This window comes from Streptomyces sp. C1-1 (assembly GCF_050214755.1).
In the GTDB taxonomy this organism is placed as follows: Bacteria; Actinomycetota; Actinomycetes; order Streptomycetales; family Streptomycetaceae; genus Streptomyces.
On the sequence record NZ_CP189826.1, the window covers coordinates 3,860,889 to 3,976,231 of the forward strand.

The 115,343-nt window shown below is 69.9% G+C and carries 97 protein-coding genes (2 of these 97 cut by a window edge); 34 read left to right on the plus strand and 63 right to left on the minus strand.

What is annotated here, in order from left to right:
* The 4 genes from ACQF4J_RS17455 to ACQF4J_RS17470 all read right to left on the minus strand — a co-directional run.
* Positions 1-1,299 carry the 5' portion of a dipeptidase gene (locus ACQF4J_RS17455; protein ID WP_427166056.1) on the minus strand. It extends 105 nt beyond the left edge of the window, so 1,299 of the gene's 1,404 nt are visible here — the first part of the coding sequence; its start codon is at positions 1,297-1,299; the stop codon falls past the left edge of the window.
* Between the two features lie 10 nt (positions 1,300-1,309).
* Entirely contained in the window at positions 1,310-4,846 is a 3,537-nt protein-coding gene (locus tag ACQF4J_RS17460) for a UvrD-helicase domain-containing protein (protein ID WP_427166058.1), read from the minus strand.
* A gap of 100 nt (positions 4,847-4,946) precedes the next feature.
* On the minus strand, positions 4,947-8,420 hold the full coding sequence (locus ACQF4J_RS17465; RefSeq protein ID WP_427166059.1) for an ATP-dependent helicase: 3,474 nt from the start codon (positions 8,418-8,420) through the stop codon (positions 4,947-4,949).
* Positions 8,421-8,677: 257 nt separating this feature from the next.
* Positions 8,678-9,064: an MGMT family protein gene (locus tag ACQF4J_RS17470; RefSeq protein WP_351582831.1), complete on the minus strand. Its 387-nt coding sequence runs from the start codon at positions 9,062-9,064 to the stop codon at positions 8,678-8,680.
* Between the two features lie 186 nt (positions 9,065-9,250).
* Here ACQF4J_RS17470 and ACQF4J_RS17475 point away from each other — a divergent pair, with 186 nt between their 5' ends.
* The 3 genes from ACQF4J_RS17475 to ACQF4J_RS17485 all read left to right on the plus strand — a co-directional run bounded on the left by ACQF4J_RS17475 (position 9,251) and on the right by ACQF4J_RS17485 (position 15,314).
* Entirely contained in the window at positions 9,251-11,983 is a 2,733-nt protein-coding gene (locus ACQF4J_RS17475) for a lysylphosphatidylglycerol synthase domain-containing protein (RefSeq protein WP_351582829.1), read from the plus strand.
* A 93-nt stretch (positions 11,984-12,076) separates the two neighbouring features.
* A complete protein-coding gene (locus ACQF4J_RS17480; RefSeq protein ID WP_351582827.1) occupies positions 12,077-13,618 on the plus strand; it encodes an alpha/beta hydrolase in 1,542 nt (513 codons plus the stop codon).
* A 136-nt stretch (positions 13,619-13,754) separates the two neighbouring features.
* A complete protein-coding gene (locus ACQF4J_RS17485) occupies positions 13,755-15,314 on the plus strand; it encodes an alpha/beta hydrolase (protein ID WP_427166062.1) in 1,560 nt (519 codons plus the stop codon).
* Between the two features lie 86 nt (positions 15,315-15,400).
* On the opposite strand, the gene moeZ is transcribed toward ACQF4J_RS17485, so the two are convergent.
* The 12 genes from moeZ to ACQF4J_RS17545 form a co-directional block, all read right to left on the minus strand.
* Positions 15,401-16,579 (minus strand): adenylyltransferase/sulfurtransferase MoeZ, encoded by a 1,179-nt coding sequence (moeZ, locus tag ACQF4J_RS17490; protein WP_351582823.1) that lies wholly within the window; start codon positions 16,577-16,579, stop codon positions 15,401-15,403.
* 63 nt (positions 16,580-16,642) lie between these two features.
* Positions 16,643-17,392 (minus strand): spherulation-specific family 4 protein, encoded by a 750-nt coding sequence (locus ACQF4J_RS17495; protein ID WP_351582821.1) that lies wholly within the window; start codon positions 17,390-17,392, stop codon positions 16,643-16,645.
* A complete protein-coding gene (locus ACQF4J_RS17500; RefSeq protein WP_351582820.1) occupies positions 17,380-18,339 on the minus strand; it encodes an NAD-dependent epimerase/dehydratase family protein in 960 nt (319 codons plus the stop codon). The genes ACQF4J_RS17495 and ACQF4J_RS17500 overlap by 13 nt, the downstream gene beginning before the upstream one ends.
* A gap of 316 nt (positions 18,340-18,655) precedes the next feature.
* On the minus strand, positions 18,656-19,921 hold the full coding sequence (locus ACQF4J_RS17505) for a hypothetical protein (RefSeq protein ID WP_427166065.1): 1,266 nt from the start codon (positions 19,919-19,921) through the stop codon (positions 18,656-18,658).
* Positions 19,918-21,567: a DUF3492 domain-containing protein gene (locus tag ACQF4J_RS17510; RefSeq protein WP_427166067.1), complete on the minus strand. Its 1,650-nt coding sequence runs from the start codon at positions 21,565-21,567 to the stop codon at positions 19,918-19,920. Before ACQF4J_RS17510 ends, ACQF4J_RS17505 begins: the two co-directional genes overlap by 4 nt.
* A 190-nt stretch (positions 21,568-21,757) precedes the next feature.
* Entirely contained in the window at positions 21,758-23,350 is a 1,593-nt protein-coding gene (locus tag ACQF4J_RS17515; RefSeq protein ID WP_427166069.1) for a dipeptide ABC transporter ATP-binding protein, read from the minus strand.
* Positions 23,347-24,336 carry an ABC transporter permease gene (locus tag ACQF4J_RS17520; RefSeq protein WP_427166070.1) on the minus strand — a complete coding sequence of 330 codons (990 nt, stop codon included), beginning with the start codon at positions 24,334-24,336 and terminating at the stop codon, positions 23,347-23,349. Before ACQF4J_RS17520 ends, ACQF4J_RS17515 begins: the two co-directional genes overlap by 4 nt.
* Positions 24,333-25,319 (minus strand): ABC transporter permease, encoded by a 987-nt coding sequence (locus ACQF4J_RS17525; RefSeq protein ID WP_351566579.1) that lies wholly within the window; start codon positions 25,317-25,319, stop codon positions 24,333-24,335. The genes ACQF4J_RS17520 and ACQF4J_RS17525 overlap by 4 nt, the downstream gene beginning before the upstream one ends.
* Positions 25,320-25,323: 4 nt before the next feature.
* Positions 25,324-27,042, minus strand: coding sequence for an ABC transporter substrate-binding protein (locus ACQF4J_RS17530; RefSeq protein WP_427166073.1), 1,719 nt, complete (start codon positions 27,040-27,042; stop codon positions 25,324-25,326).
* A gap of 153 nt (positions 27,043-27,195) precedes the next feature.
* Positions 27,196-27,288: an Ms4533A family Cys-rich leader peptide gene (locus ACQF4J_RS17535; protein WP_351566574.1), complete on the minus strand. Its 93-nt coding sequence runs from the start codon at positions 27,286-27,288 to the stop codon at positions 27,196-27,198.
* A 56-nt stretch (positions 27,289-27,344) separates the two neighbouring features.
* Positions 27,345-28,793: a DUF3152 domain-containing protein gene (locus ACQF4J_RS17540; RefSeq protein ID WP_427166075.1), complete on the minus strand. Its 1,449-nt coding sequence runs from the start codon at positions 28,791-28,793 to the stop codon at positions 27,345-27,347.
* 8 nt (positions 28,794-28,801) lie between these two features.
* Positions 28,802-29,884, minus strand: a complete 1,083-nt coding sequence (locus tag ACQF4J_RS17545; protein ID WP_351566568.1) for an alpha/beta fold hydrolase — start codon at positions 29,882-29,884, stop codon at positions 28,802-28,804.
* Between the two features lie 173 nt (positions 29,885-30,057).
* Between ACQF4J_RS17545 and ACQF4J_RS17550 the strand changes: the two genes are divergently transcribed.
* From ACQF4J_RS17550 to ACQF4J_RS17565, 4 genes are all read left to right on the plus strand, one after another.
* The gene (locus ACQF4J_RS17550) at positions 30,058-30,282 is read left to right on the plus strand and encodes a hypothetical protein (protein ID WP_351566565.1); all 225 of its coding nucleotides are present in this window, start codon (positions 30,058-30,060) and stop codon (positions 30,280-30,282) included.
* Between the two features lie 205 nt (positions 30,283-30,487).
* Positions 30,488-31,132 (plus strand): TetR/AcrR family transcriptional regulator, encoded by a 645-nt coding sequence (locus ACQF4J_RS17555; protein WP_058923384.1) that lies wholly within the window; start codon positions 30,488-30,490, stop codon positions 31,130-31,132.
* A gap of 201 nt (positions 31,133-31,333) precedes the next feature.
* Positions 31,334-31,561: a DUF3107 domain-containing protein gene (locus ACQF4J_RS17560; protein ID WP_142142321.1), complete on the plus strand. Its 228-nt coding sequence runs from the start codon at positions 31,334-31,336 to the stop codon at positions 31,559-31,561.
* A gap of 237 nt (positions 31,562-31,798) precedes the next feature.
* Complete coding sequence (locus ACQF4J_RS17565) at positions 31,799-32,068, plus strand: hypothetical protein (RefSeq protein WP_351566606.1); 270 nt, start codon at positions 31,799-31,801, stop codon at positions 32,066-32,068.
* A 63-nt stretch (positions 32,069-32,131) separates the two neighbouring features.
* On the opposite strand, the gene ACQF4J_RS17570 is transcribed toward ACQF4J_RS17565, so the two are convergent.
* Complete coding sequence (locus ACQF4J_RS17570) at positions 32,132-32,869, minus strand: ferritin-like fold-containing protein (RefSeq protein ID WP_351566562.1); 738 nt, start codon at positions 32,867-32,869, stop codon at positions 32,132-32,134.
* A 469-nt stretch (positions 32,870-33,338) separates the two neighbouring features.
* Here ACQF4J_RS17570 and ACQF4J_RS17575 point away from each other — a divergent pair, with 469 nt between their 5' ends.
* Positions 33,339-36,167 (plus strand): DEAD/DEAH box helicase, encoded by a 2,829-nt coding sequence (locus ACQF4J_RS17575; protein ID WP_427166079.1) that lies wholly within the window; start codon positions 33,339-33,341, stop codon positions 36,165-36,167.
* Between the two features lie 143 nt (positions 36,168-36,310).
* Positions 36,311-37,189, plus strand: a complete 879-nt coding sequence (locus ACQF4J_RS17580; protein ID WP_351566556.1) for an alpha/beta fold hydrolase — start codon at positions 36,311-36,313, stop codon at positions 37,187-37,189.
* A gap of 21 nt (positions 37,190-37,210) precedes the next feature.
* On the opposite strand, the gene ACQF4J_RS17585 is transcribed toward ACQF4J_RS17580, so the two are convergent.
* The gene (locus ACQF4J_RS17585) at positions 37,211-38,104 is read right to left on the minus strand and encodes an NYN domain-containing protein (RefSeq protein ID WP_351800650.1); all 894 of its coding nucleotides are present in this window, start codon (positions 38,102-38,104) and stop codon (positions 37,211-37,213) included.
* A gap of 182 nt (positions 38,105-38,286) precedes the next feature.
* Between ACQF4J_RS17585 and ACQF4J_RS17590 the strand changes: the two genes are divergently transcribed.
* On the plus strand, positions 38,287-38,439 hold the full coding sequence (locus tag ACQF4J_RS17590; RefSeq protein WP_142142316.1) for a hypothetical protein: 153 nt from the start codon (positions 38,287-38,289) through the stop codon (positions 38,437-38,439).
* A gap of 119 nt (positions 38,440-38,558) precedes the next feature.
* On the opposite strand, the gene ACQF4J_RS17595 is transcribed toward ACQF4J_RS17590, so the two are convergent.
* From ACQF4J_RS17595 to ACQF4J_RS17605, 3 genes are all read right to left on the minus strand, one after another.
* Positions 38,559-39,164 (minus strand): MarC family protein, encoded by a 606-nt coding sequence (locus tag ACQF4J_RS17595; protein WP_351566550.1) that lies wholly within the window; start codon positions 39,162-39,164, stop codon positions 38,559-38,561.
* Positions 39,165-39,213: 49 nt separating this feature from the next.
* Positions 39,214-40,071 (minus strand): PHP domain-containing protein, encoded by an 858-nt coding sequence (locus tag ACQF4J_RS17600; protein WP_351800653.1) that lies wholly within the window; start codon positions 40,069-40,071, stop codon positions 39,214-39,216.
* Between the two features lie 109 nt (positions 40,072-40,180).
* A complete protein-coding gene (locus ACQF4J_RS17605) occupies positions 40,181-40,822 on the minus strand; it encodes a DUF6758 family protein (protein WP_351566544.1) in 642 nt (213 codons plus the stop codon).
* A gap of 168 nt (positions 40,823-40,990) precedes the next feature.
* Here ACQF4J_RS17605 and ACQF4J_RS17610 point away from each other — a divergent pair, with 168 nt between their 5' ends.
* A complete protein-coding gene (locus ACQF4J_RS17610; RefSeq protein ID WP_427166080.1) occupies positions 40,991-42,217 on the plus strand; it encodes an MFS transporter in 1,227 nt (408 codons plus the stop codon).
* A 41-nt stretch (positions 42,218-42,258) separates the two neighbouring features.
* On the opposite strand, the gene ACQF4J_RS17615 is transcribed toward ACQF4J_RS17610, so the two are convergent.
* Positions 42,259-42,843, minus strand: a complete 585-nt coding sequence (locus ACQF4J_RS17615) for a suppressor of fused domain protein (RefSeq protein WP_351566539.1) — start codon at positions 42,841-42,843, stop codon at positions 42,259-42,261.
* 511 nt (positions 42,844-43,354) lie between these two features.
* On the opposite strand from ACQF4J_RS17615, the gene ACQF4J_RS17620 reads away from it, so the two are divergent.
* On the plus strand, positions 43,355-44,485 hold the full coding sequence (locus ACQF4J_RS17620; protein WP_351566536.1) for a magnesium and cobalt transport protein CorA: 1,131 nt from the start codon (positions 43,355-43,357) through the stop codon (positions 44,483-44,485).
* A gap of 23 nt (positions 44,486-44,508) precedes the next feature.
* Complete coding sequence (locus ACQF4J_RS17625; RefSeq protein ID WP_351566533.1) at positions 44,509-45,021, plus strand: hypothetical protein; 513 nt, start codon at positions 44,509-44,511, stop codon at positions 45,019-45,021.
* A 4-nt stretch (positions 45,022-45,025) separates the two neighbouring features.
* Here ACQF4J_RS17625 and ACQF4J_RS17630 read toward each other — a convergent pair whose 3' ends face one another.
* Positions 45,026-45,784: a hypothetical protein gene (locus ACQF4J_RS17630; RefSeq protein WP_351566530.1), complete on the minus strand. Its 759-nt coding sequence runs from the start codon at positions 45,782-45,784 to the stop codon at positions 45,026-45,028.
* A gap of 212 nt (positions 45,785-45,996) precedes the next feature.
* Between ACQF4J_RS17630 and ACQF4J_RS17635 the strand changes: the two genes are divergently transcribed.
* Genes ACQF4J_RS17635 through ACQF4J_RS17645 form a run of 3 tightly spaced genes read left to right on the plus strand, consistent with a single transcriptional unit; the run spans position 45,997 to position 49,052 of the window.
* Positions 45,997-47,292: a magnesium transporter MgtE N-terminal domain-containing protein gene (locus ACQF4J_RS17635; protein WP_427166081.1), complete on the plus strand. Its 1,296-nt coding sequence runs from the start codon at positions 45,997-45,999 to the stop codon at positions 47,290-47,292.
* On the plus strand, positions 47,282-47,875 hold the full coding sequence (locus ACQF4J_RS17640) for a DUF1003 domain-containing protein (protein WP_351566524.1): 594 nt from the start codon (positions 47,282-47,284) through the stop codon (positions 47,873-47,875). Before ACQF4J_RS17635 ends, ACQF4J_RS17640 begins: the two co-directional genes overlap by 11 nt.
* A 43-nt stretch (positions 47,876-47,918) precedes the next feature.
* Entirely contained in the window at positions 47,919-49,052 is a 1,134-nt protein-coding gene (locus ACQF4J_RS17645) for an Mrp/NBP35 family ATP-binding protein (protein WP_351566521.1), read from the plus strand.
* 64 nt (positions 49,053-49,116) lie between these two features.
* Here the strand turns inward: ACQF4J_RS17645 and ACQF4J_RS17650 are convergent, their stop codons facing one another.
* The 5 genes from ACQF4J_RS17650 to sigE form a co-directional block, all read right to left on the minus strand.
* The gene (locus tag ACQF4J_RS17650; protein WP_351566512.1) at positions 49,117-49,782 is read right to left on the minus strand and encodes a hypothetical protein; all 666 of its coding nucleotides are present in this window, start codon (positions 49,780-49,782) and stop codon (positions 49,117-49,119) included.
* Positions 49,783-50,008: 226 nt separating this feature from the next.
* Positions 50,009-50,449 carry a sec-independent translocase gene (locus ACQF4J_RS17655; RefSeq protein ID WP_351566509.1) on the minus strand — a complete coding sequence of 147 codons (441 nt, stop codon included), beginning with the start codon at positions 50,447-50,449 and terminating at the stop codon, positions 50,009-50,011.
* 202 nt (positions 50,450-50,651) lie between these two features.
* A complete protein-coding gene (locus ACQF4J_RS17660) occupies positions 50,652-52,535 on the minus strand; it encodes a trypsin-like peptidase domain-containing protein (protein WP_427166083.1) in 1,884 nt (627 codons plus the stop codon).
* A gap of 121 nt (positions 52,536-52,656) precedes the next feature.
* Positions 52,657-53,667, minus strand: coding sequence for an anti-sigma factor family protein (locus tag ACQF4J_RS17665; RefSeq protein WP_351566503.1), 1,011 nt, complete (start codon positions 53,665-53,667; stop codon positions 52,657-52,659).
* Positions 53,664-54,368 carry an RNA polymerase sigma factor SigE gene (sigE, locus tag ACQF4J_RS17670; protein ID WP_351566500.1) on the minus strand — a complete coding sequence of 235 codons (705 nt, stop codon included), beginning with the start codon at positions 54,366-54,368 and terminating at the stop codon, positions 53,664-53,666. Before sigE ends, ACQF4J_RS17665 begins: the two co-directional genes overlap by 4 nt.
* Before the next feature lie 304 nt (positions 54,369-54,672).
* Here sigE and ACQF4J_RS17675 point away from each other — a divergent pair, with 304 nt between their 5' ends.
* Positions 54,673-55,305: an O-methyltransferase gene (locus ACQF4J_RS17675; RefSeq protein WP_427168593.1), complete on the plus strand. Its 633-nt coding sequence runs from the start codon at positions 54,673-54,675 to the stop codon at positions 55,303-55,305.
* Between the two features lie 106 nt (positions 55,306-55,411).
* Here ACQF4J_RS17675 and ACQF4J_RS17680 read toward each other — a convergent pair whose 3' ends face one another.
* A complete protein-coding gene (locus tag ACQF4J_RS17680; RefSeq protein ID WP_003966491.1) occupies positions 55,412-55,579 on the minus strand; it encodes a DUF3117 domain-containing protein in 168 nt (55 codons plus the stop codon).
* Between the two features lie 383 nt (positions 55,580-55,962).
* Between ACQF4J_RS17680 and ACQF4J_RS17685 the strand changes: the two genes are divergently transcribed.
* Positions 55,963-56,766: an enoyl-CoA hydratase/isomerase family protein gene (locus ACQF4J_RS17685; RefSeq protein ID WP_351566497.1), complete on the plus strand. Its 804-nt coding sequence runs from the start codon at positions 55,963-55,965 to the stop codon at positions 56,764-56,766.
* A gap of 15 nt (positions 56,767-56,781) precedes the next feature.
* Here the strand turns inward: ACQF4J_RS17685 and ACQF4J_RS17690 are convergent, their stop codons facing one another.
* Together ACQF4J_RS17690 and ACQF4J_RS17695 are read right to left on the minus strand one after the other, a co-directional pair.
* Positions 56,782-57,360, minus strand: a complete 579-nt coding sequence (locus ACQF4J_RS17690) for a DNA-3-methyladenine glycosylase I (RefSeq protein WP_142142297.1) — start codon at positions 57,358-57,360, stop codon at positions 56,782-56,784.
* Positions 57,357-57,725, minus strand: a complete 369-nt coding sequence (locus ACQF4J_RS17695; RefSeq protein ID WP_351566491.1) for a DivIVA domain-containing protein — start codon at positions 57,723-57,725, stop codon at positions 57,357-57,359. The genes ACQF4J_RS17690 and ACQF4J_RS17695 overlap by 4 nt, the downstream gene beginning before the upstream one ends.
* A 160-nt stretch (positions 57,726-57,885) precedes the next feature.
* Here ACQF4J_RS17695 and folP point away from each other — a divergent pair, with 160 nt between their 5' ends.
* On the plus strand, positions 57,886-58,746 hold the full coding sequence (gene folP, locus ACQF4J_RS17700; RefSeq protein ID WP_351566488.1) for a dihydropteroate synthase: 861 nt from the start codon (positions 57,886-57,888) through the stop codon (positions 58,744-58,746).
* Positions 58,747-58,765: 19 nt separating this feature from the next.
* Here folP and ACQF4J_RS17705 read toward each other — a convergent pair whose 3' ends face one another.
* Entirely contained in the window at positions 58,766-59,524 is a 759-nt protein-coding gene (locus ACQF4J_RS17705; RefSeq protein WP_351566485.1) for a TIGR00730 family Rossman fold protein, read from the minus strand.
* 68 nt (positions 59,525-59,592) lie between these two features.
* Positions 59,593-60,672 (minus strand): succinyl-diaminopimelate desuccinylase, encoded by a 1,080-nt coding sequence (gene dapE / locus ACQF4J_RS17710; protein WP_351566482.1) that lies wholly within the window; start codon positions 60,670-60,672, stop codon positions 59,593-59,595.
* Between the two features lie 86 nt (positions 60,673-60,758).
* Here dapE and ACQF4J_RS17715 point away from each other — a divergent pair, with 86 nt between their 5' ends.
* Both ACQF4J_RS17715 and ACQF4J_RS17720 read left to right on the plus strand, forming a co-directional pair.
* Entirely contained in the window at positions 60,759-61,730 is a 972-nt protein-coding gene (locus ACQF4J_RS17715) for a heavy metal transporter (protein ID WP_351566479.1), read from the plus strand.
* 286 nt (positions 61,731-62,016) lie between these two features.
* On the plus strand, positions 62,017-62,457 hold the full coding sequence (locus tag ACQF4J_RS17720; RefSeq protein ID WP_351566476.1) for an ATP-binding protein: 441 nt from the start codon (positions 62,017-62,019) through the stop codon (positions 62,455-62,457).
* A gap of 71 nt (positions 62,458-62,528) precedes the next feature.
* Here the strand turns inward: ACQF4J_RS17720 and ACQF4J_RS17725 are convergent, their stop codons facing one another.
* Together ACQF4J_RS17725 and fdxA are read right to left on the minus strand one after the other, a co-directional pair.
* Positions 62,529-63,623: a bifunctional succinyldiaminopimelate transaminase/glutamate-prephenate aminotransferase gene (locus ACQF4J_RS17725; protein WP_427166086.1), complete on the minus strand. Its 1,095-nt coding sequence runs from the start codon at positions 63,621-63,623 to the stop codon at positions 62,529-62,531.
* Between the two features lie 116 nt (positions 63,624-63,739).
* Positions 63,740-64,057 (minus strand): ferredoxin, encoded by a 318-nt coding sequence (fdxA, locus tag ACQF4J_RS17730; protein ID WP_004926152.1) that lies wholly within the window; start codon positions 64,055-64,057, stop codon positions 63,740-63,742.
* Positions 64,058-64,197: 140 nt separating this feature from the next.
* On the opposite strand from fdxA, the gene ACQF4J_RS17735 reads away from it, so the two are divergent.
* Together ACQF4J_RS17735 and ACQF4J_RS17740 are read left to right on the plus strand one after the other, a co-directional pair.
* A complete protein-coding gene (locus tag ACQF4J_RS17735; RefSeq protein WP_351566463.1) occupies positions 64,198-65,205 on the plus strand; it encodes a GNAT family N-acetyltransferase in 1,008 nt (335 codons plus the stop codon).
* Positions 65,206-65,235: 30 nt separating this feature from the next.
* The gene (locus ACQF4J_RS17740; RefSeq protein WP_351566461.1) at positions 65,236-66,087 is read left to right on the plus strand and encodes a transglutaminase-like domain-containing protein; all 852 of its coding nucleotides are present in this window, start codon (positions 65,236-65,238) and stop codon (positions 66,085-66,087) included.
* Between the two features lie 122 nt (positions 66,088-66,209).
* Here ACQF4J_RS17740 and ACQF4J_RS17745 read toward each other — a convergent pair whose 3' ends face one another.
* The 8 genes from ACQF4J_RS17745 to ACQF4J_RS17780 form a co-directional block, all read right to left on the minus strand.
* A complete protein-coding gene (locus ACQF4J_RS17745; protein WP_351566458.1) occupies positions 66,210-66,824 on the minus strand; it encodes a response regulator transcription factor in 615 nt (204 codons plus the stop codon).
* Entirely contained in the window at positions 66,821-68,011 is a 1,191-nt protein-coding gene (locus ACQF4J_RS17750) for a sensor histidine kinase (protein WP_351566601.1), read from the minus strand. Before ACQF4J_RS17750 ends, ACQF4J_RS17745 begins: the two co-directional genes overlap by 4 nt.
* Positions 68,012-68,016: 5 nt before the next feature.
* Entirely contained in the window at positions 68,017-68,748 is a 732-nt protein-coding gene (locus ACQF4J_RS17755) for an ABC transporter permease (RefSeq protein ID WP_351566455.1), read from the minus strand.
* On the minus strand, positions 68,745-69,674 hold the full coding sequence (locus ACQF4J_RS17760) for an ABC transporter ATP-binding protein (protein ID WP_427166087.1): 930 nt from the start codon (positions 69,672-69,674) through the stop codon (positions 68,745-68,747). The genes ACQF4J_RS17755 and ACQF4J_RS17760 overlap by 4 nt, the downstream gene beginning before the upstream one ends.
* Before the next feature lie 128 nt (positions 69,675-69,802).
* Positions 69,803-72,178, minus strand: a complete 2,376-nt coding sequence (locus tag ACQF4J_RS17765) for a hypothetical protein (protein ID WP_427166088.1) — start codon at positions 72,176-72,178, stop codon at positions 69,803-69,805.
* A gap of 154 nt (positions 72,179-72,332) precedes the next feature.
* Positions 72,333-72,743, minus strand: a complete 411-nt coding sequence (locus ACQF4J_RS17770) for a DUF6113 family protein (protein ID WP_351566447.1) — start codon at positions 72,741-72,743, stop codon at positions 72,333-72,335.
* Entirely contained in the window at positions 72,740-73,606 is an 867-nt protein-coding gene (mshB, locus tag ACQF4J_RS17775) for an N-acetyl-1-D-myo-inositol-2-amino-2-deoxy-alpha-D-glucopyranoside deacetylase (RefSeq protein ID WP_351566443.1), read from the minus strand. Before mshB ends, ACQF4J_RS17770 begins: the two co-directional genes overlap by 4 nt.
* A gap of 19 nt (positions 73,607-73,625) precedes the next feature.
* Positions 73,626-73,820 carry a hypothetical protein gene (locus ACQF4J_RS17780; RefSeq protein ID WP_142142280.1) on the minus strand — a complete coding sequence of 65 codons (195 nt, stop codon included), beginning with the start codon at positions 73,818-73,820 and terminating at the stop codon, positions 73,626-73,628.
* A 188-nt stretch (positions 73,821-74,008) separates the two neighbouring features.
* Here ACQF4J_RS17780 and ACQF4J_RS17785 point away from each other — a divergent pair, with 188 nt between their 5' ends.
* Entirely contained in the window at positions 74,009-76,150 is a 2,142-nt protein-coding gene (locus ACQF4J_RS17785; RefSeq protein ID WP_427166089.1) for a prolyl oligopeptidase family serine peptidase, read from the plus strand.
* A gap of 110 nt (positions 76,151-76,260) precedes the next feature.
* On the opposite strand, the gene ACQF4J_RS17790 is transcribed toward ACQF4J_RS17785, so the two are convergent.
* From ACQF4J_RS17790 to ACQF4J_RS17810, 5 genes are read right to left on the minus strand one after another with little or no spacing between them, the layout of a single operon-like run.
* Positions 76,261-77,322 carry an ABC transporter ATP-binding protein gene (locus ACQF4J_RS17790; RefSeq protein ID WP_427166090.1) on the minus strand — a complete coding sequence of 354 codons (1,062 nt, stop codon included), beginning with the start codon at positions 77,320-77,322 and terminating at the stop codon, positions 76,261-76,263.
* Positions 77,315-78,289: an ABC transporter ATP-binding protein gene (locus ACQF4J_RS17795; protein ID WP_427166092.1), complete on the minus strand. Its 975-nt coding sequence runs from the start codon at positions 78,287-78,289 to the stop codon at positions 77,315-77,317. The genes ACQF4J_RS17790 and ACQF4J_RS17795 overlap by 8 nt, the downstream gene beginning before the upstream one ends.
* Positions 78,290-78,298: 9 nt before the next feature.
* Positions 78,299-79,279, minus strand: coding sequence for an ABC transporter permease (locus ACQF4J_RS17800; protein ID WP_427166093.1), 981 nt, complete (start codon positions 79,277-79,279; stop codon positions 78,299-78,301).
* The gene (locus ACQF4J_RS17805) at positions 79,272-80,198 is read right to left on the minus strand and encodes an ABC transporter permease (protein ID WP_351566428.1); all 927 of its coding nucleotides are present in this window, start codon (positions 80,196-80,198) and stop codon (positions 79,272-79,274) included. The genes ACQF4J_RS17800 and ACQF4J_RS17805 overlap by 8 nt, the downstream gene beginning before the upstream one ends.
* 6 nt (positions 80,199-80,204) lie before the next feature.
* The gene (locus tag ACQF4J_RS17810) at positions 80,205-81,839 is read right to left on the minus strand and encodes a peptide ABC transporter substrate-binding protein (protein WP_427166095.1); all 1,635 of its coding nucleotides are present in this window, start codon (positions 81,837-81,839) and stop codon (positions 80,205-80,207) included.
* 219 nt (positions 81,840-82,058) lie between these two features.
* Here ACQF4J_RS17810 and ACQF4J_RS17815 point away from each other — a divergent pair, with 219 nt between their 5' ends.
* The 6 genes from ACQF4J_RS17815 to ACQF4J_RS17840 all read left to right on the plus strand — a co-directional run bounded on the left by ACQF4J_RS17815 (position 82,059) and on the right by ACQF4J_RS17840 (position 88,827).
* The gene (locus ACQF4J_RS17815) at positions 82,059-82,799 is read left to right on the plus strand and encodes a class I SAM-dependent methyltransferase (protein ID WP_427166097.1); all 741 of its coding nucleotides are present in this window, start codon (positions 82,059-82,061) and stop codon (positions 82,797-82,799) included.
* Positions 82,800-83,027: 228 nt separating this feature from the next.
* Positions 83,028-84,899: an ABC transporter substrate-binding protein gene (locus ACQF4J_RS17820; protein ID WP_351800697.1), complete on the plus strand. Its 1,872-nt coding sequence runs from the start codon at positions 83,028-83,030 to the stop codon at positions 84,897-84,899.
* A gap of 7 nt (positions 84,900-84,906) precedes the next feature.
* Positions 84,907-85,938 carry an ABC transporter permease gene (locus ACQF4J_RS17825; RefSeq protein WP_351566416.1) on the plus strand — a complete coding sequence of 344 codons (1,032 nt, stop codon included), beginning with the start codon at positions 84,907-84,909 and terminating at the stop codon, positions 85,936-85,938.
* The gene (locus tag ACQF4J_RS17830; RefSeq protein WP_351566413.1) at positions 85,935-86,846 is read left to right on the plus strand and encodes an ABC transporter permease; all 912 of its coding nucleotides are present in this window, start codon (positions 85,935-85,937) and stop codon (positions 86,844-86,846) included. The genes ACQF4J_RS17825 and ACQF4J_RS17830 overlap by 4 nt, the downstream gene beginning before the upstream one ends.
* Positions 86,843-87,841, plus strand: a complete 999-nt coding sequence (locus ACQF4J_RS17835) for an ABC transporter ATP-binding protein (protein ID WP_427166100.1) — start codon at positions 86,843-86,845, stop codon at positions 87,839-87,841. The genes ACQF4J_RS17830 and ACQF4J_RS17835 overlap by 4 nt, the downstream gene beginning before the upstream one ends.
* The gene (locus tag ACQF4J_RS17840) at positions 87,838-88,827 is read left to right on the plus strand and encodes an ABC transporter ATP-binding protein (protein ID WP_351800703.1); all 990 of its coding nucleotides are present in this window, start codon (positions 87,838-87,840) and stop codon (positions 88,825-88,827) included. The genes ACQF4J_RS17835 and ACQF4J_RS17840 overlap by 4 nt, the downstream gene beginning before the upstream one ends.
* A 457-nt stretch (positions 88,828-89,284) precedes the next feature.
* On the opposite strand, the gene ACQF4J_RS17845 is transcribed toward ACQF4J_RS17840, so the two are convergent.
* From ACQF4J_RS17845 to ACQF4J_RS17905, 13 genes are all read right to left on the minus strand, one after another.
* Positions 89,285-91,207 carry an ABC transporter ATP-binding protein gene (locus ACQF4J_RS17845; RefSeq protein WP_427166103.1) on the minus strand — a complete coding sequence of 641 codons (1,923 nt, stop codon included), beginning with the start codon at positions 91,205-91,207 and terminating at the stop codon, positions 89,285-89,287.
* 60 nt (positions 91,208-91,267) lie between these two features.
* A complete protein-coding gene (locus ACQF4J_RS17850; protein WP_427166104.1) occupies positions 91,268-92,182 on the minus strand; it encodes a thiopeptide-type bacteriocin biosynthesis protein in 915 nt (304 codons plus the stop codon).
* A gap of 77 nt (positions 92,183-92,259) precedes the next feature.
* Complete coding sequence (locus tag ACQF4J_RS17855) at positions 92,260-93,549, minus strand: lanthionine synthetase C family protein (RefSeq protein WP_427166106.1); 1,290 nt, start codon at positions 93,547-93,549, stop codon at positions 92,260-92,262.
* The gene (locus ACQF4J_RS17860) at positions 93,546-96,704 is read right to left on the minus strand and encodes a lantibiotic dehydratase (RefSeq protein WP_427166107.1); all 3,159 of its coding nucleotides are present in this window, start codon (positions 96,702-96,704) and stop codon (positions 93,546-93,548) included. The genes ACQF4J_RS17855 and ACQF4J_RS17860 overlap by 4 nt, the downstream gene beginning before the upstream one ends.
* A 643-nt stretch (positions 96,705-97,347) precedes the next feature.
* Positions 97,348-98,496, minus strand: coding sequence for an ABC transporter ATP-binding protein (locus ACQF4J_RS17865; protein WP_427166109.1), 1,149 nt, complete (start codon positions 98,494-98,496; stop codon positions 97,348-97,350).
* Positions 98,489-99,550 (minus strand): ABC transporter ATP-binding protein, encoded by a 1,062-nt coding sequence (locus ACQF4J_RS17870; protein ID WP_427166110.1) that lies wholly within the window; start codon positions 99,548-99,550, stop codon positions 98,489-98,491. Before ACQF4J_RS17870 ends, ACQF4J_RS17865 begins: the two co-directional genes overlap by 8 nt.
* A gap of 11 nt (positions 99,551-99,561) precedes the next feature.
* Positions 99,562-100,500, minus strand: coding sequence for an ABC transporter permease (locus ACQF4J_RS17875; RefSeq protein WP_427166111.1), 939 nt, complete (start codon positions 100,498-100,500; stop codon positions 99,562-99,564).
* Positions 100,493-101,419, minus strand: a complete 927-nt coding sequence (locus ACQF4J_RS17880) for an ABC transporter permease (protein ID WP_427166113.1) — start codon at positions 101,417-101,419, stop codon at positions 100,493-100,495. Before ACQF4J_RS17880 ends, ACQF4J_RS17875 begins: the two co-directional genes overlap by 8 nt.
* A gap of 141 nt (positions 101,420-101,560) precedes the next feature.
* Positions 101,561-103,183, minus strand: a complete 1,623-nt coding sequence (locus ACQF4J_RS17885) for a peptide ABC transporter substrate-binding protein (protein ID WP_427166115.1) — start codon at positions 103,181-103,183, stop codon at positions 101,561-101,563.
* Between the two features lie 626 nt (positions 103,184-103,809).
* Complete coding sequence (locus ACQF4J_RS17890; RefSeq protein WP_427166117.1) at positions 103,810-104,277, minus strand: hypothetical protein; 468 nt, start codon at positions 104,275-104,277, stop codon at positions 103,810-103,812.
* A 337-nt stretch (positions 104,278-104,614) separates the two neighbouring features.
* Positions 104,615-106,522, minus strand: a complete 1,908-nt coding sequence (gene typA, locus ACQF4J_RS17895; RefSeq protein ID WP_351566389.1) for a translational GTPase TypA — start codon at positions 106,520-106,522, stop codon at positions 104,615-104,617.
* Between the two features lie 135 nt (positions 106,523-106,657).
* Entirely contained in the window at positions 106,658-107,326 is a 669-nt protein-coding gene (locus ACQF4J_RS17900) for a hypothetical protein (RefSeq protein WP_351566386.1), read from the minus strand.
* Between the two features lie 125 nt (positions 107,327-107,451).
* The gene (locus ACQF4J_RS17905; RefSeq protein ID WP_351800709.1) at positions 107,452-109,662 is read right to left on the minus strand and encodes an ABC transporter family substrate-binding protein; all 2,211 of its coding nucleotides are present in this window, start codon (positions 109,660-109,662) and stop codon (positions 107,452-107,454) included.
* A 335-nt stretch (positions 109,663-109,997) separates the two neighbouring features.
* Between ACQF4J_RS17905 and ACQF4J_RS17910 the strand changes: the two genes are divergently transcribed.
* From ACQF4J_RS17910 to ACQF4J_RS17925, 4 genes are read left to right on the plus strand one after another with little or no spacing between them, the layout of a single operon-like run.
* The gene (locus tag ACQF4J_RS17910; RefSeq protein ID WP_351566381.1) at positions 109,998-110,294 is read left to right on the plus strand and encodes a hypothetical protein; all 297 of its coding nucleotides are present in this window, start codon (positions 109,998-110,000) and stop codon (positions 110,292-110,294) included.
* Between the two features lie 29 nt (positions 110,295-110,323).
* Positions 110,324-111,145 (plus strand): hypothetical protein, encoded by an 822-nt coding sequence (locus ACQF4J_RS17915; RefSeq protein WP_351566379.1) that lies wholly within the window; start codon positions 110,324-110,326, stop codon positions 111,143-111,145.
* Between the two features lie 23 nt (positions 111,146-111,168).
* On the plus strand, positions 111,169-113,112 hold the full coding sequence (locus ACQF4J_RS17920; RefSeq protein WP_427166120.1) for a fumarate reductase/succinate dehydrogenase flavoprotein subunit: 1,944 nt from the start codon (positions 111,169-111,171) through the stop codon (positions 113,110-113,112).
* Entirely contained in the window at positions 113,109-113,885 is a 777-nt protein-coding gene (locus tag ACQF4J_RS17925; protein WP_351566373.1) for a succinate dehydrogenase/fumarate reductase iron-sulfur subunit, read from the plus strand. The genes ACQF4J_RS17920 and ACQF4J_RS17925 overlap by 4 nt, the downstream gene beginning before the upstream one ends.
* Here the strand turns inward: ACQF4J_RS17925 and ACQF4J_RS17930 are convergent.
* The gene (locus ACQF4J_RS17930; RefSeq protein ID WP_427166122.1) at positions 113,860-114,855 is read right to left on the minus strand and encodes a phosphotransferase family protein; all 996 of its coding nucleotides are present in this window, start codon (positions 114,853-114,855) and stop codon (positions 113,860-113,862) included. The two genes, ACQF4J_RS17925 and ACQF4J_RS17930, sit on opposite strands and share 26 nt — an antisense overlap.
* On the minus strand, positions 114,852-115,343 hold the end of the coding sequence (locus ACQF4J_RS17935) for a glycosyl hydrolase family 18 protein (RefSeq protein ID WP_351566368.1). The gene runs 621 nt beyond the window's last position; 492 of the gene's 1,113 nt are visible here — the last part of the coding sequence; its start codon lies off the right edge, out of view; its stop codon occupies positions 114,852-114,854. The genes ACQF4J_RS17930 and ACQF4J_RS17935 overlap by 4 nt, the downstream gene beginning before the upstream one ends.

Here is a 115,343-nt window from a genome sequence, read left to right on the forward strand (position 1 = left end):
CCAGCCGTCGGACGGGACGGAGATGCCCAGGAAGAGCACCGGTGCGGCCAGCACCTCCTGGAGGTCGGCGGCCGGTCCGGAGCCGCCCTCGCGGGTGAAGCGGACCGGCTTGCCGAAGGCACGGCCCATCGCGCGGACCACGGACTGCAGGGCGGGGTGGTCCAGCGGCGTCAGGCACGGGCGCGTGGCGGCACCGAACGTGATCTCGTGCCGGATCCCCGCGGGCACCTGCGTGCCCGCCCAGTCGCGGACGACCTTCTCGATGTGGGCGGGATCCTGTCCCGCGACCATCCGGAAGGACAGCTTCACCATCGCCGAGGACGGGATGATCGTCTTGCTGCCGGGGCCCTGATAGCCGCCGCCGATGCCGTTGACCTCGGCGGTGGGGCGGGCCCAGATGCGCTCCAGGGTGGTGTGGCCGGCCTCGCCCTGGGCGGCGTACGACTTGGCGGTGCGCAGCCATTCGCGCTCGTCGAAGGGCAGTTCGGCGAAGAGCTCGCGCTCGCGGTCGGTGAGTTCGACGACGCCGTCGTAGAAGCCGGGGACGGCCACGCGTGCGTGCTCGTCGTGCAGGGCCGCGACCAGACGGGCGGCGGCGGTGGCCGGGTTGAGTACGGCGCCGCCGAAGGACCCGGAGTGGATGTCCTGGTCGGGGCCGAAGAAGTGGATCTCGCACTCGGCGAGGCCGCGCATGCCGGTGCAGACGGTGGGGGTGTCCTCGGACCACATGCCGGTGTCGGAGACGATCACGGCGTCGGCGGCCAGCCGGCCGGCGTGCTCCTCCACGAGGGCGCGGAAGTGCGGCGATCCGGACTCCTCCTCGCCCTCGATCAGCAGCTTCAGGCCGACGGCCGGGGTCGTGCGGCCGGTGGCGGCGAGGTGGGCGCGGACGCCCAGGGTGTGGAAGAAGACCTGGCCCTTGTCGTCCGCCGCCCCGCGCGCGTAGAGGCGGTTGTCGCGGACGACCGGCTCGAAGGGCTCGCTGTCCCAGCCGTCCTCGCGGGCGGCGGGCTGCACGTCGTGGTGGCCGTAGACGAGGACCGTGGGCGCCTCGGGGTCGGCGGAGGGCCACTCGGCGTAGACGGCGGGGGCTCCCGCGGTCTCCCAGACCTCGGTGGTCGGGAAGCCGGTCTCCCGGAGCTTTGCGGCGAGCCAGTCGGCGCTGCGGCGTACATCGGGCGCGTGGTCCGGCTGGGCGGACACCGACGGGATGCGCAGCCACTCCGCGAGGTCCTCCAGGAAGGCGGAGCTGTGCTGCTCGATGTACGTACGGACGGCGCTGTCCGGGGTCTGGCTCATGGTCACGAGCCTATCGGCCCGCACCGACATCCTCGGTGGGCGGTTCCTCACAGTTCGCTTGCGCGGTCGGCCCGTCCAGGAGCAGCCGCTCCAGCGCGGCCCGGTCCGGCAGGCCCTGCGGTCGTACCACCTCACCGGTACGGACGTACAGGAACGTCGCGTTGACGGACGCCAGGGGAACGCGCCGCTGCTCGGCCCAGGCGAGCCGGTACAGGGCGAGCTGGAGCGGATCGGCGGTGCGGTCGCGGCCGGTCTTCCAGTCGACGATCTCGTACGTCGCCGCCTCGCCGTCGCCTTCCTTGTACACGGCGTCGATACGTCCCCTGATCACCCGGCCGGCGATGGCGAGCTGGAAGGGCGCCTCGACGCGGTGGGGCGTGCGGTGGGCGTACTCGGTGCGTTCGAACGCGTCCTTGAGGGCCTCCAGATCGCGCTCGTCGGCGATATCGGCGTCACTGCCGGGCAGTTCCTCCGGTTCCAGCACGGGGAGGGTGAGTTCTTCGAAGCGGGCCTCGACCCAGGCGTGGAAGCGGGTGCCCCGGCGCGCGGCGGGCTGCGGCGGGCGGGGCATGGGGCGCGCGAGTTCCTGCGCGAAGCCGTCCGGGTCGGCGGCCAGCCGCATCACCTGCGACGCGGTGAGGGTCACGGGCAGCGGCACGTCGGTGACGGCTTCCCGCGCGCGCAGGAGCTCACCGGTGAGGGCGTCGAGGTCGCGGTCCCAGGAGGCGATGGCGCGGGCCTCCTCGGGAGTGAGGCGGGGGCGGGTGTGCCCGGGGACGGAAGCGCGCGCGTGGGTGTTGTCCGGCGCGCGCGTGCCGCCCTGCTCGGTGCCTTCCGGTCCCGTCGCCTGGTGCGGGACCGTCGGGCGGTCCGCGGACCAGCTGTCCCAGTCGCCGGGCTCCTCGTCCGGGAACGGTTCCTCTTCCTCGTAGGGCTCCTCGTCGTCTTCCTCGTAGGGCTCCTCGTCGTCCGGCGGCGCGGGCCACTCCGGGTCCTCGTGGCTGTCCGGGTCGTGTACGGCCGCGGGGTGGCCGTCCTCGTGGGATGCGAGGTCCTCCAGGTGGGCCAGGACGGTCTCGGCGGCCGTCCGGCGGCGGGCGAGGGACGCCTCGTCCAGGGGCAGGGGCCAGACCTGGTCGGCGCTCGCCGTGTGCAGGACGGGGTTCTCCTCGTCCTCGGCGGGCTCCTCGGCCCACGCCTCGATCTCGCCGTGCCCTGCCTCGCAGTGCTCGTACAGGTCCAGCAGGAAGCCGGAGGGGCCGCGCCGCTTCTTCTGGGTGGGTCCCCACCAGTGGCCGGAACCGAGGAGGAGGGAGCGGGGGCGGGTGAAGGTGACGTAGCCGAGGCGGAGTTCCTCGCTGTGCTGGTGCTCCTTCATGGCCTCCTGGAAGGCCTTCAGGCCACGGGAGTCCCAGGACTCGACGTCGGGCAGGGTGTCGGCGTCGCCGCGCAGCGCGTGCGGCAGCACCTTGCCCTGGGCGGTCCACTTCTCGCGGCCCTTGGTGCTGGGGAAGGTGTCCTTGACCAGACCCGGGACGGCGACGACGTCCCACTCCAGGCCCTTCGACTTGTGGGCGGTGAGCACCTTCACGGTGTTCTCGCCACCGGGGAGGGCGTTGTCGAGTCCCTTCTCGTACTGCGCCGCGGTGCGCAGGAACGCCAGGAAGGCGAGCAGGGTCGCCTCGCCGTCGCCGGCGGCGAAGGAGGCGGCGACGTCCAGGAAGTTGGAGAGGGTCTCCCGGCGGCGGGCGGCCAGGGCGTGCGGGGACGCGGACAGCTCCACCTCCAGGCCGGTGACGGCGAGGACGCGGTGCAGGACGTCCATCAGCGGGTCCGACAACGACCGGCGCAGGTCGCGCAGTTCGGCGGCCAGGCGGGCGAACCGCACGCGCGCGTCCGGTGAGAACGGCAGCCCGTCGTCCTCCCGCTCCGCGTCGAGCGGCATCTCCAGGAAGGTGTCGAGTGCGTCCGCGAGCGATACCACCTCCGACGGATCGACCCCCTCGACGGCCTCGGCGAGCCGCCGGTCACGGTCGTCGTCCTCCTCCACGCGCGCGTGCGACACGAGCAGTCGCGCCCTGCGGCCCAGGAGGGCGAGGTCGCGCGGGCCGATGCGCCAGCGCGGGCCGGTCAGCAGCCGGACCAGCGAGGCGTTGGCGCCGGGGTCCTGGAGGACCTCGCAGACGGCGACCAGGTCGGCGATCTCCGGCAGGTGCAGCAGCCCGGACAGGCCGACCACCTCGACGGGGACGTCCCGGGCGACGAGCGCGCCCTGGATCTCGGCGAAGTCGGTCGCCGTACGGCACAGCACGGCGATCTCGCCGGGCGCCTTGCCTGTGTTCACCAGGTGGGCGATCGAGTCGGCGATCCAGTCGATCTCCTCGGCGTGGGTGGGCAGCAGCGCGCAGCGTACGACGCCGTCCCGTTCGGCGCCGGGGGCCGGGCGGAGGGCCTCCACGCCCGCGTGCATGGCACGCAGGGGTTCCGCGAGGCCGTTGGCGAGGTCCAGGAGGCGGCCGCCGCTGCGGCGGTTCTCGCTGAGCGCCTGGCGGGTGGCGGGGCGGCCGTCAGGGCGGGCGAAGTGTTCGGGGAAGTCGTCCAGGTTGGCGACGGACGCGCCGCGCCAGCCGTAGATCGCCTGGCAGGGATCGCCGACGGCGGTCACCGGGTGGCCGGTGCCACCGCCGAACAGGCCCGCCAGAAGGATGCGTTGGGCCACCGAGGTGTCCTGGTACTCGTCCAGCAGGACCACGCGGAACTCGTCGCGCAGGACGCGGCCGACTTCGGGGATGCGCGCGAGCTGCGCGGACAGGGCGATCTGGTCGCCGAAGTCGAGCAGATCGCGCTCGCGTTTGGCGGCGCGGTAGCGGACCACCAGGTCGGCGAGTTCGCGGCGGGCGGCGGCCGCTTCGGGGACCTTGCGCAGATCGGCGTTGGTGAGCTTGGCGCCCTGAAGGGTGCGCAGCAGTTCGGCGTCGTGCGCGCGCACGTCCTCGGGGCGCACGAGGTGCTCGGCGAGTTCGGCGTCGAGGGTCAGGAGGTCGCTGACGAGGTCCGCGAAGGAGCGGGTGAGGGCCGGATAGGGGCCCGGGGCCTCCCGCAGCACGCGCGCGGCGAGCTGGTAGCGGGTGGCGTCGGCGAGCAGGCGCGAGGTGGGCTCCAGGCCGATGCGCAGGCCGTGGTCGGTCAGGAGGCGGCCGGCGAACGCGTGGTACGTCGAGATGACCGGTTCGCCCGGCGGGTTGTCCGGGTCGATGACGTCCGGGTCGGTGACGCCCGCCTTGATCAGCGCCTTGCGCACGCGCTCGGCGAGTTCCCCGGCGGCCTTGTTGGTGAAGGTCAGGCCGAGTACCTGCTCGGGGGCGACCTGCCCGGTGCCGACCAGCCAGACCACGCGGGCCGCCATCACCGTCGTCTTGCCCGATCCGGCTCCGGCCACGATCACCTGCGGGGCGGGCGGCGCGATGATGCAGGCCGTCTGCTCCGGGGTGAACGGAATCCCGAGGAGCTCCTTGAGCTGATCGGGATCGGTGATACGGGGCGGCACGTCACAGAGGCTAGCGGCGACCACTGACAGCGGAGGACAGATCTCCTTCCGACTCGGCGGATGCGCAGGCCAGCACGGGTGGTGTGATGAATCACCCGAGCTACTCGACGATGTGCCGACCCTCGGGGCGGGCGCTGCAGGACGCCCGGAAAGCGCAGTGCGCGCAGTGCTGTCCGGCGGTCGGCGTGAACCTCTCGTCGAGCACCTTTCCGGCGGCCGTGGCGAGCAGTTCGCCGACCCACTCCCCCGCCGAGCCCTCGATGGGGTCCTGGGCCTGCACCTTGGGCAGCGTCTCGCCGCCGTCGCGCCGCGCGGCACCCTGCCGCAGGTGCACCAGTTCGGCGCCGCCGGGTTCGGGGCGCAGGCCGTCGAAGGCCTCGTCCACGGCGCCCTCGCGGACGGCGAGCTGGTAGACGGCGAGCTGGGGGTGGCGCTCCACCTCGCGCGCGGTGGGCGCCTGTTTGCCGGTCTTGAAGTCGACGACGTAGGCGCGGCCCTCGGCGTCGGCCTCGACACGGTCCATCTGGCCGCGGATGCGGACCTCGTAGTCGCCGGCCTCCAGGGTGACGTCGAAGTCGTGCTCGCTGGCCACCGGGGTGCGGCCGGTGCGGTCCATGACGTGCCACTGCAGGAAGCGTTCGAGCGCCGCGCGCGCGTGCTCCTTCTCCTGCGCCGACTTCCACGGCGCGTCGAAGGCGAGGGCGTTCCACACCGAGTCGAGGCGTTCCATGAGGACGGCGAGGTCGGCGGGCGTGCGACCGGAGGCGACCTCGTCGGCGAGGACGTGCACGACGTTGCCGAAGCCCTGGGCGGTCGTCGCGGGCGCGTCGGCCTTCACCTCGCGGCCCAGGAACCACTGCAGGGAGCAGGTGTTGGCGAGCTGGTCGAGGGCGCTCCCGGAGAGCACGACGGGCTGGTCGCGGTTGCGCAGCGGCACCTTGCTCTCGGTCGGCTCGAACATCCCCCACCAGCGGTACGGATGCGCGGAGGGGACGAGCGGGCGGCCGTCCTCGTCGGCGAGCGCGGCGAGGCGCGCGAGCCGGTGGGCCGCCGCCTCCCGGAGGGTGTCCGAGACGCGCGGGTCGACCGTGGTGGCGCGCAGTTCGGCGACCAGCGCGGCGACGGACAGGGGACGGCGCGGTCGGCCCGTGACGTCCTTGGGCTCGACGCCGAGTTCCGTGAGGAAGCGGGAGGGCTGGTCGCCGTCGTCGGCCGGTGCCTTCACGGCGGTGACGACGAGGCGTTCACGCGCGCGCGTGGCGGCGACGTAGAACAGGCGGCGCTCCTCGGCGAGCAGCGCGCCCGGGGTGAGCGGTTCGGCGAGTCCGTCGCGGCCGATGCGGTCGGCCTCCAGGAGCGAGCCGCGGCGCCGCAGGTCGGGCCACAGCCCTTCCTGGACGCCGGCGACGACGACGAGACGCCACTCCAGGCCCTTGGAGCGGTGCGCGGTCATCAGTCGTACGGCGTCCGGACGTACCGCCCGCCGCGTGAGGGTGTCGGCGGCGATGTCCTCGGCCTCGATCTCCTCCAGGAAGTTCAGGGCGCCCCGGCCGCCGGTGCGCTCCTCCGCGCGCGCGGCGGTCGCGAACAGCGCGCACACGGCGTCCAGGTCACGGTCGGCGTTGCGCCCGGCGGCCCCGCCGCGCCGCGCGGAACGCTCCAGGCGGGTGGGCCACGGTGTGCCCTCCCACAGGTCCCACAGTGCTTCCTCGGCCGTGCCGCCGCCCGCGAGGCGTTCCCTGGCCTTGCGGAGCAGGGCGCCGAGCCGCTGGGCGCCACGCGCGTACGCGGGGTCGTGCACGGCCAGGCGCTCCGGCTCGGCCAGGGCCTGTGCGAGCAGTTCGTCCGACGGCGGCGGCAGGGCGTTGCCCGCGGCCCGCTCCTCGTCGCGCAGGGCACGCCCGAGACGGCGCAGGTCGGCGGCGTCCATACCGCCGAGGGGCGAGGCGAGCAGGCTGAGGGCGGTCTCGGTGTCGAGCCAGCAAGGGGCTGCCGCCTCGGGCAGGGGATCTCCGGGCGGGGCCGCCGCGGGCAGAGTCTCCTCTGGCTGAGCCGCCTGGGCCGATGCCTCCGCGGGCGGGGCAGCCACGGCCGATGCGTCCCCGGGCGGGGCGACCTCGGAGGGAGTCTCCGCGGACGGAGACCCCTCGGAGGGAGTTTCCTCGGGCTGCGCCGTCTCCGCCTCGGCCGTGGCCACCGCTCGCAGGGCCGTCAGCAGGGGTGCCACCGCCGGCTCGTGCCGCAGGGGCAGGTCGTCGCCGTCGATGTCCAGGGGCACGCCGGCGGCGGTCAGCGCGCGGCGGACCGTCGGGATCGTCCGGGACCCGGCACGCACCAGGACGGCCATGTCGCGCCACGGGACACCGTCCTCCAGGTGGGCCCGGCGCAGGATGTCGGCGATGTTGTCCAGCTCCGTACCGGACGTCGGATACGTGTACGCCTCGACCCGGCCCCCCTCCCGGACGGGAGCGAGTTCGCGGTGTGCGCGAACCTTCTCGGCCGGCAGCCGGGTCAACGGCATGCGCTGGGTGAGCAGGCGGGTCGCGGCGAGCAGGGCGGCGCCGGAGCGGCGGGAGGTGCGCAGGACCTGCACGGGCGCCGGGCGGCCGTCGGCGCGAGGGAAGGCGTGGGGGAACTCCAGGATGCCGTTCACGTCGGAGCCCCGGAAGGCGTAGATCGACTGGTCCGGGTCGCCGAAGGCGACGAGGGTGCGGCCGCCGCCCGCGAGCGCGTGCAGCAGCCGGACCTGGGCCGCGTCCGTGTCCTGGTACTCGTCGACGAGGACGGCGTCGTACTGCGCGGCGAGCCGTTCGGCGACCTCGGGGCGGCGGGCGAGGAGGACCGCGCGGTGGACCAGTTCGGCGTAGTCGAGCACGCCCTGCATGTCGAGGACGTCGAGGTACTCGGCGAGGAAGGCGGCCGCGGCACGCCAGTCGGGGCGGCCGATACGGCGGGCGAAGGCGTCCAGCGCGACGGGGTCCAGGCCGAGTTCCCGGCTGCGGGCGAGGACCGCGCGGACCTCGTCGGCGAAGCCCCGGGTCGTCAGGCAGGCGCGCAGTTCGTCCGGCCAGCGCACGTGCGCGAGGCCGAGCCGCTCCAGGTCGGGCTGCCCGGCGAGCAGTTCGCGGACGGCGACGTCCTGCTCCGGGCCGGACAGCAGGCGCAGCGGCTCCACGAACAGCTCACTGTCCTGGTGGGCGCGGACCAGGGCGTAGCAGAACGAGTGGAAGGTGGTCGCCTGGGGGGCGCGGGCCGCCCCCATGCGCAGCGCCATGCGGTCGCGCAGCTCGACGGCGGCCTTGCGGCTGAACGTCAGCACGAGCACGCGCGCGGGGTCGCCGCCACGGGCGACTCGCGCCGCCACGGACTCGACGAGTGTGGTCGTCTTGCCGGTGCCGGGACCTGCGAGGACGAGCAGCGGACCGGACCTGTGGTCAACCACGGAGCGCTGAGCGGCGTCCAGACGAGGGGGATCCGGTCGGGCCGGAGGGGTACGCACCAGCCGGTAAGCGCCACGGTTCCCCTGTCGCACCGCGGGGTGCGACAGGCGCCTGGTGGAGGAAGAGGAGCTCACGTGGTTCGCCGGTCCTGGTGGGTGTGCTGGTTGTCGGACCACCGTGCGTGCAGGGCGGTGATCGCGGGGTGAGGGGGACGTGTGCAGCCGACGCTACGCCGACGGGCCGGACGGAAGCAGAGCTTCCGCTTCTTCCCTCCCGGCGCTCACGCCTCGCATGTCCCTCGCCCCTCGAACGTACGGCATGCGACAGACGTGCCCCTGTTCCCCCATACGGATCACGGGTCACACACGGGGTTGCCGGATGGCGGAAGCTGTCAGGTGTGACCCTCAGCGCGTCCGTCGCCGTCCCAGCGCGCCCGCTTCATGTCGAGGCGGGGCAGGTGTCCCTCGGCGGCCCTGCTCGCCTCCTTCAGGGGCGTGCCCTCGGCGCGGTAGTGGTCGAGCGCCCGCAACTCGTGCCCGGGCAGCAGGACACCGTCCGAGCGGACGACGCGCCACCAGGGCACGGCACCTCCGTAGAGGGCCATCACCCGGCCGACCTGCCGGGGTCCGCCCTCCCCCAGCCACTCGGCGACGTCCCCGTACGTCATGACACGCCCGGGCGGTACCAGTTCGGCGACCTCGAGGACCCGCTCGGCGTACTCGGGCAGCGCGTCCGGGTGTTCCGGTCGGTCCTCCTGCGGCAGGCTCTCCTCGCTCATCCGGCCCATCCTGCCCCACGCCACCGACAGTGGGACGCGCTCGTGACCGAGCGCATCCCTCGCTCCCCGGCGGCGCTTCCGGCAGACTGTGCGCCCCCGCATTTGCACCCTGATGCCCCCGTGTGTCGGTGGGGCATGCCACCATCATGCGGGCGGTGACCGGTGATACGAGATCAAGAAGAGACGATGAAGCAGCAGGGTGTGCACCCAGAGGACGCGGAGAGCACCTCTGACGCTTCGTCGCGCCCGGAACCCGTTTCCGGCGGCACGGGGACGTCCGCGAAGGCCTCGGACAGGGACGACGTCGACCTCGTCGAAGAGGCGCACATCGACGAGGTGGAAGGCGACGAACCGCTCCTTCCCGCGCGCGTGCACCGCCCCTCCGACCTGATGCGCCTCATGGTGGGCGTGCTGGGGATCGTCCTGCTGCTCGCGATCGCCGCGTTCGCCCACGGCACCACCTCGGGTCTCGAACAGGACATCAACAAGGGCACCGGACAGGCACCCGACCTGCTCATCAAGATCGCGGGACTGGCCTCCAGCATCGCGATCCTGCTGGTTCCGGTCGCGTTCGCGATCGAGCGGCTGATCAAGCGCGACGGACTGCGCATCGCCGACGGCGTGCTCGCGGCGGTCCTCGCGCACGGTGTGACACTCGCCACCGACCTGTGGGTCGCCAAGGCGGCCCCCGGCTCCATCCAGGAGGCGCTCACCCAGCCCTCCCCCGGCGACATCCACGCCCTGACCGACCCGGTGCACGGCTATCTCGCCCCGGTCATCGCCTACATGACCGCGGTCGGTATGTCACGGCGGCCGCGCTGGCGGGCGGTGCTGTGGATCGTGCTGCTTCTCGACGCCTTCTCGATGCTGGTCACCGGCTACACGACACCGTTCTCGATCATCCTGACGGTGCTGATCGGCTGGACCGTGGCCTACGGCACGCTCTACGCGGTCGGCTCGCCCAACGTCCGCCCCACCGGTCGGACGCTGATGGCGGGCCTGCGGCACGTCGGGTTCCGCCCGGTGACCGCGGCCCGCGAGGAGATGCCGGAGCACCACGAGACCGGCGACCGCGGCCGGCGTTACTTCGTCACCCTGGAGGACGGCCCGCCCCTTGACGTGACCGTCGTCGACCGTGAGCAGCAGGCCCAGGGGTTCTTCTACCGCGCGTGGCGCAACCTGACCCTGCGCGGGTTCGCCACCCGCAGCAGCCTCCAGTCGCTGCGCCAGGCCCTGGAGCAGGAGGCCCTGCTCGCCTACGCGGCCATCGCGGCAGGCGCCAACGCGCCCAAGCTGATCGCGACCTCCGAGCTCGGTCCCGACGCGGTGATGCTCGTCTACGAGCACACCGGCGGACGCACACTCGACTCCCTGGCGGACGACGAGATCACCGACGCACTGCTGCACGACACCTGGCACCAGGTGCGCGCGCTGCAGTCCCGGCGCATCGCGCATCGCCGCCTCGTGGGCGACGCGATTCTGGTGGATCGTTCCGGCACGGTCATCCTCACCGACCTGCGCGTCGGCGAGATCGCGGCCGGCGATCTGCTGCTGCGCATGGACGTCTCCCAGCTCCTGGTGACGCTCGGTCTGCGGGTCGGTGCCGAGCGCGCGGTCGCGTCGGCGGTGGCCGTGCTCGGCCCGGACGCGGTGGCCGACTGCCTGCCGATGCTGCAGCCCATCGCCCTCAGCCGCACCTCCCGGGCGACCCTGCGCAAGCTGGCCCGGGAACGGGCCCAGCGCGAGCGCGAGGCGGTTCTGGAGGCGTCGCGGCAGGCCAAGCAGGCCCGCCTGGAGGCGGCCGACGACAACACCGGGCCCACACTCGAAAAGCCCGACAAGAAGGCCGTACGGGCGGAGGCCAGGGCCGAGAAGCGGGCCATCGACGAGGCCATCGACGAAGCGCGGGAAGAGGATCTGCTCACGCAGATCCGCCACCAGGTACTGCTCATCAGGCCGCAGGCGCCGGTCGAGCCGGCCCGGCTGGAGCGGGTGCGGCCGCGGACGCTGATCAGTTTCATCGCGGGCGCCATCGGCGCGTACTTCCTGCTGACCCAGCTCACCCACATCGAGTTCGGGCCGCTGATCGAGAACGCGCAGTGGGGCTGGGTCGTCGCGGCCCTCGCGTTCTCCGCGGCCAGCTACTTCGCGGCGGCCATGGCCCTGCTGGGGTTCGTGCCCGAACGGGTGCCGTTCCTGCGGACCGTCGGGGCCCAGGTCGCAGGGTCGTTCGTGAAGATCGTCGCACCGGCGGCGGTGGGCGGTGTCGCGCTCAACACGCGCTTCCTGCAGCGCGCGGGCGTACGGCCCGGCCTGGCGGTCGCGAGCGTGGGCGCCTCCCAACTGTTCGGGCTCGGCTGCCACATCCTGATGCTGCTGTCCTTCGGCTACCTGACCGGCACCGAGAAGACGCCGTCGCTGTCGCCGTCCCGGACGGTCATCGCGGGTCTGCTGACGGTGGCGGTGCTCGTGCTGGTGGTCACCTCGGTGCCGTTCCTGCGGAAATTCGTCGTCACGCGCGTGCGGTCGCTCTTCGCCGGCGTCGTGCCTCGCATGCTGGACGTGCTGCAGCGGCCGCAGAAGCTGGTCACCGGCATCGGCGGCATGCTGCTGCTGACCGCCTGCTTCGTGATGTGCCTGGACGCCTCGATCCGCGCCTTCGGCCACCAGGGGACCTCGCTCAGCATCGCCAGCGTCGCCGTCGTCTTCCTCGCCGGCAACGCGCTCGGCTCCGCGGCCCCGACGCCGGGCGGCGTGGGCGCCGTCGAGGCGACGCTGACGGTCGGTCTGATCGCCGTGGGCCTGCCCAAGGAGGTCGCGGCCCCGGCCGTCCTGCTGTTCCGGCTGATGACGTTGTGGCTGCCGGTGCTGCCGGGTTGGCTGGCCTTCAACCAGCTCTCCCGCAAGCAGGCCCTCTGATACGACGCCCCGTCGAACGACGGCGGTACGCGCGCGTACCTCATACGGCCCGTGTCCCGAGCGGGCCGTCCCGCGCGGCCACAGGATGGAAACATGCCGAAGCCTCCGCGCCTGCGGGCCGCCGCCCTGACCGCCGTACTGCTGTCCTCCGTACTGGCGGCCTGCAGCGACAGCGCCAAGAACGACGAGGACCTGTCGGCCCAGAAGCTGCACTGGAAGGACTGCCCGGCCCCCTCCGCCGCGGAGGGCGGGGGCGCCGCGCCGTCGCCTCTGCCGAACGGCGGCACCTGGCAGTGCGCCACCATGAAGGCGCCTCTGGACTGGGACAAGCCCAAGGGCGACACCATCGGCCTCGCGCTGATCCGGGCGAGGACGAGCGGCAGCGCGAGCAGGCGCATCGGTTCGCTCGTCTTCAACTTCGGCGGGCCCGGCGGCTCCGGCGTCACCACGCTGCCCTCCTTCGGCGAGGACTACGCGAAGCTGCGCACCCGCTACGACCTGGTCAGCTTCGACCCGCGCGGGGTCGGCCGCAGCGCGCCCGTGAAGTGCGAGAACGACCAGCAGCTCGACACCTACTTCCAGCAGGACGCCACCCCCGACGACGCCAGCGAGCGCACCGAGTTCCTGAACAACACCAAGCAGTTCAACTCGGACTGCGAGAAGAACTCCAAGAAGGTGCTGCCGCACGTGCGCACCACCGACGCGGCCCGGGACATGGACCTGATGCGGCAGGTCCTCGGCGACGACAAGCTCTACTACTTCGGCATCTCGTACGGCACCGAACTCGGCGGCGTCTACGCCCACTTGTTCCCCCGGCACGTGGGCCGTGCCGTCTTCGACGCGGTCGTCGACCCGACGCAGAACGTCGAGCAGAGTTCACTCGGGCAGGCCGGCGGCTTCCAGCTCGCCCTCGACAACTTCGCCGAGGACTGCACCTCCAAGGCCCAGCCCTGCCCGATCGGGGACACCGCGCAGGACGTCAAGGACCGCATCGCCACGCTCCTGGCCGACCTCGACAGGAAGCCGATCCCCGGGATCTTCCCGCGTCAGCTCACTCAGACCGCCGCGACCAACGGCATCGCACAGTCCCTGTACTCCAAGGACTTCTGGCAGTACCTCACGGAGGGCCTGCAGGAGGCGTACGACGGTGACGGCAAGATCCTCATGGCGCTGTCCGACTCGATGAACGGCCGCAGTGAGAACGGCGAGTACAGCAACATCACCGCCGCGAACATCGCCATCAACTGCGCGGACGACAAGGCCCGCTACGACACCGCCTACGTCCAGCACAAGCTCCCCGAGTTCCGGGCCGCCTCACCGCTCTTCGGTGACTTCCTGGCCTGGTCCATGGCCGGCTGCACCGACTGGGCCGTGGCGGGCGCCGCCGAGCACCCCGACGTGAGTGCCGCCGGCTCGGCGCCGATCCTCGTCGTGGGCAACACCGGCGACCCGGCCACACCGTACGAGGGTGCGAAGAAGATGGTGGACGCGCTGGGCAAGGGCGTCGGCGTGGAGCTGACGTACAAGGGGCAGGGGCACGGCGCGTACGACAGCAAGAACAAGTGTGTGCAGAGCGCGGTGAACGGCTATCTGCTGGACGGGAAGGTGCCGGCGGCCGGAACCGTCTGCTCCTGACGACAGCCCGGGATTCCGGATAAAATCGCAGGTCAGAACGTTATCCACAGGCCTGCGCGGGCTCGGCGTGATCTGCCTAGTATGGCCTGACCGCGGTCCGCTGCTCGATGCGGACGGCCAGTCAGGGGGGACGCACATGGCGCGATTCGCACGGTGGACGGCTTTCGGAGCCGCCGCCGCACTGCTGGTGGCGGGCTGCAGCGGCGGCTCGTCGTCCGACGGCGGCGGGGGCGAGGACGGGCGGAAGAGTACGGCCGCCTCGCCCTCGACCGGCTCCTCCGGTACGACCGCCGCCCTGCCCTCCTCCCTGACCGCGCAGAAGCTCGCCTGGGGGCGCTGCAAGGCGACCGCGGACGCAACCGCTCCGGGCAGCGACTGGCAGTGCGCGACGCTCAAGGTGCCGCTGGACTGGTCGAAGCCGGACGGCGGGACGATCGGTCTGGCACTGATCCGTGAGAAGGCCCGTGGGGGCAAGCGCCTCGGGTCGCTGCTGTTCAACTTCGGCGGACCCGGCGGCTCGGGCGTGTCGACGATGCCGCAGTACGCGGCCACGGTGTCCGTGCTGCGCGAGCGCTACGACCTGGTCAGCTGGGATCCGCGCGGAGTCGCCGCCAGCGAAGGAGTGCGCTGCCGCGGCGACAAGGCGATCCAGGCCGCCGAGAGCATCGACGCCACACCCGACACCCCGGCCGAGCAGAACGCGTACTTCCAGGACGCCGTCGACTTCGGCAAGGGCTGCCAGAAGGCCGCCGGAAAGCTCCTGGCCCACGTCTCGACGACCGACACCGCCCGCGACATGGACCTGATGCGCCAGGTGCTCGGCGACTCGAAGATGCACTACTTCGGCATCTCGTACGGCACGGAACTGGGCGGCGTCTACGCCCATCTCTTCCCGAAGAACGTCGGCCGGCTCGTCCTCGACGCGGTCGTCGACCCCAGCGCGGACTCGGTGGGACACGCGGAGAACCAGACCCGGGGCTTCCAGCGGGCACTGGACGACTACCTGAAGTCGACGGGCCAGGACCCCGTGCAGGGCACACGGAAGATCGCGAACCTGGTCAAGCGGCTCGACACGCACCCGCTGCCGACATCCTCCGGGCGCAAACTGACGCAGACGCTCGCGCTCACCGGCATCGTCCTGCCCCTCTACAGCAAGTCGGGCTGGCCGGCCCTGACCAGTGCCCTGGACTCCGCGAAGCGCGGCGACGGCACCGAGCTGCTCACGCTGGCCGACGGCTACAACGAACGGGACTCCGCGGGGCACTACGGCACGACGACCCACTCCCAACGGGTCATATCGTGCCTGGACGACAAGCAGCGGCCGACCGCCGAGCAGACGAGGAAGCTGCTGCCGGCATTCGAGAAGATCTCGCCCCTGTTCGGGGACTTCCTCGGCTGGGACACGGCCGGCTGGTGCCACGACTGGCCGGTGGCCGGGCAGTACGACACCCCGGAGGTGAGCGCGCCCGGCGCGGCGCCGGTCCTGGTGGTCGGCAACACCGGCGACCCGGCCACCCCTTACGAGGGCGCCAGGAAGATGGCCGACGAACTGGGCAAGGGCGTCGGTGTGGAGCTCACCTGGAAGGGCGAGGGGCACGGGGCGTACGGCAACGGGAGCGACTGCGTCGACTCGACCGTGAACGCCTACCTGCTCGACGGGAGGGTGCCGACGGACGGCAAGGTCTGCGCCCGGTAGGCCGCGCGACAAGAAGGGGCCCGGCACCCGTGGTGCCGAGCCCCTTCCGGAAAGGCTTCTGCCTGGTGGCGCGGTTCGTGCGGCTCCTAGTAGACCGGCTTGTGCGGCTCGATCTGGTTGACCCAGCCGATGACTCCGCCGCCGACGTGCACGGCGTCGGCGAAGCCCGCCGACTTCAGGACCGCGAGGACTTCCGCACTGCGGACACCCGTCTTGCAGTGCAGGACGATCTTCTTGTCCTGCGGGAGGGTCTCCAGGGCGGCGCCCATGAGGAACTCGTTCTTGGGGATCAGCCGGGCACCGGGGATCGACACGATTTCGTACTCGTTGATCTCACGGACGTCGATGATCTCGATGTTCTCGCCGTCGTCGATCCACTCCTTGAGCTGCTTCGGAGTGATCGTCGAGCCGGCGGCCGCCTCCTGGGCCTCCTCGGATACGACGCCGCAGAAAGCCTCGTAGTCGATGAGCTCGGTGACGGTCGGGTTCTCGCCGCAGACCGCGCAGTTGGGGTCCTTGCGGACCTTGACCTGGCGGTACTGCATCTCCAGGGCGTCGTAGATCATCAGTCGGCCGACCAGCGGCTCGCCGATGCCCGCGAGGAGCTTGATGGCCTCGTTGACCTGGATGGAACCGATGGACGCGCACAGCACGCCCAACACGCCGCCCTCGGCGCAGGAGGGGACCATGCCCGGCGGCGGGGGCTCCGGGTAGAGGCAGCGGTAGCAGGGGCCGTGCTCGGACCAGAAGACGGAGGCCTGGCCGTCGAAGCGGTAGATCGAACCCCACACGTACGGCTTGTTCAGCAGCACGCACGCGTCGTTGACCAGGTAGCGGGTCGCGAAGTTGTCCGTGCCGTCGACGATCAGATCGTACTGGCTGAAGATGTCCATCACGTTCTCGGCCTCGAGCCGTTCCTCGTGAAGGACCACGTTCACGTACGGGTTGATGCCGAGGACGGAGTCGCGCGCGGACTCGGCCTTGGAGCGGCCGATGTCGGCCTGGCTGTGGATGATCTGGCGCTGCAGGTTCGACTCGTCGACCTCGTCGAACTCCACGATGCCGAGCGTGCCGACGCCCGCGGCGGCCAGGTACATCAGCGCCGGCGAGCCCAGGCCGCCGGCGCCCACACAGAGCACCTTGGCGTTCTTCAGCCGCTTCTGCCCGTCCATCCCGACGTCGGGGATGATCAGGTGGCGGGAGTACCTGCGGACCTCGTCTACGGTGAGCTCAGAGGCTGGCTCGACCAGGGGTGGCAGCGACACGGGGACTCCGTTGGTCGGTCAATCAGTACGGTTGTTCTCCCTGTAACAGTGCCACGGCCTTTTTCATTCCGAGACACCCGTTCCGATCCGCGAGACGATCTCGTCCCAGTAGCCGGGCATGGTCTCCCAGGGGTCGGTGCGGCCGCCGCGGTCGGTGCGGTCCGTGAAGTAGATCGTCGAGGCACCCTGCCAGCGGGCGATGCGCAGGGCTTCTTCGAGGTGGGGGCCCGGTACTCCGTGGACGAAGTGGCAGAACCGGTCGGGCGGGTAGTCGGCCGTCCACTCCGCCACCTGCGACCAGCGGTAGTCGCTCCACGGCCCGGAGAAGGTGACCAGCTGGTCGGCGGTCTCCGCGTATCCGGGGTGCGGGTGCGTGCCGTGGCCGAGGACGATGTGGGCGTCGTCACGCACGGCACGGAGCGTGGTGACCGTGCGGCGGACCCCGGGAAGCGCCGTGCGCTCGGTCGGGCAGCGGTCCAGGAGGAAGCCGTCGACCCGGTACCAGTCGATGTAGCGGTGCGCGTCGGAGATCAGCTCGCCGAAGGTGCGGGCGCCGAAGGTGGCGTCGAGGTGGCCGAGGACGCGCACACCCGCGTTGCGCAGGCGGCCGGCCGCCTCCAGACAGTGCGGGTCGGGGCGACTGCCGGGGCCGTCGGCGACGTTCAGGACGACCCAGTGCAGAGGTGTCCCCGGGCGGGTCAGTTCACCCCATTCGGTGGGGGCGACGAGAGGATGCGCATAGCCGGGGATGCCGAAGCCGGTGCGGAAGGCCGTGCTCGGGGAGTACGTCTTGGTGCTGGTCAGATGCGGCATGCCGCCTCCATCCAGATGTCGGCGAGAGACTCTTCGAGATTGATCCGGGGCCGCCAGCCGAGCCGGTCCCGTGCGGTGCGCACATCGGCCTGCTGCCAGCTTCCGCAGCCGTCGGGGTACGGGTACGCCACGGGGGCCGTGTGGTCGGAATCACCGCGCGGGTGGCCGATCGGGGCGCGCAGTGGGCCGGGCGGGCCGTCGAGCTCGTGGAGGGCGCCGCCGTATCCGGCCACCCGGGCGAGGGTCGCGGCGGCGTCGCGCAGGCGGACGGCGCGGCCCGAGCCGATGTTGATGACGCCCTGGGCGGCGGAGAGGCTCGCGGCGTGGACGGCCCGGGCCACGTCGCGTACGTCGACGAAGTCACGCTGGGCGCCCAGGCCCGCGAGCTTGAGCTCGCCGTCGCCGGACTGCATGGCTCGGCGCATGGCCTCCGCGAGGCGGCCGAGGGGGGAACCGGCCGGGGTGCCGGGGCCGGCGGGTGAGAAGACGCGCAGGACGACCGCGTCCAGGCCAGAGCCGAGGACGAGTTCGGTGGCGGCGAGCTTGCTCACGCCGTACGGGCCGCCCGGGCGGGGGACGGCGTCCTCGGCCGTGGAGGAGCCGGGCTGGCTGGGGCCGTACTCGGCGCCGCAGCCGATCTGCACCAGACGGGCGCCGCAGCCGCTGCGGCGCAGGGCCTCGCAGACCGTGGCGACGGCGACGGTGTTGTGCCGGGTGAGTTCGCGGGCGCCGCCCCGGGTGGCGCCGGCGCAGTTGATGACGACGCCCGGGTGTACCGCGTCGAGGAAGCGGGTGAGGGCGCCGGGGCTGCCGGACGCGAGGTCGAAGCGGACGTCGGCGTCGTCGCCCCGGCCGAGGGCGGTGAGCTGGACGGCCGGGTCGGCGAGGAGGCGGTCGGCCACGAAGCGGCCGAGGTAGCCGTTGGCTCCGATCAGCAGGACTCTCATCGGGCGGCTCCTCGGGCGCCGTCGGGGGTGGGGTGGGCGGTGGTCATCTGTGGTGCTCCTTCGAGGCGGGGGCCTCCGGGCGGTTGCGCCGGGATGCCTGCGGCGCCTGTGCGGCTTTCGCGACGGTGCGCGTGGCGCCTGGGGATCGGTGGGTGGGGCGGGGCCGCGCCGGGGGGTGTCCGTCCTCGGTCGGGCGGTGCTGTCGGCCGTGTCGTGCTGTGTCCTGACGCCCGACGCTGCGGGCGGGCACCCCCCGGCACGGCCCCTTCCCGCCGTACGCGGCTGAAGCTTTCGCGTGGTGGTGGCCGCCTCCGCCTCAGCATCGGTGCTCCGGTGGGGTGTGGGCCGAGGCTCTGGTGAGGGTGCGGCTCGCGTGGATCAGGAGGATCAGCGCAGCGGTGGTGCAGGTGAGGGTCGGGACGCTTGCCGGGCCCCAGGTGTCGGCCAGGGTCTGCACCGGGGTGGCGAGGACGGCGCACCCGGGGAGGCGGGCTGCGAAGACCGTGGCCATGGCCGTGGCTTGGGTGGCGGCCGTCGCCATGAGGACGGTGGCGGGGGCGTGGGTGAAGCCGTGGGTCCTGAGGAGCCGGGCCAGGAGCAGGAGGGCGCCCAGGGGGAGCGTCCGTGCGAAGGGGGCGGGCTCGCCCAGGGCTGCGCCGGTCAGGGCCAGGAGGGTCGTCAGGGCGAGCAGGTAGAGCGTGAGGGTGGTGAGGAGGAGGGGGCGTACGGCTGTGGAGAAGTCCTCCAGGGCTCGGCTGGTGGTCAGTTTGCGGTGGGCGTGGGCGGCCAGGAGGTGGGTCGTCCAGGCCGCGGGGGCGCAGGACCAGGCGAGGGCCAGGAGGGGGGTCGTGGTCAGGGGCCAGGTGCCTTCGGCGGTCGCGGTGGTGGCGGTGGTGGTGGGCAGGGTGTCGGGGCCGCCGGTGAGCGCTGTTTGTAGGAGGCCGTCGCCCAGGAGGGCGTAGGTCAGGAGGCAGTAGGTCCAGAAGGCGGTGCCAGGGGTGCGCGCTGTGGTGTGGGGTGGGGTGGCCAGGGGGCCTCGGGAGAGGGCCGCTCGCAGGGCCAGGGCTACGGCTAGGGCGCCGATGGCGGCGATCGCCGGGCGTGCTTGTCCGTTGGTGAGGCGCAGGGCCGTGACGGTCGCCGTGGCCAGGAGGCCGGGGAGGAGGGTGAGCAGTGCCCAGTCGGCGCGTACGCGGGGGGCGTCGGTGGGGTCTGGGTGCTCGGACCGGTCCTCGTCCTGGGTGGCTCGGGCGAACATCTCCTCTGCCAGCCCGAAGACGTCACGGTGGCGGAAGCTTGCCGCGGTGCGGTCGGTGATGCCGTGGGCTTCCAGACCGGCCGCGATCTCCAGGGGGTCCACCGCCCGCGCGCAGAGCTCGCGGTGACGGTGCATCAGGGCCTTCACGGGGTCGGCTGGGGTGCGGCGGGGGGTGGGCTGTTTTGCGTCGGCGCGTGTGGGTGGGGTGGGTTCGGCGTCCGTGCGTGCGGCCGGGTCGTCCGTCAGCCAGTCCTGTGATCGCTCGTCCCATGCGCCGGGGCTGTGGGGCGTGCCCGGGCGGTCCAGTCCTCCCAGCTCGCTCATCGCGCACCCTCCGGGCTCGCCCAGGCGGGGACACTGCGGGGCACGACGCGGGCGCCGGTCCAGCGACCCGGTACGTGGGCCTCGGCGGGGACCGCGAAGGGCCGGGGCTCTCCGGTCTCGTCCACGACGACCCGGCGCACCGGGGTGCGCGCGACGATCTCCAGGTAAATGCCGTGAAATGCCGTGGTGTTCTGCTCGACGGTGAACAGTTCGAGTGCACGCGCGCGTGCGGCCGCGCCCAGGCGCTCGCGGCGCGCGGGGTCGCGCACCAGCGCCACGCAGGCCTCGGCGAGCGCCCGCGGATTGCGGGGCGGTACGACGAGTCCGGTTCCGCCGATGACCTCCACGACCGCGCCGACGTCCGTGGAGACGGTCGCGCGGCCGCAGAACATGGCCTCGACCAGGCTGATCGGGAATCCCTCCACGACGCTGGAGAGAACCGTCACGCCCCCTGAGGCGTAGGCGTCGGCGAGGGTCGGCAGTTCCGGGCCGCCGATCTCGGCGAAGGAGACGGGGTTGTCGCCGACGGTGTGCGGGCCCTCGGCCTCGTCGGGGAAGAGCTGTGCGGCGAGGGCGCGGCAATGGCCGAGGTAGGTCTCACCCTCGGGGCCGGCCGGAGCGCCGATGATCCGCAAGCGGGTCTTGGGTTCTTCCTTGCGGATCTCGGCGAAGGCGTGCAGCAGCGACACCAGGTCCTTGGTCGGTTCCACGCGGCCGACCCAGACCAGGGTGTCGGGGTCGGCGCAGTCCGTGGACTCGCCGACCTCGGCGAAGGGCGAGGCGTCCATGCCCGGGTGGACCGTGCGGAGCTTGGCGCGGTCGGCGCCGCAGCGCTCCTGCCAGCGGCGGGCGTGCGCGTTGCCGGGCGTCACGATCGCGGCCCGGTCGTAGGTCTCGGCGGCGAGCCTGCAGTGGAAGGCGGCGAGCAGGGAGCGTACGGCGGGCGGGGCGTCCGTGGCGGCGAGGTAGTGCGTGCGCAGCCGCACGCCGTACTCGGTCAGCAGCAGGGGTACGCCGAAGAAGTGGCGGGCGAGCAGTCCGGGCAGGGCCGCCGGGCCTCCGGACGTGGCGTGGCACAGGTCGACCGCGCCGAGGGCGTCGTCCTGGTACCAGTCGAGCGAGAGGGGGCGCAGGACGCGTTCGAGATGCGCGGCGACGGAGAGCAGGTCGGGTACGCGCGCCTCGCGTGCCGTCCGTTGGGCGCCGGGCGCGTGACAGGCGCGCTCCAAGGCGCGCACGGCGTTCTCGGAGCGAAGTGCGCCCCCCAGGCCGCCCCCTTCGTCGAGGGCGAGTTCGGCGAGTCCGTACAGCGCGCTGCCGAAACGGTCCGCCTCAAGGGTCGACGCGACCTCCGGGGAACCGGACGCGCACAGGACGGCCGCCAGTTCGCCGTAGTGCTCGGCGAATCGCCGGCGTGCGCGCCGCCCGTACACGACGCCGTCGTCCTCGGCCGCCCACAGCGGGGCGGTGCGCACCCGGCGGACCTGTGCCGGCAGCGTGACCCAGCCCTCGTCCTCCTGGCTGCGGCTGCGGCTGAGCGCGTAGACGTCGAACTCGTGCTGCCCGAGCCCGCGCACGAGCCGATCGCACCAGGCGTCACCGCTCACATACGGATAGCCACCCTCCGTAAGCAGTCCGATGCGCACGTGCGCACCCCCGATCTCCCGTTGGAGGAGCCGCCGTTGACCCGGCGGCTCGCAGCGGGAAGAACGTATGCGGACAAGGCGGTGGCGCGATGGACGGTTGTCCATCGCGCCACCAAAAGGGGTGAACGGTCGTAACTTTCCCGTGCGAGTTGCGTTCGATCGCGCTACGAGATCAGGCAGTCACGTTCTGTCAGGCAGCGGTCGGCTCGCAGCGGGCGGTCCTGCGCCGCGCCGCCACCTCCGGGTCGAGTGCCGGTACGGCGGCCAGGAGCTGCCTGGTGTACGGGTCGCGCGGGCTGTCGTACACCTCGTCGGCGGGCCCGGACTCGACGATACGGCCCTGGCGCATCACCGCGACCCGGTCGCTGACCCGGCGCACGACGGCGAGGTCGTGGGCGACGAAGACGAGCGCCAGGCCGAGTTCACGCTGGAGTTCGCCGAGCAGCTCCACGACCTGGGCCTGGGTCGTCACGTCGAGGGCCGAGACCGGCTCGTCGCAGACGATGACGCGCGGGTCGGCCGCGAGCGCCCGCGCGATGCCCACGCGCTGGCGCTGGCCACCGCTGAACTCGTGCGGATAGCGGTCGTAGTGCGCCCCTTCGAGCCCCACGCGCTCCAGCAGTTCCGTCACGCGCCCCCTGATCCGCTTCTCGTCCCGCTCTCCCCGCGCGCGCAACGGGTCGGCGATCGACTCGCCCACGCTGCGCCGCGGGTTGAGGGAGGAGACGGGGTCCTGGAAGACCATCTGGACGGCCGGGTTCACGCCCACGCGCGCGTGGCCGTCGTGACGGACCTGTCCGGCCGTCGGTTCGAGCAGTCCCACGAGCATCCGACCGAGTGTCGTCTTGCCGCTGCCGCTCTCGCCGACGATGCCGAGGGTCTCGCCCCGGTGGACGCGCAGGGACACGTCGTCGACGGCCGCGAACGCCCGCCTGCCGCGCCCGAACTCGCGCCTGAGCCCCGTCGCCTCCAGGACGATCTCGTCGGAGGCCTGCGAGGGGGCGTGCGGCGCGTCCACGCGCGGTACGGCGTCCAGCAGGTCGCGTGTGTACGCCTGGGTGGGCGACCTCAGTACGGCGCCGACCGGGCCGTGTTCCACCACGCGCCCGTGTCGCATCACCAGCACCTCGTCGACGCTCTCGGCCGCCACGCCGACGTCGTGGGTGACGAGCAGCAGCCCCAGGCCCGTCTCCTCGCGCAGGGTGTGCAACAGGTCCAGGATCTGGGCCTGGACGGTCACGTCGAGGGCGGTGGTCGGCTCGTCGGCGATCAGCAGGTCGGGCTCGCAGGCGAGGGCCATGGCGATGAGCGCGCGCTGCCGCATGCCGCCGCTGAACTCGTGGGGGCGTGAGCGTGCCCGCCGTCGAGCGTCCGGGATGCCGACCCTGTCGAGCACCTCGACCGCACGCGCGCGTGCCGCTCGTCGTGACACGCGCGTGTGCACGCGCAACACCTCGGCGATCTGGTCGCCGATGGCGTAGTACGGGTCGAGGGAGGACAGCGGGTCCTGGAAGACCATAGCGGCCTTCCCGCCGCGCAACCGCCGCAGTTCGTCGTCGGACGCCCGCTGTACGTCGGTGCCGGCCACCTCGATGGAGCCGCCGATCCGGGCGCCGGTGCCGCGGTGCAGGCCCAGGAGGGCCGAGGCGACGGTGGACTTGCCGGAGCCGGACTCGCCGACAAGGGCCAGCGCGGCACCCGGCGCCAGCTCGAAGGAGAGGCCGTCGACGGCCTTGAGGGCGCCGAACTCGACGGTCAGGTCTGTGACTCGGACGAGACTCACGTCAGTACCACCCGTCGGTCGGCCACCGCGTACAGGACGTCCGCGACGGCGTTGGCGAGGACCACGAAGAAGCCGATGACCAGGACCATGCCGACGACGACCGGCAGATCGACGGCGTGGACGAGTTCCTGGCCGATGCCGGGAAGGCCGAAGAGGGTCTCGGTGAGGACGGCGCCGCCCACCGCCGCGCCGACGTCGTTGGCGTTCAGCGCGATGATCGGCGCGAGGGCGCCGCGCAGGGCGTGGCGGCCGACGATCGACCGCTCGCCCACGCCGTAGGCCCGGAAGGTGCGGATGTGGTCCTCCGCGAGCGTCTCCAGCATCGACGCCCGGGTCAGCCGGGCGAAGTAGGCCGCCTCGCCGAGGGCGAGGGTCAGCCAGGGCAGCAGCAGGTTCCACATCCACTGCTCGGGATCGTCGGAGAGGGGGACGTACTCCGGGAAGGGAAGCAGTTCCAGCTGCCCGCAGACCACGATCATCAGGACGAGGCCGATGACGAAGGACGGTGTGGCGACGCCCGCGAGGGTCACACCGGTCAGGGCCCGTTCGGTCGGCCGGCCGCGTCGCCATGCGGAGAGCACGCCGGTGCCGACGCCCAGCAGCAGCCAGAGGACCATCGCGCCGAGCACCAGCGAGAGGCTGACGGGGAGCTTGCCCAGGATGATCTGCGTGACCTGCTGGTCGCTGTGGTACGACAGTCCGAGGCAGGGCGCCGGGCAGTGCTCCACGGACGTGCCGGTCGAGTAGTCCCGGCCGGCGACGATGCCCTGCAGGAAGTGCCAGTAGCGCAGGTACAGCGGGTCGTCGAGCCTGAGTTGCCGGGCGACCTGGTGGACCTGTTCGGGCGAGCAGCGCGGGCCGCAGGTGATCTGGGCGACGTTGCCGGGGGTGGCGTAGAAGACCACGTAGACGATCACCGAGATGGCGAGCAGGGTGACGATCGCGCCCGCGGCACGGCGCAGGGCGAATCCGGTGAAGCCGGTCATGCCTTCGCCTCCCCCTTGCGGCCGGTGCCGACGCGCAGCCGCGAGGCCGTGCGTGGGTCCAGGGCGGTGCGTACGCCGTCTCCGAGGACGGTGAGGGCGAGGACGGTCACGAACAGCGCGCCCGCGGGCAGCAGCAGGTACTGCGGGGCGGCCTGGTACCAGACGTTCGCCGACGTGAGCATCTGTCCCCAGGACGGGGTGGGAGGCTTCACGCCGACCCCGAGGAAGGCCAGGGAGGCCTCGATACCGATGTTGACGGGCACCATGAGCGCGGCGTACGTGATCACGGGTGCGGCCAGACCGGGGAGCAGCTCGCGGCGGGCGATCCTCAGGGTCGACCAGCCGCTGAGCCGGGCGGCGGCGACGTAGTCGAGTTCCTTCAGGGTGAGCGTCGCCGCGCGGGTGATCTTGGCGATGGTGCCCCAGGCGACGAACCCGATGATGAGCGCGACCAGTACGGGCCTGGGGAAGCTGCCGGGCACGACGGCCAGCAGGGCCAGCGCCATGATCATCAGGGGCATGGCCACGATGATGTCGCTGGTGCGGCTCAACAGTTGATCAACCCATCGGTTGCCGAGCGCCGCGGCGATCCCCACGACGACACCGAGGAAGACCTGCACCGCGGTGGCCCCCAGGGCGACACCCAGCGACACCCGGGCGCCGTACACCAGCCGCGCGAACAGGTCACGCCCGGTCTGCGGCTCCACACCCAGCCAGTGCTCCCCGCTCACGCCGCCGAAGGAGCCGATCGGTACGCCTCCGCGCGCGGAGTCGACGAGGGACGGGTGGTACGTCGTCGGGTCCTGACCCTCGATCGCGGTGAGCAGTGGTGCGGCGACCGCGATCAGGACCAGCAGCGCGACGACGGACGCCGCGACGAGGGCGGCGCGCTGCGCTCGCAGCCGCCGCCAGAACTGACGGGCCCCCGAGGTCCCCGGGACGAACGCCCCGGGGACCTCGACGGCGACAAGTGCCTCGCTCACGGTGCTACTTCACCGCGACCTGTGAGATGTCCAGCACACCGGTCCAGTCGCTGATCACGACGTTGCGGATGTCCTTGCCGACCAGCCGCTTGTAGACGGGGTGGAACAGCGGGACGGTCAGCGCCTGCGCACCGATCTTCTTGTCCAGTGCACCCCACCGCTTGGCGGCAGCGTCAAGATCGGTCAACTTGTTGATCGCGTCAATCTCGGCATTGACCGACTTGTCGTTGAGCAGGCCCGTGTTGAAGTTCGCTCCGTCCTTGACTATCTGCCGGCCGTCGAAGATCGGGGCGAGGAAGGGGCCGCCGGAGGGCCAGTCGGCACCCCAGTGGGCGAGGAAGAACCCGGGCTCGGTCTTCACGCTGTGGACCTTGTCCCGGTAGTCGTTGTCCTGCAGGCCCTGCAGCTTGACGGTGATGCCCGCCTTCTTGAGCGCGTCCTGGACGGCGGTCGCGATCTCCGGGCTGGTCTCGAAGTCCTTGCTGGTGGAGTGCGTGAGCGTCACGGTGAGCCCGTTCTTGTAACCGGCCTGCGCCAGCAGCTCCTTGGCCTTGGCGGCGTTGCCCGTCCGACCCGCCGGGAACAGGTCGTAGGGCGTGTAGCCGAACGACTTCTGATTCGGCAGGAAGGTGGTGGCGGCCTCGGCGAGGGCGCTGCCGCCGGCCGCGTTGATCACCGACGAGCGGTCGATGGCGTACGAGATCGCCTGTCGCACCTTGGCGTTGTCGAACGGCTTGACCGTCGGGTTGAACGCTATGTAGTTCGTGTAGCCGAAGTGGCCGGTGCCGACGCGGGCGGCGAGTTCCTTGTCGCCGGTCACCTTGGCGAGTTCGGCGGGACCGAGGTTGGTGTCCGTGGTGACGGCGGTCGCGTCCGCCCCCTGGGACGCGGACAGCCGCTGGTTGATCACGGACGAGTCCAGTCCGGACCGGACGTCGACCTTGTCCGGGTAGGCCTTGCGTTCGTCGTCGGTCGCCGCCGACCAGTACGTGTTGCGCTCGAGCACCAGGTGCTCACCGTCGTTGTCGTTCTCGACGACCTTGTAGGGGCCGGACGAGACCGGGTGCTCCTCGTACTTGGTGCCGGTGTCCTTGGCCTTCGGTACGGGGGTGAACTGCGTCTGCGTGGCCAGGTACGGGAACTCGCCCTCGGGCTTGTTCAGGTGGAAGACGATGGTGCGGCTGTCCGGCGTCTCGATCGCCGACAGACCCTTCTTGTCCTTGTACGGCCCCTGGTAGTCCGCCGCGCCGACCAGCCAGTCACGCAAGTAGGGGGCGCCGCCGGACAGTTCGGGCGCGAAGGAGCGCTCGATGCCGTACTTGATGTCGGCGGACGTGATCGCGGTCCCGTCCTCGTACTTCAGGCCCTTCTTCAGGGTGTACGTCCACACGGTGGCGCCCTCGCTGGGGCGTCCGGTGTCGGTGGCGAGGTCGGGGACGACCTTGGCGCCGGCCGCGCCGGCCTCGCGGTTGCGGGTGGTCAGGGTGCGGAAGACCAGGGAGGGGACGTTTCCGCCGCCGGAGGTGTACAGCCGCGCGGGGTCGAAGTCCGTCTGGGGCTCGGAGTTCAGGACCGTGAGGGTGCCGCCCTTGTGCGGCGCGGAGTCGCCGGCGGAGCCCTTGGCATCGTTGTCCTGCGGCCCGCAGGCGGCGGCGCCCGCTGCCAGAACCAGGCCTACGGATGCCGCGGCCGCACGGCGCGCTATGTCGGACGGATGACGCATCGGATGGACGACCTCTCGAATGATGAGACAGAGTGACGAGGAGTGAGACGAAGATGCACACACGTCTGCCTGGGCGTCGGGTCGTCGAGAGCCGTGACGGAAGACGTCACGCGAAAGGTGAAGGGTCGCGACGCGAACGCCTGAAGGCGGACGTCAGCGACAGTGGATGTCGGCCACGCAGAGCGGGGTCACGCCGATGAGCGCCAGCTCGAAGGCTGCGCGTGCGGCGGCGTGGGGGGTCGACATGCCCAGAAATATGTACGAACTTTCTGCGCATGTCAACGTGACCTCTGAGGCGCTTGTCAACTCCCGGGATACGGCCAGGGGTTGGGCAGGCAGTGGATCCCGTCGTGGTCGAGGAACTTGGTCTGCTGCTGCATCACGGGTGCGAGCTGGCCGTTCTTGCTGCAGGTGACGTGGCCGTGGCCGAGCCGGTGGCCGACCTCGTGGTTGATCAGCATCTGCCGGTACGCGTGGATCCGGTCGCCGTACGTCTTCGACCCCTGGGCCCATCTGTACGCGTTGATCATCACTCGCTCGGTGGACGCCGAGTCGCAGGAGACGTTGTCCTCGGTGGTGTCGAGGCCGGACTTGGCGCACCACGTGGCCGTGGTTCCGGGGCTGGCGAGCGTGATGACGAAGTCGGGTTTGCCGCTGTCGACACGCTCGAAGGTCCGGGCGCCGTCGTGGGCCCAACTGCGGTCGTCGTTGAGCGTCTTCTGCACGGCCTCGGCGAAGAGGGCCCCGTCCAGGCCCAGTCCGCGCTCCACGTCCACGCGATACGTGTACTTCCGGCCCTTGCCGGGCGCCCGGTCGGTACCGGGGACCGCGTCGAACTTCCCCGAGCCCCGGAACGTGGCGCCGAGCGCGTACTTCTGGCCCATCGCCTGCTCGTACGTCAGCGTGGCGACGCCGGGCGACGGCGCCGACGGCGGCGTCGACCGCACGTCCCGCGCCTGGTCGGTGGCCGACTGCGTTCCCACGGCGGTGTCGTCGCGTCCGTGCGTGACCTGGCCGGCGACGACGACGGCCAGCACGGTGGTGACCGCGGCGGCCGCGATGCCGGTGAACGTCCGCCCCTTGGAGCCCGTGTTCTGCGCGGGGACACCGGTGGGCGGCGCGTCGTCCAGGTCGCCGTCGGTGTCGGAGGGGGCGGCCAGGCCGGTGTTGGGGGCCCGGTCGGCGACGGAGGGGTACGGGTCGGCGGCGTGCGCGGAGACGCCGGAACGGCGCGCGAAGACGTCGTCGTCCTCGTCCTCGTCGAAGGCGTCGAGGTAGTCCTGCCGTGGCCCGAACCGGGGCTCCTGGCGCTGCCGCGGTATGGCGAGACCGGGCCCGGCGGAAGGTCCGTAACCGGCGGAGGGACCACGTCCGGCGGAAGGTCCGTTCCCGGTGGAGGGTCCGCGTCCGTTTGCGCCCTGCCCCCTCAACTCGCCCCACGCGCCGCCTGGTTCGCGCTGCTGGGGGTGTCCACCCCGGACCTGGGGCACGCCCTGGGCCGGCGTCCCGCCGCCGAACCTCGGAACCCCGCGGGCCGGTGTGCCGTCGGCGAACCCGGGCACGCCCCCGGCGGGTGTGCCGTCGGAGGGGCGGGGAACCCGCCGTGCCGGCGCGCCGTCCGCCCGCTGCGCCGGCCCGCGCTCCCGTGCGCCCGGCGGCTCCTGCGCGGCCCGGTTCCCGCGGCCGGCACGCTCACCCTCGGCCTCGCCCTTCGCTGCGGGAGCACTCCCGCGGCGGCTGTGGCGTCCCACGTCGCCCCTCAGCTCCCCGCGCTCTTGGCAGCGGTCTCGTCCTCACCGTCGACGGCACCGTAACCCGGTCCGTCGACGGCCGCACCATCGGATCCCGCCCGGGCGTGGCGGCTCCCGGAGGGCACCCCCTCCGGCAACTGCCCGGTCTCTTCGAGGAGTTCGAGGAAGGCCCTGGCCACGGTGTCCGGGTACTCCATCATCGCCACGTGCCCCGCGTCCGGCATCGTCAGCAGACGGCGGTCACGGAAGGCACGGGCCGCCCTGTGGGCCATGCGGAAGCCGACGAGCTGGTCCCGGCCGCCGTAGATGAGCAGGGTGGGGGCGAGGACGCGCTCGGCCTGGCGCCACAGTCCGTGCTGGCCGCCCAGGGTGTACGCGTTGACGATGCCGCGCGCGGAGCGCGTCATCGCGTCCCAGAAGTACGGCAGTTGGAGGCGGCGCTCCATCTCCTCGACGGCGTGGCGAAAACCCTCCGGCGTCACCCGCCCGGGGTCGCCGTAGCACAGCGCCATGACCCCGGTGACCCGCTGCTCCGCCGTCCACTCCCGGGTGAGCCGGTAGAACAGCGCGGCCACTCCGGGCAGCGCCAGCAGCCCGGTGGGCACCGCGCTGCGCTGGACGCGGATCTCCGGCAGGGCCGGCGACACCAGCGTCAGGGTCCGCACCAGATCGGGCCGCAGGGCCGCCACGCGCGTCGTCACCGCACCGCCGAGCGAGTTGCCGAAGAGGTGCACCGGGCCGCGCCCGGCCGCGTCGAGATGACGGATCACCGCGCGCGCGTGCCCGGTGACCGAGTAGTCGCCGTCGTCCGGCGGCGGCGAGTCGCCGAAACCCGGCAGGTCGAGGGCCTCGCCGTCGACGACGCCCTCCAGCTCCTGCATCAACGCCGACCAGTTCTGCGAGGAACCGCCGAGTCCGTGGACGTAGAGCGCGGGCGGCAGCCCCTCGCGCGCGGGCGGTCTCGCACGAATGGTCAGCGTGATTCCGGGCAACCCGACCGACCTGAGCCGCTCGCCCTCGGCGACCCTGACGGGCGCGACCTTCGGGAGCACGTTGATCGCCGGTACGGACGGCAGCTCGGTCGAGGACATGCGGCAATGTTACGAGACGATCACGCAGGGGCTCATGTGTTCGCCGTCACAGATGACAACAGGTGACCTGCGGATCGCATGGCGTCCGCATCGGGTGTTGCCTAGGCTCGTACAGAGGGCACCCGCTGTAGCCCCTGCTTCTCCCAGGGACATTCGTAGGAAGGGAGCCCATCATGACCGTAGACCCCACCGATCCCGAGGCGTTCGCCGACGAAGAGGCCCGCAAGGCATCGGAGTTCGACGTCGAGGCGCCGGAGAACGACGCCGCCGAGCAGCAGGCGGACCTCACTCCGGACCAGGACGAACCGCTCGACGACGTCGACCCGGCCCGCGCGAACGAGGCGGACGTCGTCGAGCAGCGCCGCGTCGTCTCCATCGACGAGGACGACTACCGCTGACACGGGACACGAGTGCATCCACGGGCCCCGCCGAGCAGGAAAGGAGCACGCTCCTGCCCACTCCGGCCCGCCCCGAAACCACCCGTCCGGCTTTCGTCGCCGTCCGGTCCGTGAAATTCTGCGCTCGCACCGCGCACACAGGGGTTACCGAAAAGTACGATGGCCGCGCGGCGCACACCGCATGTGGACGAATTTGGGAGGCGGCGTGACAGCCATCGAGCAGACAGAGGCGGCGCGCCCGAGGGGCACGCGCCTGCCGCGCCGAGCCCGACGGAACCAGCTGCTGGGCGCCGCCCAGGAAGTCTTCGTGGCGCAGGGCTACCACGCGGCCGCGATGGACGACATCGCCGAGCGCGCCGGCGTCAGCAAGCCGGTGCTCTACCAGCACTTCCCGGGCAAGCTCGACCTGTACCTGGCACTGCTGGACCAGCACTGCGAGTCGCTGATCCAGGCGGTGCGCAGCGCGCTGGCGTCGACGACCGACAACAAGCAGCGCGTACGGGCGACCATGGACGCCTACTTCGCGTACGTCGAGGACGACGGCGGAGCGTTCCGTCTGGTCTTCGAGTCGGACCTGACGAACGAGCCCGCGGTGCGCGAGCGCGTCGACAAGGTCACGAACGAGTGCGCGGAGGCGATCTGCGACGTGATCGCCGAGGACACCGGTCTCTCGCGCGCGGAGTCGATGCTGCTGGCCTCCGGCCTCGGCGGACTGGCCCAGGTCGTGGCCCGCTCCTGGCTGCACAGCGACCGCAGCGTCCCGCGCGACCAGGCGGTGCAGCTGCTGACCTCGCTGGCCTGGCGCGGCATCGCGGGCTTCCCGCTGCACGGCACGGACCAGAACCACTGACACCCACGCGCGCGCGTGGGCGCCGTACAGGACACCACGTCACTGAGGGCACGCACGCGCGCGTGAGGGTCGTTTGTTCCCGTGGGCTGTTCGCTCCTGGCGTTCTCACGCGGAACGTGTACGTCCCCTCACCGGGCTAATGTGTGCTGGGTACGGCGCGGATTGGTCGCGCACTTCACTGACCGTCGGAGGGACATAGCCGTGGAGGTCAAGATCGGCGTGCAGCACGCGCCCCGCGAGATCGTTCTGGAGAGCGGTCAGAGCGCCGAGGAGGTCGAGCGGATCGTGGCCGAGGCACTTGCCGGGAAGTCGCAGCTGCTGACCCTCGTGGACGAGCACGGCCGCAAGGTCCTCGTCCCGGCCGAGCGCCTCGCCTACGTCGAGCTCGGCGAGCCGGCCCCGCGCAAGGTGGGCTTCGGCGCGCTGTAGTCACACGCGACGACAGGGCCCGGCGACGTCGAGTCGCCGGGCCCTGTCGCGTTTCGCGAGGGTGCCGCGAGGCCGCCGCGAGCGATTCTCCCCTTCACGGCGAGCGGGTTTCCCCTCCACGGATGGAGCACAGGTCGTGCACAGAGGAGGATTGCATTCCGCAGGTCACGGGTATGACGGGCTACGACCGTGATACGCGCCGTGCGCGCTGTGTGGCCGTGTGGGAGGGACACCATGATGTTGATCGAAGCACTCGGCTCCGCTCTGCTCGGTCTCGTGCTGGCGTGGACGGCGAACCGCCGCCTCGCCCAGCGTCTGCCGGCCCGTTCCCTGGTCCTGGCGACCGGTGTCGCCGGAGCCCTCTTCGGCGCCTTCGTCACGCACAGCGCCTTCGACCCCGGCAACTCCCTGCTCGTCCTCGTCGGCGCGGCGATCGTCTCGGCGGCGTCCCTGTCCCTGCTGCTGCGCCCCGCGGGAAGACTCCGCCGGCGCCAGGCACCGGCATAGATCCTCCCGACGACGGCCGCGACGGCTCCCCGTAGCGGAACAGCTCCCCCGTGAGGGCGTGCGCTAGGCGGCCAGCCCCAGCGCGGCCATCCGCTTGGTGTGCGCCTCGGTGATCCGCGAGAACATCCGTCCCACCTCGGCCAGATCGAACCCGTCGGCGACCCCGCCCACGAGCATCGTGGACAGCGCGTCCCGGTCGGCGACGACCCGCTGGGACTGCGACAGCGCCTCACCCATCAACCGCCGGGCCCACAAGGCGAGTCGCCCGCCGACCCGCGGATCGGCGTCGATGGCGGCGCGCACCTTCTCCACCGCGAACCCCGCATGTCCCGTGTCGTCGAGGACGGCCAGGACCAGCTCCCGGGTGTCCGAATCGAGCCGGGCCGCGACCTCCCGGTAGAAGTCGCTGGCGATCGAGTCACCGACGTACGCCTTGACCAGCCCCTCCAGCCAGTCCGACGGGGCCGTCTGCTTGTGGAAGCCGTCCAGGGCGGCGACGAACGGCTCCATCGCCTGGGTCGGCTCCTCGCCGATCTCGGTCAGCCGGTTCCGCAGCCGCTCGAAGTGGTGGAACTCGGCCGACGCCATCTTCGCCAGCTCCGCCTTGTCGGCCAGCGTCGGCGCGAGTTTCGCGTCCTCCGCGAGCCGCTCGAACGCCGCGAGTTCGCCGTAGGCGAGCGCGCCGAGCAGGTCCACGACGGCGGCCCGGTACTGGGGTTCCGCGGAGGCCGTGGCCCAGTCCTGGGCCGCCACTCCGGTCTGCTCGGCGGGTGCGTCAGAGGTGTTGTCAGGCGTCGTCATGAAGCGCACAATAGTCCGCTCGCCGGGCTGCGGAAGGCCCTGGTCAATCAGTGTGATGACGGCTACGTGACCAAATCGGCCATCGCATGTGCGCGATTCCGGGGTACAGTGGTAATGCGCCTGCCGAAGTATCGACAGGCCGCACGTATGAGGATGCCCGGTCGGTGGCCCGATCGGCTCCGACCCGACAGACCTCCAAACCGTACGGCACATCGCGTACGGCCTCCGGAGGGACACCCTCAGCGGTACGAGCGCTAGAGCGTCGGCAGTGGTCCCGTGCGTTACGGCAAGCCCGTAAGGCAGCCGACGTCCCCGGCACGGTCCGTCAAAGACCCCCGCGCTCGCCTCGCACCGCGCACACAGAAGAGGCAGCACCCTGACTACGACGTTCAGAGATCTCGGAATCCTTCCCGAGACCGCCGAGGCCCTCGAGGCCGTCGGCATCATCAACCCCTTCCCCATCCAGGAGATGACCCTCCCCGTCGCCCTCTCCGGCACGGACGTCATCGGCCAGGCCAAGACCGGCACCGGCAAGACGCTGGGCTTCGGTCTCCCGCTCCTCGAGCGCGTCACCGTCCCCGCGGACGTGGAGGCGGGCCGCGCGAAGCCCGAGGACCTCACCGACACCCCGCAGGCGCTGGTCGTCGTCCCCACGCGCGAGCTGTGCACGCAGGTCACCAACGACCTGCTGACCGCGGGCAAGGTGCGCAACGTGCGCGTACTCGCCATCTACGGCGGCCGGGCCTACGAGCCCCAGGTCGAGGCCCTGAAGCAGGGCGTCGACGTGGTCGTCGGCACCCCGGGCCGGCTCCTGGACCTCGCGGGCCAGAAGAAGCTCAACCTCAAGCACGTCAGGTGCCTGGTCCTGGACGAGGCCGACGAGATGCTCGACCTGGGCTTCCTGCCCGACGTCGAGAAGATCATCGACATGCTTCCGGTCAAGCGCCAGACCATGCTGTTCTCGGCGACCATGCCGGGCGCGGTCATCGGCCTCGCGCGCCGCTACATGTCGCAGCCCACGCACATCCGCGCCACCGCGCCGGACGACGAGGGCGCGACCGTCGCGAACACCGCGCAGTACGTCTACCGCGCGCACAACATGGACAAGCCCGAGATGGTCGCGCGGATACTGCAGGCCGAGGGCCGCGGGCTGGCCATGATCTTCTGCCGTACGAAGCGAACGGCGGCCGACCTCGCCGACCAGCTCAAGCAGCGCGGTTTCGCCGCCGGAGCGGTCCACGGCGACCTCGGCCAGGGTGCCCGCGAGCAGGCGCTGCGCGCCTTCCGCAACGGCAAGGTGGACGTCCTCGTCTGCACCGACGTCGCCGCGCGCGGCATCGACGTCGAAGGCGTGACGCACGTCATCAACTACCAGTCGCCGGAAGAGGAGAAGACCTACTTGCACCGCATCGGCCGCACCGGCCGCGCGGGCAAGAAGGGCATCGCGATCACGCTGGTCGACTGGGACGACATCCCGCGCTGGCAGCTGATCAACAAGGCGCTGGAGCTGAAGTTCAACGACCCGCCGGAGACGTACTCCACCTCCCCGCACCTCTTCGAGGAGCTGAGCATCCCCGCGGGCACCAAGGGTGTCCTGCCCCGTGCCGAGCGCACGCGCGCGGGTCTCGAGGCGGAGGTGCTGGAGGACCTGGGCGAGACCGGCGGCCGCGGTGCGCGCGGTCGCGGTGGCCGGGGCGGCGACCGGGGCGGCCGGGACGAGTCCCGCTCCGCCGACCGCGAGCGTCCCGCGGGTACGCCGCGACGGCGCCGTCGTACCCGCGGCGGGGCGGTGACGGACGGCGCGGCCACGTCGGAGACGGCTGCCGCGGCCGAGGTCACGGCAGCCGAGGAGGCCACGGGCACGCGTACCCCGCGCCGCCGTCGCCGCACCCGCGGTGGGGCGTCCCAGGAGCCGCTGACGGCCACGGTGACGGCTCCCGAGGCCACGGCGCCCGTGACGGCCGCCGAGTCCGCCGTGGACGCTGTCGAGGGCACCCTGGACACCGCCGGCGGGACCGCGGCGAAGTCGCGCCGCCGCCGCACCCGCAAGTCCGCGGAGCCGACGGTGGTTTCGGCGGAGACGACCGTCGCCGAGACCCCGGCACCGGTGGCCGTGGAGCCCGAGGCGTCTCCGGCCGAGCCGCGTCGTCGTACGCGCAAGGCGACGGCAGCCGCGGAGGCCGCGCTCGACACGGCCGAGGGGGCGTCGACGACCGAGTCGGCCCCGGAGGCGACGGAGACCACTGCGCGTCGGCGTACCCGCAAGGCCGCGGCGAGCACGGAGACGGTCACCGAGACGGCGGAAGCCGCCGAGGCCAAGCCGCGCACCCGTACCCGCAAGGCAGCGGCCACCGCGGCCGAGGCCGCGGTCGACACGGCGGAAGCCACGGAGACCAAGCCGCGCACGCGCACCCGCAAGGCCGCGGTGTCGGCCGTCGACACGGCGGAGGCCGCCGAGGCCAAGCCGCGTACCCGTACGCGCAAGACGGCCGCGGTCGCCGAGCCGCTCGCGGACACCGCCGAGGCCACGGAGCCCAAGCCCCGCACGCGCAAGACCGCGGCTGCGGTGGAGGCCCCGGTCGAGACGGCGGAGGTCGCGGAGACCAAGCCGCGCACGCGCACCCGCAAGGCGGCAGCCGCCGCGGAGACCGCCGTCGACACGGCGGAGGCCGTGGAGGCCAAGCCGCGCCGGACCCGCAAGAAGGCCGCAGCGGCCGAGGTCTCGGCCGGGATCCCGGCGCAGACGGCCGACGAGCCGGACGTGAAGCCGCGCACGCGCACCCGTAAGGCCGCGGTGGCGGCCGTCGACACGGCGGAGGCCGTCGAAGCCAAGCCGCGTACCCGTACGCGCAAGGCGGCGGCGACCGCGGAGACGGCGCTCGACACCGCGGAGGGCACGGCGACCAGGCCGCGCACCCGCAAGAAGGCCGCCGCGGCCGAGGTTCCGGCCGAGACCGTCGAGGCCACGCCCCGCCGGCGTACGCGCAAGGCCGCCGAGTCGGCCGAGGCCGTTACGGCGCCCGAGGCCACCGAGGCCAAGCCGCGCACGCGCGCACGCAAGGCCGCGGTGGCTGCCGTCGACACGGCGGAAGGCGCCGAGGCCAAGCCGCGCACCCGTACGCGCAAGACGGCCGTCGCGGCCGAGATCCCGGCACAGGCCTCCGAGGAGCCCAAGCCTCGGACGCGCACGCGGAAGGCCGCGGCGTCCGCCGAGGCTCCCGCCGACGCGGCCGAGGCCAAGCCCAGGGCGCGCCGCACCCGCAAGGTGGCGGCCGGCGCTGAGCCCACGGAGAGCTGACCGCTCACCCACCCGACGGCCCGGTCCACACCACGTGGACCGGGCCGTCGGCGTCCCGCCCCCCGCGCCACGTCCCCCACCTGCCACGCCCCCACCCCGCCCGCCTCCCCTCCCCGTCACCCCGGCCGGATAACCTCACCCTTATGAGCAGGCCTCCGAGCTTCACCCCGCCTCCCGGTGCCCGCGCGTATGCCCTGCGTACCGGGCGTGGGGAGTTCGCCGTCGTGGACGCGCCCGCGGCGGCCGGCGTTGCCGAGAAGGGCACCGCCCTCCTGCTCCCCGGCTTCACGGGCAGCAAGGAGGACTTCAACCCCCTGCACCTGTCGCTCGCGGCCCGTGGCTACCGGACCGTCGCCGTGGACGGCCGGGGCCAGTACGAGTCCGACGGCCCGGAAGAGGACGAGTCGGCCTACGCGCAGAGCGAGTTGGCGCGGGACGTCCTCGCGCAGGCCGCCGCCCTGGGCACGCCGCTCCACCTCGTGGGCCACTCCCTCGGGGGGCAGATCGCGCGGGCGGCCGTGCTGCTGGACCACTCCCCGTTCCGCTCGCTCACCCTCATGGCTTCCGGACCGGCGCACATCTCCGCCTCCCAGCAGCAGCGTGTCAAGCTGCTCCGCGACGCCCTCGCCGTGATGTCGATGGCCGAGGTGTGGGAGGCGATCCAGGCCATGGAGACACCCGAGGAGACGGACACCGGCGAACTCGACGCGGGTCTGGACGACCAGGAGGATCTGCGGCGCCGCTGGCTCGGCAACAAGCCCGCCCAACTCCTCGCCACGGGCCGCCAGTTGTGTGTCGAGCCGGACCGCGTGGCGGAACTGGCCGCCGTGCCGCTGCCCTTCCACGTCCTGTCGGGAGAGCGCGACGACACCTGGCCGGTGCCGCTCCTGGACGAGATGTCCCTGCGGCTGCGCGCCCACCGCACGGTCATCGAGGGCGCCGAGCACTCACCGAACACCGACAGGCCCCTCGAAACGGCCCGCGCGTTCGCCGACTTCTGGGACGGGACGGCCGCCGCCTAGAACGTCCACGCGGGACCCCGGCTAGTACTGCGTCTGCAGGTGCTCCCAGAAGCCGTCCCGCAGCGCACGCCGCAGATCCGCCTGTCCGCGCAGCGAGTACTGCAGCAGGCCCTCCGCCTCGACCAGCAGGTCCTGGTCCACCGAGCCCGGCAGATACGGGTGCCCGGGCAGCAGCTCGACCAGCGATTCCCGCCCGCGGGCCGCCAGCCACTTCGCCGCGATCTGGGCGCCGACGAAGCGGACGTTCTCACGGGTCGGCCGGGTGGTGCCGGCCTCGTAGGCGGGGGCGGTGCGGCGGGCGACGTAGGGCTTGAAGAAGTCGAGGTCCAGGGTGCGCTGGCTGTCGACCTCCCAGAGCAGGGGCTCGGCCTGGTTGCGGCCCTCGGGTGCCTCGATGCCCCACAGGTGGACCCGGGCGCCGTACCCCTGCGCCGCCTCGACCGCCGACACCAGGTCCTCGTCGCCGCCCAGCAGAGCCGCGTCGCTGATCGCGCGGTGCCGGGCCAGGGACTCCAGGTCGGTCCGGATCAGTGAGTCGACGCCCTTCTGCTGGTTGTTGGCGTTGAGGTTGCCCAGCCGGACCTTGACGTCCGGGAGCTCGGCGATCGACTGCTGCTCGGCGGTGTGGATGCGGCGTCTCGCGCCGTCGTACCAGTAGACCCTGAGCAGCCGGCTGTCCGCGAAGACCGTGCGGGCCCGGTCGATGAGGGCCTCGATCAGGCCCTCGGCGTCGAGGTCGAAGGCACGGCGGTCCTCCGTCCCGGCGACCAGGCGCCCCGCGGCCGCGTACAGGTATCCCGCGTCGACGAAGATCGCATGCGTCGAGGGCGTCTTCGCAACCTCGGCGAGCATGCGCTGCAGCAGCTCGTTGGTGCGGTCGATGCGGGCGGTGAGGGCCGCGAGGTCGTCGTTCATCACCTTCATTGTCCCGGCGGTCACGCTGCGAACACAACCGGTCCCGGTCGGTCTCGTCGAGTCGTCTCGACGGTCCCTTACCGGCTAGTAGTTAGCTGTTCGAAAAATTTCCTTAGCGTAGGGAATGTTTGTAACACGCAGCCCGTTGACTGGAACAGAACCACGAGACGAAGGGAGAGGCCATGCGCTTCGAAATCATGCGACTCGACGAGGTCGACGGAACGCCCGTGGACAGCACCGTCGTGGATGCCGCCTCCGTCAACCGAATCGTCCAGCAGGCCGCCGCCATCGGGCAGCGACTCTGGATCCGTCCGGCCGACACCACGGCCTTGTAACAGACACTGACGCGGATCACCGCCGAAGCTTCGAAGCCCCTGTACGGCACGGACGCCGTACAGGGGCTTTGCGCGTAGGGGGGCTCGGGCGCCCTTGACCCCGGGCGCCCTTGATCACCTCACCCGCCCTTGATCACCTGCGTGACCCCGTTGATGATCTGCTGCACGGCGATGGCGGACAGCATCATGCCCGCGAGCCGCGTCACCAGGACGACGCCGCCGTCCTTGATGATCCGGATGATCAGCAGCGAGTAGCGCATGACCAGCCACAGCACGACGTGGATCGCGAGGATCGCGCACCACACCGACACCTGCGTGGCCACGCTGTCGGCCTTCTGCACGGCGAGGATGACGGACACGATCGCTCCGGGACCGGCCAGCAGCGGCATGCCGAGCGGTACGAGGGCGACGTTGACGTCCTTGGTCTGCTTCGGTTCGTCGGTCTTGCCGGTGAGCAGGTCGAGGGCGATCAGCAGGAGCAGCAGCCCGCCCGCGATCATCAGCGCGGGCACCGAGACGTGCAGGTAGTCGAGGATCTGGTGGCCGAGGAGCCCGAAGACGGTGATGACCCCGCACGCCACGCAGACGGCCTGGAAGGCCATGCGCTTTTGCACCTTGCCGGGGCGTCCGGCGGTCAGGGCGAGGAAGATCGGGGTGATCCCGGGGGGATCCATGATGACGAAAAGGGTCAGGAACAGGGAGCCGAAGACGGCGAGGTCGAACATGAGGGCCTAGCTGTGGTGACGAGGGTGAGCGGGGAGGCGGGAGCGGGTTTCAGGCCCCGCCGGTCCCGGGCACGGGGAACGCCCCGGTAGCCCGCCGCGTGATCTCGCCGTACACCTCGGGGTCGGTCGTGTACTCCCCGAGGACACACGTCTTGCGGCTGCCGTGGTAGTCGCTGGACCCGGTGACGAGCAGCCCCAGGTCTGCCGCGAGAGCCCGCAGCCGCGCCCGGGTGCCGGGGTCGTGGTCCATGTGGTCGACCTCGATGCCGTCGAGTCCGGCGGCGGCCAGCTCGGCGATCGTGGCCTCGGGCACGGTACGGCCGCGCTTGCTGGCGCCGGGGTGCGCGAAGACGGTGACCCCGCCCGCGGCCTTGACCAGCCGGATCGCCTCGAAGGGGTCGGTCTCGTGCTTCTCGACGAAGGCCCGGCCGCCGTCGGCCAGCCACTGCGGGGTGAACGCGTCGCTCACCGTCGGCACCACGCCCAGCTCGACCAGCGCGGTGGCGACGTGCGGCCGTCCGACCGAACCGTCCCCGGCGATGCGCAGCACCTGCTCCCAGGTGACCGGCACGCCCAGCTCGTTCAGCCTGGCGACCATGCCCTGGGCGCGCGGCACCCGGTCGTCCCGGACGAGCTCGCGCTCGGCGAGCAGGGCCGGCTCCTCGGGGTCGAAGAGGTAGGCGAGCATGTGCATGGAGACGCCGTCGACACGGCAGGACAGCTCGGCCCCGGTCACGAGCGTGACCCCCTCGGGCAGCGCGGCGACGGCCTCGGCGTGCCCGCGGGTGGTGTCGTGGTCGGTCAGCGCGACGGCGTCCAGCCCGGCCGCGGCGGCGTTGCGTACCAGCTCGGCGGGGGTGTCGGTACCGTCGGAGGCCGTGGAGTGGGTGTGCAGGTCGATGCGCACGCGGCGGGCTCCAGGCGGTGACGGAACGGAACGGGACGCTCAAGGATAACCGGATTTACGGACTCATCTGTCACACCCGAATCCGGCATGCGCCCCCTACAGCTGACCCTCAGGGTTTCAACAGTCGGGGTGAGAGCGCGCCGCAGGGGACGAGCTCGACCTCCGCCCCCGCGTCCCGCAGATCCGTCAGTACCAGTTCGTCGTACATCAGCAGCCCGGACTGCTCGGGCCACACCACGGCCCACAGCCACAGCCCCCGCGCCTCCCCGGCGAAGACCGCGCGGTCGTCGGGGCTGCCGGAGACGAGCCACAGCGGGGTCGGCCGGCCACCGGCGAGCACCTTGGTCTGGGGCGGCTTCTCGACGTCCAGGTACGGCCCCGGGTCCGGTCCGTCGACGCCCGCGTACCGCGCGCCGAGCCCGACCCCCAGCTCCTCGGCGACGAGGATCAGCTCCCCCATGCCGCCGAGCGGGCCCGGGCCCGAGCAGGCCACCGCGGTGGCGCGGCCGCCGTGCCGGTCGTCGCCCGCGTACGCCACGCCCGTGAACAGCCAGCCGACCGGCAGGGGCCACGGCATCCACACCGGCACCTGCGTGCGGTGCACCACGACACTGAGGGCCTCGACGCTGGGCGGGACCACGGGCTGCACCGGGTGCACGGTGCCGTGCACATCGCACTGCCAGGAATCGGCGAAGAGTCCGGGAGCCCTGACCCGGCCACCACACTTCGGGCAACTGGGTTCGCCCCTCATAGGGCCCCACGGTCCTACCCCTGCTCCCCCACGTCAAGGACGATCACCCGTCCGGACGGAACCGTTCACGACATTCCCCGCCCAAGAATAGATGTCACTTGCATTTATTAGCTGCCCTAACTTACTATGTGTATACACCAACTATCTCGATCCGGGAGTGGAGGAAGCATGTCTGACCCCTTCGACGCGGGAGCCGGCGGCATCCTGCGGCAGCCGAAGGCCGTATGGGCGACGGCCGGCGCGTCCGTCGTCGCCTTCATGGGAATCGGACTCGTGGACCCGATCCTGCCGTCCATCGCCCAGGGCCTCGACGCCACCGCGAGCCAGGTCTCGCTGCTCTTCACCTCGTACTTCCTGATCACCGCCGTGGCGATGCTGCTGACCGGCTTCGTCTCCAGCCGCATCGGCGGCCGCAGGACGCTGCTGCTCGGCCTCGCCTTCGTCGTCGTCTTCGCGGGCCTGGCCGGCACCTCTGGCTCGGTGGGCGAACTGGTCGGCTTCCGGGCCGGGTGGGGTCTCGGCAACGCCCTGTTCGTCTCCACGGCACTGGCGGTCATCGTCGGCGCGGCGGCGGGCGGCAGCGCGGCGGCGATCCTGCTCTACGAGTCCGCCCTGGGCCTCGGCATGGCCTGCGGCCCGCTGCTGGGCGCGGTGCTGGGGAACGTCAGCTGGCGTTACCCGTTCTTCGGCACGGCCACGCTGATGGCGATCGGCTTCCTGTGCATCGCGGCGTTCCTGAAGGAGCAGCCGAAGCCGGCCCGCAAGACCTCGGTCCTCGACCCCATCAGGGCGCTCGGCCACGGCGGCCTCGCCTCCGCCGCCGCCTCCGCGTTCTTCTACAACTACACGTTCTTCACCGTGCTGGCCTTCACCCCGTTCGTGCTGAACATGACCCCGTACCGGTCGGGGGCCGTGTTCTTCGCCTGGGGCCTGCTGCTGGCCGTGTTCTCCGTCGTCGTCGCGCCGCGCCTGCAGAAGCGGTTCGGCTCCCTGAGGGTGCTCGGCGGCTCGCTGGTGCTGCTGGCCGCCGACGTACTCGTCCTCGGCTACGGCGACCACACCACCGCCGTCGTCTGCACGATCCTGTCCGGCGCGTTCATCGGCGTGAACAACACCGTCTACACCGAGCTGGCCCTCGGCGTGTCGGACGCGCCGCGCCCGGTGGCGAGCGCGGGCTACAACTTCGTGCGCTGGTTCGCCGCCGCCGCGGCTCCCTACTTCGCGCCGAAGATCGAGGAGTGGACCGACATCCACGTCCCGTTCGTGGTCGCCGCGGTCACCGCGGTCCTGGGCGCGCTCGTCGTCCTCGTACGGCGGAACGCGCTGACCCACGAGGCGGAGGAGCTGGAGACCGCGCACGCGACCGAGGACGGTGTCACCGTCTTCGCCAACTGACGCGAGCCGGGCGCCGGTTGGTGAGCTTGCTCACGCGCCGGTCAGTCCAGCGGGACGGACTTGCGGGACGGGTCCCTGAGGTCCGTCCCGTGCGTCAGCCACCGCTCCTGGAGGGCCTGGGCGCCGTGCACGCGCTTCCAGGCCGCCTCGTTCGCCGTCATGGGCAGCAGCGGCAGGAAGCGGACGGGGTCGAGGGGCTCGTCGAGTGCGAGGTCCTCGACCAGACCGCCGGGCTCCGCGACCAGGACGGAGCCGAACGGGGCACCGGGCCACAGGGGTTCACCGAGGTCGAGGGAGGCACCGGGGGCCACGACCACGCCCTCGACCTGCGGGGACGCGGCGAGGACGGCGAGCGGACGCAGCGCCTTGTCGGTGTCGGCCAGGCCCGCGCGCACCGAGAGCACCAGCTCGGCCCGCGGTCCCTTGACGGGGTCGGCGAGCACCGCGGTGGGGTCGCTCATCGGCTGCGCCGACATGCCGAGGGTGGCGTAGCGAACGATGTCGTCCTCGTGGAAACGGAGCACCTCGATGCGGTCCGTGCCGAGGAACGTGACCGCCGCGCGCGCGTCCGGTTCGCCCAGGGCGGTGCGCAACCTCGCCTCGACAAGAGGAAGAACATCAACCATGCGGCGAGCATAGAACTCGTCAGTACCGGGCAAAGCAGCGCCTTGACACTTTGGGCGGCTGATACTCTGGCCCGGTCGTCGGGGCAGCACGCATGGGGGTACCGCCCAGGCCGTTCAGGCATTGGGGGAGTCGCGATCGAGCCCCGACACTGTGGAACTCCCTTGCGGGAGTGGATCGTCCCTTACGAGGGACCGGCCGGAGGAGGTGGGGCTGTCATGGATCGAAGTCACCCGTGCAGTACCACTCGCTCTTCCCGCCGCTGATGTAGCTGAGCTGGTCCGGCTCTGGCTGACCGTCTCCTTTCAGGTCTGCGTCCTCACGCGGAAGAGCACTTCGTCTCGCCTTGCCTGATCTGTCTGATCTGAATCAGCAGCGAAACCCGCCACCGCGACGGTGCGGTGCTCCCCGCTTTGTGGACGTGCCAAACACCCACGGCCCAGGACGTCCCCATTCCGGGTAGTTCCATCCGTCGTCGGCGCCCTTTCGTTGCCTGTCACGAAGGAGCCAGCCATGTCGATGATCCGTGACCTCCGCGCCGCGGTCCGCCCGTCCCGCCCCGCGCTGCGCAAGGGCGCGCTGCACCTGGACAACGGCGGCTACGACACCACGCGCGACCCGGCGACCCCCTCGGCCGTCGTCGACTGCGCCGTCTACCGCGACGGCACCCGGGTCCAGACCCCGCAGCCGCTGACGCCGCACGAGGCGATGCGTTCGGTGCGGCGCGACGGGGGCTTCGTGTGGATCGGGCTGCACGAGCCGACCGAGTCCGAATTCTCCGGCATCGCAAGCGAGTTCGGACTGCACCCGCTGGCCGTCGAGGACGCCGTCCAGGCCCACCAGCGGCCCAAGCTGGAGCGCTACGACGACTCCCTGTTCACCGTCTTCAAGACCATCCACTACGTCGAGCACGACGAGCTCACCGCCACCAGCGAGATCGTCGAGACCGGCGAGGTCATGTGCTTCACCGGGCGGGACTTCTTCATCACCGTCCGGCACGGCGGCCAGGGTTCGCTGCGCGCGCTGCGCCACCGCCTCCAGGACGACCCCGAGCTGCTCGCCAAGGGTCCCTCGGCGGTGCTGCACGCGATCGCCGACCACGTCGTCGACGGCTACCTCGCGGTCGCCGACGCCATGCAGGACGACATCGACGAGGTGGAGACCGAGGTCTTCTCGCCGGGCCGCGGCGGTGTCGCGCGCGGTGTCGACTCGGCGCGGATCTACCAGCTCAAGCGCGAGGTGCTGGAGTTCAAGCGCGCGGTGTCGCCGCTGCTGCGGCCGATGCAGCTGCTGAGCGAGCGGCCGATGCGGCTGATCGACCCGGACATCCAGAAGTACTTCCGGGACGTCGCCGACCACCTGGCGCGCGTCCAGGAGCAGGTGTTCAGCTTCGACGAGCTGCTGAACTCCATCCTCCAGGCCAACCTCGCCCAGGCGTCGGTCGCGCAGAACGAGGACATGCGGAAGATCACCGCGTGGGCGGCCATCATCGCCGTCCCGACGATGGTGACCGGTGTGTACGGCATGAACTTCGACTCCATGCCGGAACTCCACTGGCACTACGGCTACCCGACGGTCCTGTGCGTCACGGTGGCCCTGTGCGTCGGCATTCACCGCAGCCTGAAGCGGAACGGCTGGCTGTGAGACGGCCTGGATAGGCTGAGCCCATGACAAGCGAGCTGCTCGACCAGGCCCTCGTCGAGGAGGCCACGAAGAAGTCCGGCCTCATCTGGGTCCGGGGTGCCGGGGTGCCGGCCCGCGCGCTGTGGCACGCGTGGCACGAGGGTGCCGCGTGCGTGGTCGGCGACGGTCCCGGTGAGCAGCCGCTGCCCGGGCTGGCCGACGGCGGCCCGGCCGAGGTGACCGTGCGCAGCAAGGACAAGGGCGGCCGGCTGGTGACCTGGCCGGCGAAGGTCGTGGAGCTCGCGTCCGGATCCGAGGCGTGGCAGGCCGCGGTCGCCGAGCTGAAGGGCAAGCGTCTCAACGCGCCCGACGGAGAGGCGATGCCGGAGCGGTGGGCACGCGAGTGCCGGGTGCTGCGTCTGGAGCCGGCGGGTGCGTCGGCTCCCCTGCCGGACGGCTCCCTGGCCGAGGCACCGCTGCCGTCCCCCGCCACCACACGCCGGCCGGCCCCCGCGGGCCTGCCGCGGCTGCTCTTCAAGAGGAAACGCAGGCCCTGACGGTTCAGGACGTCGGGAGCTGTTTGCCGTAGTCCACCGTCTCGCTCTTGTCCGGCTCGACGAGTGCGAAGTCCTTGTTCCAGGCGGAGAAGGTCAGCGTGCCCGCGCCGCCCGCGCGTTGCAGGCGCAGGGGATACGGCTTGCCCTCCAGGGAGACGTCGAGGGTGCCGCCGGAGCCCTTGTCACCGGTGATGCGGATGGTGCGGGTACCCGACTGCTCGTGATGACCGTCGGTCGCGAGGGACCCGTGCAGGGTCAACAGACCTTCGAGGAGGACGTCCTTGTCCGTGAAGCCACTGAACCTCTTGTACGAGGGGTCGCCCTGCGGCACCTTCACGTACTTGCCGTCGAGCTTGCCGGCGCTCGCCGCGCCCGTGCCGCCGTCGGCGTGGTCGCCGTCGGCGTGGTTCCAGAAGCCCGCGCCGGCCTTCAGGTACAGCTTCTCGCCGATCCGCAGCAGCCCGAAGGCGACGCCCTTGGAGGTGACCGAGCCGGTACCGCCGTCGGGCTTGAGGCGCATGTCGAGGGTGTACGTGCGCCCGTTGGTGACGACGGTTCCGGAGAGCCGTACCGTCTTCGCCGACCGGGCGGCCGCCCGGGTTCTCGACTGGATCTGCGCGGCCGACAGCTTGCCGACCCCGTTGGTGCCGGCGTCGGGGTCCTCGCTGCATCCCGTGAGGAACCCCGTGCCCGTCACGACCAGGGCGCACATCGCACCCAGCAGCGTGGTCCGGCGGATACGGTCCTGGGGGATCACAGACACAGGTGGGGCTGCCTTCCGGTCGTGGGACGTGAGCGGCGTACGGCAGCGTACCGGGGGTCCGCGGGCCCGGGCGGAGGCAGTCCGTCCGGACCTCCCACCAGGGCGGCCGCGATCGTGACGGGCTAGCCTGAAGCCCACCGGAGTGGGCAAAGCGGAAAAGCAACACAAGCCGAAACACCCGTAGAGAACCCGTCAGAAAAGGAGGCGCGGCCATGGCAGCGGGCGCCCCCCGGATCTTCGTCTCGCACCTCTCCGGTGTCGCCGTGTTCGATCCCAGCGGCGACCAGGTGGGCCGCGTGCGCGATCTGGTCGTCATGCTGCGCGTCGGGCGGCGGCCCCCGCGCGTGCTCGGGCTCGTCGTCGAACTGTCCACCCGGCGCCGGATCTTCCTGCCGATGACCCGGGTCACCGGCATCGAGTCCGGACAGGTCATCACCACCGGTGTGCTCAACGTCCGCCGCTTCGAGCAACGGCCCACCGAGCGCCTCGCGTTCGGCGAGCTCCTCGACCGGCGGGTGACGCTCGTGGAGACCGGCGAGGAGGTCACCGTCCTCGATCTGTCGGTGCATCATCTGACGGCCCGCAGGGACTGGGAGGTCGACCGCGTCTTCGTCCGCAAGGGCAGGAAGGGCAGCGCCTTCCGGCGGGCCAAGGGCGAGACGCTGACAGTGGAGTGGTCCGCGGTGACCGGCTTCTCCCTGGAGGAGCACGGACAGGGCGCCGAGAGCCTCCTGGCCACCTTCGAGCAGCTGCGCCCGGCCGACCTCGCCAACGTCCTGCACCACCTGTCCGCCAAGCGGCGCGCGGAGGTCGCCGCCGCCCTCGACGACGACCGCCTGGCCGACGTGCTGGAGGAGCTCCCGGAGGACGACCAGATCGAGATCCTCGGCAAGCTGAAGGAGGAGCGGGCGGCGGACGTCCTGGAGGCCATGGACCCGGACGACGCGGCCGACCTGCTCTCCGAACTGCCGGAGGAGGACAAGGAGCGGCTGCTGAGCCTGATGGAGCCCGCCGACGCGGCCGACATGCGGCGCCTGATGGCGTACGAGGAGCACACGGCGGGCGGTCTGATGACCACCGAGCCGATCGTGCTGCGGCCGGACGCCACCGTCGCCGACGCCCTCGCCCGGGTGCGCAACGCCGACCTCTCCCCCGCCCTCGCCGCCCAGGTCTACGTCTGCCGCCCGCCGGACGAGACTCCCACCGGCAAGTACCTGGGCACGGTCCACTTCCAGCGCCTGCTGCGAGACCCGCCGTACACCCTGGTCAGCTCGATCATCGACGACGACCTGCAGCCGCTGGACCCGGACGACGCGCTGCCGGTCGTCGCCGGGTTCTTCGCGACGTACGACATGGTCGCGGCGCCCGTCGTGGACGAGTCCGGCTCGCTGCTGGGCGCGGTGACCGTGGACGACGTCCTCGACCACATGCTGCCCGAGGACTGGCGGGAGACGGAGTTCCACCTGGACGGCGAGGATGCCGAGGGGGTGGCCGCGCATGGCTCCTGAGCGCGAGAGCACACGTGAGCGGACCCCGGCGGGCGCGACGGCGAGCACCCGCCCGCGGCCGAGGCTGGACCAGCCGCGGCCGCCGCGCCGGCGGCTGCTGCCGGAGTGGGACCCGGAGGCCTTCGGGCGGCTGTCGGAACGCATCGCGCGCTTCCTGGGCACCGGACGGTTCATCGTCTGGATGACGGTCGTCATCATCATGTGGGTGGTGTGGAACGTCTTCGCGCCGAAGGACCTGCGCTTCGACAACTATCCGTTCATCTTCCTGACCCTGATGCTGTCCCTGCAGGCCTCCTACGCGGCCCCGCTCATCCTGCTCGCGCAGAACCGGCAGGACGACCGCGACCGGGTCAACCTGGAGCAGGACCGCAAGCAGAACGAGCGCTCCATCGCCGACACCGAGTACCTGACCCGGGAGATCGCCGCCCTGCGCATCGGCCTCGGCGAGGTCGCGACCCGCGACTGGATCCGCTCCGAGCTGCAGGACCTGATGAAGGAGCTGGAGTACCGCAAGGACGGGCACCACGAACATGCCGTATTCCCGGCGGAACGGTCGCGGGGACGTGACGTAGACGACCGGTGACGGGCTTACCGGGGCCGGGCTACCGAGCCGTACCATCGTTCCTATGGCTAGCGAAGACGCGGTGCGCGAGGCACTGGCGACGGTGAACGACCCCGAGATCAACCGCCCCATCACCGAGCTCGGGATGGTCAAATCGGTGGAGATCGGGGCTGACGGCGCGGTCGCGGTCACCGTGTACCTCACGGTCTCCGGCTGCCCCATGCGCGAGACCATCACCCAGCGCGTGACCGAGGCCGTCTCCCGGGTCGACGGCGTCACCCGCGTCGACGTCACGCTGGACGTGATGAGCGACGAGCAGCGCAAGGAGCTGGCGAACGCGCTGCGCGGCGGCCAGGCCGAGCGCGAGGTCCCCTTCGCCAAGCCGGGCTCGCTGACCCGCGTGTACGCGGTGGCCTCCGGCAAGGGCGGCGTCGGCAAGTCGTCGGTGACGGTGAACCTGGCGGCGGCGATGGCGGCGGACGGCCTCAAGGTCGGTGTCGTCGACGCCGACATCTACGGCCACAGCGTGCCGCGCATGCTCGGCGCGGACGGCCGACCCACCCAGGTCGAGAACATGATCATGCCGCCGTCGGCGAACGGCGTGAAGGTCATCTCCATCGGCATGTTCACGCCGGGCAACGCGCCGGTCGTGTGGCGCGGCCCGATGCTGCACCGCGCGCTGCAGCAGTTCCTCGCCGACGTCTACTGGGGCGACCTGGACGTCCTGCTCCTGGACCTGCCCCCGGGCACCGGCGACATCGCGATCTCGGTGGCGCAGCTGGTCCCGAACGCCGAGATCCTGGTCGTGACGACCCCGCAGCAGGCGGCCGCCGAGGTGGCCGAGCGGGCGGGCTCCATCGCCGTACAGACTCACCAGAAGATCGTCGGCGTGGTCGAGAACATGTCCGGCCTGCCCTGCCCGCACTGCGGCGAGATGGTCGACGTCTTCGGCACGGGCGGCGGCCAGTCGGTCGCCGACGGCCTGACCCGGACGACGGGTGCGACGGTTCCGGTGCTGGGCAGCATCCCGATCGACGTGCGTCTGCGCGAGGGCGGCGACGAGGGCAAGCCGGTGGTGCTGACCGATCCCGACAGCCCGGCGGGCACGGCCCTGCGGGGCATCGCGGGCAAGCTGGGCGGCCGGCAGCGGGGCCTTTCGGGACTGTCCCTGGGGATCACTCCGAAGAACAAGTTCTAGACCCGCTCAGGGCGCGGGGAACTGCGCGACCGGCCACACCCGGCCCGCAGTTCCCCACCGGTTCTCACGCGTACGAACCGATGTCCTTGATCATGGCGAAGCCGAGTCCGTACGCGCTCATGCCCCTGCCGTACGCGCCCACGTGCACGCCTTCCTGCGTGGACCCCGCGAGCACCCAGCCGAACTCGGACTCCCGGTAGTGGAAGGGCGTGGGCACGCCGTCCACGGGCAGGGAGAGTGTCGACCACTCGGGGCCGTCCAGGTCGTCGGCCAGCGCCCAGGCCGTCTCGGTCTGCTGCTCCAGCCAGTCGTCCCGCAGCGTGTGGTCCATCTGGCCGGGCCACGTGAACGACAGCAGCCCCACCCCCGCCAGCCAGGCCGCCGAGGAGACCGACGTGGCCTCCAGCAGGCCGGTGCCGTCGGCGCTCCTGCGGGACGGGTTCGCGGCGACCGTCACCACGACCGCGAACTTCTCCCGCGGCTCGCCGGTGTTGCCCACCTCGTTCTTGACCGAGGGCTCGTCGCCGTGCCCGATCGACCCGTGTTCGACGGCACCGTCGGCCGCCGTTCCCACCTGCATCAGCCAGCGCGGCCCCGTGAAGGCCTCGTCGAGGCCGTACCACGGGAAGGGCGCCTGCAGGTAGCCGTCGACCGTGCGCCGGGCGGAGGGGAAGTGTTGTCCGCCCTCCGCGGCCGGCGCCTGCGCGACTGCCCGACTCGTCGTCTCCATTGCCCGGACGCCTCCTCGCTCTCGTCGGTCCGGAGCGGCCCGCCCCCCTTCGGGCTGACTCGTCCGGTCCGCACAACAACTCGGCAGCATAGCCACCCCGCTCCGGGCAGCCGGGAAACCGCCCGGCGCGTGGGGCGCCGAGGAGGGTCGGTTCAGGCCGTGCGGGGGCAGGTCGGAGTATGAAACGCGTCACGTACGACGGTTTCGAAGCCCTCCGCGGTACGGCTCAGGTGGCGTCCGCGTCGAAGGGAGGACGGTCGTCCTCCTCGGGCTTCTTCGTCATGTCGACGCGGCCGCCGGAGGAGCCGGCGGAACCGCTCGCGGCCGACGTGGCGGAGTCGGTGTCGTGGCTCTGCACCGCCTCCGTGACCTCGGCCATCTCCTTCTTCAGGTCGAAGCCGTTGCGGATCTCCGTGAGCCCCAGGTCGTCGTTGTCCAGCTGCTTGCGGATGAACGTCTTGGGGTTGAGGTCCTCGAACTCGAAGTCCTTGAAATCGGGACCGAGTTCGGACCGGATGTCCTGCTTGGCGCTCTCCGAGAACTCCCGGATCTTGCGGATGGTCCGCATGACGTCCTGGATGACCTTCGGGAGCTTGTCCGGACCGAAGACGAGCACGGCAAGGACAACGAGCGTGACCAGCTCGAGCGGTCCTACGTCATTGAACACCTGAAGCTCCTAGCGATGTCCTCGGTCCTCGGCCCTCGCGGTCTGTGCGGTATTCCGTGGTCCGGGCCGGGTCCACGGTACCCGGCCATCCTGTACGACCGGTACCGTCCCGGGGCCTTGGGATGTGGCCGCGTGTGCGGTTTTGGGGGTTGTTTGCCTTGTGGGCGGCGGTCGCGGGGCACGCCTGTGAGGTTCGTGTCAGTCAGCCGCTGTCGGAGGAGCCGAGCACGAGGGAGATCCTCTTCTCCTTGCCGTCCCGCCGCAGGGTCAGTTCCAGGCGGTCGCCGGGGCGGTGGGCGCGGGTCTTGACGATCAGTTCCTCGCCGGAGTGGACGCGCTGGCCGTCGACCGCGGTGATGACGTCCCCGGGCTCGATGCCGGCCTTGTCGCCGGGGCCGCCCTTGGTGACGGCGGGGCCGCCGCCGGAGGCCTTCGTGCCGACGCGGGCGCCGTCCCCGGTGTAGCTCATGTCGAGGGTCACGCCGATGACGGGGTGGGTCGCGTGGCCGGAGTTGATGAGCTCCTCGGCGACGCGCTTGGCCTGGTTGACGGGGATGGCGAAGCCGAGGCCGATCGAACCGGCCTGCCCGCTGCCGGATTCCGAGCCGTCGTCGGCGGACCGGATGGCGGAGTTGATGCCGATGACACGGGCCTGCGAGTCGAGCAGGGGGCCGCCGGAGTTGCCGGGGTTGATCGGCGCGTCGGTCTGCAGGGCGTCGACGTACGACACGTCGGTCCCGTCGGCGCTGTCGCCGCCGGCCGTGATGGGCCGTTCCTTGGCGCTGATGATGCCGGACGTGACGGTGCCCGCCAGGTCAAAGGGGGCGCCGATGGCCACGACGGGGTCGCCGACCTGGACGTTGTCGGAGTTGCCCAGCGGCATGGGCCTGAGCCCGCGCACCCCGCTCACCTTGACGACGGCGAGGTCGTATCCGCTGTCCCTGCCCACGACGGTGGCCTTGGCGGTGTCGCCGCTGTTGAAGGTGACGGTTATGCGGCCGCCGGACTTGGCGGGCTCGACGACGTGGTTGTTGGTGAGGATGTGCCCGAGGTCGTCCAGCACGAAGCCGGTTCCGGTACCGGACTCCTCACTGCCGGTCACATGCAGGGTCACCACGCTGGGCAGCGCCCGCGCGGCGATCCCGGCCACACTGTCCGGCGCCCGCCCGGCGGGCTCCTTCCCGGCCTGCGGCAGCTCTACGGCACCCACGCCGCCGTTCCGCTCCAGGTACGCCCCGATGGCCCCGCCGACGCCGCCCGCCACGAGCGCGAGCACCAGGGCCCCGAGAACCAGCCCCCTCCGCCCCCGCCGCACCGGCCCCCCGATGTGCTGGAGGGGAGCGGGGGTGGGGGGCTGGGCCCAGGGATCGTAGTTCCGCCAGGGATCGGCAACAGGCGGCGACGCCGCGGCCGCCGCGCCGCCCGGTCCCGGGAGGACGGTGTCCGCCGAAGGCGCCGGGGCCGGGCCGGACGAGCCTTGATGGACGACGTCCGGCGAGAGGGGCGACGCCGGGGTGGACTGGGTCCCGGGGTCCGGCGGAGGCGGGGCACCGTGGGGCGTGGGGGTCACCGTGCCGTGGGGCGTGGGGGACGCCGTGCCGTGGGGCGTGGGGGACGCCGTGCCGTGGGCCGGGGTGGCCGCCGGGTGCTGGACGGGGGGAGCCGGGGCCCAGGGGCCGGGCTCGCCGTACGGCGGGGTGCTGTAGGGGTCGGGGTCGTGCAGCGGCTTGCGCAGCTCTACGGGAGGCGTGGGGGCGGCGGCCGTCGCGGAAGCGGCGTCAGCCACGGGGGCCGGCGCGGGGGCGGTGGGTGTCGCCTGGGCCGTTTCGGGCGGCGCCTGGTCGTCCGTCGGTGGCTGGGCGGGCTGTTGCGGCGCGACGTCGCCCTCCGCGTGGGTGGCGTCGGGCCCTTGCGGGCCGGACGCCGCGGCGGTGGCGACCGGCTCCCGGGGGCGCTGCAGCTCGAAGTCGCCGTCGGCCCCCGGCCCCGCCGGCCGCTGGAGTTCGAAGTCGCCGTCGGTGTCGGCAGAGGCCTGGCGGCCCGTGCGGTTCCACCACTTCGGCTTCGTCGGCTTCCCCTCGTCCATGCTCTCCCCACAGCTCACCGCGGCACGGTCCGTCTCGGTGGCCGCGGTTCCTCGACTCCGCGCCCGGCTGCCTGCCGTGGGCACGGTCCACCCCGGATTCAACCAGGTTCACGGAGCCGGGTCAGCGGGAGGACGCGGAGGGGGAGGGAGCTGAGTCAGGGTCGGGGACGGGCGCGGCGAGCACCCCGGGGCGGGTCACCTCGGGGACCGCCGACCACGTGGTCAGCGTGAGCGGCGCGGACGCGGTGAGCGGACGTATCAGCGGGGACATCACGGCCGCGCCGGCCAGCACGGGGGCGGTGAGCGTGTGCATGGTCTCGTCGGCGGCCGCCGGACGCGGTACTCCCGGCAGCAGCGGGGCGGACACCTCGGTCGGGGCCACCGGGGTGTCGCCGAGCGAGGTCTGGCCCTGCTGGGCGAGGAGCGGGCCGACGCCCCGGCGCCGCTGGCTCTCGGGGGCCGTCGCGGCTCCCGAGCCCGGCGTGCGCGCCGGTGTCACATTGCTGCCGGCGCCCGTGCCGCCGCGCGCGTCCGCGGCGGCGTCGGTCGGCGTGCCGGTCGTGACACCGCCCAGCGCGATCGCGGCGAGCGACACCGCGCCGGCGGCGACGAACGCGAACCGCATGCCGCGCGAGGCCGAACGGTCGCTCTCGTGACGGCTGACGTCGTGGATACGGAATCCCCGGCCGGCGTCGCGCGGGTCGGAGGCGGGCAGGGCGGGACCGGCGTGCGATCCCGGCCCCGAGGGGACGTAGTCGAACGCGAAGCGGTCACCGCGCTTCAGGCCGAAGACCCCGGTCGCCGCCGGGCCCTGGAGCCGTCCGGGCAGTCCTGCGAATCCTCCCCCGTCGAACGGCGAGCCACCGCCGTCCGGGTCACCTCCTCCGGGAAGCCCCTGGAGTCGGGCCAGGAAGCTCTCGGACGGGGGCGGCGGAGCCGCTTCCGCGAAGACGTTCTTCAGCCGGCGCTGCGCGTCCGCCTCGGCCTTGCACTTGGCGCAGGTGGCCAGGTGGGCGAGGACCCGCTCACGCGTCTCATGTCCGAGCTCCCCGTCCACCAGGGCGGAGAGCCGGTCTCCCAGATGCTGTTCGGCCATCCGGCGTTCCGCCGGGTTGGGTCGTGATCCACTCACGCGGTCGCGCCCCCTCCCCCCAGAGCGGCCACCCGCGGCACGAACGAGCGGCGCTCGGCCGCCCGGGCCTCGGGTGACCGGTGCGCGAGGGCCTTGCGCAGCTGCGAACGGCCACGGTGGATCCGGGAGCGGACCGTGCCGAGCTTGACGCCCAGGGTCGCGGCGATCTCCTCGTACGACAGTCCTTCGATGTCGCACAGGACGACCGCGGCGCGGAACTCCGGCGCGAGGGTGTCCAGCGCCTGCTGGACGTCCGCGTCGAAGTGGGCGTCGTTGAAGATCTGCTGGGGGCTGGGCTCGCGGCTGGGCAGCCGCTCGGCCGCGTCCTCGCCGAGCGCGTCGAAGCGAATGCGCTGCTTGCGGCGGACCATGTCCAGGAAGAGGTTGGTGGTGATGCGGTGCAGCCAGCCCTCGAAGGTGCCCGGCGTGTACGTCGACAGGGAGCGGAAGACGCGGACGAAGACCTCCTGGGTGAGGTCCTCGGCGTCGTGCTGGTTGCCGGTCAGGCGGTAGGCCAGCCGGTAGACCCGGCCGCTGTGCATGCTGACGATCTCCTCCCAGGTGGGCGGAGTCCACGCCTGCCCGTCCGCGTCGGTGGAGAAAGTCGCGGTCTGGGCTTGGTCAGCGGCGTGGCTGGGGTCAGCAGCGGTGTCGTTCACGGATTTCGGCCTGCCCGCCGACCCGAGGAAGCGCCGCAGCACTCCACCCCGATCCCCGTTGGGCGCGGCCGCACCTCCCCTGTCATCTCTGGTGGTGTCCAGTGGAGCCCCTACCATAGCCACCTCGCCCGTTAGGACCGGATAAGCGGTTTTACGAGAATTTGATCTGGGCTGATACGGCTCGGCCCGCTGCGTCTGCAGTTGCTCGGCCGTCCGTCCGTCGTCGTGATCCAACCGTGTCCCCCCGCCGTCCTCCACACCCCTCTAAACGCCCGGTCCCATCTGCGGGTTCCCGGGCCCAACGGATACAGTCACGCCCAGGCAACCACGGGGACAGGAGAGGGTCATTACCGGCAACCGGCAGACGAGCTGGGCGTTCGCCGACGCCTACGTCGCCGAGGACGAAGTCCTTCGCTGGGCCCGCGACCGGGCCCGTGAGGCGGGGCTGCGCTCGGTGTCGCCGGGCACGGGCGCCGCGCTGCGGTTGCTGGCGGCCTCGGTGGACGCCAAGGCGGTGGCCGAGATCGGCACCGGCACCGGCGTCTCCGGCATCCATCTCCTGCACGGCATGCGCCCGGACGGCGTCCTGACCACGGTCGATCCGGAGCCCGAGCACCAGCAGTTCGCCCGTCAGGCCTTCCGCGCCTGCGGCTTCGCCAGCAACCGCGCGCGCTTCATCCCGGGCCGCGCCCTGGACGTCCTGCCCCGCCTCGCGGACGCCGGCTACGACCTCGTCTTCTGCGACGGCGACCGGCAGGAGGTCATGGACTACCTCGCTGAATCGTTGCGCCTGCTCCGTGCGGGCGGTCTGGTGGTCTTCGAGGGCGTCTTCGCCAACGGGCGCACGGTCGACTCGGGCCCGCAGCCGACCGAGGTGCTGCGGCTGCGGGAGCTGCTGCGCGCGGTGCGCGAGAGCCAGGAACTGGTGCCGTCGCTGCTGCCGGTGGGCGACGGTCTGCTGTGCGCCGTCAAGCGCTGACTTTGCGGCGAAACGGCACGTGAGGGCCGTACGCATACCGGAGAAAACAGCAACCCCGGCATCGTTTGGATGCCGGGGTAGCTGTAAGGGTATGGTCGCTTCCGCGTCAGCCGACGACCTTCTTGAGGGCGTCGCCGAGCGCGTCGGCCTCGTCAGGGGTCAGCTCGACGACGAGCCGACCGCCGCCTTCGAGCGGAACGCGCATGACGATGCCCCGCCCCTCCTTGGTCACCTCGAGCGGGCCATCACCCGTTCGCGGCTTCATGGCCGCCATGCTCGTTCCCCTTCCTGAAACCAGCTCATCGTCAAAGCCGACGGCCCTGGAGGGCACGCGCGGTCCAGGCGTGGGACTTGGACACGCGACACCGGCATCGAACACATTGCTTCCAAGCCATTATCCCGCATCTCAGGACCCGATGACCAACATCAGTCGGCATCGCTTGGGCAACGCGCGCGAGCAAAACCACCCAATTCGGCGATGTGACTGCGATACTGCGCGACCGCGCGGGTTTCGGTCGGCCGAAAACCCCGCAGAATTCTTTGACGCAGGTCACACGTCCGTTCAGGTCGTACGGCGGTGATCTCCGCCATGCTGTCCTACGGACAGGGGCGTACCGGCCGGTACGCCCGCAGCCGCGACTGCGGAGGGGACACACCATGGCCGACACCGTGCTCTACGAGGTGAGCGCCGGACTCGCGACGATCACGCTGAACCGCCCCGAGGCGATGAACGCGCTGAACATCGCGACGAAGGTCGCGCTGCGGGAGGCGGTCCAGGAGGCGGCCGGTGACGATGCCGTACGGGCGGTGCTGCTGACCGCCGCCGGGGAGCGGGCGTTCTGCGTCGGCCAGGACCTCAAGGAGCACATCGGGCTGCTGGCGTCGGACCGGGAGACCGGGTCGTCGCACACGATGAGCACGGTGAAGGAGCACTACAACCCGATCGTGCGGGCTCTGGTGGCGATGCCGAAGCCGGTGGTGGCCGGGGTGAACGGGGTGGCCGCGGGGGCGGGCTTCGGGCTGGCGCTCGCCGCGGACTACCGGGTCGTCGCCGACAACGCCGCTTTCAACACGTCCTTCGCCGGGGTGGCGCTCACCGCCGACTCCGGGATCTCGTGGACGCTGCCCCGGGTCGTCGGGCCCGGCCGCGCCGCCGATCTGCTGCTCTTCCCGCGGAGCATCACCGCGCAGGAGGCGCGGGAGCTCGGGATCGTGAACCGTCTGGTGCCGGCCGGCGACTTCCGTGCCGAGACCGAGAAGGTGGCGCGGGCCCTGGCGGAGGGGCCGACGGTGGCGTACGGGGCGATCAAGGAGTCCCTGGCCTACGCGCTGTCCCACTCCCTTGAGGAGAGCCTGGAGAAGGAGGACGAGCTGCAGACCCGGGCGGGGATGTCCGAGGACCACGTCATCGCGGTGCAGGCGTTCGTCAACAAGGAGAAGCCGAAGTACCTGGGCCGCTGATCCCCGCCGGCGCCCTCAGGCGAGGCGTGCGACGCACGCCTCCAGGTGGTCGTCGACCAGGCCGCACGCCTGCATGAGGGCGTATGCGGTGGTCGGGCCCACGAACCGCAGGCCCTTCTTCTTCAGGGCCTTGGACAGGGCCGTCGACTCCGGTGTGACGGCCTGGACGTCTGCAAGCGTCCTCGGGGCCGGGCCCGGCTCCGGGGCGTGGGACCAGATCAGTTCGTCCAGGTCGCCCGGCGCCCATTCGGCCAGGACGCGCGCGTTCGAGAGGGTCGCGTCGATCTTGGCGGCGTTGCGGATGATGCCGGGGTCGGTGAGCAGCCGGGCGCGGTCGGACTCGGTGAAGGCGGCGACCTTCCCGATCCTGAAGTCGGCGAACGCGGCGCGGAAGCCGGGGCGGCGGCGCAGGATGGTGATCCAGGACAGGCCGGACTGGAAGGCCTCCAGGCTGAGGCGTTCGAAGAGGGCGTCGTCGCCGTGGACCGGGCGGCCCCACTCCTCGTCGTGGTAGGCCACGTAGTCCTCGGTGGACAGGGCCCAGGGACAGCGCAGCGCGCCGTCCGGGCCGGCGATGGCGGCGCCGTCGGTCACCGCTGCTCACCCTCGTCGTTCGCCGGCTTCTCCATGGAGATGTGCGGGGCGTGGGCCGCCGCCCGGGCGCCCGCCAGGGCCGACTCCAGGTCGGCGATGCGGGCGTCGCGCTCGGAGAGTTCGGCCGCGAGCCGGTTGAGGGCGTCGTCGACGTCCGCCATGCGGTAGCCGCGGGCGGCGAGGGGGAAGCGGAGGGCGTCGATGTCCGCCCTGCCCACCGGGCGGTCCGGCGGCAACGGGTCCCGCAGCCGGTCCGGGGCCACCTCGGGCAACGGGCCCTCGCCCTCGCCGCCGCCCACCACGGCCAGGGTGACCGCGGCGACCACGACGGCGAGAGCGACGACCAGGAACAAGAACATAACCATCGCGGTGGTCCCCACGCTCGGTGTCAGGAAGCTCGACGAAGCCTCGTGCGTCGAAGCCTCAGGTGTCAGGGTCCGATCGTGCCATGCGAGTCTGACAGTTAGGGTCGCAGACGGCCGAAAGGCCAGGACACCCAGGCCGTACTACGAGAGGTCACAGCGGATGCTCAGGCTGGGCGGGCGTGAGTTCGAGGCGCACGAGCCGGTGATCATGGCGATCGTGAACCGGACTCCGGACTCCTTCTACGACCAGGGTGCGACGTTCCTCGACGAGCCCGCCCTCGCGCGCGTGGAGCACGCCGTGGCCGAGGGGGCCGCGATCGTCGACATCGGGGGCGTGAAGGCCGGACCGGGCGACGAGGTGACCGCCGAGGAGGAGGCGCGGCGGACCGTCGGGTTCGTGGCGGAGGTGCGGCGGCGGTTCCCCGACGTCGTGATCAGCGTCGACACCTGGCGGGCCGAGGTCGGCGAGGCCGTGTGCGAGGCGGGGGCGGACCTGCTGAACGACGCGTGGGGTGGTGTGGACCCGGGGCTCGCGGAGGTGGCGGCGCGCCACGGGGTGGGGCTGGTGTGCACGCACGCGGGGGGCGCGCAGCCCCGGACGCGGCCGCACCGGGTGACGTACGACGACGTCATGGCGGACATTCTGCGGGTGACGCTCGGGCTGGCGGAGCGGGCGGTGGCGCTGGGGGTGCCGCGGGAGTCCGTGCTGATCGATCCCGGGCACGACTTCGGGAAGAACACGCGGCACAGCCTGGAGGCGACGCGGCGGCTGGGCGAGATGGTCGACACCGGGTGGCCCGTGCTCGTCTCGCTGTCCAACAAGGACTTCGTGGGAGAGGCGCTGGACAAGCCGGTGAAGGAGCGGGTGGTGGGCACGCTGGCCACCACCGCCGTCTCCGCGTGGCTGGGGGCGCAGGTGTACCGGGTGCACGAGGTCGCGGAGACCCGTCAGGTGCTGGACATGGTGGCGTCGATCGCGGGCCACCGCCCGCCCGCGGTGGCCCGGCGGGGGCTGGCGTAGCCCCCGCTCGGCACACGCCCTAGCGGGCCGCCTCCTTCGACACCAGGGCCACGGCCTCCTCCACCTCGTCCGTCACGTGGAAGAGGAGCAGGTCCGCTTCGGACGCCTTGCCCTGGGCGATCAGCGTGTTCTTCAGCCAGTCGACCAGACCGCCCCAGTACTCGGTGCCGAACAGGACGATGGGGAAGCGGGTGACCTTCTGGGTCTGGACGAGGGTGAGGGCCTCGAAGAGTTCGTCGAGGGTGCCGAGACCGCCGGGCAGCACGACGAAGCCCTGCGCGTACTTGACGAACATCATCTTGCGGACGAAGAAGTAGCGGAAGTTCAGGCCGATGTCGACGTAGGGGTTGAGGCCCTGCTCGAAGGGGAGCTCGATCCCGAGGCCCACCGAGGTGCCGCCCGCCTCGCACGCGCCCTTGTTGGCCGCCTCCATGGCGCCGGGGCCGCCGCCGGTGATGACCGCCCAGCCGGCCTCGACGAGCGCGCTGCCCAGCCGCACGCCCGCCTCGTACTCGGGCGAGTCGACGGCTGTGCGGGCCGAGCCGAAGACGCTGATCGCGGGCGGGAGTTCGGCCAGGGTGCCGAAGCCCTCGATGAACTCCGACTGGATGCGCAGCACGCGCCAGGGGTCGGTGTGCACCCAGTCCGAGGGACCGCCCGCGTCCAGCAACCGCTGGTCGGTGGTGCTGGCCGTCACCTGACCCCGCCTCCGGAGGACGGGGCCCAGGCGCTGCTCGTCCGGTGGCACCTTCTTGCCCTCGGGGTTCCCGGTAGCCATATGCGCTCCCTCCACTTGCGGGTGTTTCCACCTCAGCGTAGGTCTACGCGGGTTACGGAGGAGGGACCTCAGCGTGTCAGCCAGTTGCGCAGGCGTTCCTCACCGGCGAGGATCTTGGAGGTTTCCACCCGTTCATCACGCTTGTGGGCCAAATGCGGGTTTCCTGGCCCGTAGTTGACCGCCGGGACGCCGAGGGCCGAGAAGCGGCTCACGTCCGTCCAGCCGTACTTCGGCATCGGGGTGCCGCCGACGGCCTCGATGAACGCCGCCGCCGCCGGGTGCGAGAGCCCGGGCAGGGCGCCGGGACTGTGGTCGTCGATCACGAATTCCTCGACCCCGCAGTCGGCGAAGACCTCGCGGACGTGGGCGATCGCCTCCTGCTCCGTGCGGTCGGGCGCGTAGCGGAAGTTCACGGTCACGACGCACTCGTCGGGGATGACGTTGCCCGCCACGCCGCCCGAGACGCCCACCGCGTTCAGGCCCTCGCGGTACTCCAGGCCGTCGATCACCGGGTGGCGCGGCTCGTACGCGGCGAGCTTCGCGAGGATCGGCGCCGCCGCGTGGATCGCGTTGGAGCCCATCCAGCCGCGCGCGGAGTGGGCGCGCTCGCCCTTCGTCCTCAGCAGCACCCGCAGCGTGCCCTGGCAGCCGCCCTCGACCTGGCCGTCCGACGGCTCCAGGAGCACCGCGAAGTCGCCCTGAAGCCACTCGGGGTGGTCCTCGGCGACGTGCTTGAGGCCGTTGAGCTCCGCCTGGACCTCCTCGTTGTCGTAGAAGACGAAGGTCAGGTCGCGGTTGGGGGCCGGGACCGTGGCCGCGATGCGCAGCTGGACGGCCACCCCGGACTTCATGTCGCAGGTGCCGCAGCCCCACAGGACGCCGTCCTCGTCCAGCCGCGAGGGCACGTTGTCCGCGATGGGGACCGTGTCGATGTGGCCGGCGAGGATCACCCGCTCCGGGCGGCCCAGGTCCGTCCTGGCCACGACGTTGTTGCCGTGGCGGTCGACGGTGAGGTGGGGCAGGGCCCGCAGGGCGGTCTCGATGGCGTCGGCGAGAGGCTTCTCGGTGCCGCTCTCGGAGGGGAGGTCGACGAGCTGCGCGGTGAGCTCGGCGGCGTTCAGAGTGAGGTCAAGTGGGCTGTCGGCCATGGCCTCGACCCTAACCCGCCCGAGCGCCGGCCGACTGTCCCGTACCAGGCGCCGGGGCCACAACCGCCTCGGCTACCTTGTACGGCGTGCCGGAGCCGTCATCCACCCTCAAGCGCCGTGGCCGCCTCGTGCGAATCGGGGCGGCGCTCGTGGTCCTGCTCGCCCTCGCGGGCTACCTCGTCGTGCAGTACGTCACCGGAGGCCACGGGCCGGGCTGCAAGGTGGTCTCGGGCAGGCAGGACGGCGAGGAGTACGAGTTCTCGCCGGAGCAGGCCGTGAACGCCGCGACGATAGCCGCCGTGGGCACCGGGCGCGGCATGCCCGAGCGGGCGGTGGCCATCGCGCTGGCGACCTCCATCCAGGAGTCGGGGCTGCGCAACATCGAGCACGGCGACCGGGACTCCCTCGGTCTCTTCCAGCAGCGTCCCTCGCAGGGCTGGGGCACGAAGAAGCAGATCCTGGACCCGACGTACGCGGCGAACATCTTCTACGAGCACCTCGCCAAGGTGCCGGACTACACGAAGCTGCCGCTGACCGTGGCCGCCCAGCGCGTGCAGCGCAGCGGCTTCCCGGAGGCGTACGCCAAGCACGAGCCGGACGCCGCGCTGCTCGCCGCCGCCCTCACCGGGTCCTCGCCGGCCACGCTGACCTGCCAGGGCCGCGTGGACGCCACCACGGTGCGGGCGGCCGGGCCGGACGCGGTACGGGCCGCTCTCGTACGGGACTTCGGCCGCGACGTGCTGCAGCCGGCCGGCGCCGAGGTGGGCGGCGGTACGTCGGCGTCCTCGCCAGCGCCGAGCGCGAGCGCGCGGACGGTCACGCTGCCCGTGGACGCGGGCACCAGCCCGGCCAAGGGGCGCACCGCCCACCGGCGCGGCTGGCAGCTGGCGCACTGGGCCGTGGCCAACGCCACCGCCCTGCACATCGAACGCGTCTCGTTCGGTGGGCGGGAGTGGGTCGCCGGGAACACCGACAGTCAGTGGCGCACGACCGGTGCGGGCGGCGGCGACGGGTCGGAAAAGGACGCGGGAGCCGTCCGAATCGTCACTGGGCAGTAGTACGGGGATTCACCCGGGCGAGTTAGCGGGGGCCCGTCGGTCCGGTGCTGTGCGCAGGTTTTCGCGCCGTCACCCTCGCATCTGCGCAAACCCTTGGGAACAAAGGGCGGGAAGGATTCGGCACACTTTCGGACCGCGGGATCTTTGCCCGGGTTTATCCGCAGCCGATAATGCGACGCATTGCAAACTCTTTACGTTTGTGCTCCGCAACCTTCGCGGGCTTCGAGCGGTAGTCACTGCGTCCGAGCCCGGACGCAGTGACATCCAGTCGATCAACAGGAGCATCATGTCCCTCCCCCTGACCCGTCGGATCGCCCGTGCCGCGCTGCTCGTCGCAGCGGGAGCGGCTGCCGGGGTAGGTGCGGCCGGCTCCGCGAGCGCGGCCACCGAACTGCCCGCCACGCCCAGCCTCGGCGGGCTGACCGCCCTGGACGGCGCGAACGTCGGCAGCACCGCCGACGGGGCGACCCAGCACGTCACCGGGCTCGCGGGCGACGCCGGCAGCAAGGCGGTCAAGCAGGCGGTGCCCGCCGTCGGCAAGACCGGCGGACAGGCCGTGAAGAAGGCGACGCCCGCCGCGCGGAAGGCCGCGGGGTCGGCCGGTGGCCTGCTCGGCGGCACCGCCAAGTCGGCGACCAAGGGCGGCCTGCCGACCGACTCGGTGGCCAAGGGTGGCGGCCTGCCGTCGGCCCGGACGCTGCCGCTGAAGGGACTGCCGGTCGGCTGACGCCGCCGCGTACGGAAGGGGCCCAGGGTGATTCCCTGGGCCCCTTCTCGTCGCGTGCCGGGGACGTCGGCTCAGGCCAGTCGGTCGGTCGCCGCGCGTACGCGCTCGTCCGTCGCCGTCAGCGCCACGCGGACGAACTTCTCGCCCGCAGTGCCGTAGAAGTCGCCGGGCGCCACCAGGATGCCCAGCTCGGCCAGGTGGGCCACCGTCCGCCAGCAGGACTCGTCCCGGGTGGCCCACAGGTAGAGGCTGGCCTCGCTGTGCTCGATCCGGAAGCCGTGGGCGAGGAGCGCCTCGCGCAGGGCCGTGCGGCGGGCCGCGTACCGCTCCCGCTGCTCACGCACGTGCGTGTCGTCGCCGAGGGCCGCGACCACGGCCGCCTGCGTGGGCGCCGACGTCATCATGCCGCCGTGCTTGCGGATCTCCAGGAGCGGGGCGAGGACCTCCGGGTCACCGGCCAGGAAGGCGGCGCGGTAGCCCGCGAGGTTCGAGCGCTTGGACAGGGAGTGGACGGAGACGATGCCCTCGTAGGAGCCGCCGTTGACGTCCGGATGCAGGACCGAGACCGGGTCGGCCTCCCAGCCCAGTTCGAGGTAGCACTCGTCGGAGAAGACGAGGATGCCGTGCTCACGGGCCCAGGCGACGATCCGGGTCAGGTCCGCCTTGGAGAGGACCTTGCCGGTCGGGTTCGACGGCGAGTTGAGCCACAGGAGCTTCAGGCCCGCCGGGTCCAGCTCCGTCGGGTCGTCGTAGACCTCGTACTCGGCACGGGCCAGCCGGGCGCCCACCTCGTAGGTGGGGTAGGCCAGGCGCGGATGGGCGACCTTGTCGCCGGGGCCCAGGCCCAGCTGGGTGGGGAGCCAGGCGACCAGTTCCTTGGAGCCGACGATCGGCAGCACATGCCGGTGGGTGACCTCGCGGGCGCCCAGCCGGCGCTCGACCCAGCCGGTGATCGCGTCGCGCAGCGCCGGGGTGCCCCACACCGTCGGGTAGCCCGGGGAGTCCGCCGCGTCGATCAGGGCCTTCTGGATCAGGTCGGGGACCGGGTCCACCGGGGTGCCGACGGACAGGTCGACGATGCCGTCGGGGTGCGCGGCGGCCGTCTTCTTGTACGGCTCCAGCTTGTCCCAGGGGAAGGTGGGAAGCCGGTCGGAGACTGCGGACACGGGACTGACGCTCGCTTTCGGGTCGTACGGCAAACGCCTCGGTCCCGTGCGGTGATCAGGGGTGATCGGGCCGTACGGGACCGAGGCGGCAGAGATGCTGCGGGCTCGCCGCCCCGTCAGGCCTGCGGCGGCAGCGCGGCGATGAAGGGGTGGTCCCGCTCGATCAGGCCCAGCTTGCTTGCGCCGCCCGGGGAGCCGAGCTCGTCGAAGAACTCGACGTTCGCCTTGTAGTAGTCCTTCCACTCCTCCGGAGTGTCGTCCTCGTAGAAGATCGCCTCGACCGGGCATACCGGCTCACAGGCACCACAGTCGACGCATTCGTCCGGGTGGATGTACAAGGACCGCTGGCCCTCGTAGATGCAGTCGACCGGGCACTCCTCGATGCACGCCTTGTCCTTGACGTCGACACAAGGCTGCGCGATGACGTAGGTCACGCTGTCGTTCCTCCTCGATAGGGCGCTGGCGGGCCTCCTCAGGCTCCGCCGCCTGGCGCGCGGGAGCGCGGCGTCGTCGATGCCCGCCCCTAGTATCTCCGTTCCGGGGCATGATCCGAACAGGAGGGGTGAACTGACCTGTGGAAATCTCGGCCGGTGGACGTCTCGAGGTCCGCATCACCGCTGCTGACGTGGGAAAACGTGTCTCGGTACGGCAGCTGATCGAACCTGCGGACGCCACCGAGAAGTTCACCGACACGGTGGGTGTTCTCACATCATGGGACGACGGTGTGCTGCTGATCACACGAAAGGGCGGCGAGAGCGTCCGTATCCCGGAATCCTCGCTGGTCGCGGGAAAGGTCGTGCCGGCGGCCCCGGCCCGTCGCCGGGGGCCCGCCGCCTCCTACGGGGAACTGACGGCCGTCGCCGCGCGCGCGTGGCGGCCGGTGGAGAGCGAGCGGCTCGGCGAGTGGGAGCTGCGGGCGGCCGCCGGCTTCACGCGCCGGGCCAACTCCGTGCTGCCGCTCGGCGACCCCGGCCTGCCCCTCGACGAGGCGCTGGCCGTCGTAAGACGCTGGTACGGCGACCGCGGGCTGCCCGCGTACGTCCAGACCGCGACCGGCGGCGAGGGCACCCAGGAGCTGCTCTGCGCCGAGCTGGAGCGGCGCGGGTGGGTGCGTGAGGTGACGGCCGAACTGTGGACCGGGGCGCTCGCGCCGCTCGCCGACCGGGTGGAGGACACCGGTGTCGTGCTGTCCCGGGAGGCCGACGAGGCGTGGCTCGCGCGGTACCAGCGCAAGGGGGTGAGCGAGGTGGCGCTGAAGGTGCTCGGGAGCGGTCCCTCGGTGTGGTTCGCGACGGTGCCGGGGGCCGAGGCTCCCGCCGCGATCGGGCGGTGTGTCGTGGACGGGCGGTGGGCCGGGTTCGCCGCCGTCGAGGTTGATCCCGCGATGCGGCGCCGGGGCCTTGCGACGACCGTGATGGCGGCGCTGGCCCGGCGGGCGCTCGACGAGGGCGCCTCGGCCGCCTGGCTGCAGGTCGAGGAGGACAACGCGGGGGCACGGGCGCTGTACGCCGGAACGGGGTTCGCCGCGCACCACGCGTACCACCACTACCGGGAACCGGCCGCCGGCGACGGTGGCCGGTAACGGATCGCCGTGAGAGGGCACGAGCCTGCTATGCGTCCCCCCTATCCCCCGCCCCCCGAGCGGTCCGCGGAACTGCGGCGGCGGTTCGCCGAAGAGGCCCGGTCCGAGCGGCCCGACCTGTCCACGCTCTGCCTGCTTCTGGGTGCCGAGGCCGACGGGGCGCTGGACGAGGCGGGCATGGACGCGGCGCAGATGGAGCTGGACCGGCTGGCCGGGCAGCTTCCGTTCCGGCCCGGCGGCCCCCTGTCGTGGGCGACGGCGCTGGAGCACCTGCTGGGGGAGAGGGAGGGTTTCCGCGGCTCCCCGGCCGACTACCAGCGCCTTGAGTCGTCGCTGCTGCACGAGGTGCTGCGGCGGCGGCGCGGGCTGCCGATCCTGCTGTCGGTGGTGTGGCTGGAGGTCGCGCGGCGGGCCGGGGCGCCGGTGTACGGGGTGGCGCTGCCGGGGCACTTCGTGATCGGTTTCGGTCCGCCGGAACAGCAGGTGCTCGCCGACCCGTTCGACGGGGGGCGGGTGCTGAGCGGGAGCGATGCCGAACTGCTGGTGGCGGGGGCCACGGGGGCGCCGCTGCATCCGTCGATGCTCACTCCCGCGGACCCGCTGGAGGTGGTCCTGCGGATCCTGAACAACATCCGCGCGTGGGCCGCCGCCCGGCCCGAGCGGTCCGACGTGGCGCTGTGGGCGGTGGAGCTGTCGCTGCTGCTGCCCGCGCATCCGGCGCGGTTGCGGTACGAGCGGGCGCAACTGCTCGTCCAGCGGGGGGACTTCGTCGACGGGGCCGTGGAGTTGGAGGAGTACGCGGAGTTGATCAGTGCGGTCGACGAGGGTGCGGCGGAGCGGGTGCGGGGCCAGGCCCGGGCTGCTCGGGCGTTGCTCAACTGAGGCTCGCCGTTCGCCGGTTCGCCGCAGGGGCTTCGGTGGCAGCGCGGGTGCGGGTTCGTCGTGGCTTGTCGCGCCCACGCGGCGGAGCCGCATATCGAAACAGCCCCGCGCCCCTCGGGGGGTTACAGCCAGCCCTTCTCCCTCGCTATCCGTACCGCCTCCGCCCTGTTGCGGACCGCCAGCTTCTGGATCGCCGTGGAGAGGTAGTTGCGGACCGTACCCTGCGACAGGTGCAGGGCCGCCGCCAGTTCCGCGTTCGTCGAGCCGTCGGCCGCCGCGCGCAGCACCTCGCGCTCGCGGTCGGTCAGCGGGTTGGCGCCCTCCGCCAGGGCCGCCGCCGCCAGGGTCGGGTCGATGACCCGCTCCCCCGCCAGTACCTTGCGTACCGCCTGCGCCAGTTGGGCGGCGGGCGCGTCCTTCACCAGGAAGGCGTCGGCGCCCGCCTCCATGGCGGTCCGCAGATAGCCGGGGCGGCCGAAGGTGGTGAGGACCACCAGCTTCACCGCCGGAAGCGCCTTGTGGACCTGGGCCGCCGCCTCGATGCCCGTGCAGCCCGGCATCTCGATGTCGAGGAGGGCCACGTCCACCTCGTGCTCGCGCACCGCGGCCAGCACCTCGTCGCCGCGCGCCACCTGGGCGACGACCTCGATGTCGGCCTCCAGGCCGAGCAGGGCGGCCAGGGCCTCGCGGACCATCGACTGGTCCTCGGCGAGCAGCACCTTGATCGTAGGGCTCATGCACCGGATCCTACGGCCGGTGCGGCGCCCAGGGGGACGCGGGCGACCAGCCGGAAGCCCTTCCTGACGCGGGCCGCCTCCAGGGTGCCGCCGGCCTTCTCCAGCCGCTCGGTCAGGCCCGTCAGCCCGTTGCCGGGGCCCTTGCCGGAGCCGCCCGAGCCGTTGTCCTCCACGGAGAGTTCGAGCACCGCGCCGTCCAGGGTCTGGCGGCGCAGCAGCTCCACCGTGCAGCGCGAGGCACCGCTGTGCCGTACGACGTTGGTGACCGCCTCGCGCAGCGCCCAGGCCAGGGCGGACTCGCTCTCCTCCGGGACGTCCGTGAGGTCGGGCTCGGTGGGTACCTCGGCGATGACACCCGCCGCCTTCAAGGCGACCTGCGCGCCGGCGAGTTCGTCGGACAGGCGGGTGCGCCGGTAGCCGGAGACGGCCGCCCGGACGTCGACGAGGGCCTGCCGGCTGACCTGTTCGATGTCGGCGACCTGCTGGGCCGCCTTGTCGGGGTGGTCGGGGAGCATACGGCCGGCGAGCTCGCTCTTCAGCGTGATCAGGGAGAGGGAGTGGCCGAGGAGGTCGTGCAGGTCCCGGGCCAGCCGCAGCCGCTCCTCGTTGGCGGCCAGCTGGGCCACCGTCGCGCGCGCCTTGCGCAACTCGACCGTCGTGCGCACCAGTTGCTTGACGCCCATCATCGCGAAGCCGAGCAGCAGCACGACCAGGACCAGGCTCCAGTCGTCCTCGCCGGTGCGCAGACCGACCAGGATCATCGCCAGGGTGTTCGCCCCGACCGCCCAGTAGGCGACCCGCTGCGGCAGGGTGGCGCCGCAGGTGACGGAGACGTACACGAACAGCCCGATCCAGTTGCTGCCGAGGGTGAGGGTCAGGACCACGGCGAGCATGCCGAGCAGGACGACGAACGCCCCGACGGCCCCGCCGGAGAACGGCCGGCCCATGTTCCTGAAGACCAGGGTCAGATAGATGCCGGTGAAGCAGGCCAGGGCCACCCAGCCCGCCGCGGTGGCGGCGGGCGTGTGGTGGCCGGAGTTCAGGTCCTGCACCGGCGAACCGAGGAAGATCAGCCACGGCAGGATCCAGACGATCTTGCGCATCGCCTCGGCCCGGTTGCGGGGCGGCTGCCCCACCCGGATCGCGTTCTCGGCCCGGAGGTCCTCGGGCAGCCCGTCGTCCGTCATCGCGCTCACGCCTTCAGCGTGTCCTTCCGGTACAGCCAGGCCGCGCCGCCCGCGAAGAGGAGGAAGAAGGCGACGAGGATGGCGATGTCCTGGGCGTGGGGGGCCTGGCTCTGCTCGATGGCCCGTCCGAGGGCAGCGTACGCGTGCGTGGGCAGCCACTTGGCGATGTCCTGCAGCCAGCCCGGGAACGTGGACGAGGGCATCCACAGGCCGCCGAGGATCGACAGGCCGAAGTAGACGATCATCGTGATCGGCCGGACCGCGTCCCCGGAGGCGAGGTAGCCGATGGCGACACCGAGCGCGGCGAAGACCAGGCTGCCGGCCCAGATGGCGCCGGTGAGGGCGATCCACTGCCAGGCGTCCAGCCGTACGTCCTTCACCGCGGCGGCGACCAGGAAGACGACCACGATCGACGGCAGGCTGATCACGGCGGCGCCGGCGGTCTTGGCGAGGACGTATCCGCGCCCGGGCAGGGTGGTCAGCCGCAGCTGCCGAACCCAGCCGCCCTCGCGTTCCTTGGCGATGCGTTCGCTGTTGCCCATCAGCACGGCGGTCAGGGCGCCGAAGGAGGCCATGGAGACCATGACGTACTTCGCGACGCTCAGGCCGGAGCCGTCGACGTTCCCCGTCTGGTTGGAGACGAGCAGGAAGATCACCGACGGGTAGATCACCGAGAAGAACAGGAACCTGCGGTTGCGCAGGGCGCGGGTGAGTTCCAGCTTGATCAGGCTGTTCACGACTGCTTCGCCTCCTCGGCGGCGGTGATGGCGACGAAGGCCTGCTCCAGGCCGAGCCCGGCGACTTCGAGGTTGCGGGGGTAGAGGCCGAGGCCGTAGAGGGCGTGCACGGTCGCGTCGGCGTCGGCGGACTGGATGCGGACGGTCTGGCCGGAAACGTCGAAGGAGGTGAGGAAGGGCAGATCGCGCAGGGGCGCCTCGTCGATGGGGCCCTCCAGGTCGAACGAGACGCGCCGCGCCCCGGCCCTCGCCTTGATCTCGGCGGCGGTGCCGTCCGCGAGGAGCCGTCCCCGGTGCAGGACGAGCACGCGGTCGGCGATCGCGTCCGCCTCCTCCAGGTAGTGGGTCGCGAACAGCACGGTTCGCCCCTGGTCGGCCTGCTCGCGCATGGTGGCCCAGAAGGCCTGGCGGGCGGAGACGTCCATGCCGGTGGTCGGCTCGTCCAGGACGATCAGATCGCTGTCGCCGGCGGTGGCGAGGGCGAAGCGGACGCGCTGGGCCTGGCCGCCGGAGAGCTTGTTGACCTTGCGGTCGGCGATCTGGGAGATGCCGGCGCGGGCGAGGACGTCGGCCACCTTGTACGGCCTCGGGTGCAGGTCGCAGCCGAGCCGGACCAGTTCGGCGACCGTCACCTCGTCCATCAGCCCGCCGCTCTGCAGCATGGCGCCCACGCGCCCGGCGACGATGGCCTCGCGGGGGCTGGTGCCGAAGACCCGCACCGAGCCGCTGTCGGCGTTCTTCAGGCCCAGCAGCAGGTCGAGGGTGGTCGACTTGCCGGCCCCGTTCGGGCCGAGCAGGGCCACGGTCTCCCCCGGGTGCAGGGCGAGGGTCAGCCCGTCGACGGCCCGTACGGTCCCGTAGGTCTTGCTCACCTGGTCGAAGCCGACCACCGGGGTGCCGGTGGCCGCTTTCGCTGTCGTCGTCATGTGATCCATCGTGGCCGCGAGGGCCCCGGTCCCGGCAGTGTCGGCGGTCCTGACTGCCGGATGACAGATGTCATACGACGGAAGGGGGCACCCGGCGTGTGCCGGGTGCCCCCTTCGCGGGCCTGGCGTCAGCTCGGGTTGGTCTGGATGACCCCGACCCGGTTGGTCTTGCTCAGCAGGGCCTGGCGCAGGGCGACGTAGACGTCCTGCGGGGTGACGGCCGTCTTCTTGCCGGTGCCGCGGGTGATCAGGACGCCGTCGAAGGTGTTGCCGTAGAGCCCCTTGAGAGCGTTCAGGTCAGGGCTGTCGACGAGCTTGCCGTTCACTGCCTTGACCGCGAGGAACTTCCACAGGGAGTTCTGAGGGCTGAACTGGACCAGCTTTCCGGTGTCCGTCTTGACCGTGACGAACCCGGACATCGCCGGCTTCGCGAAGGCCTTCATCTCGCGGTCGACCTCGGCGTTCGGGATCGTCGGCTGCTTGGTCGTGGTGACGACCGTGACGGGGTCGGTGGAGTTGGTCTCGACCTGGTTGCGGTACGCCTCCACGACGGCCTGGGCGGACCTGGCGGCGTCGATGCCCTTGCCCGCCTTGCCGTAGACGGCGACGGCCTTGCCGGACTCGAACTTGATCGTGCCCTCGGTCATCGAGCCGGAGCCGCCGGCCACGGACTGCAGGGCGGCGTTCAGCTTCTCCTCGTCGACCGGCATCACCGGGTCGACGACCCGGTGGTTGCCGAAGAGGGAACCGATGACGGAGACCGGGTTGTAGTCGGCCTGCGCGGCGTTCGCGACCGTGGACTGCTCGTCGAACTGCAGGCCCGCCTGGTCCGGCTTGAGGGCGACGGTCTTGCCGCCGACGGACAGCTTCAGCGGCTTGTCGACCCGGTCGCCGAAGGCGGCGTCGAGCTTCTTGACGGCCTCGTCGCGGGTGCCGCCGCCGATGTCGACGCCCAGCACGGTGGTGCCCTTGGGAACGTCGGAGTGGTTCATCAGCAGCCCGGCGCCGTACGCGCCGACGCCGACGACGACCACGAGACCGCCGAGCAGGACCAGCTTGTTGCGCCCCTTCTTTTTCTTCGGGGCGGAGGACGCGGACGCCTTCGGCTTCTGCGCGTTCGGCTCGGGCAGCTTCGGGGGGGTGTGCGGCCCCGAACCCTCGGGGCGCTCGCTCTGGCCGAACGGCGAGCCCGCGCCCGGCGGCACGACCGGGATGCCGCTGGTGACGGTCTGCCCCGAGATGTTGTCGGGGGCCGGGTAGCCCTGCGGGCCGGGCTCGGGGGCCGGCTTCTGCGGGGTGAGGATCGCGGTGTCGTCGCTGAGTCCGCCGCCGGGACCGAGGCTCGCGCCCTGGGGGCCGACGCCGATGCCGAAGCCGGGACCGAGGGGGCCGGTGCCGGGGCCCGGGCCGAAGGGGCCCGCGCCGGTGTCGGCGCCCGGACCGAGGGGACCGGGGCCATGGCCCGCGCCCGGGCCCAGCGGGCCGGTGCCGGGGCCGGACGGGCCCGCGAAGCCGGAGGGGCCGGCGCTGATGGGCGGCACCTTCGGGCCGTCGCCGGTCACCGGGCCGCCGGTCGGGCCCGTGGGGCCCTGGGGACCGCCCGGGCCGGCCGGGCCGCCCGGGCCGCCCGGGGCGTCGAAGCCGTTGGCGCCGCCCTGGCCGCCGTAACCACCCTGACCGTTCTGGCCGTTGTGGCCGTTCTGTCCGCCGCGGTCGCCCTCGGCGAAGTACGGCAGCTCGTCGCGGCGCGGCTCACCGCCGGTGCGGGTGCCGTTGCCGTTGCCGTTGCCGCCGAGCGGTCCCGCGGCCAGCGCCTCGGTCACGTCGAAGGAGCCCGTGCCGCCGCCGTGTCCGGGAGCCACCGGTCCGCCGGTCGCGCCGGGGAGTCCGGCGCCGTTCGTCCCGCCGGGCCGTGCGCCGCCGGGCACGCTCATGGAGCCGACCACACCGCCGGGGCGGCCGCCGCTCTGCCGCGAACCGCCGGGCAGGGCCGCGCCGGGACCGGACGGACGCGCACCGCCCGCCGGGGCAGCCGCGGGGCCGGACGCCGCGGGAGCGGAACCGCCGGGCATCCCGGCGCCGTTGGTGGCACCGCCGCCCTGACCGCCCTTGGCCGGACCGGACTTGCGTGGCGCGAACCAGTCGCTCGTCTTGTCGTCGGCCGGCCCGGCCGGCTCGGCGGGGGCCTCGACGACGCCCATGGTCTGGGGCGTCCCCGACGTGGGCAGCTCGGTCTCGCCGGTCTCCTCGGAGCCGCCCTCGGCCTCGGCCACGGGCGTGCGCACGACGACCGGCGGGATGGGCCGCGACCCGGGGATGTTGATCCGGATCCGGGTCGTCAGCGTGGTCTCGGTCTTGCGCTCCTCCGGCCGCTCGGCCGAACGGGCCGCGTCCGCACCGGCATCGGAAGCCGCGGGGATGCCGTACGGGGGCGTCCCCGACGGGTATGCGGCTCCGCCGCGCCCGTTGGGCCCGGAGGACGGAGTGTCAGTTTCACGACTCAAGGCAGGTTCTCCCGGTTGGCTCCACCGCCCGACACGACCTCACGGGCAGCTCGGCGGCGCGCACCACCATACTGGCCACTTCTGGCCCGTATCCCACGACCGCCGGGGAAACCCACACGGGACTCCCACGTGCGTTTAATGGCGAAGTGGTACGTCACTTGCCAAGTCGGACGTCGCCGCCGCCCGGTTGCCGTCCCTGCCCGATGGTGGCGCAGATCACAGCAACGGCCATGCCGCCGAGGAGGAAGAGGTACGAGCCGCCTCCCGCGCCGAAAAGGAAGTCGCCCTCGGGCCGACTGGCCGTGAGCAGGATGACGGCGACGATCCAGCCGGCGGCCGGCGCGACGGCCCCGCCCCGGCCGCGGACGGCCCGTCCGCCGCCGAGGCAGAGACCGGCCTCGCCGGCGAGCGCGAGCAGCAGCCCGCCGGGGAACCAGCCTGCCTGCACGAGCGAACCGGCCGCCCCGACGACCGCGCCGAGCAGGAAGAGGCCGAGGTAGAGCAGGAATCGCCCCGCGGACGGGGGCCGCAGGGGCTGGGCGAGCGCGGAGCCCCGGTCGTTCATGACTCCTCCTTGCCGGGGACCAGCCCGGCGAACAGGTCGTTCTCCCTCTCCGCCGCGGCCTTCCCGCGCACCAGCTCGTAGTACTCGGTGGTGAACAGGGGTTGCGCGAGTTCGTTGGAGAGGGCGAAGTACGGCGGGGCGACGTCGATCTGCGTGGCGTGCGCGCGCATCGCGGCGGCCTTCGCGGCCGCGTACGCGGTGCCGTCGATCTCGGCGGTGACACGGTCGTCGTCGACCACGCCCGGTACGTCGTCGACGGCGGCGGGCTTGGAGAAGGGCGTACCGGACAACTCGCCCGCGAGCCGGGCGAAGGACTCCTCGGCGACCGACCGGGGCACCCGGTTCCAGTACACCTTGGGGATCTCCCAGCCCTGTCCGGCGGCCAGTTCGGCGGCGCGCATGGCGACGCGGTGGGTCTGGATGTGGTCGGGGTGGCCGTAGCCGCCGTTCTCGTCGTAGGTGACGAGGACCTGGGGACGCACCTCCAGGATCACCTCGACGAGCAGGGCGGCGGCCTCGTCGACGTCCGCCTGCCAGAAACAGGAGGGGTCGTCGTTGTCGGCGATGCCCATCATTCCCGAGTCGCCGTAGCGGCCCGGGCCGCCGAGCAGACGGAAGTCCTCGACGCCCAGCTCGCCCATGGCCGCGGTGAGCTCGGCCAGCCGGTGCTCGCCCAGGGCCGCGCCGGTGAGGTGGCGCAGCCCGGGCGGGATGACCTCGCCGCGCTCGCCGAGCGTGCAGGTGACCAGGGTCACCCGGGCACCCTCGGCCGCGTACCTGGCCATGGTCGCGCCGTTGTTGATCGACTCGTCGTCCGGGTGCGCGTGCACCAGGAGGAGACGCCGGGCGGGGGGTTCCGTCATGGTCCCCACCCTACGCATCTCAGAACTTGATGCTGCCGATCATGCTGGCGATGTTCGTCGTCAGGTCGTTGATCGTGGGTGCGACGGTCGAGGAGGCGAGATAGAACCCCAGCAGGATGCAGACGAGCGCGTGCCCGCCCTTCAGTCCGGACTTCTTGACCAGCAGGAAGACGACGATCGCCAGCAGCACCACCGCCGAAATCGAGAGTGCCACGGCGGCTCACCTCCAAAGATCCCAAGTACGCGGGGGGTCGGACCAAGGGGCAACGCATTCCTCGCAGATAAATCCACAAGGACCAGCAGGTTCATACCCACTATGCGCTAGTGATCATAACTATCCGGGGCTGCGCATCGATCGGCGCACGGCCGCACAAGGGGGCGCATGGCCAATATGGTCGGTCCATGACGACGAGGTCCGACTCCTTCCCCCGCCGGCACGCGCGCACCCAGCGTTTCACCCTCGGCGCGCCGCGGGCTTTCACGGTGGCGCCCGACGGCGCCCGTGTCGTGTTCCTGCGCTCCACCTCCGGTACCGACAGGGCGAGTTCCCTGTGGGTGCTGGACATGTCCGGGGGCGGGGAGCGCGTCGCCGCCGATCCGCGCGCCCTGCTCGAAGGGGATCGCGAGGAGCTGTCCGCCGAGGAGCGGGCTCGCCGCGAACGCAGCCGCGAGAGCGGCGCGGGCATCGTCGGCTACGCCACCGACGCGGGCGTCGAGTTGGCCTCTTTCGCGTTGTCAGGGCGGCTTTTCACGGCCGAACTGAGGGCCGGCACGGCACGTGAACTGCCCGCCCCGGGACCGGTGATCGACCCGCGCCCCTCCCCCGACGGCCGGTTCGTCGCGTACGTCGCCCGGGGCGCCCTGCGGGTGGTGGGCGCCGAGGGTGAGGGCGGACGGGCGCTCGCGGAGCCGGAGTCGGAGAACGTCACCTACGGTCTCGCCGAGTTCGTCGCGGCCGAGGAGATGGGCCGTTCGCGGGGTTTTTGGTGGTCGCCGGAGTCGGACCGGCTGCTGGTCGCGCGCGTGGACGACACGCCGGTGCGGCGCTGGTGGATCTCCGACCCCGCCCATCCGGAACGTGACCCACAGCACGTGCCGTATCCGGCGGCGGGCACCGACAACGCGGACGTCCGGCTGTTCGTGGTCGGCCTGGACGGGTCGCGCACCGAGGTGGTCTGGGACTGGGCGCGCTATCCGTATCTGGCGCATGTGCACTGGTCAGATGCGGGGGCGCCACTGCTGCTCGTGCAGGCGCGCGATCAGCGCAGTCAGCTCTTCCTGGCCGTGGATCCGGGCACCGGGGCGACTCGGCTGGTACACGCGGACGAAGATCCAGTTTGGCTGGATCTTTTCCCCGGGGTGCCCTGCTGGAGCCCCTCGGGACAGCTCGTGCGGGTCGCCGACGAGGGCGGCGCGCGGGTGCTCGCGGTGGGTGAACGTCCGCTGACGGGACCGCAGTTGCACGTCCGCGCGGTGCTGGACGTGACGGCCGAGGACGTGCTGGTGGCGGCCTCGGCCGGCGAGGAGGCCCCCGAGGGCGCCTCCGAGGTCGGCGAGGTGCACGTCTATCGCGTCAACGAGCTCGGCGTGCAGCGCCTTTCGCAGGAACCCGGCGTGCACTCCGCGGTGCGCGCCGGGGGCGTGACCGTGCTGGTGTCGTCCGCACTGGACCGGCCGGGCGCCCGCGTGCGGGTGCTGCGGGACGACAAGCCCACGGCGACGATCACCTCGTACGCGGAAGATCCCGGTATGTCCCCGCGCGTGCGGCTCACCGAGGGGGGCGCACGGCGCATCCCGTGCGCCGTCCTGCTCCCCCGTGATCACGACGGTGAGACCCCCCTGCCGGTCCTCATGGATCCGTACGGCGGTCCGCACGGGCCCCGCGTGGTCGCCGCGCACAACGCCCATCTCACCTCGCAGTGGTTCGCCGACCAGGGCTTCGCGGTGGTCGTCGCCGACGGGCGGGGCACCCCGGGCCGCTCCCCCGCCTGGGAGAAGGCCGTCCACGGCGACTTCACCGTCTCCCTCGACGACCAGGTCGAGGCGCTGCAGGCCCTCGCGAAGACCTTCCCGCTGGACCTCTCCCGGGTGGCCGTCCGCGGCTGGTCCTTCGGCGGCTGGCTGGCCGGCCTCGCGGTGCTGCGCCGGCCGGACGTCTTCCACGCGGGCATCGCCGGCGCCCCGGTCACCGACTGGCGGCTGTACGACACGCACTACACCGAGCGCTATCTGGGCGACCCGGCGGCGAGCCCGGAGGCGTACGCGAACAGCTCGCTCGTCACCGACGACGGCCTGTCGGCGCCCGCCGAACCGCACCGCCCGCTGATGATCGTCCACGGCCTGGCGGACGACAACGTGGTCGTCGCGCACGCCCTGCGCCTTTCCTCCGCGCTGCTGGCCGCGGGCCGTCCGCACGAGGTGCTGCCGCTGTCCGGGGTGACGCACATGACCCCGCAGGAACAGGTCGCGGAGAACCTGCTGCTGCTCCAGGTCGACTTCCTCAAACGGTCACTGGGGCTTGCGCATCCGTACAAATCCGCATGAACCGCGTTAACACGCAGGCAACTTGGCCGACCCGGTCCCGATATACGGACGCGCCACTCTGAAGAACGTACGGCCGTGCGGGTGCCGTGAACGGACCGGGGTGCGCCATGTCACCCCGGTCCGTTGCTTTGCGCCTCCTCCGGCGGGACCACCTGCTTCTCCTCGGCGAAGTGGCAGGCGGAGGCGTGCGCGGCCGGGCCGCTCGTGTGCCGGAACTCCGCCGGCACCGCCAGCGCCGGCACCTCCCGCTCGCACCGCTCCCGCGCCTTCCAGCAGCGGGTGCGGAAACGGCAGCCGGAGGGGACGTTCGTCGGGGAGGGGACGTCGCCGACGAGGATGATGCGCTCCCGGTGTTCGCGGGCCTCCGGGTCGGGCACGGGGACGGCGGACAGCAGCGCCTGGGTGTACGGGTGCGTGGGATGGTCGTAGATCTCCTCGTCCCTGCCGATCTCCACGATCCGCCCCAGGTACATCACGCCCACCCGATCGGAGATGTGCCGGACGATCGACAGGTCGTGGGCGATGAAGACATAGCTCAGCTCGAACTCGCTCTGCAGCCGGTCGAGGAGGTTGACCACCTGGGCCTGCACGGAGACGTCGAGCGCGGAGACCGGCTCGTCGGCGACGATCACTTCCGGGCGCAGCGCCAGCCCGCGCGCGATGCCGATGCGCTGGCGCTGGCCGCCGGAGAACTGGTGCGGATAGCGGTTGATGTACTCGGGGTTGAGGCCGACGACGTCCAGCAGTTCCTGGACCTTCTTGCGCCGGTCGCCCTTGGGGGCCACCTCGGGGTGGATCTCGTACGGCTCCCCGATGATGTCGCCCACCGTCATACGGGGGTTGAGGGAGGTGTACGGGTCCTGGAAGACCATCTGGATGTTGCGGCGGACGGACTTCAGGGCCCTGGCGGACAGCTTGCCGATGTCCTCGCCCTTGTACTTGATCAGCCCCTGGGTCGGCCGCTCGAGGTTGACGAGCATCTTGGCGACGGTCGACTTGCCGCAGCCGGACTCCCCGACGATGCCGAGGGTCTCGCCCTTGTGCAGCATGAAGTCCACGCCGTCGACCGCCTTGACGGCACCGACCTGTTTCTTGATCAGAATGCCCCGGGTCAACGGATAGTGCTTGACCAGTCCGCTCACCTCGAGGATCGGTTCGGCCCGGTCAGCCATCGAGGCACTCCCTCCAGAGGTGGCAGGCACTGCCCCGGTCCTCGTCGACCTCGTACAGGGGCGGCTCGTCGGTGCGGCACACGTCCTGGGCCATCGGGCAGCGGGGGTTGAAGGCGCAGCCCGGCGGGATGTGCATCAGGTTGGGCGGCAGGCCCTTGATCGCGTACAGCTCCTGGCCCTTCTGGTCCAGCCGCGGGATGGAGTCGAGGAGTCCGCGCGTGTAGGGATGGGCCGGGGCCTTGTAGATGTCGTGCACCGGCGCCGACTCGACGATCCGGCCCGCGTACATCACGGCGATCTTGTCCGCGACGTCGGCGACCACGCCGAGGTCGTGGGTGATCAGGATCAGGCCCATGTTGTACTCGCGTTGCAGGTCCGCGAGCAGGTCCATCACCTGGGCCTGGACGGTGACGTCGAGGGCGGTGGTGGGCTCGTCGGCGATGATGAGGGCCGGCTCCAGGGCCAGCGCCATGGCGATCATGATGCGCTGGCGCATACCGCCGGAGAACTGGTGCGGATAGTCCCCGACCCGCGCCGCCGCGGCCGGGATGCGGACCCGGTCCATCAGCTCGACCGCCTTGGCCCTGGCGTCCTTCTTCGACATCCCGCGGTGCACGACGAACATCTCGCCGAGCTGGTCGCCCACGGTCAGGACGGGGTTCAGGGACGACAGCGCGTCCTGGAAGATCATCGCCATCTCGGCGCCGCGGACCTTCCTGCGCTCCTCCTCCTTGAGCTTGAGCAGGTCCCGGCCCTGGAAGAGGATCTCGCCGCTGGTGATCCTCCCGGGCGGGATGTCGAGGATGCCCATCACGACCTGCGCGGTGACCGACTTGCCGGACCCGGACTCCCCGAGCACGGCGAGCGTCTGACCCGCGTCCACGCTGTAGTCGACCCCGTTGACGGCCTTGGCGACCCCGTCCCGGGTCCGGAACTCCACGTGCAGGTCACGCACTTCGAGGAGCATGACGGCGGCTCACCTCAGCTTCGGGTCGAGGGCGTCGCGGACCGCGTCGCCGAGCATGATGAAGGCGAGGACGGTGACGGCGAGGGCGCCGGCCGGCCACAGGAGCATGTGCGGGGCGTTGCGGATGTAGGGGGACGCGGCGGAGATGTCGATGCCCCAGCTGACGTTCGGGGGCTTCAGGCCGACGCCGAGGAAGGACAGGGTGGCCTCCAGGGCGATGTAGGTGCCGAGCGCGATGGTGGCGACGACGATCACCGGGGCGACCGCGTTGGGCGCGATGTGCCGCAGCAGGATGCGGGAGTTGGAGGCGCCGAGCGAGCGGGCGGCGTGGACGTAGTCGTTCTGCTTGGCGGTGATGACGGAGCCGCGGCCGATGCGGGCGATCTGCGGCCAGCCCAGCAGCACGATGAAACCGACGACCGGCCACACGGTGTTGCTGGTCACCACCGACAGCAGGACCAGACCGCCCAGCACCACCGGGATCGCGAAGAAGATGTCGGTGATGCGGGAGAGGAACGAGTCCCACGCGCCGCCGAAGTAGCCCGCGAGGCCGCCCAGCGCCGAGCCGAGGATCGCGACCCCGAGCGTGGCGCAGACGCCGACCGTGACGGACGTACGGGCGCCGTAGACGGTGCGCGTGTAGACGTCGCAGCCCTGGCCGTCGAACCCGAAGGGGTGGCCGGGCTGGGAGCCCTGCTGGGCCTTGGCGAGGTCGCAGGTGAGGGGGCTCATCCAGGTGATGGCCGAGGGCCACAGCGAGATGAGGACCAGGAAGAGGATGACGACGCCCGCGATGATGAAGACGGGGTTGCGGAGCAGGTCGCGCCAGGCGTCCGACCAGAGCGAGCGGGGCTTGCCGGCCGGGCCGGTGCCTTCCGGTTCGGCCGGCGTCCTCTCGAGGGTCGTCGCCTCGCTCTCCGCGAGGTCCATCGCGCCGCCCATTCCGGTGCCGGCGACGGCGCCCTCCTGTTCGTACGGCTGCTCAGGCATAGCGGATCCTCGGGTCGAGTACGCCGTACAGCAGGTCGACGAGCAGGTTGGCGACCAGGAACACGAGGACGAGGACGGTCACGAAGCCGACGACGGTCTGGGTGTTCTGGCGGAGGATGCCCTGGTAGAGCTGGTAGCCGACGCCGTGGATGTTGAAGATCCGCTCGGTGACGATCGCCCCGCCCATCAGGGCGCCGATGTCGGTGCCGATGAAGGTGACCACGGGGATCAGGGAGTTGCGCAGCAGGTGCCGGACGATCACCCGCTGCCGGGGCAGGCCCTTGGCGACGGCGGTGCGGACGTAGTCGGAGCGGCGGTTCTCCGCGATGGACGTGCGGGTCAGCCGGGTGACGTAGGCGAGGGAGACCGAGGCGAGGACCAGGCCCGGCACGATCAGCTCGCTGAAGGTGGCCTCCGAGGAGACCGAGGGCTTGATCCAGCCCCACTCGACGCCGAGCAGCAGTTGCAGCAGCAGGCCGGTGACGAAGGTGGGCACGGAGATGACGACGAGGGTGAGGAGGAGGACGGAGGTGTCGACGGGGCGGCCCCGCTTCAGGCCCGTGATCACGCCCAGCGTGATGCCGATGACGATCTCGAAGAAGATCGCGACGATCGTCAGCCGGATGGTGACGGGGAACGCCGTCGCCATCAGCTCGGTGACCTTCTGCCCGTTGAAGGCGGTGCCGAAGTCGCCGGTGAAGACGTTCCGCATGTAGTTGAAGTACTGCTGCGGGAACACCGGCTTGTCCAGCCCGAACTCCTTCTTCAGCTGGGCGGCCGTGGCCGGGTCGCACTGCCGCTCGCCGCACAGGCCCGCGATGGGGTCGCCCATCACGTTCACCATCAGGAAGATCAGGAGCGTGGCCCCGATGAACACCGGGATCATCTGGAGCAGACGCCGGACCACGTACCTGCCCATGGGGGCTCAGCCGACCTTGATCTCGTTGTACACCGGGACGCTGAACGGGTTGAGGGCCACGTTCGAGAGGCGGTCGGTCCAGCCGGCGCTGCCGTTCTGGTACCACAGCGGGATGGCGGCCATGTTGTCGCGGACGACCTTCTCGGCGTTCTGGAAGAGGCCGATCGCCTTGGCGGTGTCGGTCTCGGCGTTGGCCTGGTTGACGAGGTTGTCGAAGTCCTTGTTGGACCACTGGCCGTCGTTGGAGGAGGCGTTGGTGTAGTACAGCGGCTGCAGGAAGTTCTGGATGAGCGGGTAGTCCATCTGCCAGCCGGCCCGGAACGGCCCGCTCATCTTGTGCTGCCCGATCTGGTTGCGGAAGTCCGCGAAGGTGCCGACCGGGTTGCCCACGCAGGCCTTGTTGTTGCCGAGGGCGTTGTTGATGGAGTTGCACACGGCGTCCACCCACTCCTTGTGCGAGCCCGTGTCCGCGTTGTACGTGATCTTGACCTGGCCGCCGGGCAGGCCGCCGCCCTCCTGGACGAGCTTCTTGGCCTCGCCGGGGTTGTAGGTGCAGCCGTCTCCGCACAGCCCGTCCTGGAAGCCGCCCTTGGTGCCGAGCACGGGCGAGGTCCAGTCGCCGGCGGGGGTGCGGGTCTTCTGGAAGATCGTCTCGGTGATCTGCTCGCGGTTGATCGCCATGGACAGGCCCTTGCGGACCTTCACCGAGCCGCTCGTGTTCCAGTTCTTGTCGGAGTACGGGAAGGCGAGCGTCTGGATGATGCCGGCGGGGGTGTTGAGGTAACGGTCGCCGAGGTCGTTCTTGACGTTCTTGAGCTGGGCGGCGGGGATGTCGTCGACGAGGTCGAGGTTGCCGGCCATCAGGTCGGTGTAGGCGGTGTTGTTGTCGGTGTAGACCTTGAGGTCGACGCCGCCGTTCTGCGCCTTGTCGCTGCCGGGGTAGGCGTCCCACTTGCGCAGGGACATCTTCGAGCCCTTGGTGTACGACTGCACCGTGTACGGGCCGTTGCCGACCGGCTCGGCGATCCAGGAGGCGTGGTCGGTGAAGAAGGCCTGGGGCAGCGGGGAGTAGGCCGCGTAGCCGAGGGTGTCGGGGAAGGTCGAGAACTTCTGCGTGAGCTTGACGGTGAAGGTGCGGTCGCCGGTGACCTTGAGGCCGGAGAGGGTGTCCGCGGTCTGCTTGCCGGTGTCCGGGTGCGTCTTGTCGTATCCCTCGATGTAGCCGAAGAAGTACGCGTTCCTCTGGTTGTTCTTCAGGCTGGCGCCGTAGTTCCACGCGTCGACGAAGGACTTGGCGTTGACGGCCTCGCCGTTGCTGAACTTCCAGCCGCTCTTGACGGTGATCGTGAAGTTCTGCGAGTCCGTGGTGTCGATCTTCTCGGCGAGCATGTCCTGGGCCGCGCCCGTCTTGGGGTCGTACCGCTTCAGCCCACGGAAGATCATGTCGAGGACCTTGCCGCCCTGCACCTCGTTGGTGTTGGCCGGTTCCAACGGGTTCTGCGGATCGCCCCAGGACGAGCTGAGCACCCCACTGCCGGACCCGCTGCCAACTCCGCTGTCGCTCCCCCCGCCCCCGCAGGCCGTCACGGCGAGTGCGACCGCCGTCGCGCATGCGGCCCACTTGGCGTGCGCTCCGCGCATGGAGTGCCTCCTCAGGAATCCCGGTCCGATATCGGCCAATATGTGATCAATAACGATCTCCCGCACCCCCGACGCGCCCATTCGCAGGACGGTGGTGGGTTCCGGCTTGCTGAGCGGCGGAGCGGCAGCGGTCGGTGAAGGCAAGAACGGGGGTTGGGGGAGGCAAGAAGACGGTTGTTCGTGTCCTTGTGTTCGGTGGCTTGTGACACACTTCCGCGCGTGGTCGACCGACCGTTCGCCGATCTTTCCCTCGCCTCCCTCTACGACGCCCTCCATCCGTGGGGGCCGGGCGACGAGTTCTGTCTGGGGCTGGTGATGTCCGCCCCGTCGGTGCTCGACGCGGGCTGCGGCACCGGGCGGCTGCTCGCGCGGGCCCGTGGGGCGGGGCACCGGGGGCGGCTGACGGGGCTGGATCCGGCGGCCGCGCTGCTCGTCCAGGCACGGCGGCGTGCACCCGGGGTCGAATGGGTGCTCGGGGATCTGGGGTCGCGGGCGTGGCGTGGCGAGTTCGAGCTGGTCCTGATGACCGGGCACACCTTCCAGGTGTTCGTGGGCGACGAGGAGTTGCGGCGCGCGCTGAGCGGTGTGCGCGCCGCCCTGGCCCCCGGCGGGCGGTTCGTGTTCGGCACGCGGAATCCGGCGGCGGGCGCCTGGTCGCGGTGGACGCCGAAGCACGTGCGCCGGGTCACCGGCCCGGACGGCCGTGCCATACGGGTGTGGCGCGAGGTCGAGGGGGCCGGCGGCGGCGAACGGGTGACCTTCACGACGACGTTCGAGGGCGGCCCCTGGCCCCGCCCGCAGACGTGCCGCTCCACCCGGCGCTTCCTTTCGGCCGACGCCCTGTCACGGTTGCTCGACGGAGCGGGCCTTCGCGTGGCGGAACAGTACGGCGACTGGGAACGCGGCCCCCTGAAGGCCGACAGTCACGAGATCATCACGGTGGCTGAATCCATGCGCTGACGGCGTCAGCCCTCCACCAGGCCCCCTTCACCGGTCTCTACCAATATTGGCCTGATCGAACATCAAATCACCGTTTCCGCAGGCCACATCAGGTTTGGCGGGCCGTTGACGCGCGCAGACACCCGCTGATAGACACACACATCACCCAGCTGGCGTCACCAGGCGGAACCCGGTACTGAAGTCCGAACAAGCCCTCCCTGTGCGAGCGATGACGCGAGGTCACGATTCATGAGTCCACAAGACCAGCACGGCACAAGGCGTTCACAGCCGAGAAGCCCACGCCACCGTACGGCCCGGCTCGTCGCGGCCGGCGGAGCCGTCGCGCTGACCCTGTCGGCAGGCCTCGCGACCCCGCTCAACCCGGCGCCCCAGCGGGCCCAGGCCGCCGAGGGCAAGAAGACGCTCACCGTCGCGGTCGCCCAGAGCGTCGACTCGCTCAGCCCCTTCCTCGCGGTACGGCTGCTCAGCACGAGCATCCTGCGGCTGACGTACGAGTACCTCACCGACTACGACCCCGGGGACGCGCACCCGGTGCCGGGCCTCGCCACCAGCTGGAAGCCGTCCGCCGACAAGCTCACCTGGACGTACACGATCCGCTCGGACGCAAAATGGTCGGACGGGCAGAAGGTGACCGCCCAGGACGCGGCCTGGACGTTCGACAAGATGATGACGGACGAGGCGGCGGCGACGGCGAACGGCAGTTTCGTCGCCAACTTCCGTTCGGTGTCCGCGCCGAGCCCCACGCAGCTGGTCATCCGGCTGAAGAAGCCGCAGGCGACGATGACGGCCCTGGACGTGCCGATCGTGCCCGAGCACATCTGGAAGGACGTCAAGGACTTCTCGAAGTTCAACAACGACAAGTCCTTCCCCATCGTCGGTGACGGGCCGTTCGTGCTCACCGACTACAAGGCGGACAGCTACGTCCGGCTGAAGGCGAACAAGGACTTCTGGCGCGGGGCGCCGAAGTTCGACCAGCTGGTCTTCAAGTACTACAAGGACCAGGACGCCGCGGTCGCCGCCCTGCGCAAGGGCGAGGTCTCCTTCGTCGCGGGCCAGCCCGCCCTGACGCCCGCTCAGGCGGCGTCCCTCAAGGGCCAGAAGGACATCCACGTCAACGAGGGCCCGGGCCGACGCTTCTACGCCCTGGCCACCAACCCGGGCGCGAAGGCGAGGAACGGCCAGAAGTTCGGCGACGGCGACCCGTCCCTGCTGGACCAGCGGGTGCGCAACGCGCTGTTCATGGCGGTCGACCGCAAGGCCGTCATCGACAAGGTGTTCCAGGGCCAGGCGGTCGAGGGCCAGGGCTACATCCCGCCCCGCTTCTCGACGTACTTCTGGAAGCCCTCCGCGAGCCAGGACCTCTCCTACGACCCCGCCAAGGCCGCTCAACTCCTCGACCAGGCGGGCTACAAGAAGAACGCCGACGGAAAGCGGACCGGCAAGGACGGCAAGCCGCTGAACTACCGCGTCCTGTGCCACGCCACCGACCCCAACGACAAGGCGGTCGGCCAGTACCTCAAGGAGTGGTGGGGCAAGCTCGGCATCGGCATGACGCTGGACTGCCTGGACAACGTCACCGACCCCTGGCTCGCCGGGAAGTACGACCTCGCCTTCGACGGCTGGTCGGTCAACCCAGACCCCGACTTCGTCCTGTCGATCCACACCTGCGGGGCCCTGCCGGCCACCCCGAAGGACACCGGCGCGACCGACAACTTCATCTGCGACAAGACCTACGACGAGCTGTACGCCAAGCAGCTCGCCGAGTACGACTCCGCCAAACGGGCCGACATCGTCAAGAAGATGGAGTCGCGGCTGTACGACCTGGGGTACATGAACGTCATGGCGTACCCGAACGCCGTCGAGGCCTACCGCACCGACCAGATCAAGTCGATCACGACGATGCCGAAGTCCGCCGGCAACATCTACGGCCAGGACGGCTACTGGAGCTGGTGGTCGGCCGTGCCCGCGGACTCCGGCTCCTCCTCCGGGAGTTCCTCGACCGGGGTGATCGTCGGCGTCGTCGTGGGGGTCGTGGTCCTCGCCGCCGCCGGTGTGTTCCTCGCGATGCGCCGCCGTACCACCGCCGACGACCGCGAATAGGTGGTTCATGGTCTCCGACGCAGTCACCGCGCCCGTCGCCCGGGCGAGACGGCCCCGTACCGGCACCGCCTATCCCCGGTACGTGGCCGGCAAGGCGGGCGGGGCCGCCGTCTCGCTGCTGGCCGTCCTGGTCACCGGGTTCTTCCTGTTCCGGCTGATCCCGGGCGACCCGGTCAAGACCATGACGGGCGGCCGGCCGGTCTCCGCCGCTCAACTGGCCGAGTACCGCAAGGAGTTCGGGCTCGACCTGCCGATGTGGGAGCAGTTCACCGACTACTGCCGCAAGGCGCTCACCGGTGACCTGGGCACGTCGTACCAGTTCCGCGCCCCGGTCATCGACAAGATCACGGAGGCGCTGCCGAACACGCTGCTGCTGACGGGCACCGCCTTCGTGCTCTACACCGCGCTCGGCATGTTCCTCGGCACCCGCTCGGCCTGGCGGCACGGAAAGCTCGGCGACAAGCTCAACACCGGCCTGGCGCTCACCCTCTACTCCGTGCCGTCCTTCTGGCTCGGCCTGCTGATGATCATCGTGTTCGCCGTGGGCCTCGGCCCGATCCCCGGGCTGTTCCCGACCGGCGGCATGGAGTCGGGCGGCAAGGAGGGCTTCGCCTACGTCCTCGACGTCGCCCACCACCTGGTCCTGCCGGTCATCACCCTGGTCGCCGTCGAGTACGGCCAGACGCTCCTCGTCACCCGCTCCGCGCTGCTGGACGAGATGGGCAGCGACTACCTCACGACGGCCCGCGCCAAGGGGCTCAGGGACGACCTGGTGCGCCGCCGGCACGCCGTACCGAACGCGCTGCTGCCCACGGTCACCCTCGTCTTCGTCAACCTCGGCCGGACCGTCGCGGGCGTCATCCTGGTCGAGACGGTCTTCTCCTGGCCGGGCCTGGGCGGACTGTTCTACCAGGCGCTGAGCGTGCCCGACCTGCCACTCGTGCAGGGCCTGTTCCTCTTCTTCGCCTCGGCGGTGATCGTCATGAACACGCTGGCCGACCTGCTCTATCCGCTGCTCGACCCCCGGGTGGGCCGATGACCGCCGACGTGGCACCGGCGACCCCCGGCCGGCTCGCCCGGCAGCGCCGCCGCCTGTCCGCCGCCCGGTTCTGGCGCAGCTACCGCACCCACCGCGCCGGGCTGATCGGCCTGGCCGCGCTCGTCCTGTTCGCGCTGATGGCACTCACCGCGCCGCTGACCGTCGGGTCCGACGTGGCCGGCGTGACCGACGCCCCCGGCGCTCCGCTGCAGGCGCCGAGCCTCGACTTCCCGCTGGGCACCGACCGGTTCGGGCGCAGTGTGCTGGGGCTGGTGGTGTGGGGTTCACGGGTCTCGCTGCTGGTCGGGCTGCTCGCGGCCGTGCTGTCGGTGGTGATCGGCACGGTCGTCGGGGTCACCGCCGGGCACTTCAAGGGCGCGTACGCGACCGTGCTGATGCGGATCACGGACTGGTTCCTGGTGATGCCGGCGCTGGTACTGGCCATCGCGCTGGCCACCGTGATGTCCCGCTCCCTGGGCACGGTGATCCTCGCGATCGGCGTCACCTCCTGGCCGACGACGGCCCGGCTGGTGCGCGCCCAGACACTGGCGGTGGAGTCACGGCCGTACATCGAACGGGCGAAGGCGCTCGGCGGCGGGCACTGGCACATCATGAGCCGGCATGTGCTGCCCAACGTGATGCCGCTGGTGCTGGCGCAGACCACGCTGATGATCTCCTCGTCCGTCCTCGCCGAGGCGACGCTCGCCTTCCTCGGGCTCGGCGATCCCACGGTGATCTCGTGGGGCGGGCTGCTGCAGGACGCGCGCGAGGCGGGCGCGGTCAGCGCCGGCGACTGGTGGTACCTGGTACCGCCGGGCATCGCGATCGCGCTGGTGGCGCTGGCGTTCACGCTGTGCGGGCGGGCGGTGGAGTCCGTGCTCAATCCCAGGCTGGGGGTGACCCGTTGACGCTGCTGGAGGTCCGGGGTCTGACCGTGACGTATCCGGGCGGGGCCGAGGCCGTACGGGGGGTGGACCTGTCGCTGGAGGCGGGCCGCAAGCTCGGGGTCGCCGGTGAGTCGGGCTGCGGCAAGTCCACGCTGGCGCTGGCCCTGCTGCGGCTGCTGCCGGCCGGCACGAAGGTGGGCGGTCAGGTCCTGCTCGACGGCGAGGACGTCCTGACGATGCGGTGGGGGCGGGTGCGCGCGGTGCGCTGGGCGGGCGCCTCGATCGTGTTCCAGGGGGCCATGCACTCGCTCAACCCCGTGCACCGCGTAGGCGACCAGATCGCCGAGCCGATCCTGCTGCACGGCGACGCGACCCCGCCGGCGGCGAAGCGGCGGGCCGGTGAGCTGCTGGAGCAGGTGGGTCTGCCGGCCGCGCGGGCGAGGGCGTATCCGCACGAGCTCTCCGGCGGCCAGCGGCAGCGCGTCATGATCGCCATGGCGCTGGCCTGCGACCCGCGGCTGGTCGTCGCCGACGAGCCGACCACCGCCCTGGACGTGATGATCCAGGCGCAGATCCTCCGGCTCATCGAACAGCTCGTGTCCGAGCAGGAGCTGGGCCTGATCATGATCAGCCATGATCTGGCGGTCCTCGCCGACACCTGCGACCGGCTGGCCGTGATGTACGCGGGCCGGGTGGTCGAGGAGGGCCCCGCGCGGGCGGTGTACGAGGACGCGCTGCACCCGTACGGCAAGGCTCTGTCGTCGGCGTTTCCGCGCATCGGCGACCCGGCGTCCCGGTTCGCCCCGCGCGGGCTGGCCGGTGACCCGCCGGACCCGGCGGACCTGCCGTCCGGCTGCACGTTCCACCCGCGTTGTCCGGTCGCCCTGGACGAGTGCGCGGTGCTGGACCAGCCGCTGAGGGAGGCCGGGCCCGGCCGCCGGGCGGCCTGTGTGCACGTCGGGGCGACGGTTCCGCCGCCGGCCGGCCCGGCGGAGGACGTGAGGAGCACGACATGACGACTTCGGCGCCCCTGCTGAGCGCGCGGGACCTGCACGTGACCTTCCCCGGCCGGCACGGCGCCGCGCCGGCCCGGGCGGTGGACGGCGTGGAACTGGACATCGGCGCCGGGGAGATCGTGGCGCTGGTCGGCGAGTCGGGCTGCGGCAAGACGACGCTGGCGCGCTCGCTGCTCGGGCTGGTCGAGCCGTCCTCGGGGAGCGTGCGCTTCGACGGGAAGCCGCTGGAGTACTCGTCCCGGGCGCTGAAGGCCTACCGGCGACGCGTCCAGCTGGTGCTGCAGGACCCCAGCGGCTCGCTGAACCCGCGGCACACGGTGTACGAGGCGGTGGCCGAGGGCCTGCGCATCCACCGGCACCCGGGCGACGAACGGGCGGCGGTCGCCGAGGCCCTCGCCCGCGCGGGACTCCGCCCACCCGAACGGTTCTTCCTGCGCTACCCGCACGAGCTGTCCGGGGGTCAGCGCCAACGGGTCGTCATCGCGGGCGCGTTGGTCCTGCAGCCCGAACTCATCGTCGCCGACGAGCCGGTGGCCTCGCTGGACGCCTCCGTGCGCGGTGAGATCCTCGCCCTGCTGCTGCGTCTGCGCACCGAACTGGGTCTGTCCGCGCTGGTGGTGACGCACGACCTGGGGCTGGCGTGGAACGTCGCCGACCGGGTGGCGGTGATGTATCTGGGGCGGATCGTGGAGACGGGCACGGTGGAGCAGGTCCTGACGGCGCCCCGGCACCCGTACACCCAGGCCCTGCTGTCGGTCCTCCCGGAGGCGCCCGGCGACCCGGTGGTCCTGACCGGCGAACCCCCCGACCCCTCGCGCATCCCCTCCGGCTGCCGCTTCCACGCCCGCTGCCAGATCCTGGCGACCGGCGAGGCGGACCGCGCCGGAGTGGCGGACGCATGCCGCACCCGCGACCTGGACATCCTGACCGGCACGGACGAGACCCAGGTGGCCTGCCACTGGGCCCACGCCCGGGTGACTACTTAAACTCGCCGGCCATACTGTGTCAGTAGACGAGTTCCTGTGCCCTCCGCCGACGGCACCCGGACCCGTCTTACCCCAGCCTGCACAATCCCCGCCACCGCTGTCGACGAAAGCCGAGCGGGGCCACCGCCTCCGACTGGGGCATGGCCGCTGAGATGGCCCTCGCCCTGTAGTGCGGGTTCAGGAGGACCCCCTGAACTCAACGGCGTCCGACATCGCTTCGAACTGCCCCAGGCCTGGGAGCCAGAGGACTAGGACGCCGGGTGCCGGGGGCCGAGAAGACGCCCCAGCTATGTTCTCCGCGCCATCACTCAGGTGCCGGAAGCCGTAAGATGGCGCAATCTGATCGGCCCGGATGATCACGGCGCCCACAGCCCGCTGGATCCACGAAAGACATTGTCAGCTGCAGCGCCTGATGCCAGCAAGACGAGAATCTCAACAGGACCAGCCAGCTCAAACTTCAGTTATCCAGAGCATAGGCATTCGCTTGGATACCAAAAAGCTCCGCGAACAAACCGCCTTTTGTGAGGAGCTCATCAGGCGAACCGGATTCGACCACGCGACCCTCCTTGAGAACATAAACAAGGTCGGCGGCTCTTACAGAAGCCATCCGGTGAGTTACGAGTACCACCGTTTGATCTTCTCGTTTTCGCTTTAGGATCTTCTCGAAAACCTCCGCTTCGGCGCGCGCATCCAAGGAACTTGTGGGCTCGTCCACAATCAGGACGGGAGCATCGCGATAGCGGGCGCGCGCGATACCTAGTCGTTGCCATTGCCCCCCGGAGATGTCGAATCCGCCATGGTATTCACGAGCCAACAGAGTGCCCCAACCAGATGGCAGCTGTTCGATGACTTTATCGACGCCAGAGTGAGCCGCCGCTTCTTGCAGCCTCACATGGTCTACCCCCTCATCGGAACGCGAGATCATCACGTTCGCCTGTGCCGTGAAAGGCCAACGCTTAAAATCCTGCCCCACCATTGCAACGCGCGATTGAAGATCTCTGCGATCCGCTTGGGAGGCATCAACGTCGCCCCAACAAACCCGCCCCAAGTCGGACTTATACAATCCAGCCAATAGCTTGACCAGCGTCGTCTTTCCTGATCCATTTTCGCCCACAAGAGCGACTACATTACCCTTCGGAATCACTAGATCCACATCCCGGAGCGCAGGTCGATCCGAACTCGGGTAACTAAATTCTACCTTCTCGAAAATTATCTCATCGATATCTTTTCCCAGCTTCTGACCGCTGGGAGGTACGGCTCGAGATTCCGCTTCTTCGCACAGCCGCCCAAGGTCAGCTACGTAGAGCGCATCCTCATAAAGGGAGTTGGCCTGTATCATCACGGAGCTGAAGTTTGCCGTGCCCATTCTAACGGCAATGATGACTGTCCCGACCGTGGCCAGCTTCATCACGTCACAGACAACAAGAGCCCCCAGGATCGAATATGCGAAAACCCACACTAGGCCGGTTACGAGGGCAGCGAACATCTGTGTCCGAGCAGCCGCCTTGGCCAGTCGGGTTTGCTCCTCTTCAGACGAGCGCGCCAATTCTCCATACTGTTCCAGCAAAAATTCCCCGGCCCCATGTACCCGAATCTCGGGAGCAGAGTCCCGCTCAATCAGCAGAGCACTCAGCAATTTCGCCGCCCGAGCATGCTCGATCCAAGTGTGAGCAGAGAGGTAGCGCGCTTGCGCGTTCCTCAACGCGCTCCAAGAACGAGGCACAGCGACCAACACCAGAAGGGGAAGAAGAAAAGGGTTGACGCTAAACAAGATCACGGAAGTGGACAGAAAGGTGATCAGTGCGTTCGCTATGGCTCCACAGTAGAGGAGGACACGGCGTGCGCTCGTGGCTCCGTGCTGAGCCGAGTCCAGAAGCCGGTGAAACTTCGGATCCTCAATGGACGCCAGCTCAACTCTGATAGCCCGCTCCAGGTAACGCTGGGTCGCTACACGTTCAATTTTAGGCTCAAGACGGCCCAAATGAGCTTGAGACATTGCTGATGCCAGCGACCGTAGCCCTCCGGCCAGAACCACACTGATGAGGAAAGGTAGGGCGTTTCGAACCGCAGCGAGATCGATATCCGGAGCCAGAAGAGTCAATATTGTCTTATTGGCCGCGGCTAGCATGATGGCCATAGCAATACCCTGAAATATTTCCAACACAGCGACTCGCCGTAGCGCACTGCGATCGGCCTGATATGCCATACGCAACACTTGACGAACAATCGCAGGGAGCATCTTCCCTGCTTGCCACAGAGAGTGCTTCAACAGTGCACCTTCGTAGCGGTTAAAACCCAAGTCGTATCTCAGCTTACCGCCAAACAGGAAACCTTCCGCTGACGAGTCATCTTCCCCTGGGGCCCGAAGCCGCTGTGCCATGTACTCTCCTGACTCCTAGCTCAAGAGGCAATCCGGGGACTACGTGCAATGCTTCGCCCGCTAGATTGTGACGTTTGCCAACGCTGTAGCAATGCCTGCTTGCCAGGAAAATGGAAGTCGCGCGCGGTTCCAATGAAATACGATAAGAAACGCTGCAGCCTGCCTAGGTCCCAAAACAGCGGAATCGCTTTGGAAGTACTCCCGATTCCACTGCACCCATTCGGCTTTCGCGCGATCTTCAAATGAGGAGCACCTCCCGCCCATGGCCGCGGTTATCGAAGATAGGTGTTCCGGGTTACTCCACATCAAGCCAATCCTGTGCGAGATCTCTGCCCACCCCGAAGGTTGATCTCCATCAAACTTCCTGCCTGCCTGCCAGCCCAAACGGTCCCAGACATCACGATCCTCAACGTCTGCGATCTCCATAACTGAAAAAAGGGATCGAATCAGTCGGAGTGAAAGGGCCCAAGCAGGCGCCTGCCGTTGTTTTCCCCAATAGTCAACCCATACCAAGGAATCAGCCGTGAACATTCCATGCACGCCGGCCATGGATTCCGCACCACCAAACAGTTTGTACTCAGGCTCATACACAGCCGGGTGGTGTTGAAGCGCCAGACCATCTCGAGTAATCCCGGAGCACAGTTCGCGGAGTGCCTCTCGCACCCTGATGCGGGACTGAGCGGGAGACTCAAACCTAATGCGCACACCCGGAGGCTTATGGATGAAATGGAAGTTGCGAGCGCTCCTCTCCTCAAGCAATTCTTGAGCCAAACTATTCAGCCGGACATATATCTCCCGAGGGACAAATCCTTCCACATTCAATCGGCGCTCAATCCAAGAGGACTTGAGTTCCTTTTCCTCGAGAGCAGAAATGCCGGCCCGGATAAATCTGTCGGCGGCCTCGTCCAAACGGGAGGAGTCGGAGGTAATACTTCCGGACTCAAGATATTCTGTCACCATACGCAAGAAGCTCAACGTATTAATTGTGCTTCCCTGAACGGAAATAGGCGAGGATGCAAGGGGATGTGGACTCACAGCTTCCTTTCCGAGGTCTACTGCATCAGAAACGCTATGTCCCACGGAATTGAATCCTCCCGTTCTGCGTAAGACTGAAGGGCGAGGCCGAGGCCTGCGATACCCTCGAGAATTCCGGCCGGATGATTCCCAGGAGAGATGTCCATCATTCCCACCTCGAAGCGGGGGGGCAGCCCCTCGGCGAAAATGTCGAAGATTTTTTCGGCGATAGTGTCGATCATCCTACCAACTTGATCACCGTCTCGGCCGTCCGTGAAGTATCGTAGTATGTGCATTATCCCAGCCCAGCCATGACACATTGACCAATGGTCAACCATCCATTTCCCCATGGGGAGCGCACAGAGGGCGCTCACTGAAGAATGGGCAGTGTGCAGCCAATCGTCCCTACCGTGTGCTTGCCCGGCAAGCTGCAGAGCTCGTGAAACGCCAGGAGCTCCATAGCACCACGAAACCCTGCTGCGTGAACGTCTCATGGACGGGCTATCGAACTCCTCCAAAGTTATGGTATTTGGCCAAAAGACCCCATATTCGTCGATTCCTTGAAATCGCTCAAGTAGTTCAACAATCCCAGTAATAGCCAAATCCTGCCCAGGAACCGTAACCTGATGCAGGGAGGCGATGGACAAGACGGCTAGTGGTCCAGCTATGCCATGTGCCAATCCCAGATTCAGATGCCCACCCTCCGACGCATGCGTGCGGGTCTTTGGTTGCCAGTTCGGCGGAGTCGTCGACCAGAAACGCGGAACCTTGCAATTGAAATGATCGGCAGGCATCAACATCTCACACAAACACGTGAGAACACGCTCCAGGGCTTGCCCTTGAGGATCACGCATAAGAAGATAACGAGCAACACCAGCCAGCCCATTCAATACGTCAAATCTCGCCATTGACCCAAGGGCTATCGAATCGACGTGCCGGCATAGAGCTTCTGCGCTCCTTGTTGCTTCCGCGTCGAGCTGCGCAAGGGCGCCGGTGTATCCTCCACCTGCAGTCTGCGCCATGGATAGCGCGAAACCTAGCCCACACGCATCATAGTGCAGACCCATAACCTGACGGTCACGCAGTTTCAGGTTTTCCGCTGCTTGTTTGAGATACCAATGAGCTGTCGCCCTGTCCTTCTTATTCCCTTGGTGCAGGCGAGCCGCATAAACTATCGAGAGGCCCGGGAAACCGCTGGCAAGCGAAGCTCGGACTACCGGATCAGGATTTTTTGATGGGGCAAGATTTTCTGGGTTGCTCAAATACACGGAAATTTGATCGGATATTCGTTTCGCAACGTCCTGGCGCCAGGAGGTTTCGCCGCTCATGAGTCGCCCCTCAGAGAGGAGCGGATAATGCCGTGCCGAGCGCGACCCTGATACATGCGCGAAATATGATACAAGCGCGCCAAACTACGCTTCTCCCGATCAGGGCTGATACCGATGAACCGGTTGTGGTGCAGATGCAGGAAGGAACCAATAGCTTCGTCACGCCATGTCCACCCGGCCAACTGAGTCAGTTCGGGACGGAGCTTTTCTCCCACTTCACGGGCAGCAGCTGCCAGTTTCTGGGCCGAAATCAGTGCCGAATCGGGCAAGATTTGAGCCAGGTTCTTGAGGGTCATACCGGGCTCAACAATGCGCCCCGCCTGCTGAATCTCTCCGCGAGGCGCTTGATTATCTTGCCCCGTCTGTCGAAAATGCTCCGCAACCCACTCGCACCAATCCCAGTCGCCAAGTGCGTCCAAGATTATTCCGTAACTGGCCAGTTCGATCTGGTCGTTTTCAAAGTCATTCCCGCCATTGCCAAGCCGCAATAGGTTGATCACCCATTCACTGTCGGCATGGAACAGCCGCTCCGCCAGATCCACCCCCTCGACTCCTCCAAAGCGAGAAAACTCCGGCTCGTAAGCACAGAGCCTAAAGTCAGAAATATATCCGTCCTCTCGGAGTGATGCGCAAATTTGCAGAATCCTGCTCCATACTTCTGCAGGCATAGATGGTTCATTGCTCCGGAGCCGGAGGCGTATATGATGCCGAGGCTTATTGTAGCGAATGAAGAACCAGCGGTCGATTCCATCCCAGACTTCCTGCAAAATTTCCGGCAAACGTTTCTTGATCAGATCATTGTGGATCTCAGGTATGCAATCGAGCTCAAGATACGCCCAGGCGCTTCCAGGAGGATATGAGGACTTTTCGGATCTCTCGATATCTGCCTTATCCAGTCGCCGAGATTTCTGTCTGGGAGGTTTCCTAGGAAGAAGCGGAACCGTGAATTCATTGCAGGTATTTTGCAACCATCCATAGTCTTTGCCTACAGCACCTGGAACTTCGGTAACGAGCCTGTTTCCTTGCGCTACTTCCCTACGAAATATTTCACGGTGGAGAACGTTGTTCAAATTTATTTCACAGTATTGATCCTGATTCATGACCCGAACTCGAGCGTCAACATTCAAGCGCTTACGCCACTCGGCAACTGCTGCGTCCCAGCCAATTTGTTGGGGCGACGCTGTTTGCAGTTCGGCACTCACCTTCCATGTCAGTGGAGCGATGATGCTGCTTCCGAATCGAACACGAGGAAGACAGGGAAGCGATGACATCTCTCCCCACTCCCAGGGCTGCCAGACCCTGGTTTCATTGGCGTAGCGCAGCTCTGCAAGAAACCTTACAAGGTTGGGTGCCGCAGTGGACAGAGAGAGTGTATGAGGAATGACCGGGATAACCTCCTGGCCAGTGGACTCCCAGTACAAGTGCAATGCGTCGCCATCCGCTGCCACAATGAGATCACGCCAATCAATGACGCCGTGCTCACTGTCTTCGTGGAAGACTCCCACAGGTATGCTGTAGTCGACCAAGCGTCTTCCTTGAACCACATTCATGGCTCGCGGCAATATTGGAGCAAAGTCAACTTGAGCCACAATTGCATCGACACTATTTGTAGACAGAAGTTGACCAAGCTGGGCGGAATTGCCTATGACATCGGAAAATCGACCTGCCATAGCTCCCGCAGTAAGCGAACCACCTGTGGGCGTAACCCACAGACAAAAATCATTTTCATCGACCGCACCTAGAGTATCGGCCAATAGCTGAAAGCATATCTCGACTGCCTGGGAAGGGAGCGACGACCCCAGGCGGCTATTCAAGCGATTCACATCGGCATCCGTTAGGACAACCTCACGATTTCCTGAAGAAAGTCCTCTGTACGCCAATGATCCGAGTGTTTTTGCTCGCGCATCTATTGAGGGGCTTTTATGGTTCCCGGCAATTCCGAAAGAGGTGGTACTGGCTGGGTTTAGATAGCCCTCCGGGTACCCGAGTCCGATGTGAGGATTGATAAGGTCTTTCAGTCGCACTACACCGTGCGGTCCATATTTTTCAAAGAATGCGATACGATATCGGTGCATATGAGTGTAGGCCGTGCCGTCCGGTGAAATCCTCCAGATGGTCGTGGCCAGGTTCTCGACCTCGTTGATCACATGTTGAGGCAAAGTGACTGACACATCAGCACGTACATCGACCTGAGGGCTCACATCCGCACCGTCTCCGTCATGTATACGCGCAACAGTCGCTCGCAAGCGAGACCAGGCATCTTTGCCTCGGCCCATTCGTGTGCCGGCGTAGGCCTGAATGGACTGTCGCAGCTCCTTGAGAGCTACCGCCTCTGATGCCTCAGAGGGAATTATTTTCTCCATTTCGGCGAGAGACGTCTCATCCAATGCGGTGATAGATATTTTACTCAGGAGTACATCATTGGCAAGAAGGTTTTCGAGAAAGGTGTCGAGTTTCTGCTCGGGAACATGTATGAAACGAGCTTTTGCTTCTGACAGCAAATTTGAATAACGCATAGGTTTATGTGCACGCCCGCAAATCCATTGCAGGAGAGGCGTCAGTCTCATCGAGGTCTCTCGACTGAGCATCTGGCCCTCTGTAGCGTTGTTTTCTCGCCTAATCCGTACGTGAGGAACGACAAGTCGGTCCCCACGCACCATGCAGAGGTTGTTCAACACAACCTCCAGCGTGGGCTTCAAGTTGGGACTGGAAATCCACTCACGCGACAAGCTGTCGTACCAGCCGGAGTCCAAACGGACGATCTTTTTTGCATGATCACCGATCGTGGAACATGCCGTCGTGCCGATCTGGGCTGCTGTCACCCCGGCGTACAATCCGAAGGGGGTCGAACGGCTACTCATTCGAATCGCATAGCGTGTGATTGAAGTGGCAGTACTTAGGAGTCTCTTCCGCCTCGTTTCATCGCCGGAAATGACCTTCTCCAGCGTTCTCAACAGGACTGGGCTGGAAACAGCAACAGCTTCTACAAGTTCAGGGAATTCTGCCATGGTCCGGATGTAATCCGCCAACTCTGCATCGGTTGGCAGGGAATCATCACGTAGGCCAGCAAAAACTTCGCCGAATGTATCACGCTGCAGCGTGGCGACTCGCAACGTAATCGGATTCACGGCTTTGTAGACGCTCTGTTGCTCCATAGCCCTGTTCTCTCTGGTACACGAAGAAAGCCGGGTGGGATACTCTTAGTTAATCCCACCCGGCAATGGATCAGCAGCAGGGAGGGTTGCATCCCCTGGTGAGCTGACACGAGGTCATCGTTCCAGTTCCGGGGTCACAGGTGAGGTGAGTGGCCATCATCGGCCGCAGCTGGGTCATTGCGTCGCCAGTCAACGTGGTCCGGATGTCGAGGTCCAGATCCGCGAGATCCGCGTCCATCTCTTCTTCAATGAAAATCGGAGTGCCCATGTGAATTCCTCCAATCGGACCAAAGTCCCTCGACAGAGACGTCGAATGACTTCAGTGACGGAACGATCTGATGCATCGAAAAGGCTTCCCTTGCGTTCGACTCACCATAATTCGATGAATAAAACACTCACCGGAGATCCCCGGAGAAATTTCGAGAAGCACTTACCTAGCAGTTCGATCTTTCCATGCTTCACAACACAACGAAAGATCATTCTGAATGTTGTCTCCTTTCGTTCTCCCTAGTGGCCGAAAATAGTCCCGCTGATGTTTATGGCCGTAAGGAAAGAAATGAGGGTGGTCGGTCACCATGCGCATCGGCGGTGACCGACCACCCTCGCGGGACCCGTGAGACCCTGGAATGGAGGCAGTGTCGTATTAGTTGGCGCCCACGACGTCCTTCTCCTCGGCGAAGTGGCATGCCGACTCGTGGGCCGCAGGCGAGTCCGTGTCCTTGAAGCGCTCCGGGATCGCGAGAAGCGGGACCTCCTCGGCGCACTTGTCCTTGGCCTTCCAACACCTGGTGCGGAAGCGGCAGCCGGACGGGGGGTTCGCCGGGGAGGGCACGTCGCCGGTCAGGATGATCCGCTCGCGCTGCTCGCGGTCCTGCGGGTCGGGCACCGGCACAGCCGACAGCAGCGCCTGGGTGTAGGGGTGCGTCGGGTGCTCGTAGATCTGCTCGTCGGTGCCGACTTCGGCCATCTTGCCCAGGTACATCACACCCACCCGGTCCGAGATGTGCCGGACGATCGACAGGTCGTGCGCGATGAAGATGTAGGAGAGGTTGAACTCGTCCTGCAGTCGCTCCATCAGGTTGATGACCTGCGCCTGCACCGACACATCCAGGGCCGAGACCGGCTCGTCGCAGATGATGACCTCGGGGTTGAGCGCGAGGCCTCGGGCGATGCCGATGCGCTGGCGCTGACCGCCCGAGAACTGGTGTGGGTACCGGTTGATGTACTCCGGGTTCAGACCGACGACGTCCAGCAGCTCCTGCACCTTGCGGCGCCGGTCGCCCTTCGGGGCCACCTCGGGGTGGATGTCGAAGGGCTCGCCGATGATGTCGCCCACCGTCATACGGGGGTTGAGCGAGGTGTAGGGGTCCTGGAAGATCATCTGGATGTTGCGGCGTACGGCCTTGAGGGCCTTGCCGGACAGCCGGGTGATGTCCTGGCCCTTGTAGAAGATCTCGCCGGCTGTTGCCCGCTCCAGGTTCATCAGGAGCTTGGCCACCGTCGACTTACCACACCCGGACTCGCCCACGATGCCCAGGGTCTCACCCTGGTACAGGTCGAAGGAGACACCGTCGACCGCTTTGACGGCGCCGACCTGACGCTTGAGGACGATGCCACGCGTCAGCGGAAAGTGCTTGACCAGGTTACGCACCTGAAGGATGGGTTCGCCCTGCCCCACCTTCGCGTCGAGGGCGGCCACCGCCTCGTCTTCGCTGCTCACATCAGCGACCTGGACGTCGGAGACGTTCGGCATCGCGTCCTCCGGCTTGCCGGTCGTGGTCGACTCAGCCATGGATCGTCTCCTTCCAGAAGTGGCACGCGCTCGCGCGACCAGGCAGTTCCCTGCCGTCCGACTCGGTCACCGGGACCAGCGCCGGGCGGTCGGTGCGACAGATGTCCTGCGCCTTCTCGCAGCGGGGGTTGAAGGCGCAACCGGCCGGTACCTTCAGCAGGTTCGGCGGCAGCCCCTTGATCGCGTACAGATCCTGGCCCTTCTGGTCGAGGCGCGGGATCGAGTCCAGCAGACCGCGGGTGTAGGGGTGCGCGGGGCGCTTGTACAGCTCGTGCACCGGGGCGGTCTCCACGATCCGGCCCGCGTACATCACGGCGATCTTGTCGGCCACGTCCGCCACGACGCCGAGGTCGTGGGTGATCAGGATCAGGCCCATCTGATACTCGCGCTGCAACTCCGCGAGCAGGTCCATCACCTGGGCCTGGACCGTCACGTCGAGGGCCGTGGTCGGCTCGTCGGCGATGATCAGGTCCGGCTCCAGGGCGAGCGCCATGGCGATCATGATGCGCTGGCGCATACCGCCCGAGAACTGGTGCGGGTAGTCGTTCACCCGGGCCGCGGCGGCCGGGATCTTCACCTTGTCCATCAGCTCCACGGCCTTGGCCTTGGCCGCCTTGCGGGACATGCCCTGATGGACGCGGAACATCTCGCCGAGCTGATAGCCCACGCTCAGCACGGGATTGAGCGCGGACAGAGCGTCCTGGAAGATCATCGCGATCCGCGCACCACGCAGCTTACGCCGCTCCTCGTTGGACATGGTGAGCATGTCCTTGCCGTAGAAGCGAATCTCTCCCTTGGGGATACGGGCCGGCGGCATGTCCAGGATCCCCATGATCGCCTGTGCGGTCACGGACTTGCCGGAGCCGGACTCACCGAGCACGGCGAGAGTCTCGCCGGAGTTGACGGAGTAGTTGACGCCGTTGACGGCTCGGACGACGCCCTCTCGGGTCTGGAACTCCACGTGCAGGTCCCGCACTTCGAGGAGCGGGCCGGTGCGCTCGGGGTCGCCGGGGCGCGGAGCCGGGATGGCGTCCGTCGGGTCGATGATGGTCACGTACGCCTCCCTCAGCGCATCTTGGGGTCGAAGGCGTCGCGGACCACGTCGCCGAGCACGATGAACGCCAGCACGGTGATGCTCAGGGCGCCTGCCGGGAACAGCAGCGCGTGCGGCGAGGTGAGGAACCTGTCCTGGGCGTCACTGATCATCAGGCCCCAGGAGATGTTCGGGGACTGGATACCGATGCCGAGGTAGGACAGGGCGGCCTCGGCGGAGATGTAGACGCCGAGGTTCATGGTGGTGATGACGATGACCGGGGCGAGCGTGTTCGGCAGGATGTGCCGGAACGCGATCCGGGACGAGTCGGCGCCCAACGCCCGGGCAGCGGTCACGTAGTCGTTGTACTTGTTGGCGATGACCTCGCCGCGCATGATCCGGAAGACCTGCGGCCAGCCGAGGATCGCCATGATGAACGACACGGTCCACACGTCGCCGCCGCCCCAGATGGACATGATCAGCAGACCGCCGATGATGAGCGGCAGAGCCGAGAAGACCTCGGTGACGCGGGAGAGGAGCATGTCCACCCAGCCGCCGACGAGACCGGACAGCATGCCCAGCAGAGCGCCGATGAGTGTGGTGACAAGGGTCGTCACCACACCGACGACGATCGAGTTGCGGGTGCCGTACACCGTGCGCGTATAGATGTCGCAGCCCTGCACGTCGAAGCCGAACAGGTGCCCGGAGGACGGCCCGTCCATGGAGTTCGTCAGCTGGCAGAAACCGTCCGAGTAGGGAGAGCGGCCCGTGAACAGGCTGGGCGCGATCGCCAGAGCGAGCAGGCACACGATGATGAAGGCGGACACCAGGAACATGGGCCGCTTGCGCAGGTCCGCCCAGCCGTCCTTGATCAGGCTCGCCTGACGGGCAGCCGCCTTCTCCTCGGCCTCGATCTCCTTGACGAGGATGTCCTCGTCGGTGGTCGGCCTCTCTATCGTCTTCTCACTCATAGCGAATCCTCGGGTCGAGCACGGCGTACATCAGGTCTACGAGGAGGTTGGCGAGCAGGTAGATCAGGACGAGCAGGGTCACCAGACCGACCACGACGGGCCGCTCGCGCAGATAGACCGACTGAGCCAACTGTCCACCGATACCGGGCAGGTTGAACACCCGCTCGGTGATGATGGCACCACCCATGAGAGCACCCAGGTCGAAACCGAGGAAGGTGACCACGGGAATCAGGGAGTTGCGCAGCGCGTGCACGCCGATGACCCGCCGCTGGGGCAGGCCCTTGGCGATCGCCGTACGGACGTAGTCCGCACGCACCGACTCGGTCATGCTCGTGCGCACCAAACGGGCGATGTACGCCATCGAAGTCGAGGCGAGCACGATGGCCGGGAGGATGTAGCTGTCCGGCCAGCCCTTCTCGATACCGGCGACGGGCGTGATCTTCAGGTTCACGCCGAACTCCAGCTGGAGCACGCTACCGAGGACGAAGACGGGGATCGAGATCAGCACGAGCGTCGAGATCAGCACGACGTTGTCGAGGAACTTGCCCTTCTTCAGGGCGGAGAAGATGCCCGCGACGATGCCGATCACGGCCTCGAGGGCGAAGGCGGTCAGGCCCAGCTTGAGGGTGATGGGGAACCGCTGCGAGACGATGTCGGAGATGGCACGCCCGTTGTACGTCTCACCGAGGTCACCGGTGAACACGCCGCTGATGTAGTGCCAGTACTGCAGATACAGCGGCTCATTGAGGTGATAGTGCGCGCGCAGGATCGCCGCGATGTTGGGGTCGGCGCGCTTGTCGCCGGCCAGAGCCTGGATCGGGTCGCCGGGCAGTGCGAAGACCAGGCAGAAGATGATGAACGTGACGCCTATGACCACAGGGATCACCTGCAGCAGGCGGCGCACGACGTATCGGCCCATCGGGTACTCCAGAGGGGTGCTCGACCCGGCCGTGGCCGAGGGGAAGGCACGGACGGACGGGAGACGGCAGCAGAGGTGAGCAGGGGAAGGCGAAACCTCCCCCTGCTCACCCCGTACCGTTCAGGACTGCTCAGAATCCGGTCAGCTGAGCTTGACCGTGTCCCACAGGATCTGGTGACCGGCCACCTTCATCGACTTGATCTTGTCGCTGAAGCCGGCGTTCATCGTGTAGAAGTACACCGGGATGTACGGCAGGTCCTTGAGCGCGACGTCGTCGGCCTGCTGGTAGATCTTGATGGCCTCCTCGTGCGTCGGGGCCTGGTCACCCTTGACGAGGAGCTTCTCGAAGTCCTGGTTGACGTAACCGGAGTAGTTGGAGCCGTTGGCGATGGCGTCCTTCGAGAAGACCGGACGGAGGTAGTCCTCCATGTCCGGGTAGTCCATGCTCCAGGCCATACGGAACGCGCCCTGGTACTTCTTGGCGTCCAGGTCGTTCAGGATGGTCTGGAACTGCTCGAACGGCTTGGCCTTCACCTTGATGCCGAGGGCCTGCTGGATCTGGTTCGACACGGCCTCGACCCACTCCTTGTGGCCGCCGTCCGCGTTGTAACCGATCTCCAGCGTGTTGCCCGGGAGGCCGCCGCTCTGCTTGTACAGCTCCTTGGCCTTGGCCGGGTTGTACGTGCAGGTGTCACCGCAGGCGCCCTTGCGGTAGCCGTCGATGATCGGGCTGATGTAGTCGTCCGCGGGCGTACGGGCACCGAGGAAGATCTTGTCCGCGATCGTCTTGCGGTCGATCGACATGGAGATGGCCTTGCGCAGGTCCGCGTTCTGGAAGGCCTTGTTGTACTTGATCGGGAAACCGATGTAACCGACGGCCGAGTCGGCCTCGTCGATGTAACGGCCCGGCAGGTCCTTGTGGTAGGTCGGCAGACCCGAGGTGGGGATCGTCAGCAGGCTGTCGAGGTTGCCGGCGACGAGGTCCTTGTAGGCGGTGTCAAGGTTCGAGTAGATCTTGAAGTTGACGCCCTTGACCTCGATCTTCGAGGCGTCCGGGTACTTGTCGTACTTCGTGGTGTCGATCTCTTCGTTGTGCTTGAAGTTGCCCTTCATCTTGAAGGGGCCGTTGCCGATCGGGGCCTCGCCGAAGCCCTTCGGGTCCTTGAAGAAGGCCTTGGGCAGCGGGACGAACGCCGTGAAGGACAACTGCGAGGGGAACGCGGAGAACGCGCCGGTGAGCGTGACCTGGAGGGTGTTGTCGTCGATGGCCTTCAGACCCGAGAGCTTGTCGGTCTTCGGCTTCTTGCCCTCGCCCGGGTTCAGGTCCGCGTAGCCCTGGATGTGGCTGAACAGTGGGTTGGTCTGCTGGGCGTTCGTCTGGTTGGCGCCGTAGTTCCAGGCGTCGATGAAGGACTCCGCGGTGACCTTCTCGCCGTTGTGGAAGGTGTAGCCGGGCTTCAGCTTGATCGTCCAGACCTTGTTGTCCTTGGACTCGATCGACTGCGCCATGGCGTTGACGACCTTGTTGTCGGCGTCAAGCTTGGTCAGGCCCGTGAAGAGGGCGTTGATGACCTGACCGCCCTCCGTCTCATAAGTGTTGGTGGGAACCAGGCTGTTCTGCGGTTCACCGATCTCCACCGAGACGACGCCGTTGCCCTTGCTCTTGCCCGAGCTGTTGTCGTCCCCGCCGCCGCCACACGCAGTGGCCCCCAGCGCCACAACCGCAGCTATCGCAACCCACTTGGCGCTCTTGGCACCACGCATGGGGCTCCTCCTCATGAGTCCATTGGTTCACCGCATGGAGGGACACATGACACGTCACCGTCACCGGTGCCTGAAACGGTCAGGTGTCCCCCGCGCTCGTGAGTCGGCGCCGCCTGCAGCGCGTGACCCGTTGATCCGAGCTCTACGCGCCTAACTATCTGCCATGCGCCATGACCGAACCACACCCACAAGGTCTCGGTTCGATCACACCTGACGCGTACATCTTCCAAAATCCGGACAAAGGGTTTGCCGAAAGATCCCTGCGAAACGGACTTGTTACACAACTATCGGGCAGAGACATCCGCTTATCGGACGCGAGAGACGCAAATTGAGTTGCACCGACAGGCGGACTGTGCATCGACGCCCCGAACTTGGCAAACCTCAACGGTGGTCGCACCCGAACGTGCGACCACAAGGCGACTTTATCGACACAGAGCCGAGGGGGATGCGCCCTAGGGGGTCACCCGCTCATTCGTAGGGAAAACCCTGCATGGTGATGTCCCGACACATAGCAACGTGCCCAAGGGCACACAGCAGGCATATGAGGAGCCTGCGGACGCAGAAACGATCGTGGGCGTGGGTCCAGCAATGTGCCGGACCCACGCCCACAGCGTCATCAACCGCCGTCAGCAGTAATCCCGCTTGACCACATAGGCGACGCTCTTCTTGCTGACGCTCTCACCGCAGCGCACAGCTCCGTCGACCATCGCAGCGAATGTCCTGGCCGTGCCGTGCGCCTGCTCGATCCACTTGGTGCCGCGGTCACACCGGTATCCGACCCAGTAGCCCGACGCCTTGTACCGGCCGACGTAGAAGAAGTACTGCCCCTTCTTCGTGAGCGTGTCGGTTACCGTGACGGTCTTGGTCGTGGTGGAACCCTTCGAATGGGTGTAACTACCCTCCACGTGCGCGTCCAGGCTGGCGAGCACCTTCGCCACGGACAGACCCGCCGTGCTGCCGCCACCCACGGTCCACCCCGACGAGAGGGTCTTGGTGTGGGTCAGCGTCTTCGTGATCCTGCGGCTGCCGCCCGAGTACTCCTTCTCGTAGCCCTTCACCTCGTGCGTGAGCACCCGGCTGTGATCCGTGCTCACCCACTTCACTGTGTGCGTCCCCGGGTCGCAGATCACCTCAGAGGCACCCGCCTGGCCGGCAGGCATCACCACAAGCGCGGATGCGAACACACCAGTGGTGGCTGCGATCAGCCCGAACCTCTTCTTCATGCCAATCCCCCTTGTGCGGCCGCCGCACGGCCGCAGTGGTCAACTGTGCAAGCCCTCGGCTTTGACGAGGCATCGACAAGCCTGATCGAGGGAGGGCTTCTTGACAATCGATCTGAGGAACACTTGAGGTGTCATCCGGCGCCGTCAGGCCACCAGGCCGGGCGCCCCGCCTCGCGGAGCGCCCGGCAACGTCGTACGACGGCCCGGATCAGCCGTGCTTGGCCCTGCTGGCCGCGCGGGCGCGCTCGCGGGCGTCCAGGTTCACCTTGCGGATGCGGACGGCCTCCGGGGTCACCTCGACGCACTCGTCGTCGCGGCAGAACTCCAGCGACTGCTCCAGCGACAGCTTGCGCGGCGGCACGATCGACTCGGCCACATCGGCCGTCGAGGACCGCATGTTGGTGAGCTTCTTCTCCTTGGTGATGTTGACGTCCATGTCGTCGGCGCGGGAGTTCTCGCCGACGATCATGCCCTCGTACACCTCGGTGCCGGGCTCGACGAACAGCACGCCGCGCTCCTGAAGGTTCGTCATGGCGAACGCCGTGACGGCACCGGCGCGGTCGGCGACCAGGGAGCCGTTGTTACGGGTCTGCAGGGTGCCGAACCAGGGCTCGAAGCCCTCGTGGATGGAGTGGCCGATACCGGTGCCCCGGGTCTGGGTCAGGAACTCGGTCCGGAAACCGATGAGTCCGCGCGAGGGCACGACGAACTCCATGCGCACCCAGCCCGAGCCGTGGTTGGACATGTTGTCCATCCGGCCCTTGCGGACGCCCATGAGCTGCGTGACCGCGCCCATGTGCTCCTCGGGCACGTCGACGGTCATGCGCTCGACGGGCTCGTAGACCTTGCCGTCCACGTCCTTCGTCACGACCTGCGGCTTGCCGACCGTCAGCTCGTAGCCCTCCCGGCGCATGGTCTCCACGAGGATGGCCAGTGCCAGCTCACCACGGCCCTGGACCTCCCAGGCGTCGGGTCGCTCGGTCTCCAGCACGCGCAGGCTGACGTTACCGATCAGCTCGCGGTCCAGCCGGTCCTTGACCTGACGGGCGGTCACCTTGCGGTCCTTGACGGCCGCCTTGTTGTCGGCGCCCTTGCCGGTGCCGCCACGGCCGACCAACGGCGAGGTGTTGGTGCCGATGGTCATGGAGATCGCGGGCTCGTCGACCGTGATCAGCGGCAGCGGGATGGGGTTCTCCGGGTCGGCCAGCGTCTCGCCGATCATGATGTCCGGGATACCGGCGACGGCGCAGATGTCACCGGGGCCGGCCACCTCGGCCGGCTTGCGGGTCAGCGCCTCGGTCATCATCAGCTCGGAGATGCGGACGTTGGCGATGGAGCCGTCCCGCTTGATCCACGCGACGGTCTGGCCCTTGCGCAGCTCGCCCTGCTCGACGCGCAGCAGCGCGATACGGCCGAGGAAGTTGTCGGCGTCCAGGTTGGTGACGTGGGCCTGGAGCGGGGCGTCCTCGTCGTAGGTGGGGGCCGGGATGTGCTCCAGGATCGTGGAGAAGAACGGCTCCAGGCTGTCGGAGTCGGCCGGCACGGTGCCGTTGTCCGGCTTGGTCAGCGAGGCGATGCCGTCACGGCCGCAGGCGTAGACGATCGGGAACTCGATCTGCTCCTCGTCCGCGTCCAGGTCGAGGAAGAGGTCGTAGGTCTCGTTGACGACCTCGTCGATGCGGGAGTCCGGGCGGTCCGTCTTGTTGATGCACAGGATGACGGGCAGCCGCTGCTGGAGCGCCTTGCGCAGCACGAAGCGGGTCTGCGGGAGCGGGCCCTCGGAGGCGTCCACGAGCAGGACGACACCGTCCACCATCGACAGACCGCGCTCGACCTCGCCGCCGAAGTCGGCGTGACCGGGGGTGTCGATGATGTTGATGGTGATGACGTCCCCCCCGTCCTTGGGGTGGTACTTCACCGCCGTGTTCTTGGCGAGGATCGTGATGCCCTTCTCACGCTCCAGGTCGTTCGAGTCCATCATGCGGTCGTCGACCGAGTCGAGCTGGTGGGCGGCGAAGGCACCGGCCTGCTTCAGCATTCCGTCGACGATGGTCGTCTTGCCGTGGTCGACGTGGGCGACGATGGCGACGTTGCGGATGTCGTGGCGCGTGGCCATGAAGGCGTACTCCTGGAGTGTGAGGAAGGCCAGCACGTACGTCGGTGATACGCGGACCCTGCCGGGCTGGACACGCCACGGCCTCACCCCATCGTACGGGGCGTCGGCCGCGGCGGCTCGCGCGGGCGGTTCGCGTCAGGCGTCCCGGACCGCCCGGGAGCCCGGCTCGCAGGCACGTCGGGCCGCCCGACGGGCGAGGGCGGAGTGGCCGACACTCTCCTGGCAGTCGAGGGTGCCGGCCATGTCGACCGTCCAGTTGCGCGCGTGGCCCGAGGTGGTCCGGCCCCCGGGGCAGGAGTAGCGGAAGTCACCTTCCGCCATCCGCACCCCGGCGTACTGCACGATGTGCCCGGCTCCGTCGATCCGGGTGACGCGGTGGCCCAGCTTCGGGGCCTTGGTGTGCACGTCCGTGAAGGTGTACGTCGTGCCGTCGCCGTCCCTTGCCAGGGTGCGCGCGTCGGAGTCGATCTCGCCGATCCTCTTGCCCAGCGAGAAGAGGACCTCGGCGGCGGACACCGCCGGCCCCGTCACGCGCACCGAGGGGCGGGGTGTGAACACGCGCCGCACCGTGTGGGTGAGCGGTCCGCCGCCGGCGCCCAGCACCTCCGGCTCGGACACGCCGGTCAGCTCGTCCGTCCTCTTGATCCCGGACCAGGTGAAGGTGCCGTCGGCGCAGGCCTTCACCACGGCCTTCGTCACCGCTCCCCCGGTCCTGCCGTCGTGCGCGGCGCCGTCGCCCGTGCACGCCGTCAGCCCCGCTGCCAACGCCACCACCGTCAGCCCCGCCGCCCAGCCCCCGCGCATCCGCTGCCCCCGTCTACCCCGTGCACGGACGACCGGCGCCCGCCGCATGATCCGCTGGGGACCCATGCTGCTGGCGCCGGTCGGGTACGGCAATCGACTTGAGGGAGCTCTGAGCTACGGCGCTCTCACCCCTTCGTGGACGCGCTCGCCGACGGCTTCGCTCCCTTCTTCAGGAAGCCCATGTCCTCGTAGAGCGGCGTCTGGAAGCCGAAGGCGCCGGTGTTGACGAGGGTCTTGCGGGCCGCCGTCAGCTGGGGGCGCTGGTAGAGGGGGATGGAGCCGGCCGCGGCCCAGATGCGGGAGTCGGCCTTGCGGATCAGGGCATGGTTCTCGCCGCTGTCCAGGGTGGCCGCCGCCTGGTCGAAGAGCTGGTCGACCTGGTCGGTGCCGACACGGGTGTAGTTCTGCTCGACGTTCAGGGAGCCGTCGGCGGCCGGGACCGGCTTGGCGTAGATCGGCCGGGCGTCGGTCGCGGGGAAGGCGGAAGCGGGCCACGAGTACAGCGCGAGGTCGTACTCGCCGCTGGCGATGTGGTCCTTGAAGTAGCTGTCGTCGGAGACCTTGCTGATGTCGGTGCGGATGCCGACCCGCGCCAGCATGCGGCCGATGTGGTCGGCGACGGTGCGCACGGCCTCGGAGCCGGGGCCGGAGGGGATCACGAAGCGCAGGACCAGCGGCTTGCCGTCCTTGGCGAGCAGACCGGACGAGGCGCCCGCCGGCGCGGCCGTGCCCTTGGGGGCGTAGGCGCCCGCCGCCCCGCCCTGCCGCAGGTGCCCGTCGCCGTACTGCTTGCCGTCGGCGAGGTGCCTGGCCCCGTCCTCGCCGCCGCGGTCCTTGCGGTCGTCGCCCTTGCCGTCCTTCTTGTTGTCCTGGCCGACGATGTACGTGCCGTCGCCGTCCTCGGAGTCGTCGCGGGCCTTCTTCCCCTGGGCGCCCGCGGCCTTGTCGCCCTTCTTCTTCTGCGGTTCGACAGGACCGCCCCGCACCCATCCGGCGTCGGCGAGCAGCGCCTGCGCCTCCGCGGTGTCCTGGCCTCCGATGGCGCCGCTGTTGTCGGCGTAGGCGGCCTGCCCGGCCAGCGCGAGGTGGCTGCCGACCGGCTTGGCGGGCAGTCCGAGCGGTTCGAGGACGGCCTCGGCGAGGGCCTTGCGGTCCAGGGCGCGGGCCACGGCACGGCGGACGCGTTCGTCGGCGAGGGGGCCCGCGGAGCCGTTGAGGGCGAGCTGGGTGTAGGCGGGCTCCAGCGACTTGCGGACCTCGAAGCCGCGCAGGTTCGCCTGCTGCTTCTCGTACCGATCGAGCTGTCTGAGCCGCTTCTTCAGGGCGCGCAGCCGGCTGCCGGACAGTTCGTCCTCGTGGGCCCGCGCCCAGGAGCGCAACGACTTGGCGGCGAGGCGCCCGCCGCCGGGGCCGAGCAGCGGGGAGGCGCCCTGCAGCGGGGTGCTCGTGCCCTTGGCCCGTGCCGCGAGGTCGATGCGCTCGGCGTCGGCGGGGTCGATCTCGGCCAGGTCGATCTTCCCGGCGGCCAGCGCATCTGCGCGCTTGCCGCGCGGTACGGCGTCGAGGTCGATCTCGGAGAGCTTGGCGGGGTGCCCCCACCAGCGCGGGTTGCGGACGAGGGTGACCCGGTCGTCCTTGCGGTCGACCTTCCGGACGGCGAACGGACCGGCGCTGACCTTGAGGGTGCGCCGCGCCCCGTCGTTGAAGGAGTCGGGGGTGCCCATGACGTCCTTCGGGTACAGCGGCGAGAACAGCGACTGCCAGTCGGCGTACGGCCGGGCGAAGGTGACCTTGACCTGGAGGTCGTTGGCCCCGCGCTCGATCTTCTCGATGCGGTCGTAGCCGGCGTTGCGTGCGGTCCAGTAGGCGCCGTCCTTGCCGGACAGGGCGCGCCACTGGGCGGCGAAGTCGGCGGCGCCGATCTCGCGGCCGTCGCTCCACACCGCCTGCTGGTTCAGCTTGTACAGCACGACCTGCTTGGGCTCGGTGTCGACGACCTTGGCGGACTCCAGGTAGTCGGCGTTGCGCACCGGGCGGCCGGCCGCGTCCTGCCGGTACATGGACGGCAGGACGGCCTGGGCGATCCGGCCGGTGACGGCGTCGGCGTCCGACTGGAAGGTGTTGAGGGTCTCCGGCACGTCGTCGACGGCCCAGCGCAGGGTGCCGCCGTCGGCGATCAGGGCGCGGGCGGCGGGGGCGATCTCCGGCCCGGCGAGCGGCTTGCCCGCCTCGTCGTCGGAACCGCATCCGGCGAGCAGGGGCACCGCTAGGGCGCCCGCGGTGAGGAAGGCGACCGATCGCATCACTGCGCGCGGTCCGACGCCGTCGTGGGACATCTCTGGTTACCTCCGGGGAGCCGCTTCCGCCCAAGCCACGGATAAGGCTTCTGATCACATTTGGCGGTATTTTGGAGTTGATCAGATGTACGGCCCCACTGAAGAGGAAAGGGTTCGCCTGCCGGGGGCGACACGGCGACGGGGCGGCCAAGGCCACCCGATGGGCGCAACGCGCATCCCGGCGCACAAGAAGCGCATGCGGGCGTGCACTGGAGGCGTGCAATCCGCCAATCGCTGCACATCCCTTCCCACCGACAGGTGTGACGCGCAACACTCGCAGGCGCATGAACGTTGCCACCTGAGGCCCGCAGGGCCCAAGGAAGTGAGGTCACGTCATGTCCGTGCAAGACGACCTGACGTCAGTCCAGCGCTGCCTCGACGACCTGAGCCGGTCGGTGGGCCGCCTGGAGCAGCAGCTCGGCAGTGGCGGCCTGGACATACGTCGTGTCCGCGCCGACGCGGACCACCTGCGCGAAAGCGTCGCGCTGCTGCGCGCGGCGGCCTCGCTCCAGGCCGCCGCCCCCCGCAAGCCCGAGCTCGTCACGATCCCCGACCAGCCGTACGACGACACTCAGTGGACGGACTGCGACGACGAGGGTCTCGGCGCGCACCACGGGCCCGAACACCGCTGAGCACCCCCGAAACCGACCGGAGTCAAGAATTGGCCACTGGTACGGAACCACATCTGAACAGCGGCGGCGTACGCACCGGTACGCGCGCCGCGATCGGCGCCCCGCACCTGCGCACCGACCGCTGGTGGCTGGCCCCCGCCGCCACCGCGGCCGGTCTGCTCGCCTTCATCGTCTACTCGACGTGGCGGGCCTTCGCGAACGCGGACTACTACTCGGCGCCGTACGTCTCGCCGTTCTACTCGCCGTGTCTGGCGGAGAACTGCAAGAACATGCCCTCGGGCCCCAACGCCGACCTCTTCGGCAGCTGGTGGGCGATCTCCCCGGCGATCATCATCCTGATCTTCCCGCTGGGCTTCCGCCTGACCTGCTACTACTACCGCAAGGCCTATTACCGGGGCTTCTGGGCCTCGCCCCCGGCCTGCGCGGTCGCCGAGCCGCACAAGAAGTACACCGGCGAGACCCGCTTCCCGCTGATCCTGCAGAACATCCACCGGTACTTCTTCTACGCAGCGATCCTGGTCGCCGGCGTGCTGACCTACGACACCGTGCTGTCCTTCCGCGACACGGACGAGAACTGGGGCCACATGGGCCTCGGGACGGTCATCTTCCTGATCAACATCGTGCTGATCTGGACGTACACGATCTCCTGCCACTCCTGCCGGCACATCGTCGGCGGCAAGCTCAAGCACTTCTCCAAACACCCCGTGCGGTACAAGGCGTGGCAGTTCGTCGGGAAGCTCAACGCCCGGCACATGCTGCTCGCCTGGGCGTCGTTGGTGAGCGTGGCACTCGCCGACTTCTACGTCTATCTGCTCGCGTCCGGTGCCTTCGACGATCCGCGCTTCTTCTGACTGAGATGAGTGGGGCCTAACTGATGTCCGTGGTCGACCGCCAGGAGTGGGACGTCGTCGTGGTCGGCGCCGGGGGCGCGGGCCTCCGAGCCGCCATCGAGGCACGCGAGCGAGGCGCCCGTACGGCCGTGATCTGCAAGTCGCTGTTCGGCAAGGCGCACACGGTGATGGCCGAGGGCGGCATCGCGGCGGCGATGGCCAACGCCAATCCGCACGACAACTGGCAGGTCCACTTCCGCGACACCATGCGCGGCGGCAAGTTCCTCAACCAGTGGCGGATGGCCGAGCTGCACGCCCAGGAGGCCCCGCAGCGGGTCTGGGAGCTGGAGACCTGGGGCGCCCTCTTCGACCGCACGAAGGAGGGAAAGATCTCCCAGCGCAACTTCGGCGGCCACGAGTACCCGCGCCTGGCGCACGTCGGCGACCGGACGGGCCTGGAGCTGATCCGCACCCTCCAGCAGAAGATCGTCTCCCTGCAGCAGGAGGACCACCGCGAGACCGGCGACTACGAGTCCCGGCTGAAGGTCTTCCAGGAGTGCACGGTCACCCGGATCCTCAAGGACGGCGAGAGGGTCTCCGGTGTCTTCGCGTACGAGCGCGAGACCGGCCGTTTCTTCGTCCTGGAAGCGCCCGCCGTCGTGATCGCCACCGGCGGCATCGGCAAGTCCTTCAAGGTGACGTCGAACTCGTGGGAGTACACGGGCGACGGACACGCGCTGGCGCTGCTGGCGGGCGCGCCCCTGCTGAACATGGAGTTCGTGCAGTTCCACCCGACGGGCATGGTCTGGCCGCCGTCGGTGAAGGGCATCCTCGTCACCGAGTCGGTCCGCGGTGACGGCGGGGTGCTCAGGAACTCCGAGGGCAAGCGGTTCATGTTCGACTACGTCCCCGACGTCTTCAAGGAGAAGTACGCCGAGTCGGAGGAGGAGGGCGACCGCTGGTACGAGGACCCGGACAACAACCGGCGGCCCCCGGAACTGCTCCCGCGTGACGAGGTGGCACGCGCGATCAACTCCGAGGTGAAGGCGGGCCGCGGCTCGCCCCACGGCGGTGTCTTCCTGGACGTGTCCACCCGTATGCCGGCCGAGGTCATCCGGCGCCGGCTGCCGTCGATGTACCACCAGTTCAAGGAGCTGGCGGACGTCGACATCACGGCGGAGCCGATGGAGGTCGGCCCGACCTGCCACTACGTGATGGGCGGCATCGCCGTCGACTCCGACTCGGCGGCGGCGCGCGGGGTGCCCGGGCTGTTCGCGGCCGGCGAGGTCGCGGGCGGCATGCACGGCTCCAACCGCCTGGGCGGCAACTCCCTGTCCGACCTGCTGGTCTTCGGACGCCGGGCCGGCTGGCACGCGGCCGAGTACGCCACGGGACTGGCCGGGGCGCGCCCCCCGGTGGACGACGTACAGGTGGACACGGCGGCGGCGGAGGCGCTGCGGCCGTTCTCCGCGGAGGGCCCGGCGCCGGGCGAGGACGACGGCCGGCCACCGGAGAACCCGTACACCCTCCACCAGGAACTCCAGCAGACCATGAACGACCTGGTCGGCATCATCCGCCGCGAGGGCGAGATGGAGCAGGCCCTGGAGAAGCTCGCGGAGCTTCGCGTACGGGCCCGCAGGGCCGGCGTCGAGGGCCACCGCCAGTTCAACCCCGGCTGGCACCTCGCCCTGGACCTGCGCAACATGCTGCTGGTCAGCGAGTGCGTGGCCCGGGCGGCGCTGGAGCGCACCGAGTCGCGCGGCGGCCACACCCGCGAGGACTTCGGGGCGATGGACCGCAAGTGGCGCAACATCAACCTGCTGTGCCGGCTGACCGACCCCACGGGCGGGCTGGCCGCGACGGACCCCGTCCGCGGCCAGATCGAGCTCACCCGCGAGACCACCGACCCCATCCGCGCCGACCTGCTCGCCCTCTTCGACAAGGAAGAGCTGGTCAAGTACCTCGCCGAAGAGGAGCTGTACGAGTGAGCAGCTACAAGGCCCGCTTCAAGGTGTGGCGGGGCGACGTCAAGGGCGGCGGCCTGGAGGACTTCGAGGTCGAGGTCAACGACGGTGAGGTGGTCCTCGACATCATCCACCGCCTCCAGGCCACCCAGGCGCCCGACCTGGCGGTCCGCTGGAACTGCAAGGCGGGCAAGTGCGGTTCGTGCTCGGCCGAGATCAACGGACGGCCGCGGCTGATGTGCATGACCCGGATGTCGGTGTTCACGCCGGAGGAGACGATCACCGTCACCCCGCTGCGCGCCTTCCCGGTGGTGCGGGACCTGGTGACCGACGTCGGCTTCAACTACCAGAAGGCCAGGGAGGTCCCGGCGTTCGTGCCGCCCGCCGGTCTCGGTCCGGGCGAGTACCGGATGATGCAGGAGGACGTGGACCGCTCGCAGGAGTTCCGCAAGTGCATCGAGTGCTTCCTGTGCCAGGACACCTGCCATGTCGTGCGCGACCACGAGGAGAACAAGCCCGCGTTCGCCGGGCCGCGCTTCCTGATGCGGGTCGCGGAGCTGGACATGCACCCGCTGGACGCGGCCTCCGACACCGGCCTCGACCGCAAGAAGACCGCGCAGGACGAGCACGGCCTCGGCTACTGCAACATCACCAAGTGCTGCACCGAGGTGTGTCCCGAGGGCATCAGGATCACGGACAACGCGCTGATCCCCCTGAAGGAGCGGGCCGTGGACCGCAAGTACGACCCGCTGGTGTGGCTGGGCTCGAAGATCAGGAGGCGGTCCGCAGGAGACTGAGGGCGCGCCCGAGATTGAACTCGGCGATCCCGCGCATCGTCTCGGGATCGGGGAAGTCCCCCTCGATCAGGGTCAACGGGCCCGAGACCAGGCCGAGATGCATGGCCAGGCGGTACAGGCGCAGACGGTCGGGGTCCAGGTCCGGGGTGCGCAGCACGTCGTAGTGCGGGCCGAAGCGCAGTTCGAGGAAGACGTGCTCCCACTCCGCGTCGAAGTAGAGCAGGCCCTCGATGTCGATGAGGGCGGGGTGGCCGTCGGGGGTCAACAGGACGTGGTCCGGCCCCAGTTCGCCGTGCACGAGGCAGTGGCGGGCGCGGGGGCGGACCTCGGCGGCCAGGGTCCGCAGGAGGTCCGCGAGTTCGGCCCGTACGGCGGCCACGCGCGGTTCGCGTACGGCGGCCGCCTCGACGCTGCGCAGGCCGCCGTCGAGGACGCGCTGCTCGCACGAGACGCCGTACGAGGTACCGCCGTTGTCGACCAGGACGACCTTGCCGAAGGCGGGGCACCGCTGGGCGTCCAGGACGACGAGCGCCTCCGCCAGGCGGCGCAGGGCCGTGGCCGCCGTCTCCGGGTCCCGCCGCAGGGCCTCCTCCAGGCTGCCGCCGGAGACGTCCTCCACGACCGCCGCGTCCGCCGGCAGCAGGGCCCGGGTGGCGTCGGCGTACAGGAGCCGGGGAGTGCGCACGCCGGCGCCGGTCAGCCGGTCGTGCGCCGCCGTGAAAAGGTCGAGGCCGGTGCCGTGGGAGAAGGGGTCGCGGGGGTCGGGCGTCCCGGCGTCCCAGTAGTCCTCGTCCGGGGACCAGACGTAGGCGACGGCGGTGGAGCCGTCGTCGAGATGGAGACGGTAGACGCCCTTCTTGGTGCCGCCGCGCAGCCGGGTCACGGCGACGGGGGTCCGGGACGGGCCCAGGGCGGCGCGGGTGAGGGGGGTGAGGTCGGCAGGGGTCAGGTGCTGTCGGGTACGGCTCACCGGACCCAGTCTTCCTCGTAGGCCGCCCAGTCCGCCTCCGTCGCCGCGAAGTCGACGTACAGCGCGACGCCGAAGCCGGGCCGGTCCGCGTCCGTGCGGGACAGGCCGAGGCGGACGCCACGGACGGCGGCGGGGACGGTCTCGGCGTGCGCCCAGTGACCGAACCGGTTCTCGTGGTAGAAGGGCAGGCCCATGAGGAGGTCGGTGGAGTCCGGGGTGGCCTCAAGGGCCAGCGAGGTCTGCTGCGCCACGTAACCGCCGTACAGGCTCTGCAGCGGCTGCATGGTGTCGTACGACATCACGGCGATCTGGTCGACCCGGCGCGCGACCTGCCCGAAGTACGCCTGCGACCACCACTTGGGGTGGCCGGTGACCGTGCCCCAGAAGGAGTGGAAGCCCGGCAGCGGGTCGATCTGGTGGGCGGCGACGGAGAGCACGGCGCCGTGGGCGCGGGTGACGCGGTGCAGGGCGTCCAGCAGGGCGAGGTA

Bases quoted from the DNA above. Each gene is read 5' to 3' on its own strand.
- ACQF4J_RS17550 (WP_351566565.1), top strand. From the start codon at position 30,058: ATGACCGTAGACCCCACCGATCCCGAGGCGTTCGCCGACGAAGAGGCC.
- ACQF4J_RS17635 (WP_427166081.1), top strand. From the start codon at position 45,997: ATGGCAGCGGGCGCCCCCCGGATCTTCGTCTCGCACCTCTCCGGTGTC.
- ACQF4J_RS17805 (WP_351566428.1), bottom strand. From the start codon at position 80,198: ATGGGCAGGTACGTGGTCCGGCGTCTGCTCCAGATGATCCCGGTGTTC.
- ACQF4J_RS17800 (WP_427166093.1), bottom strand. From the start codon at position 79,279: ATGCCTGAGCAGCCGTACGAACAGGAGGGCGCCGTCGCCGGCACCGGA.
- ACQF4J_RS17790 (WP_427166090.1), bottom strand. From the start codon at position 77,322: ATGGCTGACCGGGCCGAACCGATCCTCGAGGTGAGCGGACTGGTCAAG.
- ACQF4J_RS17865 (WP_427166109.1), bottom strand. From the start codon at position 98,496: ATGGCTGAGTCGACCACGACCGGCAAGCCGGAGGACGCGATGCCGAAC.
- ACQF4J_RS17680 (WP_003966491.1), bottom strand. From the start codon at position 55,579: ATGGCGGCCATGAAGCCGCGAACGGGTGATGGCCCGCTCGAGGTGACC.
- ACQF4J_RS17475 (WP_351582829.1), top strand. From the start codon at position 9,251: ATGAAGCAGCAGGGTGTGCACCCAGAGGACGCGGAGAGCACCTCTGAC.
- ACQF4J_RS17470 (WP_351582831.1), bottom strand. From the start codon at position 9,064: ATGAGCGAGGAGAGCCTGCCGCAGGAGGACCGACCGGAACACCCGGAC.
- ACQF4J_RS17605 (WP_351566544.1), bottom strand. From the start codon at position 40,822: ATGAGGGGCGAACCCAGTTGCCCGAAGTGTGGTGGCCGGGTCAGGGCT.
- ACQF4J_RS17760 (WP_427166087.1), bottom strand. From the start codon at position 69,674: ATGACGACGACAGCGAAAGCGGCCACCGGCACCCCGGTGGTCGGCTTC.
- ACQF4J_RS17810 (WP_427166095.1), bottom strand. From the start codon at position 81,839: ATGCGCGGAGCGCACGCCAAGTGGGCCGCATGCGCGACGGCGGTCGCA.
- ACQF4J_RS17685 (WP_351566497.1), top strand. From the start codon at position 55,963: ATGGCCGACACCGTGCTCTACGAGGTGAGCGCCGGACTCGCGACGATC.
- dapE (WP_351566482.1), bottom strand. From the start codon at position 60,672: ATGGCCGACAGCCCACTTGACCTCACTCTGAACGCCGCCGAGCTCACC.
- ACQF4J_RS17720 (WP_351566476.1), top strand. From the start codon at position 62,017: ATGTCCCTCCCCCTGACCCGTCGGATCGCCCGTGCCGCGCTGCTCGTC.
- ACQF4J_RS17840 (WP_351800703.1), top strand. From the start codon at position 87,838: ATGACGACTTCGGCGCCCCTGCTGAGCGCGCGGGACCTGCACGTGACC.
- ACQF4J_RS17545 (WP_351566568.1), bottom strand. From the start codon at position 29,884: ATGTCCTCGACCGAGCTGCCGTCCGTACCGGCGATCAACGTGCTCCCG.
- ACQF4J_RS17695 (WP_351566491.1), bottom strand. From the start codon at position 57,725: ATGGTTATGTTCTTGTTCCTGGTCGTCGCTCTCGCCGTCGTGGTCGCC.
- ACQF4J_RS17795 (WP_427166092.1), bottom strand. From the start codon at position 78,289: ATGCTCCTCGAAGTGCGTGACCTGCACGTGGAGTTCCGGACCCGGGAC.
- ACQF4J_RS17480 (WP_351582827.1), top strand. From the start codon at position 12,077: ATGCCGAAGCCTCCGCGCCTGCGGGCCGCCGCCCTGACCGCCGTACTG.
- ACQF4J_RS17650 (WP_351566512.1), bottom strand. From the start codon at position 49,782: ATGGAGACGACGAGTCGGGCAGTCGCGCAGGCGCCGGCCGCGGAGGGC.
- ACQF4J_RS17905 (WP_351800709.1), bottom strand. From the start codon at position 109,662: ATGTCCCACGACGGCGTCGGACCGCGCGCAGTGATGCGATCGGTCGCC.
- mshB (WP_351566443.1), bottom strand. From the start codon at position 73,606: ATGACGGAACCCCCCGCCCGGCGTCTCCTCCTGGTGCACGCGCACCCG.
- ACQF4J_RS17615 (WP_351566539.1), bottom strand. From the start codon at position 42,843: ATGGTTGATGTTCTTCCTCTTGTCGAGGCGAGGTTGCGCACCGCCCTG.
- ACQF4J_RS17910 (WP_351566381.1), top strand. From the start codon at position 109,998: ATGTCCGTGCAAGACGACCTGACGTCAGTCCAGCGCTGCCTCGACGAC.
- ACQF4J_RS17505 (WP_427166065.1), bottom strand. From the start codon at position 19,921: ATGAGCGAGCTGGGAGGACTGGACCGCCCGGGCACGCCCCACAGCCCC.
- ACQF4J_RS17830 (WP_351566413.1), top strand. From the start codon at position 85,935: ATGACCGCCGACGTGGCACCGGCGACCCCCGGCCGGCTCGCCCGGCAG.
- ACQF4J_RS17495 (WP_351582821.1), bottom strand. From the start codon at position 17,392: ATGCCGCATCTGACCAGCACCAAGACGTACTCCCCGAGCACGGCCTTC.
- ACQF4J_RS17620 (WP_351566536.1), top strand. From the start codon at position 43,355: ATGTCGATGATCCGTGACCTCCGCGCCGCGGTCCGCCCGTCCCGCCCC.
- ACQF4J_RS17875 (WP_427166111.1), bottom strand. From the start codon at position 100,500: ATGAGTGAGAAGACGATAGAGAGGCCGACCACCGACGAGGACATCCTC.
- ACQF4J_RS17625 (WP_351566533.1), top strand. From the start codon at position 44,509: ATGACAAGCGAGCTGCTCGACCAGGCCCTCGTCGAGGAGGCCACGAAG.
- ACQF4J_RS17500 (WP_351582820.1), bottom strand. From the start codon at position 18,339: ATGAGAGTCCTGCTGATCGGAGCCAACGGCTACCTCGGCCGCTTCGTG.
- ACQF4J_RS17590 (WP_142142316.1), top strand. From the start codon at position 38,287: ATGCGCTTCGAAATCATGCGACTCGACGAGGTCGACGGAACGCCCGTG.
- typA (WP_351566389.1), bottom strand. From the start codon at position 106,522: ATGGCCACGCGCCACGACATCCGCAACGTCGCCATCGTCGCCCACGTC.
- ACQF4J_RS17855 (WP_427166106.1), bottom strand. From the start codon at position 93,549: ATGAGCGGCGAAACCTCCTGGCGCCAGGACGTTGCGAAACGAATATCC.
- ACQF4J_RS17520 (WP_427166070.1), bottom strand. From the start codon at position 24,336: ATGACCGGCTTCACCGGATTCGCCCTGCGCCGTGCCGCGGGCGCGATC.
- ACQF4J_RS17705 (WP_351566485.1), bottom strand. From the start codon at position 59,524: ATGGCTACCGGGAACCCCGAGGGCAAGAAGGTGCCACCGGACGAGCAG.
- ACQF4J_RS17820 (WP_351800697.1), top strand. From the start codon at position 83,028: ATGAGTCCACAAGACCAGCACGGCACAAGGCGTTCACAGCCGAGAAGC.
- ACQF4J_RS17660 (WP_427166083.1), bottom strand. From the start codon at position 52,535: ATGGACGAGGGGAAGCCGACGAAGCCGAAGTGGTGGAACCGCACGGGC.
- ACQF4J_RS17920 (WP_427166120.1), top strand. From the start codon at position 111,169: ATGTCCGTGGTCGACCGCCAGGAGTGGGACGTCGTCGTGGTCGGCGCC.
- ACQF4J_RS17740 (WP_351566461.1), top strand. From the start codon at position 65,236: ATGCGTCCCCCCTATCCCCCGCCCCCCGAGCGGTCCGCGGAACTGCGG.
- ACQF4J_RS17575 (WP_427166079.1), top strand. From the start codon at position 33,339: ATGACCCTCCCCGTCGCCCTCTCCGGCACGGACGTCATCGGCCAGGCC.
- ACQF4J_RS17610 (WP_427166080.1), top strand. From the start codon at position 40,991: ATGTCTGACCCCTTCGACGCGGGAGCCGGCGGCATCCTGCGGCAGCCG.
- ACQF4J_RS17825 (WP_351566416.1), top strand. From the start codon at position 84,907: ATGGTCTCCGACGCAGTCACCGCGCCCGTCGCCCGGGCGAGACGGCCC.
- ACQF4J_RS17745 (WP_351566458.1), bottom strand. From the start codon at position 66,824: ATGAGCCCTACGATCAAGGTGCTGCTCGCCGAGGACCAGTCGATGGTC.
- ACQF4J_RS17785 (WP_427166089.1), top strand. From the start codon at position 74,009: ATGACGACGAGGTCCGACTCCTTCCCCCGCCGGCACGCGCGCACCCAG.
- folP (WP_351566488.1), top strand. From the start codon at position 57,886: ATGCTCAGGCTGGGCGGGCGTGAGTTCGAGGCGCACGAGCCGGTGATC.
- ACQF4J_RS17770 (WP_351566447.1), bottom strand. From the start codon at position 72,743: ATGAACGACCGGGGCTCCGCGCTCGCCCAGCCCCTGCGGCCCCCGTCC.
- ACQF4J_RS17900 (WP_351566386.1), bottom strand. From the start codon at position 107,326: ATGCGCGGGGGCTGGGCGGCGGGGCTGACGGTGGTGGCGTTGGCAGCG.
- ACQF4J_RS17640 (WP_351566524.1), top strand. From the start codon at position 47,282: ATGGCTCCTGAGCGCGAGAGCACACGTGAGCGGACCCCGGCGGGCGCG.
- ACQF4J_RS17860 (WP_427166107.1), bottom strand. From the start codon at position 96,704: ATGGAGCAACAGAGCGTCTACAAAGCCGTGAATCCGATTACGTTGCGA.
- ACQF4J_RS17535 (WP_351566574.1), bottom strand. From the start codon at position 27,288: ATGTCGACCCCCCACGCCGCCGCACGCGCAGCCTTCGAGCTGGCGCTC.
- ACQF4J_RS17750 (WP_351566601.1), bottom strand. From the start codon at position 68,011: ATGACGGACGACGGGCTGCCCGAGGACCTCCGGGCCGAGAACGCGATC.
- ACQF4J_RS17645 (WP_351566521.1), top strand. From the start codon at position 47,919: ATGGCTAGCGAAGACGCGGTGCGCGAGGCACTGGCGACGGTGAACGAC.
- ACQF4J_RS17565 (WP_351566606.1), top strand. From the start codon at position 31,799: ATGTTGATCGAAGCACTCGGCTCCGCTCTGCTCGGTCTCGTGCTGGCG.
- ACQF4J_RS17845 (WP_427166103.1), bottom strand. From the start codon at position 91,207: ATGGCACAGCGGCTTCGGGCCCCAGGGGAAGATGACTCGTCAGCGGAA.
- ACQF4J_RS17580 (WP_351566556.1), top strand. From the start codon at position 36,311: ATGAGCAGGCCTCCGAGCTTCACCCCGCCTCCCGGTGCCCGCGCGTAT.
- ACQF4J_RS17585 (WP_351800650.1), bottom strand. From the start codon at position 38,104: ATGAACGACGACCTCGCGGCCCTCACCGCCCGCATCGACCGCACCAAC.
- ACQF4J_RS17595 (WP_351566550.1), bottom strand. From the start codon at position 39,164: ATGTTCGACCTCGCCGTCTTCGGCTCCCTGTTCCTGACCCTTTTCGTC.
- ACQF4J_RS17880 (WP_427166113.1), bottom strand. From the start codon at position 101,419: ATGGGCCGATACGTCGTGCGCCGCCTGCTGCAGGTGATCCCTGTGGTC.
- ACQF4J_RS17530 (WP_427166073.1), bottom strand. From the start codon at position 27,042: ATGCGTCATCCGTCCGACATAGCGCGCCGTGCGGCCGCGGCATCCGTA.
- ACQF4J_RS17485 (WP_427166062.1), top strand. From the start codon at position 13,755: ATGGCGCGATTCGCACGGTGGACGGCTTTCGGAGCCGCCGCCGCACTG.
- ACQF4J_RS17885 (WP_427166115.1), bottom strand. From the start codon at position 103,183: ATGCGTGGTGCCAAGAGCGCCAAGTGGGTTGCGATAGCTGCGGTTGTG.
- ACQF4J_RS17570 (WP_351566562.1), bottom strand. From the start codon at position 32,869: ATGACGACGCCTGACAACACCTCTGACGCACCCGCCGAGCAGACCGGA.